Annotated in this window: 101 protein-coding genes, 3 tRNA genes, 1 rRNA gene, 1 other RNA gene and 4 pseudogenes; 50 read left to right on the top strand and 60 right to left on the bottom strand. The window is 71.2% G+C overall.

From position 1 onward, the window contains the following. On the top strand, nt 1-437 hold a 437-nt coding region (locus AB0B14_RS28660; RefSeq protein WP_357525185.1), incomplete at its 5' end, for a hypothetical protein. A 106-nt stretch (nt 438-543) separates the two neighbouring features. Here AB0B14_RS28660 and AB0B14_RS28655 read toward each other — a convergent pair. Continuing rightward, nucleotides 544-2307, bottom strand: coding sequence for a helix-turn-helix domain-containing protein (locus AB0B14_RS28655; protein WP_357525182.1), 1764 nt, complete (start codon nt 2305-2307; stop codon nt 544-546). Between the two features lie 228 nt (nt 2308-2535). On the opposite strand from AB0B14_RS28655, the gene AB0B14_RS28650 reads away from it, so the two are divergent. The 7 genes from AB0B14_RS28650 to AB0B14_RS28620 are packed head-to-tail and all read left to right on the top strand — an operon-like array spanning nt 2536 to nt 11715. Beyond that, a complete protein-coding gene (locus AB0B14_RS28650; protein ID WP_357075524.1) occupies nt 2536-3141 on the top strand; it encodes a TetR/AcrR family transcriptional regulator in 606 nt (201 codons plus the stop codon). Between the two features lie 38 nt (nt 3142-3179). Then, nucleotides 3180-3977, top strand: coding sequence for a TIGR03084 family metal-binding protein (locus AB0B14_RS28645; RefSeq protein WP_357525180.1), 798 nt, complete (start codon nt 3180-3182; stop codon nt 3975-3977). After that, a complete protein-coding gene (locus tag AB0B14_RS28640; RefSeq protein WP_357525178.1) occupies nt 3974-5644 on the top strand; it encodes an acyclic terpene utilization AtuA family protein in 1671 nt (556 codons plus the stop codon). The genes AB0B14_RS28645 and AB0B14_RS28640 overlap by 4 nt, the downstream gene beginning before the upstream one ends. A 52-nt stretch (nt 5645-5696) precedes the next feature. Beyond that, nucleotides 5697-6944 carry an acyl-CoA dehydrogenase family protein gene (locus AB0B14_RS28635; RefSeq protein WP_357525176.1) on the top strand — a complete coding sequence of 416 codons (1248 nt, stop codon included), beginning with the start codon at nt 5697-5699 and terminating at the stop codon, nt 6942-6944. Next, entirely contained in the window at nt 6941-8542 is a 1602-nt protein-coding gene (locus tag AB0B14_RS28630; RefSeq protein ID WP_357075512.1) for a carboxyl transferase domain-containing protein, read from the top strand. Before AB0B14_RS28635 ends, AB0B14_RS28630 begins: the two co-directional genes overlap by 4 nt. 12 nt (nt 8543-8554) lie before the next feature. Next, nucleotides 8555-10525 carry a biotin carboxylase N-terminal domain-containing protein gene (locus AB0B14_RS28625; RefSeq protein WP_357525174.1) on the top strand — a complete coding sequence of 657 codons (1971 nt, stop codon included), beginning with the start codon at nt 8555-8557 and terminating at the stop codon, nt 10523-10525. After that, nucleotides 10525-11715 (top strand): acyl-CoA dehydrogenase, encoded by a 1191-nt coding sequence (locus tag AB0B14_RS28620; RefSeq protein ID WP_357525173.1) that lies wholly within the window; start codon nt 10525-10527, stop codon nt 11713-11715. Before AB0B14_RS28625 ends, AB0B14_RS28620 begins: the two co-directional genes overlap by 1 nt. Before the next feature lie 122 nt (nt 11716-11837). Here the strand turns inward: AB0B14_RS28620 and AB0B14_RS28615 are convergent, their stop codons facing one another. Genes AB0B14_RS28615 through AB0B14_RS28600 form a run of 4 tightly spaced genes read right to left on the bottom strand, consistent with a single transcriptional unit; the run spans nt 11838 to nt 15373 of the window. Beyond that, on the bottom strand, nt 11838-12851 hold the full coding sequence (locus AB0B14_RS28615) for a hypothetical protein (RefSeq protein WP_357525172.1): 1014 nt from the start codon (nt 12849-12851) through the stop codon (nt 11838-11840). Then, nucleotides 12848-13195 (bottom strand): PadR family transcriptional regulator, encoded by a 348-nt coding sequence (locus tag AB0B14_RS28610; RefSeq protein ID WP_357075501.1) that lies wholly within the window; start codon nt 13193-13195, stop codon nt 12848-12850. The genes AB0B14_RS28615 and AB0B14_RS28610 overlap by 4 nt, the downstream gene beginning before the upstream one ends. A gap of 49 nt (nt 13196-13244) precedes the next feature. Then, nucleotides 13245-14435 (bottom strand): hypothetical protein, encoded by a 1191-nt coding sequence (locus AB0B14_RS28605; protein ID WP_357525171.1) that lies wholly within the window; start codon nt 14433-14435, stop codon nt 13245-13247. Further along, a complete protein-coding gene (locus tag AB0B14_RS28600; protein WP_357075495.1) occupies nt 14432-15373 on the bottom strand; it encodes a transporter substrate-binding domain-containing protein in 942 nt (313 codons plus the stop codon). The genes AB0B14_RS28605 and AB0B14_RS28600 overlap by 4 nt, the downstream gene beginning before the upstream one ends. A gap of 158 nt (nt 15374-15531) precedes the next feature. Here AB0B14_RS28600 and AB0B14_RS28595 point away from each other — a divergent pair, with 158 nt between their 5' ends. Beyond that, nucleotides 15532-15873, top strand: a complete 342-nt coding sequence (locus tag AB0B14_RS28595; protein WP_357525169.1) for a hypothetical protein — start codon at nt 15532-15534, stop codon at nt 15871-15873. On the opposite strand, the gene AB0B14_RS28590 is transcribed toward AB0B14_RS28595, so the two are convergent. From AB0B14_RS28590 to AB0B14_RS28560, 7 genes are all read right to left on the bottom strand, one after another. After that, nucleotides 15860-17356: a serine/threonine-protein kinase gene (locus AB0B14_RS28590; RefSeq protein WP_357525167.1), complete on the bottom strand. Its 1497-nt coding sequence runs from the start codon at nt 17354-17356 to the stop codon at nt 15860-15862. The genes AB0B14_RS28595 and AB0B14_RS28590 overlap by 14 nt on opposite strands. 30 nt (nt 17357-17386) lie before the next feature. After that, a complete protein-coding gene (locus tag AB0B14_RS28585) occupies nt 17387-17890 on the bottom strand; it encodes a hypothetical protein (RefSeq protein ID WP_357525165.1) in 504 nt (167 codons plus the stop codon). A 178-nt stretch (nt 17891-18068) separates the two neighbouring features. Beyond that, nucleotides 18069-21695 carry an adenylate/guanylate cyclase domain-containing protein gene (locus AB0B14_RS28580; RefSeq protein WP_357075483.1) on the bottom strand — a complete coding sequence of 1209 codons (3627 nt, stop codon included), beginning with the start codon at nt 21693-21695 and terminating at the stop codon, nt 18069-18071. Continuing rightward, nucleotides 21692-22528, bottom strand: a complete 837-nt coding sequence (locus AB0B14_RS28575) for an MBL fold metallo-hydrolase (RefSeq protein WP_357525162.1) — start codon at nt 22526-22528, stop codon at nt 21692-21694. Before AB0B14_RS28575 ends, AB0B14_RS28580 begins: the two co-directional genes overlap by 4 nt. A 115-nt stretch (nt 22529-22643) precedes the next feature. Further along, complete coding sequence (locus tag AB0B14_RS28570; RefSeq protein WP_357075477.1) at nt 22644-23105, bottom strand: RidA family protein; 462 nt, start codon at nt 23103-23105, stop codon at nt 22644-22646. After that, nucleotides 23102-23257, bottom strand: a complete 156-nt coding sequence (locus tag AB0B14_RS28565; RefSeq protein WP_007466198.1) for a DUF4177 domain-containing protein — start codon at nt 23255-23257, stop codon at nt 23102-23104. Before AB0B14_RS28565 ends, AB0B14_RS28570 begins: the two co-directional genes overlap by 4 nt. Before the next feature lie 46 nt (nt 23258-23303). Continuing rightward, entirely contained in the window at nt 23304-23786 is a 483-nt protein-coding gene (locus AB0B14_RS28560; RefSeq protein WP_357075474.1) for a hypothetical protein, read from the bottom strand. Between the two features lie 691 nt (nt 23787-24477). On the opposite strand from AB0B14_RS28560, the pseudogene AB0B14_RS28555 reads away from it, so the two are divergent. The 3 genes and pseudogenes from AB0B14_RS28555 to AB0B14_RS28545 all read left to right on the top strand — a co-directional run. Then, nucleotides 24478-24930 (top strand): annotated as a pseudogene (locus AB0B14_RS28555) (hypothetical protein); the annotation flags it as partial. Between the two features lie 26 nt (nt 24931-24956). Continuing rightward, the gene (locus AB0B14_RS28550) at nt 24957-25934 is read left to right on the top strand and encodes an ArsA-related P-loop ATPase (protein ID WP_357075471.1); all 978 of its coding nucleotides are present in this window, start codon (nt 24957-24959) and stop codon (nt 25932-25934) included. 54 nt (nt 25935-25988) lie between these two features. Next, on the top strand, nt 25989-27140 hold the full coding sequence (locus AB0B14_RS28545) for an ArsA-related P-loop ATPase (RefSeq protein ID WP_357075469.1): 1152 nt from the start codon (nt 25989-25991) through the stop codon (nt 27138-27140). 6 nt (nt 27141-27146) lie between these two features. Here AB0B14_RS28545 and AB0B14_RS28540 read toward each other — a convergent pair whose 3' ends face one another. Beyond that, the gene (locus tag AB0B14_RS28540; RefSeq protein WP_030328078.1) at nt 27147-27467 is read right to left on the bottom strand and encodes a WhiB family transcriptional regulator; all 321 of its coding nucleotides are present in this window, start codon (nt 27465-27467) and stop codon (nt 27147-27149) included. 407 nt (nt 27468-27874) lie between these two features. Here AB0B14_RS28540 and AB0B14_RS28535 point away from each other — a divergent pair, with 407 nt between their 5' ends. Beyond that, nucleotides 27875-30304 carry a transglycosylase domain-containing protein gene (locus AB0B14_RS28535; protein ID WP_357075466.1) on the top strand — a complete coding sequence of 810 codons (2430 nt, stop codon included), beginning with the start codon at nt 27875-27877 and terminating at the stop codon, nt 30302-30304. 117 nt (nt 30305-30421) lie between these two features. Here AB0B14_RS28535 and AB0B14_RS28530 read toward each other — a convergent pair whose 3' ends face one another. Beyond that, nucleotides 30422-30877 (bottom strand): GatB/YqeY domain-containing protein, encoded by a 456-nt coding sequence (locus AB0B14_RS28530; RefSeq protein ID WP_357075463.1) that lies wholly within the window; start codon nt 30875-30877, stop codon nt 30422-30424. Nucleotides 30878-30902: 25 nt separating this feature from the next. Between AB0B14_RS28530 and AB0B14_RS28525 the strand changes: the two genes are divergently transcribed. Together AB0B14_RS28525 and AB0B14_RS28520 are read left to right on the top strand one after the other, a co-directional pair. Further along, on the top strand, nt 30903-31796 hold the full coding sequence (locus AB0B14_RS28525) for a metallophosphoesterase (protein ID WP_357525160.1): 894 nt from the start codon (nt 30903-30905) through the stop codon (nt 31794-31796). A gap of 149 nt (nt 31797-31945) precedes the next feature. Beyond that, nucleotides 31946-32022 (top strand) — tRNA-Pro (locus AB0B14_RS28520). A 67-nt stretch (nt 32023-32089) separates the two neighbouring features. On the opposite strand, the pseudogene AB0B14_RS28515 reads toward AB0B14_RS28520, so the two are convergent. From AB0B14_RS28515 to AB0B14_RS28505, 3 pseudogenes are all read right to left on the bottom strand, one after another. Then, a pseudogene (locus tag AB0B14_RS28515) lies at nt 32090-32473 on the bottom strand (tyrosine-type recombinase/integrase); the annotation flags it as partial. 132 nt (nt 32474-32605) lie between these two features. Beyond that, nucleotides 32606-34309, bottom strand: a pseudogene (locus AB0B14_RS28510) (P-loop NTPase fold protein); the annotation flags it as partial. 213 nt (nt 34310-34522) lie between these two features. Next, nucleotides 34523-35359, bottom strand: a pseudogene (locus AB0B14_RS28505) (serine/threonine-protein kinase); the annotation flags it as partial. A 333-nt stretch (nt 35360-35692) separates the two neighbouring features. Between AB0B14_RS28505 and AB0B14_RS28500 the strand changes: the two are divergent. The 6 genes from AB0B14_RS28500 to AB0B14_RS28475 all read left to right on the top strand — a co-directional run bounded on the left by AB0B14_RS28500 (nt 35693) and on the right by AB0B14_RS28475 (nt 41843). After that, nucleotides 35693-36742, top strand: a complete 1050-nt coding sequence (locus tag AB0B14_RS28500) for a hypothetical protein (protein ID WP_357075456.1) — start codon at nt 35693-35695, stop codon at nt 36740-36742. Between the two features lie 453 nt (nt 36743-37195). Next, nucleotides 37196-38086, top strand: coding sequence for a GNAT family N-acetyltransferase (locus AB0B14_RS28495; protein ID WP_357525158.1), 891 nt, complete (start codon nt 37196-37198; stop codon nt 38084-38086). A 232-nt stretch (nt 38087-38318) separates the two neighbouring features. Continuing rightward, nucleotides 38319-38648, top strand: coding sequence for a hypothetical protein (locus AB0B14_RS28490; protein ID WP_357525156.1), 330 nt, complete (start codon nt 38319-38321; stop codon nt 38646-38648). Between the two features lie 234 nt (nt 38649-38882). Further along, nucleotides 38883-39449 (top strand): SigE family RNA polymerase sigma factor, encoded by a 567-nt coding sequence (locus tag AB0B14_RS28485; RefSeq protein ID WP_357075448.1) that lies wholly within the window; start codon nt 38883-38885, stop codon nt 39447-39449. Next, the gene (locus tag AB0B14_RS28480; protein ID WP_357075445.1) at nt 39446-40909 is read left to right on the top strand and encodes a hypothetical protein; all 1464 of its coding nucleotides are present in this window, start codon (nt 39446-39448) and stop codon (nt 40907-40909) included. The genes AB0B14_RS28485 and AB0B14_RS28480 overlap by 4 nt, the downstream gene beginning before the upstream one ends. A gap of 109 nt (nt 40910-41018) precedes the next feature. After that, nucleotides 41019-41843: a class I SAM-dependent methyltransferase gene (locus AB0B14_RS28475; RefSeq protein WP_357075443.1), complete on the top strand. Its 825-nt coding sequence runs from the start codon at nt 41019-41021 to the stop codon at nt 41841-41843. Nucleotides 41844-42034: 191 nt separating this feature from the next. Here AB0B14_RS28475 and AB0B14_RS28470 read toward each other — a convergent pair whose 3' ends face one another. After that, entirely contained in the window at nt 42035-42508 is a 474-nt protein-coding gene (locus tag AB0B14_RS28470) for a hypothetical protein (protein WP_357075440.1), read from the bottom strand. Between the two features lie 150 nt (nt 42509-42658). On the opposite strand from AB0B14_RS28470, the gene AB0B14_RS28465 reads away from it, so the two are divergent. Then, a complete protein-coding gene (locus tag AB0B14_RS28465) occupies nt 42659-43942 on the top strand; it encodes an MFS transporter (protein ID WP_357075437.1) in 1284 nt (427 codons plus the stop codon). A 232-nt stretch (nt 43943-44174) separates the two neighbouring features. On the opposite strand, the gene AB0B14_RS28460 is transcribed toward AB0B14_RS28465, so the two are convergent. After that, nucleotides 44175-45881 carry a bifunctional metallophosphatase/5'-nucleotidase gene (locus AB0B14_RS28460; protein WP_357075434.1) on the bottom strand — a complete coding sequence of 569 codons (1707 nt, stop codon included), beginning with the start codon at nt 45879-45881 and terminating at the stop codon, nt 44175-44177. Between the two features lie 258 nt (nt 45882-46139). Between AB0B14_RS28460 and AB0B14_RS28455 the strand changes: the two genes are divergently transcribed. Continuing rightward, nucleotides 46140-46937, top strand: coding sequence for an alpha/beta fold hydrolase (locus AB0B14_RS28455; protein ID WP_357075431.1), 798 nt, complete (start codon nt 46140-46142; stop codon nt 46935-46937). Between the two features lie 152 nt (nt 46938-47089). Here the strand turns inward: AB0B14_RS28455 and AB0B14_RS28450 are convergent, their stop codons facing one another. The 6 genes from AB0B14_RS28450 to AB0B14_RS28425 form a co-directional block, all read right to left on the bottom strand. Further along, complete coding sequence (locus AB0B14_RS28450) at nt 47090-47749, bottom strand: histone deacetylase (RefSeq protein ID WP_357525154.1); 660 nt, start codon at nt 47747-47749, stop codon at nt 47090-47092. Between the two features lie 10 nt (nt 47750-47759). Next, nucleotides 47760-48539 (bottom strand): phosphodiesterase, encoded by a 780-nt coding sequence (locus tag AB0B14_RS28445; RefSeq protein ID WP_357075425.1) that lies wholly within the window; start codon nt 48537-48539, stop codon nt 47760-47762. 88 nt (nt 48540-48627) lie between these two features. After that, a complete protein-coding gene (locus AB0B14_RS28440) occupies nt 48628-49128 on the bottom strand; it encodes a hypothetical protein (RefSeq protein WP_357525152.1) in 501 nt (166 codons plus the stop codon). After that, complete coding sequence (locus AB0B14_RS28435; protein ID WP_357525150.1) at nt 49125-49715, bottom strand: CDP-alcohol phosphatidyltransferase family protein; 591 nt, start codon at nt 49713-49715, stop codon at nt 49125-49127. Before AB0B14_RS28435 ends, AB0B14_RS28440 begins: the two co-directional genes overlap by 4 nt. After that, the gene (locus AB0B14_RS28430) at nt 49712-49939 is read right to left on the bottom strand and encodes a hypothetical protein (RefSeq protein ID WP_357075416.1); all 228 of its coding nucleotides are present in this window, start codon (nt 49937-49939) and stop codon (nt 49712-49714) included. The genes AB0B14_RS28435 and AB0B14_RS28430 overlap by 4 nt, the downstream gene beginning before the upstream one ends. Continuing rightward, nucleotides 49940-50281 carry a helix-turn-helix domain-containing protein gene (locus AB0B14_RS28425; RefSeq protein WP_357525148.1) on the bottom strand — a complete coding sequence of 114 codons (342 nt, stop codon included), beginning with the start codon at nt 50279-50281 and terminating at the stop codon, nt 49940-49942. 206 nt (nt 50282-50487) lie between these two features. Here AB0B14_RS28425 and AB0B14_RS28420 point away from each other — a divergent pair, with 206 nt between their 5' ends. Continuing rightward, complete coding sequence (locus AB0B14_RS28420) at nt 50488-51897, top strand: sensor domain-containing diguanylate cyclase (protein WP_357525146.1); 1410 nt, start codon at nt 50488-50490, stop codon at nt 51895-51897. Nucleotides 51898-52055: 158 nt separating this feature from the next. On the opposite strand, the gene AB0B14_RS28415 is transcribed toward AB0B14_RS28420, so the two are convergent. Further along, nucleotides 52056-53117, bottom strand: coding sequence for an aspartate-semialdehyde dehydrogenase (locus AB0B14_RS28415; RefSeq protein ID WP_357525144.1), 1062 nt, complete (start codon nt 53115-53117; stop codon nt 52056-52058). Between the two features lie 6 nt (nt 53118-53123). Continuing rightward, nucleotides 53124-54389 carry an aspartate kinase gene (locus tag AB0B14_RS28410; protein ID WP_357075403.1) on the bottom strand — a complete coding sequence of 422 codons (1266 nt, stop codon included), beginning with the start codon at nt 54387-54389 and terminating at the stop codon, nt 53124-53126. A gap of 258 nt (nt 54390-54647) precedes the next feature. Here AB0B14_RS28410 and AB0B14_RS28405 point away from each other — a divergent pair, with 258 nt between their 5' ends. Together AB0B14_RS28405 and AB0B14_RS28400 are read left to right on the top strand one after the other, a co-directional pair. Then, nucleotides 54648-55436, top strand: a complete 789-nt coding sequence (locus AB0B14_RS28405; protein WP_357525142.1) for a hypothetical protein — start codon at nt 54648-54650, stop codon at nt 55434-55436. A gap of 83 nt (nt 55437-55519) precedes the next feature. Further along, nucleotides 55520-56050 carry a nitroreductase family protein gene (locus AB0B14_RS28400; RefSeq protein WP_357525140.1) on the top strand — a complete coding sequence of 177 codons (531 nt, stop codon included), beginning with the start codon at nt 55520-55522 and terminating at the stop codon, nt 56048-56050. A gap of 12 nt (nt 56051-56062) precedes the next feature. Here AB0B14_RS28400 and AB0B14_RS28395 read toward each other — a convergent pair whose 3' ends face one another. Continuing rightward, nucleotides 56063-57046 (bottom strand): ArsR family transcriptional regulator, encoded by a 984-nt coding sequence (locus AB0B14_RS28395; RefSeq protein ID WP_357525138.1) that lies wholly within the window; start codon nt 57044-57046, stop codon nt 56063-56065. Between the two features lie 78 nt (nt 57047-57124). Between AB0B14_RS28395 and AB0B14_RS28390 the strand changes: the two genes are divergently transcribed. Together AB0B14_RS28390 and leuA are read left to right on the top strand one after the other, a co-directional pair. Further along, nucleotides 57125-58396 carry an MFS transporter gene (locus AB0B14_RS28390; protein WP_357075391.1) on the top strand — a complete coding sequence of 424 codons (1272 nt, stop codon included), beginning with the start codon at nt 57125-57127 and terminating at the stop codon, nt 58394-58396. 237 nt (nt 58397-58633) lie between these two features. Further along, complete coding sequence (leuA, locus tag AB0B14_RS28385; protein ID WP_357525136.1) at nt 58634-60385, top strand: 2-isopropylmalate synthase; 1752 nt, start codon at nt 58634-58636, stop codon at nt 60383-60385. 31 nt (nt 60386-60416) lie between these two features. Here the strand turns inward: leuA and AB0B14_RS28380 are convergent, their stop codons facing one another. Then, on the bottom strand, nt 60417-61910 hold the full coding sequence (locus AB0B14_RS28380) for an MFS transporter (protein ID WP_357525134.1): 1494 nt from the start codon (nt 61908-61910) through the stop codon (nt 60417-60419). A 107-nt stretch (nt 61911-62017) separates the two neighbouring features. Between AB0B14_RS28380 and AB0B14_RS28375 the strand changes: the two genes are divergently transcribed. Next, nucleotides 62018-62674, top strand: a complete 657-nt coding sequence (locus tag AB0B14_RS28375) for an HNH endonuclease family protein (protein ID WP_357075382.1) — start codon at nt 62018-62020, stop codon at nt 62672-62674. Further along, nucleotides 62650-63039, top strand: a complete 390-nt coding sequence (locus tag AB0B14_RS28370) for a hypothetical protein (RefSeq protein WP_357525205.1) — start codon at nt 62650-62652, stop codon at nt 63037-63039. The genes AB0B14_RS28375 and AB0B14_RS28370 overlap by 25 nt, the downstream gene beginning before the upstream one ends. A gap of 60 nt (nt 63040-63099) precedes the next feature. On the opposite strand, the gene AB0B14_RS28365 is transcribed toward AB0B14_RS28370, so the two are convergent. From AB0B14_RS28365 to AB0B14_RS28335, 7 genes are all read right to left on the bottom strand, one after another. Then, nucleotides 63100-64200, bottom strand: coding sequence for an oligopeptide/dipeptide ABC transporter ATP-binding protein (locus tag AB0B14_RS28365; protein ID WP_357075379.1), 1101 nt, complete (start codon nt 64198-64200; stop codon nt 63100-63102). After that, nucleotides 64197-65183, bottom strand: coding sequence for an ABC transporter ATP-binding protein (locus AB0B14_RS28360; protein ID WP_357525132.1), 987 nt, complete (start codon nt 65181-65183; stop codon nt 64197-64199). The genes AB0B14_RS28365 and AB0B14_RS28360 overlap by 4 nt, the downstream gene beginning before the upstream one ends. A gap of 55 nt (nt 65184-65238) precedes the next feature. Continuing rightward, nucleotides 65239-66198 (bottom strand): ABC transporter permease, encoded by a 960-nt coding sequence (locus tag AB0B14_RS28355; RefSeq protein ID WP_357525203.1) that lies wholly within the window; start codon nt 66196-66198, stop codon nt 65239-65241. Nucleotides 66199-66284: 86 nt separating this feature from the next. Further along, nucleotides 66285-67292 carry an ABC transporter permease gene (locus tag AB0B14_RS28350; protein WP_357075372.1) on the bottom strand — a complete coding sequence of 336 codons (1008 nt, stop codon included), beginning with the start codon at nt 67290-67292 and terminating at the stop codon, nt 66285-66287. Between the two features lie 97 nt (nt 67293-67389). Then, complete coding sequence (locus tag AB0B14_RS28345; protein ID WP_357075369.1) at nt 67390-69063, bottom strand: ABC transporter substrate-binding protein; 1674 nt, start codon at nt 69061-69063, stop codon at nt 67390-67392. Nucleotides 69064-69307: 244 nt separating this feature from the next. Next, nucleotides 69308-69901: a recombination mediator RecR gene (gene recR / locus AB0B14_RS28340; protein ID WP_357075366.1), complete on the bottom strand. Its 594-nt coding sequence runs from the start codon at nt 69899-69901 to the stop codon at nt 69308-69310. An 8-nt stretch (nt 69902-69909) separates the two neighbouring features. Further along, nucleotides 69910-70218, bottom strand: a complete 309-nt coding sequence (locus tag AB0B14_RS28335; RefSeq protein WP_007466279.1) for a YbaB/EbfC family nucleoid-associated protein — start codon at nt 70216-70218, stop codon at nt 69910-69912. A 201-nt stretch (nt 70219-70419) separates the two neighbouring features. Between AB0B14_RS28335 and AB0B14_RS28330 the strand changes: the two genes are divergently transcribed. Next, entirely contained in the window at nt 70420-71109 is a 690-nt protein-coding gene (locus AB0B14_RS28330; protein ID WP_357525130.1) for a DUF998 domain-containing protein, read from the top strand. A 73-nt stretch (nt 71110-71182) separates the two neighbouring features. Here AB0B14_RS28330 and AB0B14_RS28325 read toward each other — a convergent pair whose 3' ends face one another. After that, nucleotides 71183-74521 (bottom strand): DNA polymerase III subunit gamma and tau, encoded by a 3339-nt coding sequence (locus AB0B14_RS28325; RefSeq protein ID WP_357525128.1) that lies wholly within the window; start codon nt 74519-74521, stop codon nt 71183-71185. 244 nt (nt 74522-74765) lie between these two features. Beyond that, nucleotides 74766-74855: signal recognition particle sRNA small type (ffs, locus tag AB0B14_RS28320), an RNA gene on the bottom strand. Nucleotides 74856-74937: 82 nt separating this feature from the next. Between ffs and AB0B14_RS28315 the strand changes: the two genes are divergently transcribed. Beyond that, nucleotides 74938-75022 (top strand) — tRNA-Ser (locus tag AB0B14_RS28315). Nucleotides 75023-75093: 71 nt separating this feature from the next. Here the strand turns inward: AB0B14_RS28315 and AB0B14_RS28310 are convergent. Then, nucleotides 75094-75756 carry a pentapeptide repeat-containing protein gene (locus tag AB0B14_RS28310; protein WP_357525126.1) on the bottom strand — a complete coding sequence of 221 codons (663 nt, stop codon included), beginning with the start codon at nt 75754-75756 and terminating at the stop codon, nt 75094-75096. Between the two features lie 124 nt (nt 75757-75880). After that, nucleotides 75881-76318, bottom strand: a complete 438-nt coding sequence (locus tag AB0B14_RS28305) for a YbaB/EbfC family nucleoid-associated protein (protein WP_357525124.1) — start codon at nt 76316-76318, stop codon at nt 75881-75883. A gap of 106 nt (nt 76319-76424) precedes the next feature. On the opposite strand from AB0B14_RS28305, the gene AB0B14_RS28300 reads away from it, so the two are divergent. After that, complete coding sequence (locus AB0B14_RS28300) at nt 76425-77261, top strand: class I SAM-dependent methyltransferase (RefSeq protein WP_357525122.1); 837 nt, start codon at nt 76425-76427, stop codon at nt 77259-77261. 87 nt (nt 77262-77348) lie between these two features. On the opposite strand, the gene AB0B14_RS28295 is transcribed toward AB0B14_RS28300, so the two are convergent. Further along, nucleotides 77349-77588 (bottom strand): flavin reductase, encoded by a 240-nt coding sequence (locus AB0B14_RS28295; RefSeq protein WP_357525120.1) that lies wholly within the window; start codon nt 77586-77588, stop codon nt 77349-77351. 198 nt (nt 77589-77786) lie between these two features. Here AB0B14_RS28295 and AB0B14_RS28290 point away from each other — a divergent pair, with 198 nt between their 5' ends. From AB0B14_RS28290 to AB0B14_RS28275, 4 genes are all read left to right on the top strand, one after another. After that, a complete protein-coding gene (locus AB0B14_RS28290) occupies nt 77787-78554 on the top strand; it encodes a helix-turn-helix transcriptional regulator (protein WP_357525118.1) in 768 nt (255 codons plus the stop codon). After that, entirely contained in the window at nt 78545-78736 is a 192-nt protein-coding gene (locus AB0B14_RS28285; RefSeq protein WP_357525116.1) for a DUF397 domain-containing protein, read from the top strand. Before AB0B14_RS28290 ends, AB0B14_RS28285 begins: the two co-directional genes overlap by 10 nt. A 139-nt stretch (nt 78737-78875) precedes the next feature. Beyond that, nucleotides 78876-79571 (top strand): alpha/beta hydrolase, encoded by a 696-nt coding sequence (locus tag AB0B14_RS28280; protein ID WP_357525114.1) that lies wholly within the window; start codon nt 78876-78878, stop codon nt 79569-79571. Between the two features lie 90 nt (nt 79572-79661). Continuing rightward, nucleotides 79662-80219 (top strand): hypothetical protein, encoded by a 558-nt coding sequence (locus AB0B14_RS28275; protein WP_357525112.1) that lies wholly within the window; start codon nt 79662-79664, stop codon nt 80217-80219. Here AB0B14_RS28275 and AB0B14_RS28270 read toward each other — a convergent pair whose 3' ends face one another. Further along, complete coding sequence (locus tag AB0B14_RS28270) at nt 80220-81110, bottom strand: SDR family NAD(P)-dependent oxidoreductase (protein WP_357525110.1); 891 nt, start codon at nt 81108-81110, stop codon at nt 80220-80222. A 90-nt stretch (nt 81111-81200) separates the two neighbouring features. Here AB0B14_RS28270 and AB0B14_RS28265 point away from each other — a divergent pair, with 90 nt between their 5' ends. Together AB0B14_RS28265 and AB0B14_RS28260 are read left to right on the top strand one after the other, a co-directional pair. Then, on the top strand, nt 81201-81857 hold the full coding sequence (locus AB0B14_RS28265; protein WP_357525108.1) for a TetR family transcriptional regulator: 657 nt from the start codon (nt 81201-81203) through the stop codon (nt 81855-81857). A gap of 69 nt (nt 81858-81926) precedes the next feature. Then, on the top strand, nt 81927-82421 hold the full coding sequence (locus AB0B14_RS28260; RefSeq protein ID WP_357075330.1) for a hypothetical protein: 495 nt from the start codon (nt 81927-81929) through the stop codon (nt 82419-82421). Nucleotides 82422-82435: 14 nt separating this feature from the next. On the opposite strand, the gene AB0B14_RS28255 is transcribed toward AB0B14_RS28260, so the two are convergent. Both AB0B14_RS28255 and AB0B14_RS28250 read right to left on the bottom strand, forming a co-directional pair. Further along, nucleotides 82436-83986, bottom strand: coding sequence for an alpha/beta hydrolase (locus AB0B14_RS28255; protein ID WP_357525106.1), 1551 nt, complete (start codon nt 83984-83986; stop codon nt 82436-82438). Between the two features lie 41 nt (nt 83987-84027). After that, nucleotides 84028-85176, bottom strand: coding sequence for a serine hydrolase domain-containing protein (locus AB0B14_RS28250; protein WP_357525105.1), 1149 nt, complete (start codon nt 85174-85176; stop codon nt 84028-84030). Between the two features lie 109 nt (nt 85177-85285). On the opposite strand from AB0B14_RS28250, the gene AB0B14_RS28245 reads away from it, so the two are divergent. Both AB0B14_RS28245 and AB0B14_RS28240 read left to right on the top strand, forming a co-directional pair. Next, the gene (locus AB0B14_RS28245) at nt 85286-86515 is read left to right on the top strand and encodes a histidine kinase (protein ID WP_357525103.1); all 1230 of its coding nucleotides are present in this window, start codon (nt 85286-85288) and stop codon (nt 86513-86515) included. After that, nucleotides 86503-87150 (top strand): response regulator transcription factor, encoded by a 648-nt coding sequence (locus AB0B14_RS28240; protein WP_357075318.1) that lies wholly within the window; start codon nt 86503-86505, stop codon nt 87148-87150. The genes AB0B14_RS28245 and AB0B14_RS28240 overlap by 13 nt, the downstream gene beginning before the upstream one ends. A 137-nt stretch (nt 87151-87287) precedes the next feature. Here the strand turns inward: AB0B14_RS28240 and AB0B14_RS28235 are convergent, their stop codons facing one another. Continuing rightward, nucleotides 87288-88901, bottom strand: coding sequence for a carboxylesterase family protein (locus tag AB0B14_RS28235; RefSeq protein ID WP_357525101.1), 1614 nt, complete (start codon nt 88899-88901; stop codon nt 87288-87290). Between the two features lie 182 nt (nt 88902-89083). Between AB0B14_RS28235 and AB0B14_RS28230 the strand changes: the two genes are divergently transcribed. Beyond that, nucleotides 89084-90019 carry a TetR/AcrR family transcriptional regulator C-terminal domain-containing protein gene (locus AB0B14_RS28230; protein ID WP_357525099.1) on the top strand — a complete coding sequence of 312 codons (936 nt, stop codon included), beginning with the start codon at nt 89084-89086 and terminating at the stop codon, nt 90017-90019. Between the two features lie 80 nt (nt 90020-90099). Further along, nucleotides 90100-91281 (top strand): ice-binding family protein, encoded by a 1182-nt coding sequence (locus AB0B14_RS28225; RefSeq protein ID WP_357525097.1) that lies wholly within the window; start codon nt 90100-90102, stop codon nt 91279-91281. A gap of 72 nt (nt 91282-91353) precedes the next feature. On the opposite strand, the gene AB0B14_RS28220 is transcribed toward AB0B14_RS28225, so the two are convergent. Beyond that, a tRNA-Ser gene (locus tag AB0B14_RS28220) sits at nt 91354-91440 on the bottom strand. Nucleotides 91441-91515: 75 nt separating this feature from the next. Here AB0B14_RS28220 and deoD point away from each other — a divergent pair. Beyond that, nucleotides 91516-92223 carry a purine-nucleoside phosphorylase gene (deoD, locus tag AB0B14_RS28215; RefSeq protein WP_357525095.1) on the top strand — a complete coding sequence of 236 codons (708 nt, stop codon included), beginning with the start codon at nt 91516-91518 and terminating at the stop codon, nt 92221-92223. A 162-nt stretch (nt 92224-92385) separates the two neighbouring features. On the opposite strand, the gene AB0B14_RS28210 is transcribed toward deoD, so the two are convergent. Genes AB0B14_RS28210 through AB0B14_RS28195 form a run of 4 tightly spaced genes read right to left on the bottom strand, consistent with a single transcriptional unit; the run spans nt 92386 to nt 95889 of the window. Continuing rightward, complete coding sequence (locus AB0B14_RS28210) at nt 92386-93591, bottom strand: ABC transporter permease (RefSeq protein ID WP_357075307.1); 1206 nt, start codon at nt 93589-93591, stop codon at nt 92386-92388. Beyond that, a complete protein-coding gene (locus AB0B14_RS28205; protein WP_357075304.1) occupies nt 93591-94286 on the bottom strand; it encodes an ABC transporter ATP-binding protein in 696 nt (231 codons plus the stop codon). The genes AB0B14_RS28210 and AB0B14_RS28205 overlap by 1 nt, the downstream gene beginning before the upstream one ends. After that, nucleotides 94283-95368 (bottom strand): peptidoglycan-binding domain-containing protein, encoded by a 1086-nt coding sequence (locus AB0B14_RS28200; RefSeq protein WP_357075301.1) that lies wholly within the window; start codon nt 95366-95368, stop codon nt 94283-94285. Before AB0B14_RS28200 ends, AB0B14_RS28205 begins: the two co-directional genes overlap by 4 nt. After that, on the bottom strand, nt 95365-95889 hold the full coding sequence (locus AB0B14_RS28195; protein ID WP_357075298.1) for a hypothetical protein: 525 nt from the start codon (nt 95887-95889) through the stop codon (nt 95365-95367). Before AB0B14_RS28195 ends, AB0B14_RS28200 begins: the two co-directional genes overlap by 4 nt. Before the next feature lie 131 nt (nt 95890-96020). Between AB0B14_RS28195 and AB0B14_RS28190 the strand changes: the two genes are divergently transcribed. After that, the gene (locus AB0B14_RS28190) at nt 96021-96677 is read left to right on the top strand and encodes a response regulator transcription factor (protein ID WP_357075296.1); all 657 of its coding nucleotides are present in this window, start codon (nt 96021-96023) and stop codon (nt 96675-96677) included. Then, nucleotides 96674-97831 (top strand): HAMP domain-containing sensor histidine kinase, encoded by a 1158-nt coding sequence (locus AB0B14_RS28185; protein ID WP_357075293.1) that lies wholly within the window; start codon nt 96674-96676, stop codon nt 97829-97831. The genes AB0B14_RS28190 and AB0B14_RS28185 overlap by 4 nt, the downstream gene beginning before the upstream one ends. A gap of 9 nt (nt 97832-97840) precedes the next feature. On the opposite strand, the gene AB0B14_RS28180 is transcribed toward AB0B14_RS28185, so the two are convergent. The 4 genes from AB0B14_RS28180 to AB0B14_RS28165 all read right to left on the bottom strand — a co-directional run bounded on the left by AB0B14_RS28180 (nt 97841) and on the right by AB0B14_RS28165 (nt 99743). Beyond that, nucleotides 97841-98287 carry a nucleoside deaminase gene (locus AB0B14_RS28180; protein WP_357525201.1) on the bottom strand — a complete coding sequence of 149 codons (447 nt, stop codon included), beginning with the start codon at nt 98285-98287 and terminating at the stop codon, nt 97841-97843. Nucleotides 98288-98432: 145 nt separating this feature from the next. Beyond that, on the bottom strand, nt 98433-98960 hold the full coding sequence (locus AB0B14_RS28175; RefSeq protein WP_357525093.1) for a tRNA adenosine deaminase-associated protein: 528 nt from the start codon (nt 98958-98960) through the stop codon (nt 98433-98435). A 117-nt stretch (nt 98961-99077) separates the two neighbouring features. Continuing rightward, nucleotides 99078-99245 carry a hypothetical protein gene (locus AB0B14_RS28170; RefSeq protein WP_357075287.1) on the bottom strand — a complete coding sequence of 56 codons (168 nt, stop codon included), beginning with the start codon at nt 99243-99245 and terminating at the stop codon, nt 99078-99080. A gap of 111 nt (nt 99246-99356) precedes the next feature. Next, complete coding sequence (locus AB0B14_RS28165; RefSeq protein ID WP_357075576.1) at nt 99357-99743, bottom strand: hypothetical protein; 387 nt, start codon at nt 99741-99743, stop codon at nt 99357-99359. Between the two features lie 70 nt (nt 99744-99813). Here AB0B14_RS28165 and AB0B14_RS28160 point away from each other — a divergent pair, with 70 nt between their 5' ends. Together AB0B14_RS28160 and AB0B14_RS28155 are read left to right on the top strand one after the other, a co-directional pair. Further along, a complete protein-coding gene (locus AB0B14_RS28160; RefSeq protein WP_357525090.1) occupies nt 99814-100584 on the top strand; it encodes a peptidoglycan DD-metalloendopeptidase family protein in 771 nt (256 codons plus the stop codon). A gap of 1 nt (nt 100585) precedes the next feature. After that, nucleotides 100586-101659: a PHP domain-containing protein gene (locus AB0B14_RS28155; RefSeq protein ID WP_357525088.1), complete on the top strand. Its 1074-nt coding sequence runs from the start codon at nt 100586-100588 to the stop codon at nt 101657-101659. A 78-nt stretch (nt 101660-101737) separates the two neighbouring features. Here AB0B14_RS28155 and AB0B14_RS28150 read toward each other — a convergent pair whose 3' ends face one another. After that, the gene (locus AB0B14_RS28150) at nt 101738-102733 is read right to left on the bottom strand and encodes a DMT family transporter (protein ID WP_357525087.1); all 996 of its coding nucleotides are present in this window, start codon (nt 102731-102733) and stop codon (nt 101738-101740) included. Between the two features lie 131 nt (nt 102734-102864). Here AB0B14_RS28150 and AB0B14_RS28145 point away from each other — a divergent pair, with 131 nt between their 5' ends. Continuing rightward, nucleotides 102865-104535 carry a DUF885 domain-containing protein gene (locus AB0B14_RS28145; protein WP_357525085.1) on the top strand — a complete coding sequence of 557 codons (1671 nt, stop codon included), beginning with the start codon at nt 102865-102867 and terminating at the stop codon, nt 104533-104535. 52 nt (nt 104536-104587) lie between these two features. On the opposite strand, the gene AB0B14_RS28140 is transcribed toward AB0B14_RS28145, so the two are convergent. From AB0B14_RS28140 to nudC, 3 genes are all read right to left on the bottom strand, one after another. Continuing rightward, complete coding sequence (locus tag AB0B14_RS28140; protein ID WP_357525083.1) at nt 104588-106087, bottom strand: DUF6114 domain-containing protein; 1500 nt, start codon at nt 106085-106087, stop codon at nt 104588-104590. Nucleotides 106088-106164: 77 nt separating this feature from the next. Beyond that, nucleotides 106165-106788, bottom strand: coding sequence for a DUF6230 family protein (locus AB0B14_RS28135; RefSeq protein WP_357075269.1), 624 nt, complete (start codon nt 106786-106788; stop codon nt 106165-106167). A gap of 326 nt (nt 106789-107114) precedes the next feature. Next, on the bottom strand, nt 107115-108035 hold the full coding sequence (gene nudC / locus AB0B14_RS28130) for an NAD(+) diphosphatase (protein WP_357525081.1): 921 nt from the start codon (nt 108033-108035) through the stop codon (nt 107115-107117). Nucleotides 108036-108241: 206 nt separating this feature from the next. Between nudC and AB0B14_RS28125 the strand changes: the two genes are divergently transcribed. Continuing rightward, nucleotides 108242-110056 (top strand): VanW family protein, encoded by a 1815-nt coding sequence (locus AB0B14_RS28125; RefSeq protein ID WP_357525079.1) that lies wholly within the window; start codon nt 108242-108244, stop codon nt 110054-110056. An 8-nt stretch (nt 110057-110064) separates the two neighbouring features. Here AB0B14_RS28125 and AB0B14_RS28120 read toward each other — a convergent pair whose 3' ends face one another. Both AB0B14_RS28120 and rrf read right to left on the bottom strand, forming a co-directional pair. Further along, nucleotides 110065-110316: a hypothetical protein gene (locus AB0B14_RS28120; RefSeq protein WP_357525077.1), complete on the bottom strand. Its 252-nt coding sequence runs from the start codon at nt 110314-110316 to the stop codon at nt 110065-110067. A gap of 126 nt (nt 110317-110442) precedes the next feature. Beyond that, a 5S ribosomal RNA gene (rrf, locus tag AB0B14_RS28115) occupies nt 110443-110531 on the bottom strand; the annotation flags it as partial.

The following is a 110531-nucleotide window of genomic DNA, read 5'->3' as shown; positions in this document are numbered from 1 at the left end:
ACCTCCAGGCCCGCAAGGAATGCGGCGGCTACGACACCTGCGTCACCGAACGCACCCGCAAACTCCGCGAACAGAACGCCCGCAACACCAACAACGAGCCCAGCACCAAGAGAACCACCACCGGCAACAAGACCACGCCCAACAAGACCACCACCACCAAAAAGACCGACACCAAGAAGACCACCACCAGCACCAAACGCGCCAACCAATCCAACAACGACCCCGCCTACCTCCAGGCCCGCAAGGAATGCGGCGGCTACGACACCTGCGTCACCGAACGCACCCGCAAACTCCGCGAACAGAACGCCCGCAACACCAACAACGGACCCACCACCAAGAAGACCACCACCGGCAACAAGACCACGCCCAAGAAGACCACCACCACCAAGAAGACCGCGGACACCGACAAGGGCGCCAAGAAGACCGGTGGCAAGTAGGGCGGGAACAGGCGGTCAGGAGCAGCCCATGGTCGTTCTTCGCGGGGCATCGCCTCGACCGACCACGACCACCAACCGGGACGTCCGAGTGGCTGGCCGGAGTGCATCACCTGAAAAGGAATACCTGCATGTTGTCGCTGGAGCACGACACCTGGGCGATGGCCGTGCCCGCGGCCCGGCCGCCGCCGATCGGACCGATGCACCTGTTCGGTGCGGTCGTGGCGTGCAGCCGGTAACCCTGGCCCCCGCTCGCCTGGACCGGTTCGAGGATGAAACGTTGGTCCGGGCGGTTGCAGTAGCTGCGTGGTGCCACCAACTGCCCGTCGACGGTCGACGGTTCGCCGCTCGGGTCGGGGTCGACCTGCAGGCAGCCACCACCTCCGGACGGGTGTGCCCAGTAGATCTGGTACGTGTTCGAGCCGACCTTCCGCAGCTCGCTGGTGGCCGGCTCGGCCTGGGCACAGGAAACGAGCGTCGCCACCTCCGGGCGGTCGTTCCCCGGCTCCGGACCCACGCCCACGCAGTACGACTGCCCGACGGTGGCTGCCGGCATCATCCGGTACTGCCCCGCGGCGGGCAGCGTGGCGGCCGCCTTCGTCTGCGCCGCCTGGGGTGCGCTCGACCTGGGTGCACTCGACCTGGGTGCACTCTGCGCGGGGCTGGTGACCGCCGGCGCGGCGCTGGTCGGGGGCGGGCTCAGGCTCGGGCTCGGGCTGGATGTCGGCGCGCCAGCGTCGGCGGGTGGCAACTGCACGTCGACGTCGAGGCTGGCCGTCGGCTCGGCGAGCACCGGCGGGGGACCGTCCCCGGCGTCGGGATCGCGCAGGGTCCGGATCACGATGCCACCGGCCACCACGATCAGCAGCAGCACCAGTACGCCGAGGAGTGCGCGTGTCGGCCGGCCGAACCGGAAGGCCAGCGGCGGCACGAAGTCCCGCAGCCGCAGTGGCGCGGCGGCAGCGTCGACGTTCGGGGCACGTTTGCGGTGCAACCCCGCCCAGGCGTTGTTGCGCCGGCCCTTCACGGCGGTCGCCAGCGGCCCATCGGCGTACAGCAGGGGACGGACCGGCTGGTCCTCGGTCGGCGTCGACTCGTCGGCGGCCGGCTCGGGCCGCCCGCCCGCCGGGTCGGGCTCGCGGCTCAGGGCGGACTCGTCACCCGGCGAGCGCTCGCCCGCGACAACCGGACTCGGCCCGGCCGCGACCGACCCGTGCGACGCGCCGATGCTCGCCGTGGCGGCGACAAGCCGGTCGGCGGCACCCCGCGCATCCGCGACAGGCTGCCCACCCGCACCCCGCGCCCCCGCGACGAGCGCGCCGGCAGCCGCCGTGGCGGCGACAGGCTGCCCACCGGCCGTCGGGTCGCCGGTGCGATCCGCGGTCTCGGCTGCCGGCGGCGTCGGGCCGTCGAGCCCCCAACCGGGTTCCGACGCCAGCTCGGCCGGCAGGGGTGGAACCGCGTCGAGCAACCCCCACGGCGGGCGGACCCTCGGCTCGTCGACGAACGAGTCGGCATCGGCCATGCCCGGGTCGGCGGCGACGGCGACGGCGACCGGCTCGGGCTGACCGGCGGTGGCCGCGGCAAGCACCTTGCGCGCCGCGACCCAGTGGTCCACCGTGGCCTGATCGCCTCCGCAGGCACGGACGAACGCCGCGACAAGCGTCTCCCTCGGCAGGTGGGCCCGGCCCAGGGCGGTGTTCAGGGTGCTGTGTGGGAGCACGTCGCCGGCGTCCCGCGCCCTCTTCGACACCTGTCGAATGGTCAGCCCGGACCACTGCCGCAGCGCGCGCATCTGGGCCACGAACTCGGCAGCCGAACCGGCGGTCGCCGGGTCCGGTGCGGTGCCGTCGGTGTACTGATCGTTCGCCATTGACCGTTCGTCCCCCGCGTCTCTGCCAGCGCGCCCACAGCCATGCGGACCCGATTCAAGCCGATCGTTCGGCGTACCGCTACCTCGTCCGGCTCAAACCAGAACAACCTCCGCAACCAGGACAGTGGCCGCTGACCGCTGTGGCACGGGAGTGTCGGCGGCGAGAGGGAACGGCAGCCAGAAAAAGTCAGTCTTGACTGTTTGTTTCGGAGGGCGCAGGCTGTTCTCGTGTCCACCACATCGACGCGTGTCCCCCAGCAGGAGCGCAGCCGGGCCACCCAGGCCCGCCTGCTGGAGGCGACAGTCGACTGCCTGGTCGAGCATGGCTGGTCCGGCACCACCACCACCGTCGTCGCGGCCCGGGCCGGGGTCTCGCGCGGCGCCCAGTTGCACCACTACCCGACCAAGGCCGCGCTGGTGACAGCCGCCGTGGCACATCTCGCCGAGCGCCGGGCCGACGAGTTGCGGGTGGAGGCCGAGGCACTGCCGGCCGGCCCACAGCGGCTGGACCGGGTGATCGACCTGCTCGGCGTGGCGTTCACCGGGCCGCTGTTCGTGGCGGCTCTGGAGCTCTGGGTCGCTGCCCGCACCGATCGCGAACTACGGGACGCCCTGGTGCCGCTGGAGGCCACCGTCGGCCGGGAGATGCATCGGCTCACCGTCACCCTGCTCGGCGTCGACGAGCGCCGCCCCGGAGTCCGAGAGGCGGTGCAGGCCACCCTCGACCTGCTCCGCGGGCTCGGGGTGGCCAACCTGCTCAACGACGACTCGACCCGCCGCACCGCACTGCTGAGCACCTGGAAGCGTCAACTCGCCACCCTGCTCACGCCCTGACCGCTGGCCGCGCCGGCCAAGACCGACCGGAGGCACCCATGGTCGACCAGACCGACCTGCTCGCGGACCTGGCCGCCGAGTCCGCGCAACTGGACAGCCTGGTGGCGCCGCTACCGGCGGTCGACTGGGCCCGACCGACCCTCGCGCCGGGCTGGAGCATCGGGCACCAGATCGCCCACCTCGCCTGGACCGACCAGGTGTCGCTGCTGGCAGCCACCGACCCCGAGGCGTTCCTCGCGACGGTGACGGCCGCGCCGGACGTGACCCGAATGGCCGACGCCGGTGCCGAGGAGTTCCTCGCCCCGCCCGCGGAGCTGCTCGCCCGTTGGCGGGCCGGCCGGACGGCGCTCGCCGACGCGCTGGCCGCCGTCCCGACCGGCGAGAAACTGCAGTGGTTCGGCACCCGGATGTCGGCCACCTCGATGGTGACCGCCCGGATCATGGAGACCTGGGCACATGGTGTGGACGTGGCCGACGCGCTCGGCGTCGTCCGGCCGGCCAGCGACCGGCTCCGGCACGTCGCGCACCTCGGTGTGCGTACCCTCGGGCACGGCTTCGCCGCCCACGGCCGGGACATCCCGACGACGCCGGTCCGGGTCGAGCTGGTCGGGCCCGGCGGCGACATCTGGGCCTGGGGGCCGGCGGACGCCGCCGACCGGCTGAGCGGGCCCGCCCTGGACTTCTGCCTGCTGGTCACCCAGCGCCGACACCGCGCGGACCTCGCCCTGGTCGCCACCGGGCCGGTCGCCGACGAGTGGCTGGACGTGGCGCAGGCGTTCGCCGGGCCGCCGGGTGACGGCCGGCAGCCGACCGGCCGACACGGAGTGCCGGCATGATCCGGATCGGCAACGCCTCCGGCTTCTACGGCGACCGGTTCACCGCCTGGCGGGAGATGCTCGACGGCGGTGAGCTGGACGTGCTGACCGGCGACTACCTGGCCGAGCTGACCATGCTGATCCTCGCCCGGGACCGGCTGCGCGACCCCGACCTGGGCTACGCGAAGACGTTCCTGCGGCAACTGGAGACGTGCCTCGGCACCGCCCTGGAGCGCGGGGTGCGGATCGTGACGAACGCCGGCGGGTTGAACCCGGCCGGCCTGGCCGCCGCCATCACCGCACTCGCCGCCCGGCTGGGCCTGCCGGCCCGGATCGGGTACGTCGAGGGCGACACCATCCAGCGGCCGGACGCGTTGAGCGCGAACGCCTACCTCGGCGCGTTCGGCATCGCGGCCTGCCTCGACGGCGGAGCGGACGTGGTGGTCACCGGCCGGGTCACCGACGCCTCGCTGGTCGTCGGTCCGGCCATCGCCCGGTACGGGTGGGGCCGCGACGACCTCGACGAGCTGGCCGGGGCGACAGTCGCGGGGCACCTCGTCGAGTGCGGCGCACAGGTCACCGGTGGCAACTTCAGCTTCTTCACGGAGCTGCCCGACGGCGGGCACCGACCCGGATTTCCGATCGCCGAGGTGCACGCCGATGGTTCGACGGTGCTCACCAAGCATGCCGGCACCGGTGGTGCGGTCACCGTGGAGACGGTCACCGCCCAGCTGCTCTACGAGATCGGGGGGCCGGCGTACCTGGGGCCGGACGTGGTGACCCGACTGGACACGGTGACACTGCGCCCCGACGGGCCGGACCGGGTGCGGGTCTCCGGTGTCCGGGGTACGCCGCCGCCGGCCACGCTCAAGGTCGGCGTCAACAACCTCGGCGGTTTCCGCAACTCGATGACGTTCGTCCTCTGCGGGCTCGACATCGAGGCGAAGGCCGCACTGGTCCGGGGGCAGGTCGAGGAGGCGGTGGGCAAGGACGGGTTGGAGTTCACGCTGGCCCGGACCGACCACGTCGACGCCGCCGACACCGAGGCCGCCAGCGCGCTGCTGCACGTACACCTGCGCGACGGCGACCGGGCGCGGGCCGGACGGGCCTTCTCGGCCGCCGCGGTGGAGTTGGCGCTGGCCTCCTACCCGGGCTGCACGCTGACCACCCTGCCGGGCGACGCGACACCGTACGGTGTCTTCACCGCCGACGCGGTGCCGCAGACCGCGGTGGCGCACGTCGCGGTACTGCCCGGCGGTGAGCGGGTGCCGATCGCCCCGCCGATCCGCACCGCCGCCGATGCCGCCGCCGCGGACGGGACTGTCCCGTACGGCGCCGCGGCGGTCGATGGTCCGACCCGGCGCGGGGCGCTCGGCGAGGTGGTCGGCGCACGCTCCGGGGACAAGGGTGGGGACGCCAACCTCGGTGTCTGGGCGCGAACCGACGCCGGGTACGCGTGGCTGCGCACCTGGTTGACCGTCGAGCGGTTGGCCACGCTGTTGCCGGAGACCGCGCCGTTGTCGGTGCGGCGCTACGAGTTGCCGAACCTGCGCGCGCTCAACTTCGTGATCGAGGGACTGCTCGGGGCGGGGGTGGCCGCGTCCACCCGCTTCGATCCGCAGGCCAAGGCGCTCGGCGAGCTGCTGCGCGCCCGGATCGTCGACCTACCCGCCGCGGTGGCGCCGTGAGCGCGCGGAGAGCAGATGGCACCGTGAGCGCGCGGAGTGGGCTGGTCGCGCCGTGAGCATCGTGGACACGCCGGAGCGGCGGCAACTGCGCGAGCTGACCCGCTCGTTCGTGACCCGGGAGGTGCTGCCGCACCTGGACGACTGGGAGCGGGCCGGCGAGGTGCCCCGGGCGCTGCACGCGAGCGCGGCGAAGCTCGGCCTGCTCGGCGTCGGCTTTCCGGAGTCGGTCGGTGGCAGCGGCGGTGACCTGCTCGACTCGATCATCGTGACCGAGGAGGTGATCCGCTCCGGCGGCTCGTCCGGTCTGGTGGCGGCCCTGTTCACGCACGGCATCGCGTTGCCGCACATGGTGGCGGCGGCCGGTGCGGGCTCCGGTGGCTCGCTGGGCGGCCGGCTCGGCGGCACCGCGTCCCCGGGCGACGACGGTCTGATCGAGCGGTACGTGCGGCCCACCCTGGCCGGCACGATGATCGGCGCCCTGGCCATCACCGAGCCGGACGGCGGCTCCGACGTGGCCGGCATCCGCACGACCGCCCGCCGCGACGGCGACCACTACGTGGTGAACGGGTCGAAGGCGTACATCACCAGTGGGCACCGGGCCGACTTCGTCACCACGGCGGTCTGCACCGGCCTTCCCGGCAGCGGCGAGCTGACCCTGCTGGTCATCGACAAGGGGCTGCCCGGGTTCACCGTGGGACGCCGGTTGGAGAAGCTGGGCTGGCACTGCTCGGACACCGCCGAGCTGTCGTTCGTCGACGTGCGGGTGCCGGTCGCCAACCGGATCGGCGCGGAGAACACCGGCTTCCTGGCGATCATGCAGCACTTCGCGGCGGAACGGCTGTCGCTGGCGACCCAGGCGTACGCGACCGCGCAGCGCTGCGTCGAGCTGGCGACGCGCTGGTGCCGGGACCGGGAGACCTTCGGGCGTCCGCTGGCCAGCCGACAGGTGGTCCGGCACCGGTTGGCCGAGATGCACACCCGGGCGGAGGTGGCCCGGTCGTACGTGCACGAGGTGGCCACCCGGGTGGCTCGACCACTCCAGCTCGGCGCGTCTGACGCCGCGCCGCGACCCGGAGCAGTCGCAGGCGAGCCGGTGGTGACCGAGGTGGCGATGGCCAAGAACGTGGCGGTGGCCGCCTGCGACCAGGTCGTCGACCAGGCGTTGCAACTGCACGGTGGCTTCGGCTACCTGCGCGACGCGGAGGTGGAGCGGCACTACCGCGATGCCCGGATCCTCGGCATCGGCGGCGGCACCACCGAGATCATGAACGAGATCATCGCGAAGGGCATGGGCCTGTGAGCATTCTGGACAGCGCGATCGACCCGGCGGCGCCCGGGTACGTGGCGAACCGGACGGCACTGCTGGAACGCCTGGCCGAGCTGGATGCCGCGCTGGACCAGGCGCGAGCCGGCGGTGGCGAGAAGTACGTGGCCCGGCACCACGAACGCGGCAAGCTGCTCCCCCGCGAGCGGATCGAGCTGCTGGTGGACGCGGACAGCCCGTTCCTGGAGTTGTCGCCGGTCGCCGCGTACGGCACCGACTTTCCGGTCGGGGCCAGCGTCGTCACCGGCATCGGGGTGGTCGAGGGCGTGGAGTGTCTGATCGTCGCCAACGACCCGACGGTACGCGGCGGTGCGGTCAACCCGTGGTCCCTCGCCAAGACCCGGCGGGCCGGTGAGATCGCCCTGGCCAATCGGCTGCCGATGGTCAATCTGGTCGAGTCGGCCGGGGCGGACCTGCCCAGCCAGGCGGAGATCTTCATTCCGGGTGGGCGGGTGTTCCGCGATCTGACCCGGCTCTCGGCGGCGGGCATCCCCACGGTCAGCGTGGTCTTCGGCAACGCCACGGCCGGTGGCGCGTACGTGCCGGGGATGTCCGACCACGTGATCATGATTCGGGACCGGTCACAGGTCTACCTGGCCGGGCCGCCGCTGGTGCGGATGGCCACCGGTGAGGTCACCGACGACGAGTCGCTGGGTGGGGCCGCGATGCACGCCGGCACGTCCGGGCTGGCCGACTACCTGGCCGAGGACGAGCGGGACGGCATCCGGCTGGCCCGGCGGTGCGTACGTCGGCTCAACTGGCGCAAGCAGGGCCCGTCGCCGCGCACGGCGGTGCCGCAACCACCGAAGTACGACCCGGAGGATCTGCTCGGCATCGTCAGCGCCGACCTGAAGGTGCCGTTCGACCCGCGCGAGGTGCTGGCCCGGATCCTGGACGGCAGCGACTTCGACGAGTTCAAGCCGGCGTACGGGGACGCGTTGGTCACCGGCTGGGGCGAACTGCACGGCTACCCGGTGGGCGTGCTGGCCAACGCCCGGGGGGTGCTGTTCAGCGCGGAGGCGCAGAAGGCGGCCCAGTTCATCCAGCTCGCGAACGCCTCCGACACCCCGTTGGTCTTCCTCCAGAACACCACCGGTTACATGGTCGGCACGGAGTACGAGCAGCGCGGCATCATCAAGCACGGCGCACTGATGATCAATGCGGTGTCCAACTCGACGGTGCCGCACCTGACGGTCAACCTGGGCGCCTCGTACGGGGCCGGCAACTACGGCATGTGCGGCCGGGCGTACGAGCCGAGGTTCCTGTTCACCTGGCCGAACGCGAAGTCGGCGGTGATGGGCCCGGCGCAGCTCGCGGGGGTGCTGTCCATCGTGGCCCGGCAGGCCGCCGCCGCCCGGGGGCGCTCCTTCGACGAGGAGTCCGACACCGCGATGCGGATGATGGTCGAGCAGCAGATCGAGTCGCAGTCGGGCGCGCTCTTCCTGTCCGGCCGGCTCTACGACGACGGGGTGATCGATCCTCGGGACACCCGTACCGTCCTCGGGTTCTGCCTCTCGGCGATCCACAACGGACCGGTGCGGGGCGCCGATGGTTTCGGCGTCTTCCGGATGTGAGGGGTTAAAACTGTGATCACCAGACTTCTCGTCGCCAACCGGGGCGAGATCGCCCGTCGGATCTTTGCCACCTGCCGGACCCTGGGCATCACCACCATCGCGGTGTACTCCGACGCGGACGCCGACGCGCCGTTCGTCGCCGAGGCCGACCTGGCCGTGCACCTGCCCGGGAACACGCCCGCCGAGACGTACCTGGACATGGTGCAGATCCTGCGGGCGGCCCGCCGGTCCGGCGCGGACGCCGTGCACCCCGGCTACGGCTTCCTCGCCGAGAACGCCGAGTTCGCGACGCGGGTCGCCGACCACGCCGGGCTGACCTGGGTCGGCCCGCCGGCCAAGGTGATCGCCGCGATGGGCGACAAGGTGGCCGCCAAGGCGCTGCTCGCCGACGTGGGCGTGCCGATGCTGCCCACCTGGACCGAGACCGACCAGGTCACCGATTACCCGGTGCTGGTCAAGGCCGCCGCGGGTGGCGGCGGCCGGGGCATGCGGGTGGTCCGCGACCCGGACGGGCTCGCCGAGGCCGTCGCTTCCGCGCGCCGCGAGGCGGCTGCGGCGTTCGGCGACGGCACGGTCTTCGTCGAGCGGTACGTCGAGCGCGGCCGGCACGTCGAGGTGCAGATCTTCGGCGACACCCACGGCACGGTGGTGGCCCTCGGGGCACGCGACTGCTCGATCCAGCGCCGGCACCAGAAGATCGTCGAGGAGGCTCCCGCGGTCCTGGCCCCGGAGCTGCGGGCCCGCCTGCACGAGGCGGCGGTGGCCGCCGGCCGTGCCGTCGACTACGTGGGCGCCGGCACTGTCGAGTTCCTGCTCGCCCCCGACGGACAGTTCCACTTCCTGGAGATGAACACCCGTCTCCAGGTCGAGCACCCGGTCACCGAGGCGGTCACCGGGCTGGACCTGGTCCGGCTGCAACTGCTCGTCGCGGAGGGCGAGCCGCTACCGCTCACGACGACTCCGCCGGCCGACGGCCACGCGATCGAGGTGCGGCTCTGCGCCGAGGACCCGGCCCAGAACTTCCGCCCGGCCACCGGCACCCTGCACCGGTTCGCGATCCCCGGGTTGTCCGGCGAGTTCACGCCGACGAAGGGCCTGCGCCTGGATTCCGGCGTGCTGGACGGCTCGACCGTGAGCGTGCACTACGACTCGATGCTGGCCAAGCTGATCGCGTGGGCGCCGACCCGCGCCGAGGCGGCCCGGGCGTTGGCCGGCGCGCTCGCGCGGGCCGAACTGCACGGCGTGGCCACCAACCGGGATCTGCTGGTGCGGGTGCTGCGCAGCCCGGAGTTCGGCGCGCTGGAGGTCGACACCGGCTTCCTCGACCGACATGCGGAGGTGTTCGCCCCACTGCTGCCCGCCGACCTGCTGTCGGTGGCGGCACTGGCCGCCGCGCTCGCTTCGGCCGCCGCGCGGCGGGCGACCGCCCCCGTGCTCGCCGGGCTCCCCTCGGGTTGGCGCAACGTGCCGGCGTTTCCGCAGGTGGCCCGGTACGCCGACCGGGGCGGGCAGGAGATCGAGGTTCGCTACCGGTTGGACCGGGACGGCAGCCTCGCCGAGTGGTCGACGGATCCGGCCGGCGAGATCCCGACCCGGTTGGAGGAGGCCACCCCGGACCGGGTGGTGCTCACCGTGCTGGAGAGCCGCTGGCAGTTGCGCGTACACCGGGTGGGGTCCGAGGTCTTCGTGGACGGCCCGGTGGGGGCGGCGAGCCTGGTCGAACTGCCGCGTCTCCCGCTGCCCACGGCGGAGGTGGCCGCCGGGTCGCTGCTCGCGCCGCTGCCCGGCGCGGTGACCCGGGTGCACGTCGAGGTCGGCCAGCGGGTCGCGGCCGGCGATCCGCTGCTCACCCTGGAAGCGATGAAGCTGGAACATCCCGTGCTCGCCCCGACCGACGGCGTGGTCGCCGAGTTGCCGGTGCCGGCCGGTGGTCAGGTGCGCACGGGTGCTGTGCTGGCCGTTATCGAAGAAGAGGACGCCTGATGACCTTCGACCTCACCCCTGAGCAGGACCAGTTGCGCGACGCCGTGCGGGCGTTGGGCCGCCGCTACGGCCACGGCTACTTCGTCGAGAAGGCGAAGGCCGGCGAACACACCACCGAGCTGTGGGCGGAGGCGGGACGGCTCGGCTACCTGGGGGTCAACATCCCCACCGAGTACGGCGGCGGTGGCGGCGGCATCACCGAGCTGGCCATCGTCTGCGAGGAGTTGGCCGCCGCCGGCTGCCCCCTGCTGCTGCTGGTGGTCTCCCCCGCGATCGCGGGCACCGTGCTCAGCCGGCACGGCACCGAGGAGCAGCGCAAGCGGCACCTGCCCGGCCTCGCCGACGGCTCCCAGAAGATCGTCTTCGCGATCACCGAGCCGGAGGCCGGTTCCAACTTCCACCGGCTCGGCACGGTGGCCCGCCGCGACGGCGACGGCTGGCTGCTCAACGGACGCAAGTGCTACATCTCCGGCGTCGACGAGGCCGGCCACGTGCTGGTGGTGGCCCGTGTCGCCGTCGAGGACGGCCCGGCCGGTTCAGGGGACGCCGCTGGGCAGCGGCTGAAGCCGGCGCTGTTCCTCGTGCCGACCGACGCCGCCGGGCTGACCCGCTCCAAGTTGGACATGGAGATCGTGTCCCCGGAGAACCAGTTCCTGCTCTACCTGGACGACGTGCGCGTGCCCGCCGACGCGTTGCTCGGCGAGTCGCTGGACGCCGGCCTGCCGGCGCTCTTCGCCGGGCTCAACCCGGAGCGGATCACGGTGGCCGCGATGGGTGCCGGCACCGGCCGGTACGCCATCGAGCGGGCCAGCGGGTACACCGCCACCCGCAAGGTCTGGGGTGGCCGCAGCATCGGCTCCCACCAGGGCGTGTCACATCCGCTGGCACACGCGGCGGTGCAGGTGGAGCTGGCCCGACTCATGATCCAGAAGGCCGCCACCCTGTACGACGCGGGCCGCGACCTGGAGGCCGGGGTGGCCGGCAACATGGCCAAGTACGCGGCCGGGGAGGCCGCCGCGCTCGCCGTGGACACCGCCGTGCAGGTCCTCGGCGGGGCGGGCATGACCACCGAGTACGGGGTGGCGACCCTGCTCGGCGCGGTCCGGGCCGGCCGGATCGCCCCGGTCAGTCGAGAGATGATCCTCAACTTCGTGGCCCAGCACGTCCTCGGCCAGGACAAGTCCTACTGACGCCGCCGACCGTCCGGCCCGCCCGGTGATCGACTCGGTCTCCTTGAATCCGGGGTGTCCGAGGCCCAACGATGCCCCGACTTCAGGAAAACCGAGTCGATCACCCACCGCCCGTTCCCTGCCTACGCCGGCTCCGAGCGCGGACGCTCGCGGTGGTGCAGGATGGCCACGGTCACCGCGAAGAGCAACGCGGGCACCAGTGCCAGGGTCGACCACTGCGCCCAGGTGAGCGCGTCGAGGACACCGTCGTGGGTGGACCGTTCGAGGTAGGTGCCCGGGGTCCCGAGCCCAACCCGGGTGAGCAGCAGCGTGACGCCCACCGGGACGACGAGCACGAGCAGGCGCAGTCGGAGCACCGTCGGCGTCGACAGGATGACGAGGGCGAAGAGCAGGTATCCCGCGGTCAGCAGGATCGCCTCGACCCGGCCGACGCCGACCGTGAAGATCCACGTGCCGTAGATGGGCGACGTCGAGTCGTCGGCGCCGGTCAGCATGGCGATGCTCGGAGCACCGACGCTCACCACCGTCGCCGCCGCGAGTGTGCCGAGCCGCCAGCGGGCGAGGACAGCCGTTACGGAACGGGGAGCGCGGAGGGCGAGTGCCAACGGGACCATCGCGGCGAGCACGGCGGGCCAGAGGTTGCGGACCGTCGAATACTGCCCGTATGCCTCGGCGACCCGAACCACCTCGTACGCCGCGCCGCCGACGGCGATCGCAGCCGCCACCCGCCCCCACCCGAGTGCGGCGAACACCGCCACGACGAGCCAGAGCGCCGCCAGGGGACCACCCGGCCAGAGGACGAACGGTTCACCGATCCCGTCCGGATAGCTCTGCGCGTACATGCTGAGGTGCAGCACCGGAACGCGCGCGGCGCGCACGAACAGCAGCAGCGCGGCGATCAGGCCCAGCACCTGCGCCGCGTCCCGCCACGCGTCGACCGACAACCGGGCGCCAACCTGGCGTACGTGCGCCCGAAACGCCCCACCGAGCAGGGCGGACACGTCCCGTGCGGCGGGCCTGCGCTGGCCCGGCGCGGCGTCGTCCAGCAACACCCCGATCATCTCGTCCTCGTACTGCCGCCGGTACGCACGCGGATAGCAGGCCAGCAGCCGCCGGTAGACCTGGTGCAACGTCACGCCGCACCGCCCTCGACGATGAGGCCGGCACGACGCAGCCGCACGCTCGCCGCGTCGGCGTTGCTCCGCAGGCGTGCCGACTCCTCGGCCAGGCGTTGCACCCCGGCGGCGGTGAGTCGGTAGTAGCGGCGCAACCTGGACTGCACCTGCTCCTCGCGCTCGATGTCGACGAGGCCCTCGGTACGCAGCCGGTCCAGCGCCGCGTAGAGGGTGCCGGCGCGCAGGTCGACACGCCCGTCGGAGATCCGGCGGACCTCGTCGAGGATGGCGTATCCGTGCCGTGGGGCGTCGATGAGCGCGGTGAGGATCAGATAGGTCGATTCATGCAGGGAAGCCTTAGCCATCCTCGCAGCATATACAGTCGGACTGTATATGCGGGGACCCTGGACGACATCAGTCCGGGATCCGGCAGGCGGCGTCGATGCGGTGCACCGGGCGGACCCGGCGGCCCATGCCCTCCAGCAGCGAGTCCTCCACGTGGAAGTCGCGGATGCGCAGCCGGTACCGGGGCAACTCCTCCTCGCTCGGGCAGAGCACCTGCGCGCGGACCAGATCGACAGGCACGTACCGCACGCCACCCCGCTCCTGGAGGATCACCATGTTGACGTCGTCGGTGGTGATCACGTGCCCGCGTACGTCCTCGGTGGGTCCGCTCTCCACGCCCACGGTCGTGACCGTCAGCGGCAGCACCGGTGTGCTGATCACCGGCACCGCGGCCCAGACCAGCATGGCCAGCACCGCCACCTCGGTCACCGATGCCAGCGGTCGGATCACCAGACCGGGCAACGGCCCCGCGACGAACAGGGCCAGCAGCGGTGGTACCGCGAGAAGCGCCAGCACCAACAGCTCCCCCTGCCTACCGGCGTCGCGCAGCGTGGGCAGCAGCAGCCAGGCGTACCCGGCGAGCAGCGCGACGATCATGAGCAGCCGGGGCACCACCTGTTCGTGCAGCCGCCCGGGGCGGAGCTGAAACGCGGCCGCGAAGGCCGGCAGCAGCAGCGGCAGGTAGAGCAGCGGCCAGGTGATCAGGGCGAGCAGGAAGCTGGCCAGCACCACCCAGGCCGGGGTGAGGTCGGCCCAGCGGGCGAAGAGCGGACGCCGGCGGGTCCCCGGTGGCAGCCGGTCCGCACCGACGGCCAGCACCGCCCCGAGCGCGAAGACGGCGACCATTCCGGTGGAGATCAGCCGAGCCGCCGTGGTCAGGAAGCCGGCGAGCAGGTTGACCGGCCCGACGTTGGCCACCAGCAGCAGCGTCGTCTGCAGCTCGCCGCCCGCCTCCACCCCGAGGCGGAGCACCGAGAAGATCGCCGGTACGCCCACCAGCGCGGTCCAGAAGGACTGGCTGGCGCGGGCCCGCCGCTCGGCCGGATCCCAACGGACCCGCCCGGGCTCGACCTCGGCGATGACCGGGTCGGCTGGTGCGGCGACCGGCACGCCGACCGGCCAGCCGGCAGGATCGGCACCAGCAGCCGGTACGGCCGCGGCCGTACCGGCGAAGGCCGGCGACACCTCGGCGCCCGGCACGGACGCGCGGGGTGGCGGCACCGGGCCGTCGGCGCCGGTCGCGGTCGGCGCCGTGCTCACGTCGAGGGCGCCTTGTCGTCGAAGTCGACAAGCTTCGGCACCTTCAGCGGCTGGGGCTGGCGTTTCTCCACGTTCAGCCACGGGCCCAGGGTGCGGTTGTACGCGCTCTGCCAGGGGCTCGCCTGCCCGTTGCGGCCCTGCTCGTAGCTCTTCTGCAGGAAGTACGCGACCAGGTCACGCAGGGCGGGGTCGCCGATCGGCACGCCGATGCCCAGCAGCTCGCTGGTGCCGAAGGGCATGTCCACGACCTCGAACTCCTTGGGGTAGGTGGCCAGGAATCCGGCGAGGATCGTCTCGTCCGAGCTGACCGCGTCATAGCGGCCGCCGCGAATGCCGTCGACGCAGTCCTTGACGTCCTTCACCACGAACGTCTTGACCCCGTGCTTCTCCAGCTCGGCCTCGGTGGTGGAACCGCCGCTGGTGCAGACCTTGTAGGCCGGCTCGCGCAGGTCCTCGATGGTGCGGATCTTGTCCTTGAGACGGACCGGCACCATCACCTCCTGCGTGGTCACGAAGTACGGGCCGGCGAAGCTGACAAGCTTTTCGCGCTCCTCGGTCATGGAGAAGCTGGACACCACGAGGTCGACAGTGCCGCCCTGCAACGCCGGGATCCGACTCTCGGTGGCCACCGACACGAACTCCAGCCGCTGCTCGCCCTCGTAGCCGAGGGAGGCGGCGATGTACCTGCCGATCTCGACGTCGAAGCCGACGTGCTGACCGTTGCGCAGGTCGCCCATCAGCGGTTCCTTGGTGGCGACGCCGATGCGCAGCTGTGACTGCCGGTAGATGTGCGACTCACGGATCTTCTGCTGCACGGACGGCAGGTCGGGTTCCCGCCGGCTGTCGCAGCCGGCGGCGGCTGCCAGGGTGAGGGTGAGGGCGACCGCCAGTGTCGTCGCGACCGAGCGGAGCCGGGATCGGGAACTGCGCACGTTCATGGATGACCTCGCTGACGGACCAGCCTGCGGAACACCCAGGGTAGCGACTCAAAGCTTCTCCGTAGCGATGCCGACCGGGCACGTCGGACGGACCGGTCGACCGGCGCGGCGACCGGCTCTCCGGTTGACAGCCGCCGATGTCACGACATGCTGGACGGGTGAGTCGATTGTCCAGGCCCGATGCGCGGACGGTGGCGGTGCTCGCGGCGCTGGGGGCCCTCGCGCCGCTGGCCCTGCTCGTCGTCTGGCGCCGACAGGATCTTCTCGGCGTGGTCCTCGCCCTGCTCTGCGTCCTGCTCACCATGGTCGCCGGGGTCGCCTTCTCCGCTGCCCGGCAGGCCGAGGGTCCGGAGCCGGAGGACCGGCCGGCGACCACCGGGCCGGCCGAGCTGATGCCGTACGGGATCGACGCGGACACCCTCGACGCCCTGGACAGTCGGGACGCCCTGCGGGCGGTGCGGGACCGGCGACGCGGGTCGGACGGCGTCAGCGGTCGGTGAGGGTGGGCGCGGCGAGCGCGTCCACGCCCCGCCCGGCCAGGCACCGGTAGGTCCGGTCGATGCTGCCGTCGACCGGCGGGAGCACCTCCAGGTGCCAGCCGCTCGGCTCGGCGATCCCGGTGGTCACCCGGAACGTCGTGGCGCTGCACACCTGTCGCACCGGCGCGGCGGTGACCACGTCGTCGTAGGCGGCGCCGACCAGGGACACCGGCAGGATCCCCTCGGCGTACGTCTCCCAGGTGTGCCGACCGGTGCAGGACAACCGAACCGCCTCGGCGCGGTTGCCGCGAATCCGCATCGGACCGAAGCACTCCAGCTCGGGCAGGCACCGGGCGCCCTCGGGCAGGGCGGTGGGCGTACCGGGGCCGGTCGTGCAGCCCGGCAGCGGCCCGGTCGCCGGTGCGGCGACCTGGCTGACCGTCGGGTTCGGGGTGGGCGTCGACCCGTGGTCGGCGAACCAGGCCCCGGCGGTCGCCGAGCCGGCGAGCGCGAGCACGCCGGCACCGCCGAGGAACCAGCGCCGCCAGCGCCTGCCACCGGGGAGCACCCGCTGGGTGTCCTCGATGGGCGGTCGGGGTGCTGGTTTGCTGGCCGCGTACGGGCCGGGGCGGGTTGCGCCACCGCTGACCGGCGCGCCGCTGACCGGGGCCGACGGTGGACCGAGCGGCAGGTTGACGAGCAGGTCGTGCAGTTCGAGGGCGGAGGGCCGCTCGGCCGGGTCGTTGGCCATGCCGGCGCGCAGCACGTCGATCAGCTCGTCCGGGACACCCGGCAGGGCGGGGAGCGGCTGGTTGAACATCTCCAGGACGGTGACCAGGCTCGGGTTGCGCTCGGACTGCCAGCGGGGCGGCCGACCGTGCATCACCGCGTAGAGGGTGGCGCAGAGCGCGTACACGTCGACGGCCGGTGACGGCGGGCTGTGGCTGAACATCTCCGGCGGCGCGTACGCCGGGGTGAGCACCTCCAGGGTCACCGAGGCGTCCCGGTGCTCGGCGAGCACGGCCAGCCCGAAGTCGGCGAGCACCGCCGAGTTGAAGGGCGAGTGCAGGATGTTCGCTGGTTTCACGTCTCGGTGCAGCACCCCGGCCGCGTGCGAGTGGGCCAGCGCATCGGCGATCTTGATGCCGAGGTCACGGGCCTCCACCGGGTCGAGCGGCGAGGTCCGCATCCGTTCGGCGTACGAGCCGTCGCAGAGCTCCATGATCAGGTAGGGATGCTGGTCGACGGTGACCCCGACGTCGAAGAGGTCCACCACGTGCGGGTGTGACGACATCCGTCCGGCCGCCCGCGCCTCGCGCAGGAAGCGGGCCTGATCCCGCTCGCTGTCCAGCGTCCGGTTCTCCACCTTGACGGCGACCTCGCGACCCACCGAGATCTGGGTGGCCTGGTAGACGGTCGCGTACCCACCTCGGGCAAAGACCCGCAAATCGGTCAGACCTGGCACGATCGGCACCGGCAGGCCGCCGGTCGGAGTGTCGGTCACCGCTCGAAAATACCCAACCCGGCCGGCGACTCAGCGCACCGCGTCCGCCGGAGCGGCACCGGCCGGACCGGTACCCTCCACGGACCGGGCAACCGTCCCGGCACCGTCGGACGAGACGTCTCCACCGGCCGACGCTCCCCGCCGGGCGTCCAGACGCAGGCCGACGGCGGTGGCCAGGGCTCCCAGGCCCTCCCAGGCCGCCACCCCGAAGAACCCGCCCGGAGCGATGTCGGAGAGCACGGCGATGGTGAAGACGGTGAACGTGACAAGTCGGAAGACCACGGTGAACCGGTAGAACGCCCGCCACTCGGTGATCGTGGCGAGCAGGTAGTAGACCCCCATGTTGAACGCCGCCATCGAGGACGCCACCAGGAACGTGCCGGTGTAGTCACCGACGGCACGCGTCTGGGGGACGTCGAGCCCGAGCATGCGCAACTGCCCCTCCGGCCAGAGCAGCCCGACCGCACCCATCACCAGCGCCAACACGCCGAAGACCGCGATGGTCCAGCCCGCGATGGAACGCGGCAGCTTCATGAAGGGCCTCCCCAGGCACGGCGACGGTCAGCACTGTGGACCGGCACACGGTGGTGACACGCTAGCCCCTCACCCCGACCGCCACATCCCCAGAACCGGCAAAAACCCTGCCCGCACCCCGACACCAGATTGATCAAGAGCTTTCGGTCACCGGCGGGCCACTTTCCGACGAGAAAAGTCAGGCCAGGCGGGCGCGGAGGGCGTTGGCGGCGGCGCGTTCACTGCGCTGCTCGGTCGCGTACGCCAGGCGGACCGCCTCCTCCGCGCAGGACCGGGCCTCCTCCGGGTGACCGCAGGCGGCCAGTGCCTCGGCCAACACGCTGGCCGCGATCACCTGGCTGCGCACGTCCTCGGCCGGCGCGGTGACCGCCCGCCGGGCCCAGTCCAGTGCCTGCTCCCGCTGACCGTGGGCGAGCAGTGCCGCCGCGTACTGGGCCATCGTCTGACGGCGGGAGAAGAGCAGCGAGGGTGCGTTCGCGGCGGCCGTCGCCACCGGGGCGAGCAACCCGACGGCGGTCGCCGAGTCACCGGCGGCCAGGCGGGCCGTCGCCAGCAGCACCCGGGGCGCCACCTGGGCCGGGGCCTGCGGGTTGTGCGGCTCCACGGCCGTCAGCACCGCGCGGGCGACCCGCTCGGCCGTCTCGCAGTCGCCCAGGTCCAACGCCACGAAGCCGCGCAGCGCGCCGGCCATCCCGGTGAGCAGCGGGTGGGAGGTGCGCTCGGCGTACGCGAGGGCGTCGGTGAGCAGGTCCGCCGCGTGCTCCGGCTCGCCCAGCCCACGCGCCACCACCGCCCGGACCACGAGCGCGAACCCGCGCCCCCAGTCGTCGGAGACGGCGGCGAACTCCCGGTACGCCCGACGGGCCTCCCGGTCGGCCTCGGCCAGGTCGCCCAGCTCGGCGGTGGCGAACGCCGCCACCGCACGGAGTGTGCCCACCGCCCACGCCTCACCGACCCGCTCGCCGAAGGGCAGGAACACCTGCGCCATCCGACACGCCTCCCGCAGGCGGCCGGCGAGCAGCCGGGCGAACGCCGTGGTGCCGCGCAGCCAGGCCCGCCCGTACGGGTCCTTCAACTCGGCGAAGAGCCGGGCGGCCCGGCCGAGGACCGCGTCGGTGCCGGCGAAGTCACCCCGGGTGGTGGTCACCCAGGCCAGGTTCTGTAGCGACCAGGCCTGCCCGCGCCGGTCCTGCGCACCGAGGCTGACCTGGTACGAGGCAGCCAGCCGGCTGCTCGCCTGACTCAGCCGCCCGGCCACGAAGTCGGCCATGCCGAGCCGGCGCATCGCCGTCGCCCGCTGCACGGGCAGCCCGCCCGCCGTGGCGACCTGCAACGCCTCGTGCCAGGCGATCATCGCCCGGCCCTGGTCACCGAGGGTCTCCTGGGCCTGCCCCGCGAGCAGCAGGGCACCGACCCGGGTGGCCTCGTCCCCCGCGTTCGCGGCGATCTTCTCCGCGTACGCGAGCGCGTCGGCGACGCGGCCGACCTGGAGCAGCGCCCGTGCGTGCACCACCCGATCGGCCGCCGGCACACCGTCGCGGGCCAGCTCGGTGGCGCGCTCGGCGTACTCGACGGCCAGCACCGGCTCACCGGCGGCCAGTGACCGGCGGGCGGCCCGGCCGAGCGCGGCGACGCCGAGCGGCACCACCGCCCGGGCCGGCGCGTCCGGGCGCAGCTTCACCGCGTCGGCGAGCGTGGCGGCCCGCTCGACGTGCGTGGCCACGAAGTCGTCCCGGGCCTCGTCGGTGAACCCGCCCGGCGCTCCGGTCGCGGCCCCGTCCGTCGGCGCCGCCCAGCGGGCCAACGCGGCGTGCCGCTCGGCCAGCTCCGCCTTGCTCACCCCGGCGTACGCGGCCTCCCGCATCAGCGGGGTCGCGAACGAGTAGCCGGCCCGGGAGCGGTGCAGCATCCGGCGTTGCAGCAGCTCCTCGACCGCTCGGTCGAGCTCCACGGCGACCACTGCCGACGGCCGACCGTCGCGGCCGGCGCGCTGCTCACGCATCGCCTCCAACGCACCGGTCGGCACCGAGTCACCGATCACCGCGGCATCGCGCAGCACCGATCGGGCGTCCGCGGGCAGCGCGTCGATCCGGGCGGCGAGCACGGCGGCGAGGTCGCGGGAGAGCAGCCGACTGCCCAGCGAACCGGGCACCAACCGCCAGCCGGCCACGGCGCTCTGGTCCCGCTCGCCAGCACCGGACCGTTCCGCAGCGGTGCGGACACCGCGCGCCGTCTCGGTGGTGAGCGCCCCGCGTTCGATGAGCAGGGTGACCAGCTCGGCCAGGTAGAAGGGGTTGCCCTGCGCGGTGGCGAGCAGCCGGTCCGCGTCGGCGGGTGGCAGTTTGCCGCCACCGAGATAGCTGGTGAGCAGCCGCGCCGCGTCGGCACCCCGCAGCGGCGGCAGCGAGTGCACCTCGGCGTCCGCGACCCGGGTCAGCGCCCCGGCGGTACGCACCAGCTCGGGGCGGCCCAGCAGCAGCACCAACACCGGGCCGGTGAGCCGGGACAGGGTCAGCCCGAGGGCGCCGATCGTCTCGGCGGTGGCGTCGTGCAGGTCGTCCACCACGATCACCAGCGGCGCCTCCGAGGCGAGCCCACTGAGCAGGTCGGCGACCGCGTTCGGCACCACCTCGGCATCCGCGGCCGGGGTGCCCGAGCCGCCCCACTCGCCGGTGTCGGTGCCCGCGTGCGCCGGGAGTTCGGCGTAGCCGAGCAGGGCGAGCAGTTGCTCGGTGGCGATCGGCGCGGTGTCCGCGGCGGAGCGGGCGAGCCGCTGCCCGAGCCGGCGCAGCCGCTCCTCCACCGCCGGGCGGGTCAGCGCGGTGGACGCGTCGCTGGGCAGACCGACGGCGGCCCGCACCAGGTCGGCCAGGGGCGCGAGCCTCCGCCGCTCCCCGAACGCGGCACAGCGCACCGAGAGCACCCGGGCTCCGGTGTGCGCCGCGTACCGGCCGGCGCCCACGTCGTACCCGGCGGCGAGGCGCTCCACCTCGGCGGCGAACCGGGACTTGCCGATGCCCGCCTCGGCGGTCATCAGCAGCACACGCGGGTCACCCTGGTCGATCACCTCGGCGAGCCGCCCGGCGACCCGACCGATCTCCGTCTCCCGGCCGACGTACGGGGCCTCGTCGCCGAGCCCCGAGCGGGTGCCCGGCGCGTCCAGCAGACCCAGCAGCTCGTACGCCTCGACGGGCTCACGCTTGCCCTTGAGCCGCAGCGGGCGCAGTGCTCGCCAGGAGGACACGTGCCGGGTGGCGGCGGCGGTGCGCCCACCCGCGTAGACCGCGCCGACCGCGGCGGCGTCGGCCAGCCGGGCGGCGGTGTTCACCGTGTCGCCGATGACCGTGTACTCGATCGCGGCCTGGATGCCCGCGATGACGTCGCCGGTGTTCAACCCGACCCGCAGCCCGAGTGGCGCGCCGCCGCCCCGCTCGTCGTCGAGCACCCGGCGGACGGCCCGCTGCATGGACAGGGCGGCACGGACCGCCCGTTCGGCGTCGTCCTCGTGCGCGACCGGCGCACCGAAGACCGCCATGATCCCGTCGCCGGTCAGCTTGTCGACGTGCCCGCCGAAGGTCTTCACGGCTCCGGCGAGGGCGGCGAGCACCCGGTCGGTGACCGCGCCGACGCGTTCCGGGTCGAGATCCTCCGACCAGGAGGTGAACTCGGACAGGTCACCGAAGAGCACGGTGACCACCCGGCGCTCGGCCGCCGGCAACGTCGCGGCGGCCGGCAGCGCGGCACCGCAGTTGTGGCAGAACCGGGCACCGGGAACGGCGACGGTTCCGCACACGGGGCAGGTCACGTGTGCTCCAACCCACTGACCCCGGGCGCGGATTCCCCGGTGCCGACGCCCAGATACTCCAACTGCGCGCGGACCGACCATTCGGCCGCCCACCAGAGCGAACGGTCCACGTCCGCGTAGACCGCCGCCACCACGTCGGCTGGCGTCCGGGCGCCGGCCGCGACGGCCGCGCGGACCTGGTCCAGCCGGGCCCGGCGGTGGGCGAGGTAGAAGTCCGCGGCGGCGGCGCAGTCGGCCAGCGCCGGGCCGTGCCCGGGCAGCGCCGGGATCCCCCGGTACGCGGACAGCAGCTCCAGGCTGCTCAGGTAGTCGCCGAGGTGCCCGTCCGGGTGGGCGACCACGGTGGTGCCCCGGCCGAGGATGGTGTCACCGGTGAGCACCACCCGCTCGTCGCCGTGCTCGACCAGGAAGCAGACCGAGTCGGCGGTGTGCCCCGGAGTCCGCAGCAGACGGATCGTCAGACCGAAGCCGCCGAAGTGCTCGCCCGGCTTGGTCAGCGGCTCGCCGCCGATGGTGTGCGCCGGGTCGGCGGCGAGGACGTGCACGCCGCCGAGCAGCTCACTCAGCCGGGCCGCGCCCTCGGTGTGGTCGGGGTGGCCGTGGGTGATCAGGATCAGCCCGATTGGGCCGTGCTCGGCGATCCGGGTCAGGTGCCCCTCGTCCGCCGGCCCCGGGTCGACCACGATGCCGGACTCGGCCGCCGGGGCGCGCAGCACCCAGGTGTTGGTGCCGTCGAGGGTCATCGGCCCCGGATTCGGTGCCCGCAGCAGTGAAACCCAGCGGGGCAGGTTCTCGGCAAGCGCCGCCACCGCCCCCGTCACGTGCCCGCTCATGGCTGCGATCGTACGACCCCGCCCGCAACACCCCGCGATCTTGCACTTGCGCACCCTGATTCATCCCTGTTCGGGGCTTTCATCCGAGCGGAAAGTGCAAGATCGCGGGGTGGGGTCAGGCGACCTCGACGATGAGTTCGACCTCGACCGGGGCGTCCAGGGGCAGCTCGGCCACCCCGACGGCGCTACGGGCATGGCGGCCGGCCTCGCCGAAGACGGTGCCGAAGAGGTCGGAGGCGCCGTTGATCACCGCGGGTTGACCGGTGAAGCCGGGCGCGGAGGCCACGAAACCGGTCACCTTGACCACCTTGACCACGTTCTCCAGGCCGACAAGCGAGTCGACCACGGCCAGCCCGTTCAGCGCGCACCGCTGGGCCAGGTCCTTCGCCTGCTCGGCGGAGATCCCGGCGCCGACCTTGCCGGTCGCGAGCAGCTTGCCCTCGGCGAACGGCAGCTGGCCGGAAACGTACACGTGCTGCCCGGACTGCACGGCCGGCACGTAGCTGGCCACCGGCGGCACGACTTCGGGCAGGTCGAGCCCCAGCTCGGCGAGCTTCGCGTGCGGACCGCTGCTCACGCCTTCGGCCGCTTCAGGTAGGCGACCAGCTGGTCCGGGTTCGGTCCGGGGACCACGGCGACGAGCTCCCACCCGTCCTCGCCCCAGTTGTCGAGGATCTGCTTGGTCGCGTGGACCAGCAGCGGGACCGTGGAGTATTCCCACTTCTGCATCGCTGAAGGGCTCCCTCTCGGTGCGGAATCTTGTTGGAGGGACAGCCTACGGTCCGCTGGCCGGACGAGACGCGGGACGCTGCTCCGGCGCGGCCGGCGCCTCCCCGCAGCGCCCTTCGTGCTCGTACCCCTGGGGGCAGCGGGACCGGTCGGGCAGCAGCAGGTCGCAGAAGACCCGGTGCCGGTTGTTCTGGTCGTCGGCGTTGGACACGGTGGTCTCACCCGCGTCCAGCTCGGGGAGGAAGCCCAGGGACACCGCGACCCGGCCGGCCAGCACGGTCGCCGCCGTCAGGCTCGGCACCCGGATCGGCAGGTGGATGACGAAGCCCGGCTCGTCGTCGTCGCGCGCCCGCTCGGCGAGGTGGCTCGGCGCCCGGGCCACCTCCGCCTGCTCCGGCGTCCGGCGGTACGACCGTTCGTTGACCGGCTGGCCGCCGATCGGCCCGCCGGCCTCGAACAAGGATCCGGGACGGCGCGCCCGGTCGTTGGTCGGGAAATGGGTGCGAGGGATGTTGTCCGCGTCGCGCATGCACTGCCTCCGGTCGTACCGCTCGGATCACTCTTCCGGTCCGGACCCATTCGTCCGTTCCGCCCCCCGCGCCGGGACGAAGGTAGGTCGGTGGCCGCAGCCCCGCCAGCAGGACGCGCCCGAATGGTCACCGACAGTCACATATGCGACACACGGCAGGTAAGAAGCCCGATGGCGGATCCGCGGCCGGTCCCGCCCGGCCGAATCGGTTCGCAACGCGGCGCGGCACGGGAAACACCGCCGCCGTCATCGACCGCTACCCTTCCGGTCGGGCGGTCGCGCAGCGCCCGGCAGCCCGCTCGATCACGCTCGACGCCTCCGGTGGCGGCGGGCGCCGCACCCCTGGGGGAACACGATGACCCAACCGCCCAGCGGCGACCAGGCCGGTCCACCCGCCCTCCCGTCGGCCCAGCCGGACCCCACCGACCGGACCGGCGGCCCGACCGTCCCCGCCCAGCCGGCCCCCGCCGCACCGTCCGGGCAGCTCGCGCTCCCCGCGCCCCCCGCACCGGCCGCGCTTCCCGCCCCACCGACCGTCCCCATCCAGCAGGTCTTCCCCGCGCCGCCCGGTGGGGTCGGCGCCACCGGTACGCCGAGCGGCCCCCCGGCCGCGACGCCGACCCCACCGGGCACCCCGGGCTCGTCGGCCATCCCGCCACCACCGCCGGAGTACCCGCCCTATCCGGGCGCGGCCGAGCCGAAGAAGAAGCGCGGTCTGCTGATCGCGGCGATCGCACTGGTCGTGATCATGGTGCTCTGCGTGGGTGGTGGAGCGTTGGCGTTCCTGACCCTGCGCAACACCGAGACCGGCGAGGGCGCCAAGGAGCCCGCGGTCGCCGTCGACGAGTTCCTCACCGCTGTCTACCGGGATCGCGACGCGACCAAGGCGGCCAACCGGGTGTGCGCCGCCTCCCGCGACGACGGAAAGATCGCCGCGAAGGTCGCCGAGGTGCAGAAGTACGCCTCCGAGTACCAGAACCCGCGTTTCCGGTGGACCACCCCGAAGGTGGACAACCAGACCGGGGACCGGGCCACCGTCTCCACCCGGGTCACCATGACCACCGCCGACGAGAAGGTGGCCGACCAGGACCTGCGCTTCACTGTGGTGCAGAAGACGGGTTGGTGGGTCTGCGAGGTCGCCTGACCATCGGGCGTGGATAGGCTCGTCGCGTGTGTGCAGCTGAGCGGCCGGTCGACCCGGCCGGTACCGGATGGTCGGCCCGCCTCCACGTGGTGACCGGCAAGGGTGGCACCGGCAAGACCAGCGTGGCGGCGGCCCTGGCCCTCGCGCTCGCCGCCGGTGGCCGGCGCACCCTCCTGGTCGAGGTCGAGGGGCGGCAGGGCATCGCCCAACTCTTCGGCATCGACCCGCTGCCGTACGAGGAGCGACACCTCGCCGAGGCACCCGACGGCGGTGAGGTGCGCGCCCTCGCGGTGGACGCCGAGGAGGCGCTGCTCGAATACCTCGACATGTTCTACAAGCTGGGCGCGGCGGGCCGGGCGCTGCGCAAGCTCGGCGCCATCGACTTCGCCACCACCATCGCGCCGGGCCTGCGGGACGTGCTGCTCACCGGCAAGGTCAAGGAAGCCACCACCCGCACCTCCGGGCAGCGACGCGCGTACGACGCGGTGGTGCTGGACGCCCCGCCGACCGGGCGGATCGGTCGGTTCCTCAACGTGACGGCGGAGACGGCCCGACTGGCCAAGGTGGGTCCGATCAAGACCCAGAGCGAGGGGGTGGCCGCGCTGTTGCGTTCCCCGATGACCGCGGTCCACGTGGTCACGCTGTTGGAGGAGATGCCGGTACAGGAGACGGTGGACGCGATCGCCGACCTGACCGCACTCGGCTTCGGCACCGGAAAGGTGATCGTCAACGGCACCCGACCGCCGCTGCCCGCCGGCCAGGCGGTCACCGCGGCGGAGCTGCGGCGCGGGCTGGTCGCCGCCGGGCTGCCGGCCGATCGGGACACCGTGGCCGGTCTGCACGACGAGGCACGTGACCAGCTCATCCGGCGCGAACTGGAGGATTCGCTCCGCGCCGACCTGGTGGAGCTGGGGCTGCCGATGATCGAGCTGCCGTTGTTGCCCGACGGGGTGGACCGGGCGGGGCTCGCGGCACTGGCCCAGGCCCTCGTCCGCGCCGATTGACTCACACCTGAGCCCAGCACAGGCGCATGGACCCACGCGGCCCGATACGCTCGATTGGTGCCTTCCGAAGACGCGGCGCCGCAGCTGGACGTCGACCAGATCCTCGCCGACCCGGGCGTACGGATCGTCGTGTGCTGTGGCGCGGGCGGGGTGGGCAAGACGACCACCGCCGCGGCGCTGGCGCTGCGGGCCGCCGAACACCACGGCCGGCGCACGGTGGTGCTCACCATCGACCCGGCCCGCCGGCTGGCCCAGTCGCTGGGCCTGACCGAGCTGGACAACACTCCCCGCCAGGTCAAGGGGATCGACGTCGAGAGCAGCGGCGGCGAGCTGCACGCCATGATGCTGGACATGAAGCGCACCTTCGACGACGTGGTGCTCCAGCACACCGATCCGACGAAGGCCGCGGAGATCTTCGCGAACCCGTTCTACCAGGCGATGAGTTCGACGTTCGCCGGCACGCAGGAATACATGGCGATGGAGAAGCTCGGCCAGCTGCACGCCCGGGGCGAATGGGACCTGATCGTGGTGGACACTCCACCGTCCCGCTCGGCACTTGATTTCCTGGACGCGCCGGCCCGACTCTCCCGCTTCCTCGACGGCCGGATGCTGCGGCTGTTGCTGGCCCCGGCGCGCAGCGGCGGCCGGAGCATGTTCAGCCTGGTCACCGCCTCGTTCGGGATGTTCTCGAAGGTGGTGCAGAAGGTCCTCGGCGCGCAGTTGCTCACCGACCTGTCCGGCTTCGTGGCCGCACTGGATTCGATGTTCGGCGGTTTCCGACAGCGCGCCGAGCAGACGTACCGGATCCTGCAGGCAGGGGAGACGGCCTTCCTCCTGGTCGCGGCACCGGAGCCGGACGCGGTCCGGGAGGCCGCCTACTTCGCGGGCCGCCTGCGCGAAGAGCGGATGCCGTTGGCCGGCCTGGTGCTCAACCGGGTGCACCGGCTCGCGGTGCCGGAGCTGGACGCCGAGCAGAGCCGGGTCGCCGCCGAGCGGCTGACCGAGCTGGGTGGGCACGAGGCGACCGCCGACGTGCTGCGGGCGCACGCGGCGCTGGCTCGTCAGGCGGTACGCGAACAGCGGGTCGCCGCGCGGTTCACCGAGGCGTTCCCCGCGGTGCCGACGGTGTCGGTGACGGCGCAGCCCGCCGACGTGCACGACGTCGACGGGCTACGGACGATCGGCGCGGCGATCAGCCGGCCGTGACCGTCGTCAGTTGGCCGCACTGACGAGGATCTTGTCCTTTCCGGCCTTGTCCTTGCTGTTCTTCTTCATCGCGGCCTCGAACATCTTGCGCCAGCTCGTCACCTGCGGGTGTCGACGCAGCAGCGCCCGCCGTTCGCGTTCGGTCATGCCGCCCCACACACCGAACTCGATCCGGTTGTCCAACGCGTCGGCCAGGCACTCGTACCGAACAGGGCAGCTCCGGCAGATCCGCTTCGCCACGTTCTGTTCGGCGCCCTGTACGAACAACGCGTCCGGGTCCCCGTTCTGACACGCCGCCAGCGACGGCCAGTCAGTGATCATGCCCATGTGTACACGTCCCCCCTTGCAGTACCTACCGACCTCGTCGATGCACGCCAGCCGGCAATTCCCCCCGATCGCCCGGCTCGCCTTCCCCAAGGCGGCACGGACGACATGTGGCGCTGTCGCCACCCCCATCATGCTCTGTAGTCGACTGATTACGCAACGTTGTCGACGAAATCCATCATTTCGGACAGTCCCGGCTTCCCGGGCCTTCGACCGCCGGTTACCCCGCCGAGGTCGGCGATAACGCTGCGCCGCCTCCTTCGATCGGAGGAGACTCACGCCAGGTCACCCGCAACCGAGCACCGGGGGTCGTGCGTTTAGCACAACGAGGGCAGCGCGCGCAGGAAATGGGGAAAGAACGCCCCAGCGCCCCTCGTTCCCTACTCGCGTACCCTGTCGAGGTGACCTGGATGCGGAAACGTGACCACAATGTGCTGACCAACGCCGCATCGCTGCTGGTGTGCGGCCTACTGGCCGGTGTGGTGGTCGCTGCGGCGGCCTTCCCCGCGGTGGCGATGTCCGGCCTGGCCGCCAAGGCCGGCGCCGAGACATTCGGCGCCCTGCCCACGGAGCTGACGGTGGCCCGCGCGCCACAGATCAGCTATCTGCTGGCCTCGGACGCCAAGACACCGCTCGCGACGATGTACGACGAGAACCGGCGCGACGTGAAGCTCGCCGACATCTCTCCGTACATGCAGAAGGCGATCATCGCGGCCGAGGACCATGAGTTCTACAAGCACAACGGCGTCGACATCAACGGTGTCGCCCGCGCGTTCGTCAACAACCAGGGCGACGGCGGTCGGCAGGGCGCTTCGACGCTGACCATGCAGTACGTCCGCCTGGCCATCGCGTACTCGGCCACCCACCCGGCCGACGTGGTCGCGGCGACCGAGGACACCAGCGCCCGCAAGCTCCGGGAGATGCGGCTGGCCCTCCAGGTCGACAAGGAATTCTCCAAGGACGAGATCCTCACCCGCTACCTCAACCTCGCCTCGTTCGGCAACGGCGCGTACGGCATCTACGCCGCCAGCCAGGTCTACTTCGGTAAGCCGCCGAGCAAGCTCAAGATCGAGGAGGCGGCGCTGCTGGCCGGCATGGTCAAGGCGCCCACCACGAACGACCCGACCACCGAGACGGGTTACCCGCTCGCCAAGGACCGGCGCGACTACGTCATCCAGAACATGGTCGACATCAAGGCCATCACCCAGCAGGAGGCCGATGCGGCCAAGGCCGTCGAGCTGAAGGTGAAGGACAAGCGCACCCCGAACGGCTGCATCGCCGCGAACGTCAACAGCTGGGGCTTCTTCTGCGACTACTTCTACCGCTGGTGGATGCAGCAGGAGACGTTCGGCTCGACCACCTACGACCGGGAGCGGCGGCTGAAGAGCGGCGGCTACACCGTCGTGACCTCGATCGACGTCCAGGCGCAGAAGGGTGCCGACAAGGCGGTCCGCAAGTCCAAGAGCGAGAAGAGCAAGGAAGCCGCCATGGTCGCGGTGGTCGAGCCCGGCACCGGCCGGGTCCGGGCGCTCGCGGTCAACCGCCAGTTCAAGCTGGACGACCCGAAGAACCCGACGAACAAGATCTCCAGCGATCCGGCGAAGAGCCGGAGGGGCATCCGGGGTAACTACCCGGCGACGGTCAACCCGCTGCTCAGCGGCGGTGACGGCATCACCGGTTACCAGGCCGGCTCGACGTTCAAGATCTTCACCATCTTGGCGGCACTGGAGAAGGGCATCCCGCTCAGCTACAGCTTCAACGCGCCGCAGCAGTTCAAGTCGGAATACATCATCGACCCCAGCAGCAAGGCGGCGTGCCCCGGCACCCACTTCTACTGCCCGACCAACTCCGGTCTGAAGGCCGGCGGCGTCCAGAACATGTGGACCGCGTTCGCCCAGTCGGTCAACACCTACTTCGTCCCGCTCCAGCAGCAGGTCGGCGCGGAGAACGTGATCGACGCCGCCAAGCGGGCCGGCATCCAGTTCCGCACCGATGAGGATCTCCGACTCAGTGGCACCAAGCAGGACGCGCACCAGTGGGGTGCCTTCACCCTCGGTGTCGCGCAGACCACCCCGCTGGACCTGGCCAACGCGTACGCGACCCTGGCGGCCGACGGCAAGTACTGCGAGCCGATCCCGGTGCAGGAGATCCGCGACCCGGACGGCAACAAGCTGGACATCGCCAACCCGCGCTGTGAGAAGCGGTTCAGCACCGACGTGGCCCGAGCCGCCGTGGACGCCGCCCGCTGCCCGGTCGGCGACAACTCCGAGACCAGCAAGTGCGGCAGCAGCCGCACCGCCGGCGGAGTGAAGGGCATCGTCGACGCGCCGGTGGCCGGCAAGACCGGCACCACCGACTCGGAGAAGACCGCCGCCATCGTCGTGATGACCAAGCAGTACTCGGTGGCCGGCATCATGGCCGACCCGGACTGGCCGCAGACGAACGTCCAGATGAAGCACAGCGAAAGGGACGGCATCAACCCGCCGGTCTACGAGACGCTGCGGGACGCCATGAAGAACAAGCCGCGGATCAACTTCGAGCCGCCGGGCCAGAAGATCTCCGAGGGTGACCAGCGCAGCATCCCCGACGTGAAGTGCCAGCCGGTGGACACTGCCAAGTCCCGGATCAAGGGTGCCGGCTTCGAGCCGGTCGTCTCCGAGGCCAAGGTGCCGTCCACCTGCCCGGCCGGCACCGCCGCCGGCACCAGCCCGGACGGGCGCACCATCAAGGGTGGCGTGGTCACCATCCAGGTCAGCAGCGGCGGTGGCGGCGGCACACCGGGCAACCCCGGTGCTGGCGGGCAGCCCGGCGGTCGACCCGGGGGCCGTCCCGGCGGCTGAGTGGACGAGTAGGACACGACGGGCGGGCACCCACCACGGGTGCCCGCCCGTTTCCGTTCGTCCGGACCAGCAGCACCCGCCCCCGCTCCGGGGAACGCCGGCCGGGATGCCGCCGGGTCAGAGGCCGAGCTGTCGGCGTACCTCGGCGGCCACCCGACCACCCTCGGCCTGGCCCGCCACCGCGGCCTGGGCCGCCTTCATGGCCGGGCCCATCTGGGCCTTGCCGGTGAAGCCGCCCGCGGCGAGCGCCCCCGACACCAGCTCGGTCAGCTCGGCGTCGGAGAGCTGCTTGGGCAGGTAGCGGTCCAGCACCTCCCCCTCGGCGCTCTCCTTGGCGGCCTGCTCGGCGCGGCCGGCGTCGGCGAAGGCGGTGGCCGCCTCCCGGCGCTTCTTGGCCTCCTTGGTCAACACCGCGAGCACCTCGTCATCGGAGAGCTCGCGCTTGGCCTTGCCGGCGACCTCGGCGGTGCCGACGGCGGCCAAGGCCATCCGCAGCGTGGAGGTGGTCAGCTCGTCGCGCGCCTTGAGCGCGGAACGCATGTCGGCGGTGAGGCGGTCCTTCAGCGTGCTCATGGACGGTCAAACTACCCTGAACGGCATGCGAAAGCGCACACTATTCCGGCTTGCTGCCGGAACCGCCACGGTCGGCGCGGCCACCCTCGCGTACGCGTCGCTCATCGAGCGCAACATGTTCACCCTGCGGCGGTACGACGTGCCGGTGCTGCCGGCCGACGCGGAACCGCTGCGCGTGCTGCACCTGTCGGACCTGCACATGATGCCCGACCAGGCGCGTAAGCAGCGCTGGGTGGCGTCGCTGGCCGCCCTGGACCCCGACCTGGTGGTGGTGACCGGCGACAACATGGCCCACCCGGGCGCGGTCCCCGGAGTGCTGCGGGCCCTGCAACCGCTGCTGGACTATCCGGGCGCGTTCGTGTTCGGCTCCAACGACTACACCGGGCCGGTGCTGAAGAACCCCTTCACCTACTTCCTGCCCGACCGGGAGTACACCGAGGGCGTCGAGCTGCCCTACGAGGAGCTGCGCCAGGTGTTCGCCGGCGCCGGCTGGGCCGATCTCAACAACGCCCGGACCACGCTGAAGGCCGGCGGCCGGCAGCTCGACCTGGTCGGCGTGGACGACCCGCACATCGACCGGGACGACTACCCCACCGTTGCCGGGGCGGTCTCGTCCTCGGCCGACCTGTCCATCGCGCTGACGCACTCCCCCGAGCCACGGGTGCTCGACCAGATGGCCGCCGACGGCTTCGGGCTGCTGCTCGCCGGGCACACCCACGGCGGTCAGGTCTGCGTACCGGGGTACGGGGCGCTGGTGACCAACTGCGGCCTGCCCCGCTCGATGGCGCGCGGTCTGCACCGCTGGCCTGGCTCGGACTCGTGGCTGCACGTCTCCGCCGGCCTCGGCACCCACCCGACCGCCCCGATCCGCTTCGCCTGCCCCCCGGAGGCCAGCATCCTCACCCTCATCCCCCGCTGACCGCCCCCAGGGCCGGCGCAAGATCTACACAACGCGGTCTGCCGTGCGGCAGCAACGTCGCCGAAGTTGTGCGGATCTTGGGGGTCCGGGCGGCGGGGGTACCGAGTTTGACCATCCGGGCGGGTGGGCTACTATTTGTCGGCACGCCTCGGGGTGTGGCGCAGCTTGGTAGCGCGCTTCGTTCGGGACGAAGAGGTCGTCGGTTCGAATCCGGCCACCCCGACCAGAGGCCAGAGGGCACATCCGATCCATGGATGTGCCCTCTAGTGCTTCCTGGGTGACCAACTGAGTGACTACGCCTCGCCGATCGGCGCGAAGATGCGGTCCATGACCGCCGCGCCCTGGAGCACCACCGGCCGGAGCTGGTGACGGTAGACCAGCTCGGTAACGGTGATGCCGGAATGCCCGCGCAGGTCGGCGATGTCCTCCAGGCTTACCCCGCTGTCAGACAGCAACGACACGAAGCTGTGCCGCAGCTCACGAGTTGTCCACGCAGCCGGATCGAGGCCGGCCAGGGTGACGGCCCTGCGGACGTTGGCCGCATCAAGGGCAGTGCCGACAGTTGAGGCGAAGACCAGCCCGAGCGGCTGCCAGTCCTTGCCGGCAGTCTTGCGCTCCTGGCGGTGGCGGTGATGAGTCAGCGCGGTAACGCACCGGGTAGGTAGTGCCCGGCTCCGTCACCACGAACTCATTGTGCATGGCGCATGAGACGTTCAACGCACCCACCCCGTGCTTGGCTCTCCCCAGAGAGAGGTCAGAGCGCAGGCCAGGCCGCCGCGGCCAAAGCGGGCTGCTGCTCGGCGTACTTCCTAAAGCAGAGCATCGGCCAACTTGCCCACCTCTAAGCCCTCTGGCTCCAGCAGGACTTTCCGGAGACCCTGGGTTGCTTTTCGATGCTCAGCACTATTCAGACCGAGATCGCTGACGCCTTTGTCCCACTGTATTTGATCACTTGCACCCTCGGCCAGAGTGAGGAGCCCGCACTTACCGTTTTTTACAGTTGAGAGCAGACGCACCGTTGCCGGCCACCGCGTCAATATTTCAGCGAAGACCACCAGGCTCTTAGCTACCTCGACGCACTCTGCCAACTTCGCGTGACTTCCAGTCCGGAGCCACAATCTAAGGTAGAACTGCCAGACGGTCAGAAGCCTCTTCGTCTCACGCCCCGAGGTATCGTCGTACCGAGCCAATCTCTGCCGGATATAAGATCTGACCTCGGGGTGGCGCTCCAACGCCATCACGCTTACGTCTTCGATACGCGACATAGCCGTACTCACGGAGGGCCGCGCCCGAAAGTCAGAACCTGACCTTGTGCCGTCAATCTCGCTTTGAGCGCCTTGGCCCGCATCGCCGCTTCGACCACGAGAATTTCCCTGGATAGGGCCAAGGAGATCGATCAGGTAAATATCCAGCATTTCGCTTCTAACTCGCGGCAGGACGACTGGGAGGTGGGTGAGCTTGCGGAGGAAACTCCAACCCGCACTCGGATCGTCACCGAACCGCGTAACGCTGTCGCCCCTTCGGCTGTAGAACTCATCAAGCTGTCCCGCCACGATCGCCTGGTCAAGCCCGATAACGATGCGACACCCACCGAGCGCCCCAGAAGTGAATAAGTTGATCGCCTGTAGGACTTCGACTGACCCTTCTGGCCCGCATCTGTCCAAGTCGTCAATGAAAAGAACTAGCTCACGACCAGCATCATTCAACAGATCCAATACGACTTTGACATCGTGCTGCACAAGATAGAGACTTCCGGACTGCGCCCAATGCAAGGGGTCGCTCAGGACCTGCCCTGCGGATTTTTCGATCATTCCATTCCCAAGAACCGGACCCGTGAACATCTCCTCAGGCAGAAAGGCCGACGCTCTACCGAAGAAATAGCGCAGCCCGCTATGAATTGCCCCGACAAGGAGAATCAATAGCGGCAGCAGCCAAGCCCAGCGGCTGGCCGCAGCACCCCACAGCCGCCACGTGCTTTCTGGGCGCATTAACTGCACCACGAGTGGGACCAAAAGGCCGAAGATGGAAATTTTCAGAAGCGGTGAGGCGACTCCATTCCACACAGCCCGCCGCAGTCGCGTTGTGTCGAGCCGCTCCGCGTTGCGCGCGAACCAGAATCTACGCTGAGCGTTGCTACTTGGCAAGATCGATGGGACGACCGCCTGGGTTATCACTTTGGCCAGGCTGGCCCAAACCTGCTCACTAGTCTGATGAGCCCACGGTTCGAACAGTGCGGTGACGGGTGGTGGATTCATCGCCAACTCATCGTCGACGCCCGCTCTAGTGCCTACTGGCCACGGCGCAGCGTTTGGGGTTCTCCAGACGCCGAGAAGCCTGTGCGCTCCCGCTGGTGTCAAACGGGCAGATCTCTTTGCTTCAAGCATTCGGAGCCAGCGTGACCGACTGCGACTAGTGGCGTATTCCCATTCCGCAGACCTCTGATCTATCCGTTGTTTCACCAAATGCATGACCGTAGTCTTTCCAGAACCCCAAGGACCATCCACCGTGACTACTTGAGGCCCGCTTCCAGAATCATCTGGAGTAACTAGGGGATTCGGATGAAATATCTCGGCCAGCACATCGACAATCGGCTCCCTGCCGAGCAAGTCTTGGTCGGCAGGCGAATCGGTGAAACCTCTGGTAGATACGCCCGGCCGATCGATGGATATCGGGCCCGCCGGTAGATCAGTCCGGTCCGGCTCTTCCCAACGATACCCATGCCGTGGCGGAGAGAGCTGAGTTGCCTCCAGCCCGCCTGCAATTGACCGAAGGGTCGGTTCAACTTCAACCGCAGTTAGCCTGCGTTTGTAGTTGCGATCCAAGAGCCCGCTAAGCAGCGGCTGAAGAGGGCCAGCACGACGCATTGGGTCCGGGGGCTCCGTTGCAAGCGCGCTAAGAGTCGCCATGGCATTCGCACGCGCATAGGGCGATTGCCCCTCTACGGCTGCGTAAAGTGTTGCACCCAGCGACCACAGGTCAGTGCTGGTGGTAGATACGCCCGACCTTGCACGCTCGGGGGCAACAAATTGGGGCGAACCCAGAACTGTACCTGGACCAGTCATCGCCTCATCCCCGTTCTCGAATGTAGCGAGCCCGAAGTCAGTCAGGACTACCCGGCCATCATCGGCGACGAGTACGTTATGCGGCTTAACATCACGGTGCAACACTCCAGCGGCATGCGCTGCCCGCAGCGCCGCGAGAACTGCTAAACCAACCCGGGCCGTCCGTTCAGGGCTCAACGGGCCATCGGCGGACAGAATTTGCTGCAACGAACGCGACGGTACGTATTCCATAACAATCCACGGACTACCACGATCGAACACAACATCATAAGTCCGGATGATGTTGGGGTGAGCGAGTCTCGCGGCAGTGCGCGCCTCACGCAGAGTGCGTAGACTCAACTGTTCTCGCTCAGCCTTCGCTAGCCAACTAGGAGGTATGACTTCCTTGGCTGCTATGTCGCGTTGCAGCAGTTCATCGCGAGCGAGCCAAACTCGACCCATTCCGCCAGTCCCGACAAGGTCCAGCAGGCGGTAGCGCCCCGCAATGAGCATCTGTTGCATCAAGGTCCTTAAGGGACTCGCAGGTGCCGAGGGACGCCATCTTCGGCTTCTGACATCGACATACACGATATCTGCTGCCCACAAGTACCACGTCGGCGGCTAGCTCCGCCCCCGGGAGCCGGGTTCGTGCCGGTCGAGGTTGGGTCAACTGCGCCACTGTGGCGGTGTCCGTCGGGGGTGCGGTCCGCGACACAAACGCCGACTCCGTCTGTTCCGGCAGCGTCCGAACGTGCGTCAAGGTCTGCTTGACGTCACGGGCCGGGCGGCGGCCCGCTCCCCGAAGGGCGGGTCGGCGGCAGACAGTGAGGCGGAGGAGGCGCTACGTTGGTTGACATGCCGGTCGATCAGGACGTTCTTCGTCGCCTTGCGTTCATCCGCTACCTACATACTCTCGGCATCGAACAGGCGCGCTTGCCGGTGCCCTTATCGTCAGCGAGCCTTCTTATGCTGCATGACGCCGTGGAGGGTTTTTTGATCCTGGCCACGGACCGTCTTGGAGCAAAGGCTTCTCCAAATTTCGAGAAGTACTGGGAGACGTTGAGCCCGCACCTGCCGGATGGTGTCGACCTTGCTGTCCAACAGGGTATGAAGCGCTTGAACAAAGCCCGCGTCAACCTCAAGCACTACGATGCTCGCCCCGACCCTGCAACCATCGACATGGCAGTGGCCGACACGGCCACGTTCATGGCGGCGAACACCATTTTGGTCTTTGGCGTCGACTACGACACTGTTTCGATGGCGGACGTGATCAGTCAAGCCCCAGTTCGTGATCTGGTACGAAAGGCTGAGGCAGCGAGCGAGGCTGGCGACCAAACAGCAGCGATGATAGTTTTGGTCGATGCGCTGAATGATCTCTTCGACCCGCATTCGCCAAAGCCGTGGGGCCTTGCTACGTCACCACTCATGTTTGGCAGAAAGATCGATCGTGCAATGTCCGAGGGCCTGATCGAGAGGATGTTGCGGCCGCTCGCGACTGACCGGTTTGGCGCTGGGAGGGACGCGTCAACCTTAGCGGCTCAAATCGCCCAAGTGACTGAGGTTTCAAAGACGCTGCAAGATGCGATGCGGATGGTTTCGCTCGGACTGGATTTCGCTGAGTACCAGAGGTTCCGTAGCTTGACCCCGACGAGGTCTGTGTTTGGGGACATGCGACGGGAGTACAAGGCTCCACGCGGCTACGCCCCGACCCGTGACGACTTCACGTTCTGCCACCAATTTGTGGTGACCGCATCTCTGCGACTGGCGGCTGCGGAGGCGAATCTCGCTCAACCGGCGTGGATCCCGACCGACAAGCCAGTGTGGCAGGTCGAGTACGAGACCGTCGCTGAAATGCGGGAGGCTGAGGACGATGGGACTGTTACGGCTGCGTCTGCCACTGCATAGCCGCAGGCACCTGGGTGGCCAACTGGGTGACGACGGACGCGAGCAAGGACGGACGCCGGTGGACGCTGACGGACCGTTGGGACAGGTCAAACGGGATGTTTGCTCAGCTCATCGGCGGTTGATGGTTCCTTCGGGACGAAGAGGTCGTCGGTTCGAATCCGGCCACCCCGACCAGAGGCCAGAAGGCCAGGTGAGATCGCCTCTCACCTGGCCTTCTGTCATTCCTCCCGGCGCTCTTCCCATCGACCCAGGCCGGCACCTAATCTGCTCGTGCCCATGACCCGCGCCACCTCGTTGACCGGTACGCCGCCCGACACAGCCAGGTCGCGTACGAGTGCCGCAGATCCTGGAACCGAAGCCCGCCCCGGGCCATGCGTGAGACGCGAGCCCTCGCTTCGCTAGCCTCTGCACGTGTTCTCCTACCGCGCTATCGCCCCCGCGGACCTTGACCGCGTGACCCCGTGGATCGTGACCGAGCCTGTTGGGTGGATCCCCGCCGACCGTTACCTGGCCGACCTGGCCGAGGACATGTACCGGCCGGAGTGGACATGGATCGCCGAGCGCGCCGGCGAGGTCGTGGGACGGGCACTGTGGTGGGGGCCGAAGGGCAGCCCGCATCCGGTCGCGCTCGACTGCCTCGACGTGGATCCAGCCGTGGGCGACCGTGTCGCCGTCGCCGCCGCGCTGGTCAGGGCCGCGCTGGCCGGGTTCCCGGAGCCGGTGCAGTACATGATCGAGGTCACCGTTGGCTGGCGTGACGATCCGGTCACCTTGGCGGCCGTCAAGTGGCGGCGGGCGTCGGCGCATGCGGCGGGCCTCACCCGCGAGGTGGAGCGGCTGCAGTTCGAGTGGGCACCCGCCGACGGGGTGCCCGGCGCGGCCGGCAGGTTGCGGTTCACCGAGGCATCCGACGAGGAGTTCCTCGGGTTGTTCAGGAGAATCGCCGAGGGCAGCCTGGATGCCCAGACCCGTGCGGACCTGGCCGCCAAGGGTGTGGACGCGACCGCGCGCGAAGAGATGGACTTCTATCTCAGGGCGCCGGGCAAGCGGGAGTGGTGGCGGATCGCCTACACGCGCGAGGGCGAGGTGGCGGGCATGGCGATTCCCTCCGCGACCCCGTACAACGTGAACGTCGGCTATCTCGGGGTGGTGCCGGAGTTCCGCGGGCGCGGCTACGTGGACGAGGTGCTCGCCGAGATCACCCGCCTGCACGCGACCAACGGGGAGTCGCGCATCACCGCCACCACCGACATGGGTAATGCGCCTATGGCGGCCGCTTTCGCTCGCGCCGGATACCGCAACACGGGGGTCCGGATCAACTTGTCCAACGACGTCCAGCCCTAGACGAGCATCGCGCCCCAGCGCCCAGCGGCGTACCGTGCTGCCGGTGTCCGACCAGCCGGCGCCGAAGCCCAGCCGCAAGGCCACTGTCGCTCTCGTCCTGGCCAGCCTGAGCCTCGTGCTGTCTTTGGTCACGTGTGGATTCGTGGCCGTGACCGGGCTTGAGGATCTTGATGATTCGCTTCAGTCGCCGCCGCGGCCAGCGAGTGCGTCGGAGGTCGAAGCCTTCGCCCACGTGACCTTCCCGCCTGGCACGGTGCTCCTCTCGGCCGCCCAGAGCAACGGACTGGAGACCTACCTGTCGGCGAGGTTCCGAATCCCTCGCGCGGCCCTCGACACCTTCCTGACCGACGGAGATTTCGCCGCCGGGTTGACCCCCGGGCTACGCGTCGTCACCAAGCAGGACGACGTCGGCGGAGGAGACACCTGGCACCCGGAGACGGCTGTGCGGGTCTCCGGAATCAGCGAAGAGGCACCGGGGCCCAACGGCACCTACCGTCGCCTGCTGGTGGACCTCGACAGGGAGGACACCGTGACGGTCTTCCTCCACGCGAGCAAGCCCTGACAGCCGAGGCTCACGCCGACGGCTGACGGCTCGCGCCCCACGTCCACGCATCACCGTGGACGTGCGGGTGTCGGCCGGCCAGCCAGCCGCCGGCGCTCATCCCGGGCGGTCGACAGTGCGCCGCCCGCGTCGAGTGCCGTGAGGTGCTGGAATTTCACGACGTGTCCGCGGCCGGCCTTCAACCTATCGACCCTCGACGGAGTCGTGATGGGTAACCAACCAAGGCGGGGGCTGATGGCAGTTGACGACGAGCATTTCCGAGAGTTCGTCGAGACGCGCTACATGGATCTCCTGCGCGTGGCGTACCACCTCACCGGGTCGGCGCAGGATGCCGAGGATCTGGTGCAGTCGGCGCTGGTGAAGGTGATGCGTCGGTGGCGTCGGGTCGACGACCCGATGGCGTACCTGCGACGGGTCATGATCAACCACCACATCAGCAGTTGGCGCCGCCACCGGGTGCACGAGGTGGTGACGTCGATCCTGCCGGACCGGTCCACCCGGGACATGACGGAGGCGGTGACCGAACGACACGCCCTGTACGAGGCGATGCGGGAGCTGACGCCCCGCACCCGGGCCGTGATCGTGCTCCGGTACGTGGTCGATCTGCCGGAGGTGGCGGTCGCCGCCGCCCTGGGCTGCTCGGTGGGGTCGGTCAAGAGCCGGGCGTCGAGAGGTCTGGCACGCCTGCGTCTGGCACTGGCGTCGGACGCGTCGTCGCCGGCAGAGGTGCCGACGACGGCCTCAGCGGCGGCCGATCCAGTACCGACCGGGACGACGACGATGACGGGGGCAACACCATGACTGTCGACGAGGAACTGGGCCGGGCCCTGGCCGAGCTGGGCAGGACCCTGACCCCGCAGCCGGATCCGTACGGTCGAGCCAGGGCGCGTTACCGACGGGACCGGCAGCGCCGCCGCAATGGGCTGGCCCTCGCTCTGGTGGTCTGCCTGGGCGGAGCGGCCTTCGCGATCGCCGACCCGGGCCGAACCACCCAACCGCCACCGGCAGCCGCGACCGAGTCCATCGCACCCGCGCTGGCCTGGTCGGACAAACTCCTCCAGTCGCCACCGCGCGGCGTCGTCGGCCAGGACAGCGGCTATGTCCGCCAGCTCTCCGAACTCCTGTTGGCCGCGCAGCGCCGGGGAGGCTTTCCCCGGGTGACGTTGCCGTTGAACGTGCTGGACACGCCGACCACGGTGAAGGTGCTGTTCGTCGACGACATCGGCGGCCGGCGGATCGCGCTCGCGGCCTTCGTCCGTGACCGGCCCGAGCCGGCCACCGACTGGTCGGGCCCCTCCGTGTGGCTGGTCGCCGACGAGGGTGCCGACGCCGACAAGCTGGCCAGCCCCGCCGCCGTACACAGCTTCGGCGACGGCCTGCAACCCTACGAGAGCCTCGCCCTGGACGCCCCAACGTCCATCCACGTGGCGATCGCACCCGCCGGGTGTGTCTTCCTCACCTCACCGTTGCCCAACGGCAGGGCGTTCCGGTGGACCCCGGAGCCGACCGGGTCCTACCTGATCCGTACCCCGCAGACCCAGCGGCCCGAGTGGTGGCGGGTCGACTGCGGCGCGGTGACGCGCAAGACAACCCCGGGTCCGGGTTCGCTGGCGCCCGAGCCGATCACCGACGCGCAGTTCGCGACCGCGATGTCCCGCGTACGCGGCGCTGTCCCGGAGCGGCGCGCCCGACCGCTGCTGTCGTCGTACGCCAAGTCGGAGGGGTACCGACTGACCGCCCTGCCGAGCGCGGTCTGGGGCGGGCAGGTCGCCGGCCTCCCCGCCCGCGCCGCCGGCGGATCGCCGGGCGCCGACGGGCACTCGTTGTACAGCGGCAAGGCGACGGTCCTGGCTGCTCCCGCGGCCGGCGGCGGCTGGGCCGGCGAGGTGACGATCGACCTCGATCAGCCACGGCCCGACGGCGTGGTCGGCACCAGCGCCACCTTCACCGTCCCGACGGACCCGACCGACCCCGCGAGCATCCTGGTTGTGTCGATCGGCAACGACGTCGGCGGCGGCGAGGGCGAGCGGTCCCTGCTGGTGGTGACGCCGGCGGCAGCCACCCAGGTACGAGTGGTGCAGGACGGGCGCGCGCGGACGACTGCGGTCAGCGGCTGCGGGGTGGTGTTGACCGTGCCCCACTCCGTGCCGGGCCTCGTCGTCGAGGCGCTCGACGCGTCCGGCCGGACGCTCGCCACCGGTCAGGTGGCCCGAGAGGGTGCGCCGTCGACACTTGAGACGGACACCTGGAACCAGGACTGAGCGTGCCCTGCCTGCCGAAACCACCGCCAACATAGGTACTTCTGCCGATCCCCCGAGGCGGTCAGCCACCTAGTGTCGGCTGCACCACTACCGTCTGAGGGGGACGCAGATGACCACCGCACTCGACTTCGACGCCGTGAAGACACGCCAGCAGGTGACCTGGGCCAGCGGCGACTACGGTGCGGTCGCCGCCCTCATCCATCCGATCTCCGAGTCGCTGGTGACGGCGGCCGACCTGTCGGCCGGTGCCCTCGTGCTGGACGTGGCGACCGGCTCCGGCAACGCCGCCATCGCCGCCGCCCGCTGCGGCTGCGTCGTGACCGGCGTCGACTACGTACCCGGGCTGTTGGAACGGGGTCGTCAGCGGGCGGCGGCGGAGCGGCTCCCGGTCGCCTTCGTGACCGGCGACGCGGAGCACCTGGCGCATCCCGACGGGACCTTCGACGCGGTGCTCTCCGTCGTCGGCGTGATGTTCGCCCCGGACCAGCAGCGGGCGGCTGCCGAGCTGGTCCGGGTCTGCCGCCCAGGCGGCACGGTGGCGCTGGCCTCGTGGACGCCCCAGGGATTCATCGGCGAGTTGTTCCGCACGGTGGCGCGGCACGTGCCGCCACCGCCGGGGCTACGCGCGCCCGTCGAGTGGGGCGACGAGGCCCGGGTCCGCGAGTTGCTCGGCGGGGCCGTGGGCGACCTGCGGACGGTACGCCGGGAGTTCGTCTTCCGCTTCGGCACACCCGAGGAGTTCGCCGACTTCTTCCGGGCCAACTACGGGCCGACGTTGAAGGCGTTCGAGGCGCTGCCCGAGGAACGGCGACCGCAACTGCACGCCGACCTGGTCAAGCTGGCGCGTACGCACAACCGAGCCACCGACGGCACGGTACGGATCCCGGCGGAGTATCTGGAGGTCGTGGCGCACCGGCTCGCCGACTCGGCCTGACGCCACCCCGCCACCGCTTCGATGACGCCGAACCGACCGAGGCGGCTGGGCCTTGGCCGCGCGACGTACGGCGGTCAGCCGACACCGAGGTCAGGGCCCTCGGCCGCCGGACGCACCACAGGCAGGTGGGGGGCCTCGGCCGCCGGACGCACGGCGGGCGGCCGCGACGCTGAGGCGGCCGCCTCCGCCGGTCAGTCCTGTCGTTCGGTGCGCTCGATCTCGGCGAACGCGGCCGCCAGGTAGTCGTTCAACGGCACGCTTGTCGTTGCCAACAGGTCGGCCACCAGGAGCGGGGCGTGCCGGGCCAGCGCCGACGCGTCCGGAGGCGACTCGTCGCTCTCGGGGTCGTACACGCCGAGGGCGCCGGCCAGCAGGACGAGCACCACGTGCGGGTCCACGTCCGAACGCCACCGCGCCGCGCCCTGCACGCAGCGGGTCAGCACCTGACGGATGTCGTCGCCGGTCAGCCCCTCCGGATGACTCTCCTCGAGCAGCAATCGGACCACCGCGCCGAGCACCAGGCCGGAACGCTCGTCGGCGGCAAGGTCACCGATCGCCTCCTCGTACGCCTGACCGTCGCGTGCCTGGGCGGCGGCGACGGCCGCGGTGGCGGTCACCGCGATGGCGCGGGCGGGAGCGGGCAGATGTCGCCAGGTGCCGGTCATCGGGCCAGCATCGCAGACCCGGCGGACACCGACGGACGCCACCAAACCGAATGGATCATCGTGGGATTGGTCACCTGACGCCTCCGGCGACGGCTGGGCGCGGCCAAAACGGTTCGCGTGCTGTCACACCTGGCGAACAGAATGCCGGACATGCTGCGTCGTGCCCTGCCCCGCCGAACGGAAGCCCGCCGGATCCTGCTCGGCACCCTGCTGTCGGCGATCGGGCGCGGTCTGACCCTGCCGTTCCTGTTCATCTACCTGACCGACGTACGTGGGCTCACCGACGCCCGCGCCGGGCTGGTGATCGGCTGGTACGGCGTGGTCACCCTGGCGTTGTCGCCGCTGGGCGGGACGCTCATCGACCGGATCGGCGCCCGCCGGGTGGTGGTGCCCTGCCTGCTGATCGAGGCGGTCGGCACCGGCTCGCTCGCACTGGTCCACTCGACCGGTTCGGCCCTGCTGGTGATGACGGTGATCGCCATCGGCAGCTCGGCGATCTGGTCCGGGCAGAACACGATCCTCGCGTCGTTGACCGACGACGGCGAGCGGCAACGCGTCTTCGGGCTGAACTTCGCCCTGCTCAATCTCGGTATCGGCATCGGTGGCATGACCTCCGGCGCGATCGTCGACACCGCCCGGCCGGGCACCTTCCAGGCGATCTACCTACTGGACGCGGTGACCTACCTACTGCCGGCGCTGATCCTGCTCACCCTGCCCGGCGTGGGTCACCGACTCGGCAGCCGTCGCGGCGTCGACGAACCATCACCCGGCGGCTACCTGACCGTGCTCCGCGACCGCCCGTTCCGACGGCTGGTGATCTTCGGATTGGTCCTCACCACCTGCGGCTACGCGCAGGTCGAGGTGGGCTTCGCCGCGTACGCGGTGCGAGTGGTCGAGGTGAACCCCCGGGTCGTGGCCTGGGCGCTCGCGGCCAACACCCTGATGATCGTGCTCGCGCAACTGCTGGTGATCCGCCGGATCGAGGGGCGCAGCCGCACCCGGGCGCTCGCCGTGGTGGGGGCGGTGTTCGCCGCCGCCTGGCTGGTCCTCGGCGCGGCCGGCCTGGTCACCCGCGAAAGTGCCCTGCTCGCCGCCGTGTGCGTGGTGGCCTGCTCGGCGATCTTCGGCTTCGGCGAGACGATGCTGTCGCCGGTGATGCCCGCGCTGACCAACGCGCTGGCCACGGACGAGCTACGCGGTCGGTACAACGCGATGAGCTCGATGATCTTCGGAATCAGCGGCGTGATCGGCCCGGTGACAGCCGGCCCACTCATCGGCGCCGCCGACGGCAGAGTCTGGGTGGCGACGGTGGTCGGCGGTTGCCTGGTCGCCTCGCTGGTCGCGCTCTCCCTGCGCCGGCTCCTCAGCGCCGAACAGGACGGCCTCGCGACCACCGCCCCGGCATCCCCCGCCCCCGCCCCCACCCCAGTCTGACCTCGAACACCCCCGCGTCTCGGCGCCCCGGCGCCCCGGCGGGCGCGGTGCGGGCGCGGGCACGAGCACCGCACGAGCACGGGCACGGGCACCGCACGAGCACGGGCACCGCACGAGCACGGGCACCGCACGAACGCGGGCACCGCACGAACGCGGGCACCGCAGACAACGTCGAGAACGGGTCGGGCCCCGGAGCGGGTGCTCCGGGGCCCGATGATCGCGGGGTCGGCCGTCAGGCGGCGGGAACCTCGGCGGTGGTGCGGATGCGGTCCAGCGTCGGTGCGGCGACCGGCGACTGGGCGGTCAGGTACGCCACGAACGCGTCCAGGTCGATCTGGCCGGTGACCTGGTTGGTCCCGCCGGTGAGGGCGCTGAAGCCGTCGCCTCCGCCGGCCAGGAAGTTGTTCACCGTCACCCGGTAGGTGGCGGCGGTGTCGACGGCGGTCCCGCCGAGGGTGAGGCTGCCCCGGACCACACGGGTGCCGGCGCACGGGTCGGCCACCGTGCCGGTGGTGCCGTTCGGGTCGACCACATAGCCCACGGTCGACGACGGGTACAGCGTGCGGTTGGTGACGAACTGCTGTTCCAGGACGCAGTAGAGCTGTGCGCCGGTCAGGTCCAGTGTCACCAGGTTGTTGGTGAACGGCTGCACCGTGAACGCCTCCTCGTAGGTGACCGGGCCGGCGTCGAGGTCGGCCCGGACCCCGCCGGGGTTCATGAAGGCGGCGACCGCGCCCTCTTCGTCGTCGGTGGCGGCGAGTTGGGCGTCGGCGATCAGGTTGCCCAGTGGGGATTCGCCCAGACTCGTACCGAAGAGGGTTTCCTGGCTCCGGGTGATCGCCTGGCTGGTCACGCCGACCTGGCGGCCGGCGACCGGGCCGAGCACCGTCTTGTAGTGGTTGATCAGTGCGGTCTGCTTCGGGTCCTTGGCCACGTCGCGGGTGACCACGACGTTGTTCGCGGCGGCGGAGACGACGTCACCGGACCGGCGGTCGATCTTGAGGTCGATGTCGGTGACCAGGCGACCGAACGAGCTGGCGCTGGTGACCAGCTTGCCGTTGATGTCGCAGTTGTACGCCTGGTGGGTGTGCCCGCTGACCACCACGTCGATCGACGGGTCCATCCGGTTGGCGATGTCCACGATGGGCCCGGTCATGCCGACGCAGTCGTTGATGCCACCGGTCGCCGCCTGGGTGCCGCCCTCGTGCAGCAGCACGACGATCGCCTGTACGCCCTTGCGGCGCAGCTCACGAGCGTACCGGTTGGCGGTGTCCGCCTCGTCGGCGAAGGTGAGGCCGGCGACGCCCTGCTGGCTCACGATCTGCGGGGTGCCCTCCAGGGTCATCCCGATGAAGCCGACCTTGACGCCCTGCACCCTGTGGATCGCGTACGGTGCCAGCAGCGGCTTGCCGGTGGCGGTCTTGAAGGCGTTCGCGGACAGGTACTTGAAGCCGGCGCCCCGGTAGGGGGTGCCGTCGGCGCAGCCGTCCACCGGGTGGCAGCCGCCGTTCTGGATCCGCAGCAGCTCGGCGGCGCCCTCGTCGAACTCGTGGTTGCCGACGCTGGCGTAGTCCAGCCCGGCCATGCTCAGCGCCTCGATTGTCGGCTCGTCGTGAAACGCGGCGGAGAGCAGCGGGGACGCGCCGATCAGGTCACCGGCGGCGACGGTGATGGTGTTCTTCTTCTTGGCGGCGGCGCGCAGCTCGGCCAGGTGGGTCGCCAGGTATTCGACGCCGCCCGCGGTCTGCCCGGCGATGGTGCCACTGGACCCGGTCGGCGGTTCGAGGTTGCCGTGGAAGTCGTTGAGGGCCAGCAGGGTGACGTCGACCGGCTTCGGTCGTGCGTCGGCCTGCTCAGGGCTGGTGGCGACCGCACCGAACGCGGCCACCGCGAGCGCGGTCAGGCCAACAGCGGCCCGTCGCATCCCGGTTATGTACATGGATCTCCTTGTGAGAATCGGTGCCCGCGGGGCCCGGCCGCTGGGTCGACCGGGCCGCCGCGCGACACCGTCGTAAGGGTCGCGGTTGGCGGCGGTTAGGGGATGGCCGCCTGCCCCGACAGCCTCTCATCCGGACGCCGCCGGGTCGACCCGGAGCTGCGGGTACGCCTGCGACAGGCGGTTACCGCGGTCTGGCAGACATCGTCGTACCCAGGGTCTAGAAAGGACGGGATGGTGAGCGCGGACGGAGGCAGCATCGTGAGCGAGACGACACCGACGGTGGAGCAGGTGCGATCGGCGGACGGCACGCCCATCGCGTTCGAACGGTCCGGCACCGGGCCCGCGATCGTCCTGGTCGGCGGCGCGTTCAGTGATCGTGGTGCGACTCGCGAGCTGGCCGCGGCGTTGGCACCGGATTTCACCGCTTTCGGCTATGACCGCCGAGGGCGGGGCTTCAGCGGCGACACCGCGCCCTACGAGATCGGTCGCGAGATCGACGACCTGGCGGCCCTGATCGCGGCGGCCGGTGGCTCCGCCGCCGTCTACGGGATCTCCTCCGGCGCGGTGCTGTCCGCCCTCGCCACCGCGCAGGGCCTTCCGGTGACCAGGTTGGCCCTGTTCGAGCCGCCGTTCCAGGTCGGTCCGCACGTGGGCGTCTGGAGGGATCTCACCGCGCGCCTCATCGAGCTGATCGCCGCCGACGACAGGGACGGCGCGGTGCAGCTCTTCCTCAGCGACTCGGTGGGGCTGCCGGCGGAGGAGATCACCAGGATGCGGTCGCAACAGATGTGGGGCGGGCTTACCGCAATCGCGCACACCCTGGTGTACGACTCGATCGTCACCGCCGGGGGGCGACTGCCGGCCGACCGGCTGGCGGCCATCACCGTGCCGACGCTCACCGTGCACAGCACCGGCAGTCCACAGTGGCTGCGGGACGCGAGTGGGGCCGCGGCCGAGGCGGTTCCGGGCGGCCGGTCCATCAGCCTCGACGGTGGCTACCACGACGTGCCGCCGGCAACGCTGGCTCCCGCGCTGCGCGAGTTCCTGCTCGGTTGACGGCCACCGACCCAACGGGCCAACCGGCGGCCAACGGGTCAGCCCGCGGCCAACGGGCCAACCGGCGGCCAACGGGTCAGCCCGCGGCCAACGGGCCAACCGGCGGCCAACGGGTCAGCCCGCGGCCAACGGGTCAGCCGGCGGCCAACGGGTCAGCCGGCGGCCAACGCCTCGGTGACCAGGGCGGCGACGGCGTCGGGCGGCCAAGCATCGGCCACACCGGGTCGGGCGGCCAGATAGCTGGTGATCCGCTCGGCTGGCCAGCCGTGTGCCTCACGCAGACCGCGGGCGATCATGCCGAGGTAGCTGGGCGCGGGTGGCCGGCACCGCACGGCCGACGCCCCCTCGGGCGCGGTGAAGGTGAGCAGGGGGACGCCGCCGTGGCTGCCGGGGCAGACCAACGTCTCGTACCGCCCGGGGCCGAGTGTCGCCCGCCCGCTGGCGACGGCCGCCTCGATCGCGGCGTCGGTCGCGGGGATCAGGTCCGGGACCAGGTCGGCGGCACCCGCCGGGCGGTACATCTCCTGGGCGGCGATGTCGGCGAACTGCTCCCTGGTGACCAGGTAGGCGCGGGCCGCGGCCTGGCCTGGCAGGTGCGGATCGTAGAAGGCCATGCCTCCGGTCCAGGCGCGGGACTCGCCGGCGAAGTAGATCCCGCCGGGCAGCGACACCGGGACCGACCGGCTCGGTGGGCGCCGGTCGCGGCAGCCCGGGTACGTCCGCCTCCCACCGGGCGGGCAGCCGCCACCGATGTACCACGCCAGGCGGGCGGCGTGCATGTTCGAGCCGTACGCGACGTACCAGAGCACCACGACGGCGTCCTCAGGACGTGCAGGTCTGACCGGCCGAGTGGCTCACCTGCACGGTGTGTGTCACGCAGCCACCCGCCTCGACCAGGTGCAGCAGGAAGGCGGTTGGCTCCTCGACCCAACCGATCTGGTCGTCGGCGCTCATGGTGAGCGTGGCCTGCCTCCACGTGCTGGGTGCCACGGTGAGCACCGTGCCCGCGTACCCGGTGGTGACCGGGCGGTGCAGGTGGCCGGCGGCTACCCGGACGACGTGCGGGTGTCGCCTGATCACCTCGGCGAGCGCGTCACCGTCGGCGAGGCGGATGGTGTCGGCCACGGGGATGCCGACCGCGACGGGCGGGTGGTGCAGACAGAGCACGGCGGGCACCTCGGGTCGCCCGGCCAGCACCCCGTCGAGCCAGCCGAGCTGTTCCTCGCCGAGTTGGCCGCCGTCGCTGCCGGCGACGAGCGAGTCGAGCACCACGACAGTCGCCGCCTCGTGGTCGACGTGGTAATAGGCGGAGAAGCCGCCACCGAGCCACGGTGTGCCCCCGAAGGCGTCGAGCAGTGCCTCACGGTCGTCGTGGTTGCCGGGGGCCAGGTAGACCGGCAGCGGGAACCGGCCGATCAGCTCGCGCAGCGCCTCGTACTCGTCCGGCCGGCCGTGATCGACCAGGTCACCGGTGATCACCACGCAGTCGGGGCGGGGCCGCAACGCCAGCACCCGGCCGAGCGCACGGTGCAGCCCGGCGGCCGGCGCGGCGGCGAGCAGACCGGTGGTCAAATGGGGATCACTGAGCTGAGCGATGAGCATGGGCGGCTCGCCTCCTCGGTGTCGAGGGCTTCACGCTATCGCCGGGGCGCGCAGTTGCGGGGGTGACCAGATCGGCCCTGGCACCGTTTCAGTAGCCGGCGAGCTGCGGGGCCAGCGCGATCGTGACGAAGCGGATCGCCCGGCCCAGCAAGCACGTCAGGGCGAAGGCGGCCGGGCGCATGGGTGTGCGTCCCAGGTAGACGCTGGCGGCCAGCAGCGGTGGAAGGCCGGTGACGGCGCTGACCAGGAGCATGCCGTTGGACTGGCGGGGGCGTTCCAGCACCTCGACGAGTCGCGCTCCGGCCGCCTTCGGACGCGCCAACATAGTGCCCAGTCGGCCCCGTTGCCGCGGCGCGGTGGTCGGACGTCCGCTGAGCCGCTGTCGCAGCCACGTCGAACGGATCGCGCCGCGCGCACCGAGGAAGATCAGGACCTTGCCGACGGTCTGACCGGCAGCGGCGGCCACGCCGAGCGCCACGGGCGGCGTGCTTGTCGTCGTCACGGCCGCGATCAGGTACGGCTCGGCCGGGGTGAACGGCAGGAAGGCCGACAGCAGCCCGACGGCCGCAGCCACCAGGACGGCGATCATGGCCGGGTGGGTGGAAGGCCCGCCGGGAGCCTGGCGGCGCAGATCAACGAGACGACCTTCACCGCGGCGACCGCGAGGGCGAACGTGACGGCCACGGCCGTCGGCGCGAAGATCGCCAGCAGCACCACCGCGGCGGTGTTCAGCGCCTTCGCCGGGGGAGACCAGTTCCACAGGTAGATGCGGTGGTCGACGCTGGCGAAGTAGTTCGGGCTGAGCAGTGGCCACCGCAGGAACATCAGGCTCAGCAACTGGTCGATGACCATGAACTGGACCAGGAACACCGCGATCGGCAGGGCCGTGGCCGGCCGCAGCACGATCAGCGCGGCGGCACAGGCCGACGTGCAGGCACGGTCCGCGACGATGTCGAAGACCGCTCCGGTACGCGTCTCCTGGCCCAGCGCCCGCGCGGCGACACCGTCGAGGATGTCGCCGATCCAGTAGACCAGGTAGGCGGCGATCAGCAGGTGCGCGCTGCGGTGACTCAGCGACGCCACGGCGAGCCCGACGGCACCGGCCGTGCGTACGGCGGTGATGGCGTTGGGGACGTTGAGCAGCGTGACCGGCGGGCTGAGGCTGAGGGTGGTCATTCGGCGTCCTTGAGGATGCGTTGCATGTCCGCGGTGCGCCGGTTCAGGTCGGTCAACTGCGCGCTCACGTCGGCGAGCAGGCGCTGCGTCTCGGCGGCCTGCTCGGCGTACTGCCGCTGGAGCTCGCCCGCCAGCGCGGTTCGTGTGCGGACGCCCGCATACCAGACACCCGAGATGATCAGGGCGGCGACGACGACGAGGAAGACCGAGGCGGTGACGTCCATCTAACTGTGTCCATTCGGTACGGCATCGCCGTCTCCGGCGGTGCTCAGGGTCGTGGCGGCGGCCGCCACCACGTCGGGCGTGAGGTGCAACGAGAACGGCGTCGTCTCGTAGTACTTGAGTGCCTTGCCGTCTTCGGACAACTCCAGGTGCGCGGTGACCAGCCCGGCCTTCTCCAGCTTCTTCAGGTGCACCTGCAGCAGTGCGCGGCTGATGCCCAGATCGCGGGCGAGCTGTGAGACGTAGACACGTCCGCCGGTCAGTGCGGCGAGCACCCGCAGTCGGTGCGGGCTGGCCAGCGCGGCGAGGACCTCGACCAGCCGATCACCGCTCAGCTCACCCATAGCTCACCTTGGCTCATGCCAACTATTATTGGCAGGCGCAAGCGGAATCGTCAACTGCCACGCCCGATGACACCGCCCACAGGCTGTGTCCACAGCCTGTGGATAGCACGTGTGTACGAAGCCCGGCCGTCCCCGCCGCCGTGAGTACGCTTGATCGCGCGGCTCGGCGCCGGCCGGGCCCCTCCCCTACCTGGAACGACGTGCGAGTGGATCATCAGCGAGTCATCCGTGACGTCACCGTCCACCTCCCGATGGCGTCGAGCGTTGCGGAAGCCTGTCGGTGGACGGTCACCGCGCTGTCCCGTCACACCCCCGCGACCATCTCCGTGCTGCTCGCGGTCCACGACCGCCTGCGCTGCGTCGCGGCGACCGGGGCGTGGCAGGTCTTCGCGACCGTGCCGGCACGAAGCGGCATCGTCGGGCGGGTGTACGCCACCGGCAGCCCCGCCGTCGTTGCGGACGTGACAGTCGACCCGGACTACCTTCCGGTACGCCCGGACGTGACCGCCGAGCTGTGCGTACCGGTGCTGGACCCGGCGGGCCGGGCGATCGGCGTGCTCGACCTGCAGTGGAGTGAGCCAGCCGACCTGGAGCTGTGGCGCGAGACGACGCAGCGGCTGGCCGACCGGCTCGGCGCGCGGATCGCCGCACTCGGCGGCCCACCCGAGGAGAGCCGCAGCGAGAAGCTGCTCCGGCACACCGCCGCACTCGCCACCGCGCTCACCGAGGCCGAGCTGATGGGCGCGGCGGCCCGCGCCGCCCGGGAGGTCTCCACCCTCTCCACCGCGGTGTTCCTGCTCGCCGACCAGCTCAGCCCATCCCCGGTGACGCCGAACGACCTGGAGACCCAGATCCGCGCCGAGCTGACCGAGGCCGGTCCGGCCGCCCTGGACCGGATGGTCGACCGGGCACACCGGTACGGCGCCGGATACACGCTGGGCGAGGCGGGGCATCCGCCGACCGAGGACTACCGGCCGCTGACCCGGGCGGGGGTGCAGACGCTTGTCGCCGTACCGGTCGGGCCGCCGGAGGCCGGCGGGGTGCTGCTGGTCGCCGACGAACGCGCCCTGCGCCCGGACCCGACCACGGTCAGCCTGATGGAACTGCTCGCCGGGCAGGCCTGGACCAACCTCGACCGGCTCCGCACGCTGGCCCGACTACGGGAGCAGGCCAGCTCCGACCCGCTGACCGGGTTGCGGCACACCGGCCCGTTCGGGCAGCGGATCGCGGCGGCGACGCCGGGGCGTACGGCGCTGCTGGCGATCGACGTGGACGGCTTCAAGATCGTCAACGACACGTACGGGCACCAGGCCGGCGACCGGGTGCTTGTCGGGTTGGCCCGCGCGCTGGAGGAGGCGCTCCGGCACGGCGACGAGCTGTACCGGATCGGCGGTGACGAGTTCGTCGCGGTGATCGAGGTGAGCCGCCCCGAGGAGGCGGTCCGGATCGCCGAACGGCTGACCGAGGCGGCCCGACGCATCGGCCGCACGATCAGCGTGGGCGTCGCACTACCCCACCCCGGCGAAACGCCCGACCGCACCCTGAAGAGAGCCGACCAGGCCCTGTACGCGGTAAAACGCCAAGGCCGAGACGGAGTCCTCCTCTCCGCAGCCTGACCCACCCCCACAACCCCCCGCCCCCGCCCCCCGCCGGCGTCGATCAAGGAGTTGTGGTGCCCCGCAAAAGGCTTAGAGCTGGATAATTCACCCACCACAACTCCATGATCGACCGCGATGGCGGGGCGCGGACCGCGATGGCGGGGCGCGGGGCGGGGTTAGGGGGTTCTTAGCTCTTTGGCTAGGAGCTCGGCTATTTGGGCTGTGTTGAGGGCTGCGCCCTTGCGGAGGTTGTCGCCGGTGACGAAGAAGTCGAGGGCGCGGGGGTCGTCCAGGGCGCGGCGGATCCGGCCGACCCAGGACGGGTCGGTGCCGACCGCGTCGATCGGCATCGGGAACTCCCCGGCGGCGGGATCGTCGACCAGGATCACCCCTGGCGCGTTGCGCAGTGCCTCGCGGGCGCCCTCGGCGTCGACCTCGGTGCCGAAGACGGCGTGCACGGCCACCGAGTGGGCGGTGACCACCGGCACCCGGACGCAGGTGGCGGACACCTTGAGGTCGGGCAGACCGAGGATCTTCCGCGACTCGTTGCGGATCTTCATCTCCTCCGACGACCAGCCGTCGTCGGCCGCCGAGCCGGCCCAGGGCACCACGTTGAGCGCCAGTGGAGCCGGGAACGGGCCGAGGTCATCGCCGACCGCCTGGCGGACGTCGCCGGTGCGCGATCCGAGCGCGCGGTCCCCGGCAACCTTGGTGAGCTGGTCGTGCAGGATGTCCACGCCGGCCTGGCCGGCACCGGAGACCGCCTGGTAGGAGGCGAGCACCAGCTCCCGCAGGCCGTACTCGCGGTGCAGGGGCGCCACCGCGACGATCATCGCGAGGGTGGTGCAGTTGGCGTTCGCGATGATGCCCCGGGGCCGCTCGCGGACCTGCTCGGGGTTGATCTCCGGAACGACGAGCGGGACGTCCCGGTCCATCCGGAACGCGCCGGAGTTGTCGACGGCGATCGCGCCGCGGCGGACAGCGATCGGCGCCCACTCGGCGGAGACCTCGTCGGGCACGTCGAACATCGCCACGTGGACCCCGTCGAACGCCTCCGGGGTCAGCGCCTGGACGACGATGTCCTCACCTCGGCAGCGCACCCGCTTTCCGACCGAGCGTTCGGAGGCGAGGAGCCGGATCTCACCCCAGACGTTGCGGCGCCCGGAGAGCAGCTCGCACATGACGGTGCCGACGGCACCTGTCGCTCCGACCACGGCGAGGGTGGGCAGCGCCGACATCGGCCGCTACCTACCTGTCCCCGCGTAGACCACGGCTTCGGTATCGCCGCCCAGCTCGAACGCGTCGTGGATGGCGCGGACGGCGGCGTCGAGGTCGGTGTCCCGGCAGACCACGGAGACCCGGATCTCGGAGGTAGAGATCATCTCGATGTTGACCCCAGCGGCACCGAGCGCGGCGAAGAAGCCGGCGGCCACACCGGGGTGCGAGCGCATGCCGGCGCCGATCAGGGAGACCTTGCCGACGTGGTCGTCGTAGAGCAGGCCCTTGAACTTGACCGGCTCCTGGATCTTGCTGAGCGCGGCCATCGCGGTCGGACCGTCGGCCTTGGGCAGGGTGAACGAGATGTCCGTCCGGCCGGTGCCCTCGGTGGAGACGTTCTGCACGATCATGTCGATGTTGATCTCGGCACCGGCGACGGTGTCGAAGATCCGCGCGGCGGCACCCGGCTCGTCGGGCACCCCGACGATCGTGATCTTGGCCTCGCTGCGGTCGTGTGCGACCCCGGTGATCAGTGCCTGCTCCACGGAAGGGTCCTCCATCGATCCGGTGACCATCGTGCCGGTGTTGGTCGAGTATGACGAACGAACGTGGATCGGCAACCCCGCCCGCCGGGCATACTCCACGCTACGCAGGTGCAGCACCTTCGCGCCGCACGCGGCCAGCTCCAGCGTCTCCTCGTAGGTGATCTGCCGGATGTGTCGGGCGTTGGGCACGATCCGTGGGTCGGCGGTGAAGATGCCGTCCACGTCGGTGTAGATCTCGCACACGTCGGCGTGCAGGGCCGCGGCGAGCGCCACGGCGGTGGTGTCCGAGCCGCCCCGGCCCAGCGTGGTGACGTCCTTGGTGTCCTGCGAGACACCCTGGAAGCCGGCAACGATGACCACCGACCCCTCGTCGAGCGCGCCCTTGAGCCGCCCGGGGGTGACGTCGATGATCCGGGCGCGGCCGTGCACCGAGGTGGTGATCACGCCGGCCTGCGAGCCGGTGAACGAGCGGGCTTCGTACCCCAGGTTGTGGATGGCCATGGCGAGCAACGCCATGGAGATCCGCTCGCCGGCGGTGAGCAGCATGTCCAGCTCGCGGCCCGGCGGCAGCGGGCTGACCTGGTTGGCCAGGTCCAGCAGCTCGTCGGTGGTGTCCCCCATCGCGGAGACCACCACCACCACGTCGTCGCCGGCCTTGCGGGCGTCGACGATGCGCTCGGCCACCCGCTTGATCCGCTCGGCGTTGGCGACGGAGGACCCGCCGTACTTCTGCACCACGAGTGCCACGACTGTGCACTCCCTCCCAGCGACCCTGAGCGTGCCGACGCCGCCGGAACCGGGGCCGGCGGCGCGTGTCAGACCCCTTGAGGGTATCCGGCGGGTAACGACCCCGGGTCAGGTGATCCCACCATCCGGCCCGCGCGGGGCCGGCCGGGCCGGTCCCACCAGCTCCGGCGGTACGCCGAAACGGCCACGTCCGACACGCCGACACGAACCGGTACGCGCAGGTCGCACCCGACCGCCCGCACCCACCAGAATGGGCCGGTGCCCGTCCTCACCCGCTCGGCCGGCCGCGTGCTCGGGCCGCTCGTGTTCGCCCTGCCCGCCCTGCTGCTCGCCTGCACCGACGCGCAGCCGCCGACCCCGCCGCCCGCCGATCCGGGGCCGGTCGCGGTGGACGCCGCGCGCGACGAGCTGGCCACGCTTGCCGCAGCCGCCCAGGATCGCCACCTGGTGGCGCAGTACGTGTACGCCGAGACGGGCAAGCCGGACCGCACCATCGCGTTCACCAGCGCGAACGACGGCAGTTGGCGGGTCGACGTGCCGGGCGGCGCGCTGGGTGGCACCGCCGACATCTCGATGGCCGCCACGAGCGACGGGCTGTTCCAGTGCGCCCTGCCCTCGGCCGGCCGACCGGAGCCGGCGAGCTGTGTACGCCTCGGTGAGCGCGACGACGCGATCCCGCGCCGGGCGGACCCCCGGATCCAGCACCTGCTCACCGACTGGCTGGACGTGCTCACCGACCGCCGCTCACCACTGGCGGTGGCGTCCGCCAACCCACCCGAGGGCCTCACCGGCACCTGCTACTCGGTGGACTCCACCTCGGCGTCGCTCAACGCCCCGCTGGACGTGGGCATCTACTGCTACGACCGGGACGGCACACCGACCGGTGTACGGACCGAGGCCGGGACGCTGAGACTTGCCGCACCGCCGGGTGCGGCACCGGCCACCGTGCAGTTGGCGGGGCCGGTGGTCGTCGACCGCGACCCGCTCGACATCGCGGCGCCCCCGAGCCCCGATCCGTCGGGCAGTCCTAGCGCGGGAACGCCCTGATCTTCATCCCGTTATGGGTGGTCTTGCCCACATTTGGCCGATGCGACCAAGGCGGCGAATCGCCCATCGGGAACACTTCACCCATGGCCGATCTCACGCCGCTGCTCGCCTTCCGCTGGAGCCCACGCGCCTTCGACCCGAGCGCCGAGTTGACCCCGGACGAGGCAGCCTCGCTGCTGGAGGCGGCACGCTGGGCGCCGTCGACCGACAACGAACAGCCCTGGCGGTTCGCCCTCGGCCACCGGGACGACGACACCTGGAAGCGGATCCTGATCAATCTTCCGGCCGGCGACCAGGGGTGGGCTCGACACGCCGCGACCCTGGTGGTCGGCGCGCACACCGGCGGCGACGCCGAACGGGCCGCGTACGACCTCGGTCAGGCGATGGCCCACCTGACCCTCCAGGCCACCGCGCTCGGCCTGCACGTGCGGCAACTGACCCGCTTCGACCAGATCGGCCTCGGCACCGAACTCGACCTGCCCGGGGGCGTGCGCCCGCTGGTGGTCGCCGCCGTCGGCCGCCTCGGCGACCCGTTCGCCCTGCCGGCCGATCTGCGCGCCAGGGAGACCGGCCTGCGGCACCGCCGCCCGGTCGCCGATCTGCTGCTGCGCTGACCGACAGCCGACTCAGCCGCCGCTGGCCCGCAGCAGGACCCGCGCGGCGTCGGTGTTGCGGTAGAGGACGTGTCGGCCCTGTCGGGACCTGGTGACCAGGCCCGCGGCGTGCAGGGCGGCCAGGTGCTGGGAGACGTTTCCGGCGGACATCGCGGCGAGGCGGGCGAGGTCGGTGGTGGTCGTCGCCGTGTCGAGCAGGTGCAGCAGCGCGGCCCGGCCGGGGCCGATCACCCGGGCCAGCGGGTCGCCGGGCGGTGGCCCGGCCGCCTCCCAGAGCGTCCCGACCGCCCTCACCGGGTACACGCCGGCCGGCAGCGAGTCTTCCAGCAGGTTCCACAGCACCCGCCGATCGGTGAACACGCCCGGATTTAGCGCCAACCCGCGACCACGGAGATCGAAGTCCCGTTCGAACGGGTCGTCGCTGACCACCCGGTCGCCGAGCCAGCGCAGGCTCGGGTGGAGCTGCTCGAACAGCCGGCCGGCGCCGCCCTCGGCGAGCTGCGCGGCCCGGTACGCCACGTCCGCGTCGAGCAACGCGCGCATCCGGGGCCAGTCCGGGGCGATCGCCTCGTCGTGCCAGACCCGCACCGCGTCGACGAGCTGGGGCAGCAACCCACCGGGGTCGGTGAGCAGCGCCCGCCCGAACGGGCCCAGCGGCCTACGCGGAGTGGTCGCCAGCAGGTCCTGGACCACCACGGCCGGCGGCGTCGCGGCGATCTGGTCGAGCTGCTCGGCCAGCTGCGCGTTCGGCCGGGCCGCCGGGGTGAGGAAGTCGGGCAACCACCGACGGGGCAGGGTCAGCTCCACGAGCGGTCGGACCCGGGTGGCCACCTCCGGGCGACGCAGCGTCGCCCGGGCCCGGTCGATCCAGGGCAGGTGCACCGCGTAGCGGACCGGGTCGGCAAGCGCCCACATGCTCATGACCGTCTCGTTGGCCGGCGACACGGCGAGCCGCACGCCTGCCACGTCGGCCAGGCAGAACCGCAACTCGGACACGCGCACCCCCGGGAGCAGGATTCGGTTCAGCCTAAAAGAATCGACCGACCTCGTGGGGGCCCGGTTCACTCAGCGGCCATGGGGACCAGAGACACCATCCGCACCGCCGTCCGAAACGTCGTACCGCCGGCCGGGCTGACCCGCGCCCTGGCCGTACAGGCGATGATCAGCGCCGTCGGTAGTGGCCTGTTCCACGCCGGCAGCGCCGTCTTCTTCACCCGGGCGCTCGGGCTCAGCGCCGCACAGGTCGGGCTGGGGCTGTCCATCGCGGCGGGGGTGTCGCTGCTGGGGACCGTGCCGCTGGGCGGTCTCACCGACCGGTACGGACCGCAGCGGGTCTGGATGGTCGGGATGGTGCTGGACGCGGCGCTGTTCGCGAGCTACCCGCTGGTGGGCGGCTTCGCCAGCTTCCTCGCCGTGGTGGTGGCGCTGGCCGCCGTGGACGCCGCGACCGGCGTGGCCCGCCAGGTCTACTCGATCAACGCGCTGCCCCCGGCCGAACGGGTGACGGCGATGGCCTACCAGCGTTCGTCACTGAACGTCGGATTCGGGCTGGGCGCGGTGATCAGTGGCCTGGTGCTGGCGGTGGACACCATCGAGGCGTACCGGGGAATGGTCTGGTTCATCTCGGCGGTCTTCCTGGTCACGGCGCTCTTCGTGCGGCGACTGCCCCGGCTGCCGCAGGTGACCCGGCCGACGGAGCCGATGAGTCGACTCGCCGTGCTGCGCGACCGCCCGTTCCTGGCGGTGACCCTGCTGTCCGGGCTGCTCACCGCGCACCAGACGCTCTACCTGACGGTGCTGCCGCTGTGGATCCTCAGCCACACCGACGCCCCGAAGACGGTCATCGCCGGGCTGGTGCTGCTCAACACGGTCCTGATCGTGCTGCTCCAGGTGCGTGTCAGCCGGAGCGCCGACACCGCGCCGGGCGCGGCGCGGGCCTCCCGCCGGGGCGCCCTGCTGATCGCCCTGTTCTGTCTGGTCCTGCCGATCTCCGGGGTCACCCGGGGCCCGCTCACCGTGGTGGTGCTGGTGGCCGCCGCGACGTTGCTGATCCTGGCCGAGTTGATCGAGTCGGCGGGCTCCTGGGGGCTCACCGCCACCCTGCCGCCGGCCGCCCAGCGCGGCGCGTACGTGGGGGCGTTCCGGCTCGGCAAGCAGTTGCAGTACCTGGTCGCCCCGGCCGCGCTGACCGCGCTCGGGGTGAGCACCGGCGGGTGGGGCTGGTTACCGACAGCAGCGATCTTCGTGCTGATCGGAGTGGCTGTGGTACCCGTGGTGGCCTGGGCCGAGCGGACGCCGCGGCTGGGTGCCGAGGCCCCGGAGCCGACCAGGATCCGAGTCCCATAGTCCGGACCAGCCTTTCCACCCTCCGTTCCATCACGTAGGGTGACTTGGTCATGTGGCGGGCGCTTCTCCTCCTTAGCCGCCGCGACGAGGCCTGACCGGCCGGCACCTCGTCGCGGAGTCGCATCGCGCCGTCCAGCACATCCGATTTTCCTCTCGGCACCGCCGCGCATCGTCGCCCGGCAGCGCGCCGACACCTTCCGATCTGCTGACGCCACATGTTCCAGGGAGCACTCTGAGATGGCTCAACCTGCCACCGACGCCGAGACCGATCCGATCGCCCGGCAACGCCCGAGCCGGATGCCGTACCACCGCTACCAGCCGTACCGGGAGCAGTTCCGGGTCGAGCTGCCGGACCGCACCTGGCCCACCCGCACCGTCGACGCCGCCCCCCGCTGGTGCGCGGTGGATCTGCGCGACGGCAACCAGGCCCTGATCGACCCGATGTCGCCCGAGCGCAAGCGCCGGATGTTCCAGCTGCTCGTCCAGATGGGCTACAAGGAGATCGAGGTTGGCTTCCCGTCGGCCAGCCAGACCGACTTCGACTTCGTCCGGCAGCTCATCGAGCAGGACATGATCCCGGACGACGTGACCATCCAGGTGCTCACGCAGTGCCGGGAGCACCTGATCGAGCGGACGTTCGAGTCGCTGCGCGGTGCGAAGCGGGCCATCGTGCACTTCTACAACTCGACGTCCACCCTCCAGCGGCGGGTGGTCTTCGGGCTGGACCGCGACGGCATCGCCGACATCGCCACGACCGGGGCGCGGCTCTGCCAGAAGTACGCCGAGATCCACACCCCGGACACCGAGATCTTCTACGAGTACTCGCCGGAGTCGTACACGGGCACCGAGCTGGAGTACGCGCTGGAGGTCTGCTCCCGGGTGATCGACGTGATCGACCCGACCCCCGACCGGCCGCTGATCATCAACCTGCCGGCCACCGTCGAGATGGCCACGCCGAACGTGTACGCCGACTCGATCGAGTGGATGCACCGGCACCTGCCGCGCCGGGACAGCGTGGTGCTGAGCCTGCACCCGCACAACGACCGGGGCACCGGGGTGGCCGCCGCCGAGCTGGGCCTGCTCGCCGGCGCGGACCGCATCGAGGGCTGCCTGTTCGGCAACGGCGAGCGCACCGGCAACGTGGACCTGGTGACGCTGGGGCTCAACCTGTTCTCCCAGGGCATCGACCCGATGATCGACTTCTCGAAGATCGACGAGATCCGGCGAGCTGTCGAATACTGCAACCAACTGCCGGTGCACGAGCGCCACCCGTACGCGGGCGACCTGGTCTACACCGCCTTCTCCGGCTCCCACCAGGACGCCATCAAGAAGGGCTTCGACGCCCTCGCCGCCGACGCCGAGGCCGCCGGGGTGCCGATGGACGAGCACACCTGGGCCGTGCCGTACCTGCCGATCGACCCGAAGGACCTGGGCCGCACCTACGAGGCGGTCATCCGGGTCAACTCGCAGTCCGGCAAGGGCGGCATCGCGTACATCATGAAGAGCGAGCACCAACTGGACCTGCCGCGCCGGCTCCAGATCGAGTTCTCCGGGGTGGTGCAGCACGTCACCGACCACGACGGCGGCGAGGTCGACCCGGGCGCCATGTGGGAGATCTTCGCGACGCACTACCTGCTCGACCACCAGCCCGACCCGGCGGTCCGGTTGAGCGGTTACACGATCGGCACCACCGACGGCAAGGTCGAGATCGACGCCCAGGTCGTCGTGGGCGCCGAGCGGCACTCGCTCGCCGCGGTCGGCAACGGCCCGATCGACGCGTACGTGAACGCGCTGCAGTCGGTCGGGGTGGGCGTGCGGGTGCTCGACTACCACGAGCACGCGCTGTCCTCCGGTGGGGACGCGCAGGCCGCCGCGTACGTGGAGTGCGAGGTCGACGGTCGGACGGTCTGGGGTGTCGGCACCGACGCCAACATCGTCACCGCCTCGATCAAGGCGGTCACCAGCGCCGTCAACCGCGCCCGCGGCTGACCACCCCGCGCCGCGTCCCCGAGGTGGTTTCCTACCTCGGGGGCGTGGCGGCGGGCAGCGAGTGGCAGGGCTGCGACGGTGGGGCCGCGCGGGGCGGCCGGTGCACGAGCACGAGGGCCAGCACCGCCCCGGCCAGCAACAACCCCGCGCACCAGACCATGGCACCCCGGAACGCGTCGGTCAGCTCGGCCTTCTGCGCGTAGCCGCTGCCGGACAGGCCGACGAGCAGCGGCAGCGCCGCCACCGCGAGCAGGCCGCCGGCCCGGGACGCGGCGTTGTTGAAGCCGCTTGCCACCCCGGAGAACCGGTCCTGCACGGCGGCCAGCACCGACGCGGTCAGCGGTGCCACCACCAGGGTCAGCCCGATGCCGAAGAGCAGCACCCCGGGCAGCACGTCGGCCCAGTACGACGCGCCCGGTCCCACCCGGCGCAGCAGCAACAGGCCGACCGCGGCGACCACCGGCCCGACGGTCAGCGGCAGCCGGGGGCCGATCCGCGCGGACAGCGCGCCCGCCCGGGCCGACCCGGCCAACAGCAGCAGGGTCATCGGCAGCAACGCGATCCCGGTCTGGAAGGCCGACCACTCGACCACGTTCTGCAGGTAGACGGCGAAGAAGAAGGTGAAACCGCCGAGCGCCGCGTAGACGACCACGGTGAAGATGTTCAGCACCGAGAAGAGCCGGCTGCCGAACAGCCCGGTGGGCAGCATCGCGGCGTCGCCGCGCCGCCGTTCCAGCAGCACGAAGGCCACCGCGGACAGCACCCCGACCAGCGCCGCGACCAGCACCGGGGCCGAGTCGAAGCCCCGCGCCGGGGCGTCGACCAGGGCGTACGTGACACCGGCGAGCGCGAGCGCGCCGAGCAGGGCTCCCCCGATGTCGAACCGCCGACGGGTCCGACCCGGCCCCGCCGTCCGGGAGGCGCTCTCGTCCCGGCTCTCCGGCACCCACCGCATCGTGGCCAGCACCACCAGCACGGCGATGGGCAGGTTGAGGAAGAAGATCCAGCGCCAGGACAGCGCGTCGATCAGCCAACCCCCGATGAACGGGCCCAGCGCGGTGGACACCCCGGACAGCCCGGCCCAGGCCCCGATCGCCCGGCCCCGGTCGTCCGGGTGGAAACTGGCCTGGAGCACCGACAGTGAGCCGGGTGTGAGCAGCGCGCCCCCGGCACCCTGGAGGAACCGGGCCGCGATCAGCCAACCGGTGCCCTGAGCCAGCCCGCACAGCACCGAGGCGGCGGTGAACCAGACCACCCCGATGAGGAAGACGCGTCGCCGACCGAAGCGGTCCCCGAGGGCGCCGCCGAGCAACACGAACGCCGCGAGCATCAGCAGGTAGCCATTGACGGTCCACTGCAGATCTGCCACGTTCGCGCCGAGGTCCTGCCCGAGCTTCGGCAGCGCCACGTTGACGACCGTACTGTCGAGGAAGACCATGCCGGAGGCGAGAACGGCGGCGAGCAGCGTCCCCCGGCCGGCGGAGGTGCCCATCCGGAGGGCGGACGCCGGTGCGGGTGCGCTCATGCAACCAATCTGCCTTGCATCATGTGGGAGACGCCACGAAACGCCGAAACCATCCCCGGGTACTGTGCGCAATCGCCGGGAGACCGCAAGCTGGAGAGGTGTCGTCTGTGCGTACCAGATCAGGACCGCGAGTGGCGGCGACCGCGCTCGCCGCGGCGCTGGCGCTCGGCGTGGCCGGTTGCGTCCCACCGGACGAGCCGGACGTCCCGCCGCCGAGCGACGGTGGCAACGCCGCGCAACAGCTCGGCCAGCTCACCGTCGCCACCGCCGGCTCGATGAAGGGCTACAGCCGGGACCACTTCCCGCACTGGCGGGACACGGGCAAGAACTGCGACGTGCGGGACAGCATCCTGCAGCGCGACGGCAAGGACGTGAAGCTCTCCGGCTGCAACGTGGTCGGTGGGCGCTGGGAGAGCGTGTACGACGGCCGCAGCGCCGCCGATCCCGCCGATGTGGACATCGACCACATGGTGCCGTTGGCCAACGCATGGCGCTCGGGTGCCGACGAGTGGGACGACCAGAAGCGCGGCGACTTCGCCAACGACACGACACGTCCGCAGCTCATCGCGGTTTCCGCGTCCTCCAATCGGGCAAAGGGTGACCAGGACCCGTCCCAGTGGAAGCCGGCGAACCGGGAGTACTGGTGTAAGTACGCCGAGAGCTGGGTGACGGTCAAGCACTACTGGCGGCTCACGGTGACCAGCGCCGAGAAGGCCGCCCTGACCGACATGTTGGAGGGCTGCTCAGTGGGAGGCGATTCGTGACCGCCGCCGAGGCGGGCGGCCCGGCGGCCGCCGGCATGACCGCGGACGGCACCGCCGAGACCCCCGCCGCCGTGCCGGGTGCCGGCATGGTCGCGGATTCCGGCGGCGCGGCCGGCCCGCAGAGCCGCACCAGCGACATCGTGACCGGCCCCGGCGGCGTGATGACCGATGAGGTCGGCGTCGTCACCGGCGACCTGACGCTGCGCACCGAGTACGCGGACGGCAAGGTCACCCTGCGGGTGCAGTACAAGGACGCGGATGAGTGGTATTTGGTGACCGGCACGTCTGTCGCGCTTGCCGATCCGGCGGGGCTGGACGCGGTGCACGGCGTCGCGGTGGGCCTGCTGCACCGCCCCGAGGGCTGAGCCACCCAAATCATCCACCCGTCCCAGGGGCCGTCCGTTTCCGGACGGCCCCTGGCGGCGTCACGGGGTGGGGATCAGCTCGCCCGGCGGGTCGACCGGGCCGGTGCCCTCGGTCGGGCGGACCAGTTCCACCTCGACCTCGTGCGGCCGGATCCGGCCGGCGGCGATGTCCTCGGCGAAGTGGCAGGCCACCCGGTGCCCACCGACCACGTCGCGCAGTTCCGGCCGCTCGTCGGCGCACCGGGTCGGCTGCGCCCACGGGCACCGGGTGTGGAACCGGCAGCCCGACGGCGGGTTGGTCGGCGACGGCAGGTCACCGGCGAGCAGGATCCGCTCCCGGCGGTCCTCCACCAGCGGGTCGGGCACCGGCACCGCGGACATCAGCGCCCGGGTGTACGGGTGCATCGGCTCGCGGTAGAGGTCGTCGCTGGACGCCTCCTCGACCAGCCCGCCGAGGTACATGACGCCCACCGTGTCGGCGATGTGCCGCACCACCGCCAGGTCGTGCGCGATGATCAGGTAGGTCAGGCCACGCTCGTTCTGCAGGTCCTCCAGCAGGTTGAGCACCTGGGCCTGGATCGACACGTCAAGCGCGGAGACCGGCTCGTCGGCGACGATCAGGTCCGGGTTGAGCACCAGTGCGCGGGCGATGCCGATCCGCTGGCGCTGGCCACCGGAGAACTCGTGCGGGTACTTGCTGAGGGCCGACGCGGGCAGGCCGACCGCCTCCAGCGTCTCGCGCAGCTTCCGGTTGGTCTCGACCTTGTCGCCGGCCAGCCCGTGCGCCTTGAGCCCCTCCACCAACAGCGACTCCACCGACTGTCGGGGGTCGAGGCTGGAGAGCGGATCCTGGAAGATCATCTGCATCCGGCGGCGGGCCTTCCGCATCGCCTCGCCCTTGAGCGCGCGGACGTCGGTGCCGTCGAAGACGATCTCGCCCTCGGTCGGCTCGACGAGCCGCAGCAGGCCGCGACCCAACGTCGACTTGCCGCAGCCCGACTCGCCGACCAGGCCGTACGTCTCGCCCTTGCGGATGCTCAGCGACACCCCGTCCACCGCGTAGACGTACCCGATGGTGCGGTCGAAGAGCAGGCCGCTCTTGATCGGGAAGTGGACCTTGACGTCGCGCAGCTCGATCAGGGGTTCGGTCTGTTCGGTCATCGGACCGCCACCTCCTCGGAGACGGGGTTGTTGCAGCGGAGGTGGCCGCCGGTTGCGGTGGGTTCGAGCGGCGGCGGCCCTTCCAGGCACGCGTCCACGACGTTGTCGCAGCGCGGCGCGAACGCGCACCCCTCGGCCCACGGGATGTTGTCGGCGACCGACCCGCGGATCGCGTGCAGTCGCTCACCGCGCGGTGAGTCCAGCCGGGGCACCGAGTTGAGCAGCCCGTGCGTGTACGGGTGCCGGGCGTGCCCGAACAGCTCGTGCCGTCGGTTGCGCTCGACCACCTTGCCGCCGTAGAGGACGTTGACGGTGTCGCAGAGCCCGGCCACCACGCCCAGATCGTGCGTGATCATGACCAGGGCGGTGCCGGTCTCGTCGACCAACTGCTTGAGCAGGGTGAGGATCTGCGCCTGGATGGTCACGTCGAGCGCGGTGGTCGGCTCGTCGGCGATCAGCAGCCGAGGCTTGCAGGCCAGCGCGATGGCGATCAGCGCACGCTGGCGCATGCCGCCGGAGATCTGGTGCGGGTACTCACTGAGCCGCCGCTGCGGGTCGGGGATGCCGACCGCGTCCAGCAGGTCCCGCGACTCGCGCAGCGCCTGCTTGCGGTCCCGGCCCTGGTGACGTTCCAACACCTCGGCCACCTGGACCCCGATCGGGATGACGGGGTTCAGCGAGGAGAGCGGGTCCTGGAAGATCATGCTGATCTCCCGGCCGCGTCGGTCACGCATGTCGTCGGGTCGCAGCTTCAGCAGGTCGGTGCCGTCGAAGAGCACCTCCCCGGTGACCCGGTTACCGCGTTTGGGCAGCAGGCCCATGATGGCCAGGCTGGTCACGCTCTTGCCGCAGCCGGACTCGCCGACCAGGCCGACCGTCTGCCCCGGCTCCACCGTGAAGCTGACCTTGTCCACGGCGGTGAAGGGCCGCTCGCCGCGCCGCTGGAACACGACGCTCAGGTCACGGACGTCGAGCAGGCTCATCGGGTCACTTCCTCTCGCCGACTCACGCCGGCCGTGCTGATTGCGCGCACCGTGGTCACCGCCGGTTCTTCGGGTCGATCGCCTCGCGCATCGCCTCACCCAGCAGGGTGAAACCGAGCGCCACCACGATGATCGCGAGCGCGGGGTAGTACGCCAGCTCCGGACGGACCTCGAAGTAGCGCTGGCCGTCCACACCGAGCATCAGGCCCCACTCGGCCCGGTTGATGTCCGGGTCGCCGAGGCCCAGGAAGGAGAGCGCCGCGGCGTCCAGGATGGCCACCGCGAAGGTCAGGGTGGCCTGCACGATCACGGCGGTCAGCGAGTTGGGCAGCATGTGCCGCAGCACGATGTTGCGCTCCTTGACGCCGAGCGCGCGGGCGGCGAGCACGTGGTCGCTCTCCCGCTGGGCGAGCATGGAGCCGCGCAGCAGCCGGGCGAAGATCGGCACGCTCACGATGGCCACCGCGAAGATGACGGTCCACTGGCTCGACCGGCTGGCCATCGCGACCAGGGTGATCGCGAGCAGCAGGCTGGGCAGGGCCAGCATCACGTCGGTGAGCCGCATCAGGACCACGTCGACCCAGCCGCCGAAGGCACCGGCGATCGCGCCGATCAGCACCCCGAGGGCGAGACCGATGAGGGTCGCCAGGACGCCCACGAAGAGCGTCTGCCGGGCGCCGTAGATCATGCGGGACAGGAAGTCCCGGCCGAGTGGATCGGAGCCGAACGGGAACCCGCTGCTGGCCCCGGGGATGGTGTCCACGGTGAGGCCCTTGGTCAGCTCGTCGAAGCGCTGCACCGGGTCGTGCGGTGCGATGAGCGGAGCGAAGAGCGCCACCAGGACGAACAGCCCCACGATCACGGCACCGACGACGGCGACCGGGTTGCGCCGCAGCCGGCGCAGGGCGTCGCGGACGAGGCTGATCCCGCCCCGGTCGGCGGCACTCGCCTGGGCCAGCTCGTCGAGCCGGGCCTTCTTGCGGTCGCCGAGCAGGCCGATGCTGCGCTCGCTCATGCCGGGACGGGGCTTGTCGTTCTCGGTGTGGGGCTTGTCGTTCCCGCTACGGGGGGCCGGCGTGCCGGCCTGGGTGGTCGGGTCACTCATCGCACACGCACCCTCGGGTCGATGAAGGCGTAGGAGAGGTCGACCAGCAGGTTGACCACCACGAAGACCAACGCGGCGAGCAGGATGATCGCCTGGAGCACCGGGTAGTCCCGGCCGCCGCTGATGGAGTCGGTGATCAACGTGCCGATGCCGCCCCAGTTGTAGACCTTCTCGGTGAGCACCGCGCCGGAGAGCAGCGCACCGGTCTGCAAACCGATGGTCGTGACCACGGGCAGCAGCGCGTTGCGCAGGATGTGCCGCCCACGGATGGTGCGGTGACGCAGGCCCTTCGCCTCGGCGGTCCGTACGTAGTCCTCGTTCAGGACGTCGAGCACGCTGGCCCGGGTGATCCGCACGATCACCGCCAGCGGGATGGTGGCGAGCGTGATCGCCGGCAGGATCAGGTGCCACAGGGCGTCCGCGCTCGCGTCGAACTCCCGGGTGAGCAGGCCGTCGAGCACGAAGAAACCGGTGACGTTCGTGTTGTCCAGACCCGTGGTGAGCCGCCCGGACGGCGGGAACCAGTGGATGTTCTGGGTGAAGACGTCCTTGAGCAGATAGCCCAGGAAGAAGATCGGGATGGAGATGCCGAGCAGGGTGCCGGCGATGGTGAGGTTGTCCGGCCAGCGTCCGCGCCAGCGGGCGGCCAGGTAGCCGAGCGGCACACCGAGGCCGATGGCGATGATCATCGCGGCGAGGCCCAGCTCGATGGTGGCCGGGAAGGCGCGGCTGATGACCTCGGTGACCGGGTCACCGGTCCGGATCGAGTTGCCGAAGTCGCCGGTGACCACCCGCTGCATGAACTTGCCGTACTGCACCAGGATCGGCTGGTCGTAGCCGAGCGCCTTGGTCAGCAGCACGCGGCTCTCGGGCGTGGCCCGCTCGCCGAGCAGTGCCTCGACCGGCCCTCCGGGCAGATTCCGCAGCCATACGAAGATCAGCGCCGACAGCGCTATGAGGGTCACCACCAGCTGCAACAGGCGGCGGACTATGACTCGCAACATCTCTCACACACCAGACTCTCAAAGATCGCGGATCGGCCCGGGCCGGGAGGAACCCCGGACCCGGGCCGATCACGCCTACGGCCTCAGCCGAGGGACGTCACTTGCTGATGCTGACCGTGTTGAATCGCTCGTCGGTCAACGGGCTGGCCACCAGGCCCTTGACGTCCTTGGTGACGACGATGGCCGGCGGGGCGTGCCAGAGCGGGACGGCCGGCAGCCACTTGGCGGCGATGTCCCGGTTGACCTGCTCCCAGGCCGCCTTCTTGCCCGCGTCGTCGACGGTGCCGTCAGCCTTGGTGATGGCGTCGAACATCTCGGTCATCGACTGGTCGCCGAACTCGGCCTTGCCCCGGCCGAAGAACGTGCCGACGAAGTTGCCCGGGTCGTTGTAGTCACCCGTCCAGCCGAGGATGTGCAGGTCGTGCTTGCCGAACTGCTGCACGTCGTCCTTGAAGCCACCGTTCCACGGGCGAGGCACACCGTTGACCTTGATGCCGACGGCCTGCAGATCGTTGGCGAGGACGGTGAAGATCTCCTGCGGGTTCGGCATGTACGGCCGGGTGACGTCCGGCGGGTAGTAGAAGTTGAGCGTCAGACCCTCGGCGCCAGCGTCCTTGAGGAGCTGCTTGGCCTTCTCCGGGTTGTAGTCGTACTTCTGCACGTCCGGGGCGTAGCCGAGCACGGTGTCCGGCAGGAACTCGTCGGCGACCTTCGCGCCACCCGGGCCCTTGGTCTGCACCAGCTGCTGGCGGTTGAGGGCGTAGGCGATCGCCTGGCGCACCCGCAGGTCCTTCAGCTTCGGGTTCTTCTGGTTGAGGCCGAGGTAGAGGATGTTGAACGCCGGGCGGTTGACGACCTGGAAGCCCTCACCCTCGAGCGCCTTGCGGTCGGCCGGGGCCGGGAAGTCGATGCCCTGCACGGTGCCGGCACGGAGCTCCTGCTTGCGGGTGCTCTCATCCTTGATGATCTTGATGATCATCTTGTCCACCTTGGCCTTGTCGCCAAAGTAGTCCGGGTTGCGGTTCAGGGTGATCTCGTTCTTGGCCTTGTCCCAGCCACCGAAGGTGAACGGGCCGGTGCCCACCGGGTTGGTGGTGGCGAAGGCGCTGTACTCGAACGAGTCGCCGTTCTGCTTCACCGTGTTGGCGTCGTACTTCTTCAACGCCTCCGGGCTCGCGATCGACAGCGAGGTCAGCGCGAAGGCCCCCGGGAAGGCGCCCTTGTACTGGTTCAGCGTGACGACCGCGGTGCCGTCGCCCTGCGCCTCACACTTGTTGTAGACCGGCTTGCCGGCGGACTCGCTCTCGTTCTTGGCGAAGCCCCCGAAGACGTCCATGTAGTAGATCATCTGGGACTGGGCGGCAGCGCCCTTCATGTTGTACCAGCGGTCGAAGTTGAAGCAGACCGCGGCGGCGTTGAACGGCGTACCGTCGTGGAACTTCACGCCCTGACGGAGCTTGAACGTCCAGACCTTGCCCTCCGGGTCGTGCTCCCAGCTCTCCGCCAGACCGCCCTGCAGCTCCGCGGTGCCCGGCTTGTGGCTCACCAGGGTGTCGAACATCTGCCGGACCGGCCGGAACGACTCACCGTCATCGTTGAAGATCGGATCGAAGTTCTTCGGGTCACCGGCACCCGCGAAGATGAAGGTGCCGCCAGTCTTGGCCTCGCCACTGTCGCCGTCGCGCTCGCTCTTCGCGCAGCCGGCCGCGCCGACCGCCAGAGCGGCAACGGCCGCGATGGCCACGGCCGTTTTAAGCCTTCTCGCCTGCATCTCTCACCTCTGTCATGCGCATGACCACGCCGAGCTGTGGCTCGGTCCGTGTGCGGGAGGCTATGACATGTCACACGCGAAGCGGAACGGGCGTTAGGCAATCGCTACCAAGCCGACACCTTGGGCCGGGGTCTGACAGTCGACGGCACGGCGAACACATGTGGCGACACATCGATCCGTGCCGGGCCGGACACCGAAACGGGGGCGGCACCGTCGGTGACGGCACCACCCCCACGGGTACGACTCAGACGGCCCGGCGCCCCTCGAAGGCCCGGCCGAGGGTGATCTCGTCGGCGTACTCCAGGTCGCCGCCGACCGGCAGCCCGCTGGCCAGCCGGGTCACCGAGATCCCCATCGGCTTCACCATCAGCGCCAGGTAGGTGGCGGTCGCCTCACCCTCGGTGTTCGGGTCGGTGGCCAGGATCAACTCCCGGACCCCGCCGCCGCCGAGCCGGATCAGCAACTCCCGGATGCGCAGATTGTCCGGACCGATCCCCTCCAGCGGATTGATCGCGCCGCCCAGCACGTGGTAGCGACCGCGGAACTCACCGGTCCGCTCGATGGCGACCACGTCCTTGGGCTCCTCCACCACACACAGCACCTCGTCGGTGCGCCGTGTGTCGCGGCAGATCCGGCACTGCTCGGACTCGGCCACGTTGTAACAGGTCGTGCAGAACCGCACCAGCTCCTTGACCTTGCGCAGCGCGCCGGCCAGCCGGTTGACGTCGGCCGGATCCGCCGACAGGACGTGGAACGCGATCCGCTGAGCGCTCTTCGGGCCCACGCCCGGCAGCCGGCCCAACTCGTCGATCAGGTCCTGGATGGCACCTTCGTACATCTGCCGGCTCAGAAACCGGGCAGGCCGAGGCCGCCCATGCCACCGGCGACCGGGCCCATCTTGCGCTCGGTCAGCTCCCGTGCGGCCTCGGCGGCGTTGTGCACGGCCGCGACGACCAGGTCCTCCAGCGTCTCCACGTCGTCCGGGTCGACGGCCTTCGGGTCGATCTTGATGGCCTTGAGCTCACCGGAGCCGGAGACGGTCGCGGTGACCAGCCCACCGCCGGCGGTGCCGGTCAGCTCGGCCTCGGCCAACTCGGCCTGGGCGGCGGCGATCTGCTGCTGCATCTTCTGCGCCTGCTTCAGCATCTGCTGCATGTTCGGCTGTCCACCTGGGCGCACGGATGGCTCCTTCTCGCACTCGTCTGCTCGGCCGCCGCCCAGCCTATCCGCTGGGACCGACCACACCCCGCCCGGTGCGCGCCCCACGCCGAGCCCTCCGGGTACGGCTATCACTACCCCGAACCGGCCGGCTGCGCGTAGTGCGCCGAGACCCGCCGCACTGGTGTGCTCGACGGCATGAACCTCAACCGCACCGGCCGGGTCGGCGCGCTGTGCTGGGCCGCGGCCGCACCGATCTTCCTCGTCGCCAACCTGATCACCGGCCTGCGCTGGCGCGAGCCGACCTACAGCTGGGCCATCCACAACATCAGCGATCTCGGCAACGCCCACTGCGGCATCTGGGACACCACCAGACCCCGCTACGTCTGCTCGCCCTGGCACCCCCTGATGAACGCCGCGACGCTGGTCACCGCCGTCCTGCTCGCCGCTGGGCTCCTGCTGACCTGGCGGCTCCTCGGTCGCGGCGTCGTCGTACGCTGCGCGCAGGCGCTCCTGCTGCTGGCCACCGGCGGGTACGCCCTGGCGGCCCGCTATCCGGCCGACGTCGACGAGAACCTGCACGTCCTCGGCGCATTCCTGATCATGGGCCTGGGCAACGTGGGCCTCCTCGTCGCCGGCTTCGCACCACGCACCACCACGCTCGGCCGGTGGCGAGGTCTCACCGTCACCGCCGGGGTCGTCGCGCTGATCGGAACTGTGCTGTTCTTCAGCCAGCAGGCCGTCGGAATCGGCGTAGGCGGCATGGAACGCGTCGCCGTACTCCCCTTCCCCCTCTGGGCCTGCGCCCTAGGCGTCCTACAAGCCGAAACCCCCGCCCAGCCCCCATCCGCCGCCCCCGTCGATCAAGGAGTTGTGGTGCCTGAATAGGCCAGCAATGGCTGATTTGTCACCCACCACAACTCCATGATCGACGAGAGCGGGGGCGGGGCGGGGGCCGGGCTTAGCGGGCGTCTACTTCGTTGATCTTTTCGGCGCCGAAGGTTTCCCGGAGCAGCCGTACCGCCTGCTCCTCGCTGGACTCCCGAGCGGTCTTCTCGTCGATGACCTCGTCCAACGGCTCGTCGCCCGGGTCGAACCCCTCGTAGACCGGGGCAGCCGGCGCCGCGCCACCCGGCCGACCACCGCGCACCGGGCCGTCGAAGTCCGGGTCGTAGGGCGGTTCGCCCGCCCACTCGGCGTCCGCGACGGGCCGGGCCACCGCTCCGGTACGCGCACCGCGCCCCGCCGCCGCCGCGCGAGCCGCGGCGATGGCGCTGCTCACCGGTGCACCACCGGCTGTCGCCGGCTGCCGGGCCGCCGGTGTCGGGTTACCCCGCCCACCCGGGTTGCCGCCGCTCGCCGAGCCGGGGCGACCTGAACCGCCCGCTCCGCCACCGCCCGGTCCGCCACCGCTGGTGCTACCGCCGTTGGTGCTCCCGCCGTTCGGCCCGCCCCCGTTCGGGAAGCCGCCGTTCGGAGCGCCGCCGTTCGGAGCGCCGCCGTTCGGGACGCCGCCGCCGTTCGGGTGGGTCGGGGTGGGTGCCGAGCCGGGGCCGCCCGATGCGGCGGCAGAGCCTGGGTCATTCCCGGCCGACGCGCCGCCCGGACGGGCAGCCTCCGGCCAGTCCTCGTCATCTGTCGCCTCGGCGGCGGGAGCGCCACCTCCGGGGAGGGCCGCCTCCGGCCAGTCGTCCTCGTCGTCCGCCGACGCGACCGGCTGCGCCGCGCCCTGCCGACCCGAAGCGCGACCATCCGCCGACGCGGCAGGCTGCGTTACGCCCTGCCGACCCGAACCGGGACCACCTGCCGACGCGGCAGGCTGCGTTACGCCCTGCCGACCCGAACCGTAACCATCTGCCGACCCGGCAGGCTGCGTTACGCCCTGCCGATCCGAACCGTAACCATCTGCCGACGCGGCAGGCTGCGCTACGCCCTGCCGACCCGAGCCGGGACCACCTGCCGACGCGGCAGGCTGCGCCGCGCCCTGCCGACCCGAACCGGGACCGCCGAAGCCTTCGCCGCTCTCATCGGCGCGCGCACCCGGGCCGCCAGGCACGCCACCATGGGCACCCGGACCGGCAGCGCCGCTCGGGTTCGCCGCGGCGGGCGGCCCACCCGGCAGACCAGCCGCGCCAGCCGGACTCGCCGCGGCGGACGATCCACCCGGCAGACCAGCCGCGCCGCTCGGATTCGGTGCGGCGGGCGGTGCGCTCGTCGGGCCGGCGGCGGCGTTCTCGTGCGGGGCGGCAGTCGGAGTCGACGCGGGGGTGGCGGGTCGGGCCGGTGCGGCGGATTGCGAACGCTGCGAACCGGACAGCGACACGCCACCGCGCTCACCGGCGACCTCGCAGCGGATCTGCCAGCGCCCGCCCAACTCCTCGTAGAGCGCGTCGGTGAGCACCGCCGCGTGATCGGCCATCATCTTGGCCAGCACCGTGGACTTCACCGTCAGCACCAGCATGTCGCCGTCGAGTTCGCGGACCACGGCGTCGCGCATCAGGGCGGCGATCCGCTTGTTGGTCCGGTTGACCTTGCCGACCACGTCGGGCCAGACGCGGCGGACCGCGACGGCGTCCAGTGCGGCGGGCGGCGCACCAGGCCGGGGCGGCTGCGGCGTGGCCGGGTCGGGGAGCACCGCCGATGGCGGTACCACGCGACGGGGGGCCGGGCCGGCGGGCGAGACGGGTGCGGACCCGGCGACGGCCGACGCGCCGGGTGAGGCCGGGATCGGCGAGTCGGCAGCCGAGACGTGCGAGGCCGGCACACCCGAGGCCGAAGCGTGCGAGGCCTGAGCGTCCCAGGCCCGAGCGGGCGAGACCGGGGCGCCAGAGGCCGGCACACCAGAGGTCGGTGCACCCGAGGCCGGGGCACCCGAGGCCGGGGCACCCGAGTTCGGAGCCGGTGCGCCCGGGAGCTGACCGGGCGAGGCAGGCGCTCCGGAGACCGCGGGAGCACCCGAGCCCGCGGCGCTCTGGGCGGGGGACGTTGCCGGGTCGACCGCCCACGGCGGGGCGGAGGTCGGGGCGTTGCCGGGTGCGGGGCTTGCGGCAGCCGGGACCGGGGTGCCCGGCTGTGGGCGTACCCCTTGGTGGTTGGTTGGCGCGAAGCCGGCGGCGGCCGACGGCGCGTCGGTGCCGACCAGGGTGAGCCGGCGTTCCATCCGTTCGAGGCGTTGGAGGAGGGCGTTGGTGGAGTCGTCCACGCCGGGCAGCAGCATCCGGGCGCAGATCAGCTCCAGCAGCAGGCGGGGTGCGGTGGTGCCGCGCATCTCCACCAGGCCGTCGTGCACGATGTCGGCGCAGCGGGAGAGCGTGGCCGGGCCGAGTTGCGAAGCCTGGGCGGCCATCCGCTCGATCTGGTCGGCGGGGCCGTCGATGAGGCCCTTCGCGGCGGCGTCCGGCACCTGCTGGATGACGATGAGGTCGCGGAGCCGTTCGAGCAGGTCGGAGGCGAACCGGCGCGGGTCGTGCCCGGCCTCGGCGACCCGGTCGACGGTGGCGTAGGCGGCGGCGCCGTCACCGGCGGCCAGCGCGTCGCACATCTCGTCGATCAACGCGGCGTCGGTGACCCCGAGCAGCGCGGCGGCCCGCGCGTAGCTGACACCCTCCGGGCCGGCGCCGGCCATGAGCTGGTCGAGCACCGAGAGGCTGTCCCGGGCGCTGCCGCCACCGGCACGGACCACCAGCGGGAAGACCGCCGGCTCGACGGCGACGCCCTCGGCCTGGGTGAGTTGCTCCAGGTACGGGCGGAGGACCTTCGGCGGAATCAGCCGGAACGGGTAGTGGTGGGTGCGCGACCGGATGGTGCCGAGGACCTTCTCCGGTTCGGTGGTGGCGAAGATGAACTTGACGTACTCCGGAGGCTCCTCGACCAGCTTGAGCAGGGCGTTGAAGCCCTGGGTCGAGACCATGTGCGCCTCGTCGATGACGTAGATCTTGAAGCGGCTGCTGGCCGGCGCGAAGAACGCGCGCTCGCGCAGCTCGCGGGCGTCGTCGACACCGCCGTGGCTGGCCGCGTCGATCTCGATCACGTCGATGGAGCCGGCACCGTCGGTGGCCAGCGAGCGACAGGACGCACACTTGCCGCACGGTTCGGGGGTGGGGCCCTGCTCACAGTTGAGCGAGCGGGCCAGGATCCGCGCGCTGGAGGTCTTGCCGCAGCCGCGCGGGCCGGAGAAGAGGTAGGCGTGGTTGAGCCGCCCGCTGCGCAGCGCCTGCGACAGCGGCTCGGTCACGTGCTCCTGACCGATGACCTCAGCGAAGGTACGCGGCCGGTACTTGCGGTAGAGCGCCAGCGTCACTCGTCCCGCCTCCTCTCGACCGAGCCATTCTGCGCCGGTCAGGCTCGGGTGACCACCCACCACCCCGGGGCGTCTGGGCCTGCGGGCTCGACTTCCTGGCCGCCGGCCTCGACTTCCTGGCCGCCGGCCTCGACTTCCTGGCCGCCGGGCTTGATCGACTCGGCTTCCTGGAAACCGCGGTGTCCGCGTGGCCGGGACACCGCGACATCATGAATGTCGAGTGGATCAACCGGCCCACAGACAAAAAGGCCTCCCGTGCACCCGGCAGAGCTCGCTTATCCTTGCTGCCTTCCGGCCCTGGGGAGGTTCACGAGATACCGCCGCACGGGAGGTGCCGCCAAGCCTACCCGACCGCCGGTCGATCTTCAGGGGGTGGTGGGGTGGCCCGGCCGGCGGGGGCCTGTATCCTGGCTCGCGGAGGATTCGCCTAGAGGCCTAGGGCGCACGCTTGGAAAGCGTGTTGGGTTTACACCCTCACGAGTTCGAATCTCGTATCCTCCGCTCGCCTGAGCTGCACGAACGTCAGGGCCGGCCCCAACGGGGACCGGCCCTGAGTCGTCTCCACGTCGGCGTCAGCCCACCACCCGGACACTCTCCGCGCCCCGCGCCGAGAGCCACGCCTCCAGCTCGCCGCCACCGAGGGACCGGGTCGCACCCTCGTCGACGAAGACCGGGCCGACGACGGCCCCCTTCGCACCGTCGAGCTGACAGCCGAACATCCGCGCGCCGCTCAGCACCGTCGGCATGCTCGTGCCGCCCAACGTGCTCCAGCGCAGGCTGGCGAATTCGAGGTTGGCGCCGCGCAGATCGGTTCTGTAAAGCTTGGCGGAATTGAGGATCGCGTGCCCAAGATCGGCACTGCCCAGAACAGCGTCGTCGAGCTGCACCGCGAACAACCGAGCCGAACGGAACCGCGCCCCGCCCGCCGCGCAGCCGACCATGTCCGCCTTGGCCAGGTCGGCGAAGGAGAAGTCCGCACCCCGCAACTCGGCGTTGGTCAGGTTGGCGGCACCGAGGTTGGCCTCCACGAATCGCACGCTGACCAGGCGCGAACCGGCGATACAGGCGCCGGCGAGGTCGAGACGGCTGAGGTCCGCGCCGCGAAAATCAAGAGCATCACCCGACAGGTACGCCCCGGCGGAAGAGTCGGCGAGCCACTCCGCAAGCGCCTGCCGAGCGTCGGGGCTGTCCGGCCAACACAGGACGTCGCCGCTGGTCCGCTTGTATGTGCTCATCTGTCGAACACCACCCTGCCGCCCCACTCCGGTCGATCATCGACCCGCGCCCGGATACCGGCCAACGCACTCGGCGATCTGCCCGCGCTGCTCGGCGTCGACCCCGAACCCGCCGTTCAGCGGGTCACCACCGGCCGTGCTGCTCGCCCGGATCGTCCACCGCGGGGTTGGCGTCGCGTAGCTGCTGCCCGACGCGTTCGGCGATGGCCCGAGCCGCGGGCGAATCGGTCCCCAGGGTGTCGCCGATGATCTCCTGAGCGCGGTCGGCCAGTTGCCGCTTGGCCACACCGATCGTGTTCATGATCGTCCGGGCGACGACATCGGGCGCGACCCGTTGGACCCGCTGGCCGAGCTGTAGATCGACGAGCGCCCCCGCCGAGTCGACGGTGACCTCCACCAGCCCGTTGCCGTCGGCGACCGTCACCCGTAGCTCCTGGATCCGGTCACTCATCGCGTCGGTGGCGCTCGCCAACTGGTCCAGGCGCCCCTTCCACTCCGCCAGCCGATCCATGGCGCCGTCCGGGTCCAGGAGCCCTCCCGCGTGTGGAACCTCGGCAGTCATGTGTCCCCTCGGTCGCTCAAAGTGATCATGGTGAGCGGAGGGAGATTAACATGAACCGGCGTTTATCTGAGGCGTCACAACCCGCTTCCGTGGTCTCATCGACGTCGTGACCGAGGCGACGTGGCAGTGGGACGAGACCTTGTACGCGGGCAGCGCCCGCCACTACAGCGTCGGACGGCTGCCCTACCCACCCGGTCTCGCCGAGGCCATCCGCAGCGCGCTCGACCTCGACGGCACCGGCCGGCTCCTCGACGTGGGCTGCGGGCCCGGATCGTTGACGCTGCTGCTCGCCCCCCTGTTCGAGACGGCGGTGGGCGTCGACGCCGACCAGGACATGCTCGCAGAGGGCCGACGCCGGGCCGACGGCCTCGGGGTGACGAACGTCGAGTGGCGACACCTACGTGCCGAGGCCCTGCCGGCCGACCTGGGTACGTTCCGGGTGGCCTCGTTCGCCCAGTCGTTCCACTGGATGGATCGCCTGCTGGTGGCTCGTCGCGTCCGCGACATGCTCACGCCCGACGGTGCCTGGGTCCACGTCGGCGCCAACACGCATCAGGGCGTGGCCGGCGACGACGTGCTGCCCTACCCCCGAGCGCCCTGGCCGCAGATCAACGACCTGGTCGCGAGCTACCTGGGGCCGGTCCGCCGGGCCGGGCAGGGGCTGTTGCCAGCGGGCACCGCCTCGGGCGAGGGCGAGGTCATGCGCGAGGCGGGCTTCACCGGCCCCACCCGACTCACCGTCGAACAGGGGGTCGTCGTGGAACGCACCGTGGACGAGATCACCTCTGCGGTGTTCTCGCTATCCAGCTCGGCACCACACCTCTTCGCCGACCGGCTCGCGGCCTTCGAGGCGGATCTGCGCCAGCTCTTGACGACTGCCGCACGCAACGACCGCTTCGCCGAGCGGCGAAGCGACATCGAGGTGGCGATCTGGCGCCCCTGACATCCGAGGCCGCCACGAGGAGCGTGCAGCACGCCCGGGCCCAGGCGAAGCAGCTCGGCCACGGGGCAGCTCGGCCACGCACGGAGGTCAGGCACGGGCGCGGGCCCAGGAGAGGAAGCGTTCGCTCAGGCGGGCCGGGTCGACGTCGGTGAGGTGTTCGCCGGCCTCGACCTGAAGTGTCGCCAGGTAGACGGTCAACGCCAGCCGATCGTGCCGGTACTCGCCGAGCAACCGCAGCTTCGCCGCCGAGCACGGCCAGGCGATGCCGCACGCCGCGCAGCGCCAGGTGGGACGGGTCGGCAGGTGATCCCGGTGGCGGCGGGGCATGCGCGGGCCTCCTTCGGCCTGGAAGGGTGCCGCCCCGCTTCCCCGTCGGGGCGGCACCCGAGCTGACGCCGACCGCCGGGCTCCTGCGCCTCCACCGGCCACGCCGTCTTCTGCGAACCACCCTCGGGCGCGTCACCAGACAACTACACCGCGTATCGATATGGTTTCCAGATATCAGAGACATCCGATGGAGGAGCCGTGAACGACGCGTTGCGGGTGGCGCTCAGCGACACCGGGCACACCGCCGAATCCCTCGCCGAGACCGTTGGCGTCGACCCGAAGACCGTGGGGCGTTGGTTGGCCGAGGGGCGCATCCCGCATCCCCGGCACCGGCTGGCGGCAGCGGAGGCCCTCCAAAAGGACGTGTCGGACATTTGGCCAGACACTTCAAGACGTCGTGACCCCATCTGGTTCCGTTCGTGGCAGGAGATCGAGCGGGAGGCGGTGTCGCTGCGCTGGTTCGAATCGACGGTTCTGCCGGGGTTGCTGCAAACCGAGGCGTACGCCCGCGCGGTGCTGACCGGCGCGGGCCTGATCCCTCGGGGCGAGATCGAGCGGCATCTCACGGTCCGACTCGGCCGCCAGGGTGTGCTCAAGCGGGACGACCCGCCGCAGTTCACGGCGGTCATCGACGAGGCGGTCATCCGCCGTCCGGTCGGCGGCCGGTCGACCATGCGCGAGCAACTGCTGGCCGTGGCGGCGGCCTGCGCCGAGCCGCACATCCGGGTGCACGTGGTGCCCAGCGCTGTCGGTGCCTACGCCGGCCTGAACGGGCCGTTCGTGATCGCGCACAGCCATGACCACCGGGTTGCCGGCTACCTGGACAACCAACTCCAGGGACAAGTCGTTAGCGACCCGGACGAGATCGCGACCATAATGGCGGCATGGGAGGACGTGCGCGGGGAGGCGCTGTCCCACCGGCAGTCGGTCGATCTCATCACGGAAGTGGCGGAGTCATGGAGCTGAACGGCGCGCGGTGGCGCAAGAGCAGCCGCAGCAGCGGCAACGGCGGCGCGTGTGTGGAGGTCGCCGACAACCTGGCCGACGTGGTCGGCGTACGGGATTCCAAGGACCCGGCCGGCCCGGCGCTCGTCTTCGCGCCGACGGCGTGGCGCGCGTTCGTCAGTCAGCTCGCCCGGCGGGCCTGACTGGGTCCGACGACTCGGTAACCCGTCCGACGAACGCAACCCAGCGAGACCTTGGACAGTTCCGGCGTCCGGCCACCCCGAGGACCAACGTGGCCAGCACATGCCCCGGGGATGACTGTCGAAGCGTAGGGAGACGGCGATGAGAGTGGTCTTCGTGCACGGTGCCTGCGTCCGCGACGGGGAGTGGTGGTGGTCGCGGGTCGCGGACGCACTGGGAGCCGACGGGCTGGACAGCGTCGCGGTCCGGCTGCCGAGCTGCGGCGAGGTGGCGGGTGCCGCGTCCGACTTCGCGGCGGACGTCGCGGAGACTCGACGGGTGCTGCGCGAGGTCGGCCCGGCGGTGCTGGTGGGGCACTCCTACGGCGGGGTGGTCGCGACCGAGGCCGCCGACGCCGGCGAGGTCGCTCATCTGGTGTACGTCAGCTCTTTCCTGCCGGACGTCGGGCAGGCCCTTGCCCACCTCGGCCCGGCGGAGCCGGCCCCCCACCTGGAATTCTTTCCGGACGGCACATTTGGCGCGCGACGCGAGTCGGTGCGCGACCTGTTTCTTCAGGACTGCGACGAGCAGGCGGTCGAGGGCGCGGTCGCCCGCCTGACCCGGCAGGACGCTTCGGTGCTCACCGCCCCGGTCCGGTACGCGGGTTGGCGTCACCTGCCGTCGACGGCGATCGTCTGCGCCGAGGACCGGGCCACACCTCCCACTCTCCAACGGTCCCAGGCCGCCCGCGCGACCCGAACCGTCGAACTACCCGCCGGCCATCACCCGATGCTGTCCCATCCGCACCTGCTCGCCGACACGGTGCGGGCCGTAGCGGTGCCGCCGGGGCGGGCCTGACCACCACACGGGTACGGTGCCAGGCACCGACGGACCACACCACCGTCGTACACATGTTCTATCCACAGGCTGTGGACGACGGAGAGATCGATGGGTTACCAGCTCAGCGCGGTGGTCGCGGACGCCGAGCTGCTCCGGGAGCAGACCGCCGAGCTGGATCACGCGGTCCTCGGCGAGTTACGCCAGGACTTCGCACTGCTGCCGGTCACCCCGCAGTTGATTGTCGAGCTGACCGGGTCACTGCCGGACTACGCGGCGGACAATCCCAGCGTCGCGCAGCCGTTCGGGCTGGTGCTGTCGCCGCCGCTTGTCGAGTTGCTGTCGGCGTGGTCCATGTCGGGGCCTGTGGCGTACCTGGAGGCGGAGTTCTTCGGCGGCGACGGCTACCAGTCGGCGGCGGTGTGGCTGGGCGGGACGCTGTCGTGGGGCCCACAGTTCGACGATGTCCTCGACGCCCCGCGCGACAAATGGCCGATCAACTCAGCGTTGACGAGGCTCGGCGCTGAGCCGGGCGCGTGGATCGACCCGTTCGCCGAACTGGGGTTGCACCTGGAACGCAACACCGACGGCTGGTTGGCGCACGGGCGGCGTCGGCTCAGCGCCGACTACTGGGACGAGTTGGTCGAGCAGTGGGAGGAAGACCGCTGACTACGCCACCGGGTCGGCCTGGCCGGCGAGCTTCCCGCAGAGCGCCCAGATGCTGTCGCGGTTGTGCTTGTCGAGGACCGCATCGGGCCACGGGGTGCGCTGGGACCGGCTGTTGACGTAGGTCCGGTGCATGCCCTGCACCTGCGGGCTGGAGGCGAGGTAGATGCTGGACTTCGACGCCTTGACCACCGCCCGGTGTCCGTAGAGGACCGGCAACGCCAGACGGAGCAGCGGCACGACGGGCCGCGCCAGCGTCGGGTAGGTGTTGCTGGTCAGGCCCTGGTTCATCGACGTGTACGCGTGGCCGGGGTAGGCCACGTTGAGGGTCACGCCGGTCCCGGTCAGGCGTTCGGCGAACGTGTAGCTCATCGCCATCAGCGCCAGCTTGGTCTGGTTGTAGAACGACAGCCCGACGTAGGACTTCTCGCCCTGCAGGTTGCCGAGGTCGATTCGTCCTCGCGGAATGCCGCCGGTGATGTTGATGACCCGGGCCGCCGGGACGCGTTTCAGCGCCGGCAGCAGCAGGTGGGTCAGCAGATACGGGGCGATGACGTTGGCGGCGAAGGCCGTCTCGATGCCGTCCTCGGTCAGTTCGCGTCGTTCCCTGGTCACGCCGACGTTGTTGATCAGCACGTCCACGCTGCCGTACCGCGCGGTCACCTGGTCGGCCAGTCGGTGCAGGTCGCGCCGGCGGGTCAGATCGGCGGTGAGCGTGTCGACGGTGCCGTTGCCGGTGTCGCGCTGGAGCTCCACGGCCGCAGCGGCTGCCCGACCAGGGTCGCGCCCGACGAGGACGACACGGGCGTCGAGCCGAGCCAGCCCGCGGGCGGTCTCCTTACCGATTCCGCCCGTGCCACCGGTCACCAGGACGGTTTTGCCGTTCAGCGTCATCGCTGTCGCCCCCCTCTGCTCAGGTCGACATCAATATACGACACCGAGTGACAGGTTCGACATGCAATGTTGTGAAGTAGACTTCGGTGCGTGGCTGATGGACTACGGGAACGGACGCGACGCGCGGTTCGCGCAGAGCTCGCCCGAGTGGCGCTGGACCTGTTCGCGGCACGCGGGTTCGACGAGACGACCGTCGACGAGATCGCCCAGGCCGCCGGGCTGACCAAACGCAGCTTCTTCCGCTACTTCCCGGCGAAGGAAGACGCCGTGTTCGGCGGGGTGGACGTCACCGGCGAACAGGTCGTCGAGGACATCCGCGCACGGCCCGCCGACGAGGACCCGTGGGAGTCCCTGCACCAGGTGCTGAGCCAGTGGGAACGGCAGATCCACACGTCCGAGCAGACGCTGGCCAGCCTCCGCCTGATCGAGTCGACCCCGTCGCTGCATGCCCGCCTGTATCAGAAGCGGGCACAGTGGCGCCGACACGTCAGCGACGCCCTGCGCGATCGACCGGGCGTGCAGCTCGACCCGTTCGACGCGGAGCTCCTCACCAACGCCGCGGCCACGATCCTGGACACGGTGTCGCAGGAATGGCTGCGTTCCGACGGCACCGCCGACCGAGCCGCACTCCTCGACCGAGCCTTCACATTCCTGCACCCGGTAGCCACTATCCGCGGACACCGCGACGGTCCTTTCGCGACACCCCCCGCAGGCAGCGCAGAAATACCGAGACCGGCAGCAACCTGAACGCTCCCGTCCCGTTGGGGACTGGGGGATTCCATGAAATTGCGACAATTTGCGTTTATTGCCACGCTGATGACGGCTGCCTTGATCGCTGGCAGCGGAGTGCCGCCGACCGGGCCGATCCCGGACGGCCAACCCGCCAGCAGCGTGGAGATCATCGACCTGAACGGCCTGCGCAACATCGAGTTCGGTGCCAGCGAGGAAGAGCTGACCCGACGCGGCATCCTGCTCACCACCATGGATGCGTGCGGGCCGATGCTCGCCGGCCACGACACGGTCAGCCCGGTCTTCATGGACGACAGGCTGGTGCTGCTCTGGGTCGGTGCGCCGATGCGGACACCGGAGGGCATCACCGCCGGGTCGCCCATCGACCAGGTCTGGGCCCGCTATCCGCTTGTCACCCGACTGCGCGCTCCGCACGGCACGCACCGCCTGGACGGGCTACTCGCCCGCAGCGGCGACCGCGCGTACCTCTTTCTGCACAACGGACGCACGGTCCAGAAAACCATCGCCGGGTACGCGGACTGGGCCCGCCGCCTCTTCGAGGAGGGTGCGGGCCCATGCTGACCCGGCGCAGATGATCAGGGTGCCGTGGTGCCGACGCAGTCGAGGTCGTTGGCCGGCAACGTGCCGTCGGCGAGATAGTCGATGACCACCCCGTCCACGCACGCGTTGCCGTAGTTGCCGAAGACTCCGTGGATCCGCGCATCGCGCAGGGTGAGCAGCCGGGAGCCGGTCAGCGCCCGGTGCATCGCCTGGCCGTGCCGGTAGATCGTCCGGGTGTCTCCGGTCGACTGCACGATCAGGGCGGGCACGGCGTTCCGCACGACGGTCGGCCGCTCCCGTGGCTGCTGCGGCCAGAAGGCGCACGGAGTGATCGCCCTGGTCAACTCCCCGAATCGGGGTTCGCTGGCACGATGCGCACGGATGTCGCGCCAGTAGTCCTCCGGATCGCGGGACACCGGCACGTCGCCACAGAGGATCGCGGCCTGCACGCTGCCCGTTGCCGACTCGGCACCGGTCAGCAAGAACGACAGCGTGTCGGCCAACGACGCGGTGGGTGTCGCCGAGCCCGTCGCCGCGGCCTGCCGAAGCACCTGGACCGTCTGGGCAAGGTCGGCGTGGGTCTCGTCCCGGTCGTCGCTGAGCCGGTTGAGCAGCAGGAACGGCAGCGACTGTCGGTCGACCCGGTAATCGCCCACCCGCAGCGGACGACGGGTCGCGGCGGCCCAGATCCCGTCCACGACGGCCAACACCTGCTGGCCGGTGCCGCCCAGGCCGTACCGGTCATCGTGGCGGGCCACCCAGTCGGCCCAGTCGCGTAGTGCGACCTCGTTGGCCGGCCCGGCCTCGCGCAGCACCCGAGCGCCGTAGCTCTCCGGGTCGACCGCGCTGTCCAGGACGACCCGATCCACGCGCCGGGGGAACATCTGCGTGTAGACCGCGCCGAGGTACGTGCCGTAGGAGTAGCCGAGGTAGGACAGCTTCGACTCGCCGAGCACGGCCCGCAGGAGATCCATGTCGCGGGCCGTGTTTCGCGTGGTGGCGTGTGGGACCAGGGCGCCGCTACGACGAGCGCACCGGGCAGCGAGATCCCGTTCGAAGCTGGTCAACCGGGCGAAGGACGCGCGGCCCGGCCCGGCCGAGCGGGTGAAGGTGCCGGTCGGCCAGCCGCAGTCCAGGGGGGTGCTGCGACCGACGAACCGGGGATCCAACCCGACCAGGTCGAACCTCGCCCCGACGTCACCCGTCCACTGTCGAATCGGCAGGACATCCGACATCCCCGGCGCACCGGGTCCGCCGGTGTTCAGCAGCAGGACGCCGACGCGGCGCTCGGTGTCGGTCGCCGCGAGCCGGGACAGCGCCAGGGTGATGGTGCTGCCGCCCGGGCGGGCGTAGTCCAGTGGAACCGTCAGCTCGGTGCAGGTCGCGCCGGCCTGATCCAGCTCCGCACCTGCCTGGTCCGCCGAGCCCCGCTGACAGGCGTGCCAGGAGAGGCGTTGTCGCTCGTAGCCGCTCAGATCGTCGGCGCGTGCCCGCACCGGGCCGACCGCCGCGCTCACGGTGACGGTGACGGCGACCAGCACCGCCATTGTCCTGGCCGCGCTGGTGAGCACACCATTCCAGGTCATTCTCGTCTCCTCTGTTGTCGGGAAGTGCGCCCGGCGAGGGCTCACCGGGCCTCGCACAGGGCGGTGTGCAGGGTCTCGGACAGCGCCTGCCAGCTCTCGTACGACGCTGGCTCGTCGTTGACGACGAGCTGCGCCCGTCGACCGTCGGCGGTGACGCCGCCCAGGGTGCGGAAGCCCGGCGTGGTCCCGCCGTGCCCCCAGTAGCGGGTTCCGCCACAGTCGGCCAGCGGCGTCGAGATGATCCCGAGCCCGTACCGGGCGGCGGGCCACAGCCGATCCGGATCAGCCGGCACGGTCTGGGTCATCTCGGCGAGGCGGACGGAGTCCAGCAGTCGACCGCCGAGCAGTGCGGCGAAGAAGCGGTTCTGGTCGGCGAGGGTCGAGACCAGCGCCCCACCAGCCCCGCCATACGACATGTTGAACTCGGTGACGTCTCGCCGTTGCTCAGCACCGGCCAACGCGTAGCCGCGCGGATGTGGCCCCCGGATCCGCAGGGAGTCGCCGGGCCAGTAGGTGTCGCGCAGGCCCAACGGCCGGATGATCCGCCGGGTGATCTCCACGCCGATGTCGCGGCCGGTGACCCGCTCGACGATCAGGCCGGCGAGGACGTAGTTGGTGGTCGAGTAGTGCCAGCCCGCACCGGGTGCCGGCTGGGCCAGCGCCATCGCGACCAGCTCCGCCGACGAGTAATGCCGATAGCGCCAGCGATCCACCCGGTCCCAGTCCAGCGCGTCGACGTGGTCGGGCAGGCCGCTGGTGTGCCGCAGCAGATCGCGAACGGTGATCCGCCGACCGTCGTGCCCGTCGCCCCGGACCAGGCCCGGCAGGTGGGTCTCGATGGGCGCGTCCAGCAGCAGACGGCCCTCGGCGACGAGTTGCAGCACCACCGTCGCGGTGAACGTCTTGGTGGAGCTGCCGATCCTGATCCGCTCGTCGACCCGCATCGGCCGGCCGGTGCGCAGGTCGGCCCGGCCGCTGGCGTCGGACCACCGGCCACAGCTTGGCCCGTACGCCTCGATGGCCGCGCCCGCCAGCCGGTGGGTGGCGGTCAGCTCGTGTAACGCGGCAGTCGTCGCCGCCAGATCGGCGCACCCCTGGCCTGGTCGGCGCGCTGCGGCCGGTGCGCCAGCGGCACTGAGAGCGAGCAGGACGACCCCGACGAGCACACCGAGACGTTGCGGTTTTCTCATGTCGTCGACGCTAGGGACCACCGGGCGCACCGGCGAGGGAGCAGAGTCCCGAACCGATGGTGTAGCTGGCTACACTGCCTGGCCTCCGTTGTGGACGGAGAATGTGACGATGCGGCGGGCATGGTTCGCAACGACGTACCTGGTGACCGGCGGGGCCACCGCGATCGCGGCGGCGGTCTCGATCGGCGCCCTTGCCGGGGCGCTCGGTCTGAGCCTCGTCCTGGTCGGCGTCGCACTGGTGCTCCCAGCCGTGCGCCTTCTCCGGTCGCTCGCCCTCCTGGAGCAGCAGCGTGCGGCCCGACTGCTGATCGCGCTGGCCATCATTGAGCCCTGGCCGGCAGGGGAATCCCCGGCCGGCCCTCTGCGTGCCGCCGCGGCCGCCTCGGGTGCTGCGCCCACCCCCCGGAGTGCGGCCTGGCTGACCGTGCACGCCATCGCCGGCGTGCCACTCATGGCCGGCGTCCTGCTGCTCTGGGTGTTCGCGCTGGGCGGGGTGATCGTCCCGCTCACGTGGTGGGTCGCGCCGGACGAGGCACCACTCACCTTCGTCGTGCCGATCACGAGCTGGGGCGACGCACTGCTGGTGCCACCGCTGCTCGCGCTCGCCGCGTTGACGCTCCTGCGGTCGGCCGTTCCGGCCTTCGGCGTGGCGTACGCCCGGGCTGCCCGGACGGCGCTCGCGCCGTCGTCGCGGAGCCGGTTGGAGCGCCGGGTCACGGAACTGACCGCCACCCGGTCCGGCGCGCTCGACGCGCACGCGGCGGAGCTACGACGGATCGAGCGCGACCTGCACGACGGCACCCAGGCCCGGCTGGTGGCGATCGCCATCCACCTCGGCGTCGCGCAGGGTCAACGAGCCGCCGACCCGGCCCTGGCGGACCAGTTGGTCGACCGTGCCCGGGCAAACGTCGAGGCGGCGCTCACCGAGCTGCGGGCCGTGGTGCGGGGCATCTATCCGCCGATTCTCGCCGACCGAGGGTTGCCCGGCGCGGTGCACGCGCTCGCCGCCGACTGTCCGGTGCCGCTCACGGTCCGGGTCACCCCGCTGCAACGACTACCGGCGGCGTTGGAGAGCGCCGCCTACTTCGTCGTCGCGGAGGCGCTGACCAACATCGCCCGACACAGCAGGGCGACCGGCGGCGACCTGCGTGTCGAACATCGGGCGGGCCAGCTCGTGGTCAAGGTGACAGATGACGGTGTCGGCGGCGCGCGGACATCGGCCGGCACCGGCCTGACCGGCATCCGCCGCCGGGTCGCGGCCCTGGACGGCCGGGTCGAGCTGAGCAGCCCGATCGGTGGGCCGACGGTGCTGCGGGTGGAGCTGCCGTGCGCGTCCTGATCGCCGAAGACAACATCCTGCTCCAGGAGGGGCTCAATCTGCTGCTCAGCACCGCCGGCTTCGAGGTGACGGCAGCGGTGGACGCACCGGCCGACATCATCGCGGCGATCGACCGGCAGCGGCCCGACGTCGCGATCATGGACATCCGACTCCCGCCCACGTTCCGCGACGAAGGGCTCCGGGCCGCGTTGACCGTGCGCCGGCACCACCCGGGGTTGCCGGTGCTGCTGTTGTCGCAGTACGTGGAGCGGGCCTACGCGACCGAGCTGCTCGCCGACGGGCAGGGCGCCGTCGGTTACCTGCTCAAGGACCGGGTGTCCCGCGTCGACGAGTTCCTCGACGCCCTGCGTCGGGTCGCCGCCGGCGGCACCGTGCTGGACCCGCAGGTCGTGGCCCAGCTCGTCGCCGCCCGGCGTAGCCCGCTCGCCGACCTCACTCCACGCGAACGCCAAGTGCTCGCGCTGATGGCAGGAGGCAGCACCAACACCGGCATCGCCACCCAGCTCGTGATCACCGAGCGCGCGGTGAGCAAACACATCGGCAACATCTTCCTCAAACTCGATCTGCCGCCCGACACCGACGTGCACCGCCGGGTCGCCGCGGTGCTCACCTTCCTCAACGACCCAGGCCGATGAGCAGCGATCCGAGGCCGGTCAGCAACGGCCCTCGCCGCGAGCAACGACCCGGGCCGGTGAGAAGCGACCCGAGGCCGGCGGGCGGGCCGGTCCACCAGGGACCGGGCCGCCCGTCGCAACCGACCGACCGGGCGACATCAGCGCAACGACCGCCAGAAGTCGTACGAGTGGGCTGCGGCGAAGTCCGTGGTGCCCGATTCCCCACCACCGGCGAACACCCGCACGTACGGGGTGCCACCGCGCAGTCGGGGCCAACTGGCCCGACCCGTCCGGGCGAAGTCGCTCCAGACCCGGACCATCTCGTCGGAGAGCCGCTGCTGGGCAGGCGTGAACGCCTCGGCGTAGTCGACAGTGAACAGGTACGGCAGTTCGGCGCAGTGGTACGCCCCGGTGGGGAAGGTCGGCTCGGGCCCCTTGGTAAAGAACGGCGCGTCGTCGTCAGCGAACTCGTACAGGTACGTCGGCACCCGTCGAGCGAACGCCAACGCGGCGGAGTAGATCGGCTCGGCGTAGCCGTGGTCGGTCAACACGGCGCCCAGCGTCTCGCTGGCGACCTGCTTGTCACTACGGGGATAGCGGGCCAGCACCTCCTCCGCCCGGTCGCCGAACATTCCGCGTACCTGGTCCCGGTACTGGTCGTCGGTGAGTGGGCACGACTCGGCCTCATCCCCCGGCTGCGGCTGCGGCTGCGGGCAGTTCAGCCCGCTGTGCTCGATGCCCCACACCACGAGGCGGGACTCGTCGCGGTTCATTCCGGTCAGCACCGGCACCTGATGCAGTTTCCCGGTGGCCAGCGCGTGGGCCGGGTCCACCGGCAACGTACGGCCGTCGACGACCGGGCCGAGGTCCACACCCGCACCGGGATAGCCGGCCGTTTCGACCAACCGGGCGGGGTCACGCCCGCGCAGGCAGGCGGCGACCGTACCCGGGTCGGCGCAGCCGATGTTCCTTGCGAACTCCTCAGCCGCCCGGGCCGCCTCAACCCGGGTCTGCACCGGGTTGGCGCACGAGTTGCTCTGCAGGATCGCGCGGTGGAACAGGCCGGCGGAGCCCGGCGCGGCGAGGTGCGCGCAGACGCTTGTCGCCCCGGCGGACTGGCCGAACAGGGTGACGTTGCCCGGGTCGCCCCCGAAGGCCGCCGCGTTGTGCCGCACCCAGCGCAGCGCGGCCTGCTGATCCTGCAACCCGAAGTTGCCGGTGACCCCACCCGGGCCGGCCAGCGCCGGATGCGCCAGGAACCCCAGCGCGCCGAGTCGGTAGTTCACCGTGACGACGACGACATCGCCGTTGGCCGCCAGTCGCTGCCCGTCGTACACGTCTCCCCTGCCAAACCGGAAGTCACCGCCGTGCAGCCACACCATGACCGGCCGGGGTGTCCGTGCGGCGGTAAGCGGTGTCGTGACGTTCAGGTGCAGGCAGTCCTCGGAGTCCGCGGCATGGTCCATCGGGAGCCCCTGCAGTTGGGCGCAGGCGGCACCCGGCTTCGTCGCGTCTCGGACACCGGCCCAGACCGGGCCCGGCTGCGGTGGCGCCCAGCGCAGGGCGCCCAGCGGCGGGCGGACGTACGGAATGCCCTGGAACGACAGGTGATCCGCCGAGACGCTGCCGCGTACCGTGCCCTGGTCGATGCGGACGACGGCCGCGCCGCGGCGGTCGTCCGTCGCAGCGGCCGGGCCGACGGCGATCGGCGGCGCGAGGAGCGCGACGGCGCCCAGCACGACGGCCCAGCGGGGGTACGGAATCCTGGTCATGACTCTCCTCATTCGGCAAAGCCGGTACGGCGTACGCACCGCGTTGTGGTGAGCATGCCGATCCGTCAATCGTTCGCCCAGAGAGCTCTAGTACGCCGAGCCCTGCGACCGGCGACCATCGACGGGGCGACCGTCGGCGCTCTAGTGCGCTACGGTCATTTCCGACCGCCGGGAGGGGCACCGTGACCGAGATCGACGACTCCACTCCTCCCTATCTGCGCATCGTCGGGGAGTTGCGGCGGCGCATCGCGGTGGGCGAGCTGGGCCCCGGCGACCGGGTGCCGTCCACCCGCCAGATCGTTCGGGAGTGGGGGGTCGCCATGGCGACCGCGAGCCGGGCGCTCACCCTGCTCCGTCAGGAGGAGCTGGTCCGGGCGGTGCCCGGCGTGGGCATGGTGGTGACCGGCCCCGAGTCGATGCCGGCCGGTCGGTCCGCGCGGGGCGACGCACGTCAACGGCCGGCCCGCGGGGTGACCCGCGACCAGGTGGTGCGCACCGCCACCGAGATCGCCGACGCCGAGGGGTTGGCCGGGCTGAGCATGCGGCGCATCGCCGCCGAGCTGGACGTGCCGACCATGTCGTTGTATCGGCAGGTCCGAGGCAAGGAGCAGCTTCTGCTGCTGATGGCGGACGCCGCCTTCGCGGCCCAGCGTCTGCCCCGCACGTTCCCGGCCGGGTGGCGAGCCCAGTTGGAGTTGCTCTGCCGGCTCCAGTGGTCGATCTACCGCCGGCATCCCTGGCTGGCCCAGGTGATCTCGGTGACCCGTCCGCTGCTGGCGCCGCACGCCGTCGCGCACACCGAATGGGCTCTGCGCGCCGTCGCCGGGCACGGCCTGGACCACCACACCCAGCTCCATCTGGTGGCGACTCTCGCCAACCACGTACGCGGCACGGCGGTGAACCTACAACAGGGGGCCGAGGCGGAACAGGACACCGGTCTGACCGATGACGAGTGGATGGTGACCCAGGCCGAGGTGTTGGCCGGCCTGTTCACCGCCGGTGAGTTCCCGCACCTGGCGCGGCTGTCCCGATCGGAGATCGATCTCAACGTCGACAGCCTCTTCGAGTTCGGCCTGCAACGCCTGCTCGCCGGGGTGTCGGAGCTCCTGGAACATTGACGGATCAAGTCCGTTTTGTGGGGTGCTGTGCCAACATGGGGCGTTAAGAGGCTTTAAGTCACCACGCGTCCCGAGGAAACATGGCGATCTTCAGCAGCACGGACACGTCCCGCCGGATCACCGGAATGTCCCAGGTAGCTTCTGCCCTGACCCTGGTGGGCGCGATCACTGCCCTGGCCGTGCTGGCCGTCCCACGGAGCGCGAGTGCCGCCGAGTTGCCGGTGCCGCTGGGCGCCGCCGCCAACTTCGCGGTCCTCGCCGGCACGACGATTACCAGCACCGGGCTCAGCATGGTCAACGGCGACATCGGCGTGAGCCCGGGCACGGCGGTGACCGGTTTTCCTCCGGGCCAGCTGAACGGATCACTGCACTCCAACGACGCCGCCGCCGTCGCCGGCCAGAGCGATCTGGCCATCGCCTACAACGACGCCGTCGGGCGGACGACCACCGAGGTCGTCTCGGACCAGCTCGGTGGGACCACCAAGACCACCGGGGTGTACGAATCCGTGGCGGGCACCTTCAACATCACCGGCGATCTGACCCTCGACGCGGAGGGCGACCCGAACGCGGTCTTCATCTTCAAGACCACCAGCACGCTCATCACGGGCGCGTCGAGCACGGTGAACCTGGCCAACGGCGCCCAGGCGTGCAACGTCTTCTGGCAGGTCGGCAGCTCCGCCACGCTCGGCGCCAACTCCACGCTGCGCGGCAACCTGTTGGCCTTCACCTCGATCACCGTGGGCGCGGCGCTCGATGTGGACGGCCGCACCCTCGCCATCAACGGCGCGGTCACCATGGACACCGCCACGATCACCCAATCGACCTGCGCGGTACCCGGGGAGCTGTCGATCAGCGCACCGACGACAGCCGACCTGGGCAGCGCCAATCTCGGCGGAGTCGTGTCGGGCAACCTGGGCCCGGTCACGGTGACGGACGAGCGCCTGCTGTCCGCGCCGACCTGGACCGCCACCGTCGTCGCGACGGACTTCGTCACCAGCGGCATCCCGGTGCACACGATCTCCAACACCAACGTCTCCTGCTGGTCGGGGCCCGCCACCGCCACCAGCGGTATCGGCACCTTCACCTCGGGCCAGCCCACCGCCAACGACGCGGAGATCATCAACGTCGAACGGACGGCGTTCACCCTCACCAACGGCATCGGCAACAACTCGGCGACCTGGGACCCCGTCGTCTCGGTCCAGATCCCGCTGACCGCCGTCGCGGGCGCCTACTCCGGCACCGTCACCTTCTCGGTCGCCTGATGTGAAAGGGCCACCTACCCAGAACGCCCGGCCGATCCTCGCGGATCTGCCGGGCGTTCTGGCACTTCAGAGCGGTGGCGGAGGGATTTGAACCCTCGGAGGGCGTTAACCCTCACACGCTTTCGAGGCGTGCTCCTTAGGCCGCTCGGACACGCCACCGCCGACGAGGGTACAGGACCACCGGTTCCGACGCCGAACCGGTATCGCCCATGCCGGCCTGGCAGGATCTTTGCCATGAGTACGCACATCGGCGCGAAGCCGGGCGAGATCGCCGAGCGGGTCCTGATGCCGGGCGACCCGCTGCGGGCCAAGTGGATCGCGGAGACCTACCTCGAGGGCGCTACCTGCTACTCGACGGTCCGGGGCATGCTGGGCTTCACCGGCCGCTGGAACGGTGTCGACGTTTCCGTCCAGGGCTCCGGCATGGGCATGCCGTCCGCCTCCATCTACGCCCACGAGTTGATCAACGAGTACGGCGTGAAGACGCTGATCCGGGTCGGCTCCTGCGGCGCCCTCAGCACCGACCTGCAACTGCGGGACGTGGTGGCCGCGATCGGGTCGTCCACCGACTCGAACATGAACCGGATGCGCTTCGACGGGTTGATCGACTACGCCCCGGTGGCCGACTTCGGGCTGCTGCGTACCTCGGTGGAGGTGGCCGAGCGGCGCGGCATCAGCATGCACGTCGGACCGATCCTGGCGGCGGACGCCTTCTACACCGACCGGCCGGACCTCTACGACACCCTCGCCGACTACGGCGTGCTGGCGGTGGAGATGGAGTCAGCGGCGCTCTACACGATCGCCGCCCGGTTCAAGGCCCGCGCGCTGACCGTGTTGACCGTCAGCGACCACATCAAGACCGGCGAGAAGACCACCTCCGAGGAGCGGGAGCAGACCTTCAGCCAGATGGTCGAGATCGCCCTCGACACGATCATCGCCTGACCCGTCGGACACCTGTCACCGCGAAGAGCGTGATGACTGTGCGGCATATTGATGCCCCACAGTCATCACGCTCTTCCGCATGTAGCCAGCCCGCGACGCCGGCCAGCCCGCAACGCCGGCCAGCCCGCAACGCCGGCCCGGCCCGGTAAGCCGGCACGCCGGTCAGACGGCGGCCAGCGCCTCCGTCGGCGCGAGGCGGGCGGCGCGCACCGCCGGGTAGAGGCCCGCGAAACCGCCGATGACCAGGGTCGCGCCCACCCCGCCGAGCATCGCCCAGGCCGGCACCACGGTCGGCCAGTCCTGGGAGAACGCGTACCCCGAGGTGACCAGGACACCCAGCAGCACCCCGCCGATCCCGCCCAGCGCGGAGAGCAGCAGCGACTCGGCGAGGAACTGGGTCCGCACCTGACCGCGGGTGGCGCCGAGCGAGCGACGCAGGCCGATCTCGGCCCGCCGCTCCAACACCGAGATCACCATGGTGTTCGCCACGCCGACCCCACCGACCAGCAGCGCGACCGCGCCCAGGCCCAGCAGCAGCCCGGTGAACGCGTCGTCGGTCGCCTCGGCGGCGGCCAGCGCGTCCGAGGGACGGGACACCTCGACCTCGTTCGGCGCTGCCGGGTTGGCGGTCGCGCCGAGCACCGACCGGACCGCCTCGACCTGCGACTCCCGCGCCCGGGTGTAGACGGTGGTCGGGTGCCCGTCGAAGCCCAGGTAGTCGCCCGCCGCCGGCCAGCCGACCAAGGCCGAGGTGTCCAACTCCGGGGCGAGGGGTGCGGCGGCGAGGATGCCGACCACGGTGAACGCCCGTCCACCCAGCCACACCTGCACCTGCGGGTCGGCCACGGTGATCCCGAGCCGTTGCGCGGCGGTGGCACCGAGCACCACCGCCGGGTAGTGGGCGGTTGCCTCGTTGAGCCAGGTACCACTGGTCAGCTCGGCCCCGACGGTGCCCAGCAGGTCCAGCCGGGCGGCGCGGGTGGCGATGCCGCCGGTCTCCGCGGCCGGGATCCGATCCGAACGGTAGACCTTGGCGTCGGGGACCTGCCCGGTCGCGGACACCTCGGTCACCGGGCCGATCCGCCCGATCATCGCGATCGACTCCTCGGGCAGTTGGGCGTCCGCCCCGAACAGGGTGCTGCCCGGCTCGACGGTGAGCAGGTTGGTGCCGAGCGCGTCGAGCGCCCGGTCCAGTTCCGCGCGGGACGACGACGAGATCCCGACGACCGCGATCATCGCGGCGATACCGATGGCGATGCCCAACGCGGAGAGGAACGCCCGCAGTGGACGGGTGCGCAGCCCCACCCCACCGACCCGCAGGACGTCACCCGGCCCCATCCGGGCCGGAGTGAGAGTCGACGTCGCCATCAGCCGACCCCACCGGGCGTGCGGGCCGAGTCGTGCCGCACCGCGCCGTCGCGCATCCGCACCTGCCGGGGCAGGCCCGCCGCGATCTCCCGGTCGTGGGTGATCACCACGACGGTGGTACCGGCCCGGTGCAGCTCGTGCAGCAACTCCAGCACCCCGGCACCGGACGCGGAGTCCAGGTTGCCGGTCGGTTCGTCGGCCAGCAGCACCGCCGGCTCGCCGACCACCGCCCGCGCCACGGCCACCCGCTGCCGTTCCCCGCCGGACAGCTCGTGCGGCCGGTGCCCGAGCCGGTGGCCCAGGCCAACCCGGACCAGCGCGGCCTGGGCGCGTTCGCGCCGCCTCCGCAGGGGTACGCCGGAGTAGAGCAGGCCGTCGGCCACGTTGTCCACGATCGGGACGCCGGGGGCCAGGTGGAACTGCTGGAAGACGAAGCCGATCCGGCTGGCCCGCAGGGCCGACAGCTCCCGGTCGGTCAACTTCGCCGCGTCGTACCCGTCGACGAGCACGCTGCCCGACGACGGCCGGTCCAGGGTGCCGATCAGGTGCAGCATCGTCGACTTGCCCGACCCGGACGGGCCGACGATCGCCACCAGCTCGCCGTAGCCGATCCGCAGCGACACGTCGTCCAACGCGACGACGTCGCCGGCGTACCGTTTGCTGACCCGGTCGAGCACTATCACCTCGCCGGTCATGTCGGCACCACCACGGTCGTACCCTCGGTGATGTCCGCGCCGGTGACCTCCACCCGGCCGTCGGCGAACAGCCCCGTGGTCACGGCGACGACCCGGCTCGCCTCCCCCTCGGCGACCTGGACGCCGTAACCGCCCTCGGCGAGCGCGAGAAGCGCCGACACCGGCACGGTGAGCACATCCCGGCGCTCCGCGGCGGTGAACACGACGTCGACGCTGGCCTGGTCGAAGCCGGTGAGGGCCTTCGGATCGGCGACCGCGACGGTCACCTCGATCTTCGTCTCGGCGTCGCCGGACTGGCCGTTGGCTTCGGCGGCACCGGCCTGGATGACTGTCTCGATCGTGCTGACCGTGCCCGCCACGGCCCGGCCGTCCGGCAGCTTGACGCTGACCTTCGCGTCGCGCTTGGCCAGCCGCTGGTCGTCCACGTCCAACTCGACGGTGACCAGGCGGCTGGTGCCGGTGTAGGCGAGCACCGCCTGGCCCGGTTTCGTGAGATCACCGACGTCCGCCTGGTGGCTCTCCACCCGGACCTCCCGGTCGGCGTAGACGATCCGCCCCGGCTCGACCCGCCCGGTCTCGGCCAGGCCGAGGTCCTCCTGCCAGTCCCGCACGGCGTCGGCGGTGGAACCGGTGTACTCGTCGTCGACGGTGAAGCCGCTGTAGCCCAGCGCCCTGAGGTTCCGTTCGAACTGCGCGACGTCGGCACCCTCCACCCCGGGGGCGAGGGTCCGGTACGCGGGCAGCCCGCCGTAGAGGAGCACCACCTCCTCGTTGTCGACCGAGTAGAGCGCCTGGCCTCGGCGCACCGTCGACCCGGTCGCCGGCAACGCGGTGATGGTACCGCTGAGCTTCGCCGAGGCGGTACGCGTCGGGCCGTACCCCAGCTCACCGTCGGCGGTCTCCGAGTCGGCGAGGGTCTGCCGGGTGACTGTCGCGGTGGCCGGCGCCGCGTTGCCGGCCTCGGCGCGGTCTGCGCCGCCACCGAAGCCCACCGCGGCGGTCACGCCCACGGCGGCGACCAGCAGGACGACGCCGCCGATGACGGCGGCGCGCAGCCGTGCGCGTCGGATGGCGCCGGTCACCGGCCGCCCCCGAACTGTGGTGCGTGCTGCCGGCACTTCTCCATCGCGGCCTTCATGGCCGGGTCGCCGATGTCGATCGCGTTGCCGCCCGCCCCGATCCGGACTCGCCCGTCGGCGTCCGGGTCCGGGAAGTCCGGCACCCCGTTCTCCCGCATGCACTTGGCCAGCGTGCGCATCTGCTCGGCCTGTTCGGGGTTGAGCTGCGGTCCCTGCCCGCCGTTGGGCAGCTTGTCCTGGCACTTCTCCATGGCCGCCTGGACCTTCTGCCGGTCCACGTTCGCGCCGAACCGGAAGCCGGGACGGCCGCCGGCCTCCGGGTCGGGCATGTCCACCCCGTTCTCCCGCATGCACCGGGCGAAGGCGAGCTGCCGGTCCGAATCGCTGACCGGCGCGCCGCTGGCCGTGGCGCTTGTCGTCGCCCCACCGGCGGTCGCGACACCGCCGTCGTCGTCGCCTCCCGCGCCGCACCCGCCCAGCGCCAGGGCGAGCAGGACAGGTATCGCGAGGATCCGTCGTCGCATGGTGTCCACCTCCGCTGTGGGTCCGACGTGACTCGTCGAACGTCGGCACCCAGTGCACGGCAGCGGGCGTATCCCCGGCGTTACCGTCGGCGGTTATGCCGCCGTTACCGCACCCCGAGGACGATGGAGGGGTGAGAGTGCTGGTGGTCGAGGACGAGATCGTGTTGGCGGACGCCATCGCGGAGTGGCTGCGTCGGGAGTCGTTCGCGGTCGACGTGGCGTACGACGGTGACGCCGCGTTGGAGCGGTTCGCTGTCAACGAGTACGCCGTGGTGGTCCTGGACCGGGACCTGCCGGTGGTGCACGGCGACGACGTGTGCCGGGCGATCGTGGACGCGGGCGGGGAGACCCGGGTCCTGATGCTGACCGCGGCGGCGGCGGTGCGGGAGCGGGTGGCGGGGTTGGCGCTCGGTGCCGACGACTACCTGACCAAGCCGTTCGCCCTGGTCGAGCTGTCGGCGCGGGTGCACGCGCTGACCCGGCGTGCCCGCCCGGCGGCACCGCCGACGCTGCGCCGCGCCGGCATCCAGCTCGACCCGGCCCGCCACGAGGTACGCCGCGACGACCGGCACGTGGCGCTGTCCCGCAAGGAGTTCGCGGTGCTTGCCGAGCTGATGCGGGCCGACGGCGCGGTGGTCTCCGCCGAGGAGCTGCTGGAACGTGCCTGGGACGAGCACATCGACCCGTTCACCAACGTCGTCCGGGTCACCGTGATGAAGCTGCGCCGCAAGCTCGGCGACCCGCCGGTGATCGAGACGGTGCCCGGAACGGGGTACCAGATCCGATGAAGCGCCTGACCATCCGTGCCCGTCTCACCCTCATCTACGGTGGGCTCTTCCTGCTGGCCGGCGTGGTCCTGCTGGCCGTCACGTACGTGCTCGTGGATCAGCGGATGCCGCAGCCGTTCGGGGTGAGCCTGCGGGACCTGCCGAAGACCAGCCCCACGACGCCCAGCGGGCAGAACGTCGACAACCTGCGCAACCTGATCCAGCAGGCGCAGGACGAGGCCAAGCGCAACGCCCTGGAGTCGCTGCTCACCCAGGGCGGCATCGCGTTGATCGTGGTGTCGGCGGTGGCGATCGCCTTCGGCTGGCTGCTCGCCGGCCGGGCGTTGCAGCCGCTGCACCAGGTCACCGACACGGCTCGGCGGATCGCCGGCGCGGACACCGCCGGCCGGGGCCTGCACGAGCGGATCGCGCTCACCGGCCCCCGCGACGAGGTACGCGAACTCGCCGACACGTTCGACGAGATGCTGGAACGGTTGGACCGCTCCTTCGACGGACAGCGCCGGTTCGTGGCGAACGCCTCGCACGAGCTGCGTACCCCGCTGGCGCTCAACCGGGCCCTGGTGGAGCTGGCGGTCACCCGCCCGGAGGCGTCGGCGGAGACGCGTCGACTGGGCGAGTCGCTGCTGGCGATCAACGAGCGGCACGAGCGGCTGATCGACGGCCTGCTGACCCTGGCCGACTCGGAGAACGAGCTGACCGAGCGTACGCCGATCGACCTGGCCGAGGTCTGCGCGCACGTCATCGACCAGGCCGGGAGGCAGACGCTGGACGTCCCGGTACGTCGGTCGCTCGCACCGGCCCCGGTCAGCGGCGACCCGGTGCTCGTGGAACGGCTCACCGTCAACCTGGTGGAGAACGCGGTGCGGCACAACCTGCCCGCCGACGGCTGGGTCGAGGTGCGCACCGGCCTGTCCGACGACGGCCGGGCCACCCTGACGGTGACCAACACCGGCCCGGCGATCGCCGGCTACGACATCGAGACGATGTTCCAGCCGTTCCGCCGGCTGTCGCGGGAGCGGGTTGCGGGGGCACGGGGCTTCGGGCTGGGCCTGTCGATCGTCCGCGCGGTGGCCCGCGCACATGGTGGCACCGTCGATGCCCAGCCCCGCCCGGCGGGCGGCCTGATCGTCACGGTCAGCCTGCCGGTGGCCTGACCGGCGACCTCAGCGGAAGAAGGCGCGCAGGACGGCGGCGGTCTCGGCCTCCAGGACGCCGCCGTAGACCTCGGGTCGATGGTTGAGCCGGCGGTCGCGGAGCACGTCCCAGAGCGATCCGGCCGCGCCGGTCTTGGGCTCCCACGCGCCGAAGACGACTGTGGAGACCCGGGCCAGCACCAGCGCCCCCGCGCACATGGTGCACGGTTCCAGGGTGACCACCAGGGTGCAGCCGTCCAGCCGCCACCGGCCGGCCCGCTCGGCACCCCGGCGCAGGGCCAGCACCTCGGCGTGGGCGGTGGGGTCGCCGGTCAGCTCCCGTTCGTTGCGCCCAATGGCCAACTCGGTCCCGTCCGGCCCGTAGAGCACCGCACCCACCGGCACGTCGTCCACGTCGGTAGCGCCCGCCGCGGCGTCGTCAGCCCCGGTGACGGCGACCTCCAGGGCACGGCGCATCCACAGCTCGTGGCGCTGCCGACGGCCGACCGCACCCGGGTCGGCCAGGCCCTCGGAGGCGCCCGGTCCGGCACGCCCCACCGCACCGGGAGTCGGCTGCCCCGGTCGGATCGTCTCCAGAGCCGGGTCGGTCGCGTCGGCCGGCTCAGACCTCACGCAACTCCTCGACCTCGTCGGCACAGCCGAGCACCTGGCAGATCTCGGCGGTGACGTCCGCCGGCAGCATCCCCTCGTGCGTGCACAGGGTCAGCAGCTTCTGCGCGGAGATGCCCAGATTGGCCAGCAGGTCGGCCTCACCCACCGGATCGGCCTCCGGATCGACGACGGGCTGCTCGCTCTCCTCGTCACCGGTGGTCACCGGGCGCGGCTCGTCATCGCCGTCGAGCCCGGTGACCGAGGTCTTCAGGTCACCGACCAGCAGCGCGCCCAGCGGCGACTCCTCGGCGTACGCGGAGTCCGAACCGAACACCCGCAGATCCTCGCCCTCGTCGAGACGCAGGATCACCAGGTACGCGTCATCGGCCTCGACGAAGAGCAGCGACACGTCGGCCTCCTGGTCGACGTCACGCAGCCGCTCGGCAACCTCGTCGATGTCGGTGGCGCCACGCAGGCTGACCTCGGCGGCGGTCCAGCCACTGTCGTCACGCACCACGGCCGCAGCGAAGTACGACACGGTCCCCCCAATAGCCCTCGACACAGCGTCGACTCGTTACGCGTGCACGTTAGCCGGTCGGGTCGGCAGGCGACTCGTCAACGCCCCGAAGGGTCGGTCATTCCTGACAAAGTCGGATCAGCCGGCGACGCGACGGCGGGTAGCGATGAGCTGGCGCAGACGCTCGGTGCGCTGCCGCTGTGGTCGGCTGCGCTGTCGGACCGCGCGGGCACCCGCCAACTCGGCCAGCAACTGCAGGCGGCGGCGACTGCGATCCGGTTCCTGTCGCGGGGTGGTCCAGGCCATGGTGCCGAGCGTGCCGAGTCTCGGCGGCCACGTCAAGACGGCGTTCGCTACGCAGCCAACCGGGCACGCGCCGCAGTCGTCCACCGCCGCCCGATCACCACCGCGGCTCGATCACCACAGCGGCCAGTCACCGCTGGTGGCCCAGCGGACCGTCACCACGGCGGCGGCGATGCTCCAGCCACCCGCCGTGACGATGGCGACCCCGGTGGCAACCCCGCGGTCGCCGTAGCGGATCAGCACCAGCGCGGTCAGCCACGCCAGCAGGCCCGCCAGCACCGTCCACCACGCGTAACTTGTCACATCGGTGCCGAGCAGGCCGAACAGCAGCAGCCAGGCGGTCGCCGCGGCACCGCCGGCGGCGACGCCGCCGCCGGTCACCGGGTGCGGCTCGCGGTAGGTCGGGCGGGACGGTGGCCCGGCGGGGAAGAGCCCCGAGGGGGTACGCGCCACCTGCTGCGCGACGACAGCCGGATCCGGGCCAGGATCGGGTCGGGCGATGGTCACCGTCGCTGCCCTCCCTCACGCGTGCCGCTCGTGCTCACGGTACCGGCTCTGCCAGGATGACTGGATGCCCTCGCCGACGATCAGCCGCCGCGCGCGTCCGGCGTACCCGATCCTGCTGCTTCTCGCCCCGGTGCTGGCCGCCGGCTGCGCGACCACCCGGCCGGGGGTGCCGACCGGCGACGCCCCGCCGACGCCGTCCGCGGTTTGGGCGACCGGCGATCAGCCGGTGTCGCCGTCGGCAACGCCGACGCCGACGGCGACCGGTCCGGCCCGCCCGGCGCCGTCGTCGGCCAGGCCGTCGGCGACGACACCTCGCAGCGGCCTGAAGCATGTCTTTCCGGTACGCGCCGACAACGTGGACTACCACCCGACGCACGGGGCGTACCCCGCCACGGACCTGTTCGCCGACTGCGGTGAGTCGTTCGTCGCGGTGACCGACGGGAAGGTGCTGGAGGTGAGTCGGGTCGACAGGTACTCCAAAGGTGGGCCGCAGGGCCCGGACAACGGCGGCCTGTCGGTGTCCCTGCTCGGCGACGACGGGGTGCGTTACTACGGCTCGCACCTGAGCGTCGTGTCCAGCGGCATCGACGCCGGTGTGCGGGTCCGCGCCGGGCAACAGCTCGGCAAGGTGGGGCGCACCGGCAACGCCAACAACGTCTGCCACGTGCACTTCGGCATCTCGCCGCCGTGCACCGGCAAGGACGGCTGGTGGATCCGGCGCGGTGTGCTCTGGCCGGCGCGGTACCTGGATTCGTGGCGGCGTGGCGACAATCGGGACCCGGCCGCCGAGGTCGTCGCCTGGCAGCGCGACCACGGCTGCCCGAAGGCGCCCTGACATGGCTGGCGCCAGGGATCCCATCGCCGACCTGCGTCGCATCGCGTTCCTGCTCGAACGCGCGAACGAGGCCACGTACCGGGTACGGGCGTTCCGGTCGGCGTCGAAGGCGTTGGCGGGTCTGCCGGCGACCGAGGTTGCCGCCCGGGCCGACAACGGCACGCTCACCGAGTTGACAGGTGTCGGCGACGTGACGGCCCGCTGTGTGGCGGAGTCGCTGGCCGGCGAGGAACCGGTCTACCTGCGCCGGCTGGTGGCGACCGAGGGCAGCGACCTGGATGCCGAGGCCACGGCGCTGCGCGCCGCCCTGAAGGGCGACTGCCACACCCACTCGGACTGGTCCGACGGCGGCTCGCCCATCGAGGAGATGGCGCTGGCCGCGGTGGAGTTGGGCCACGAGTACCTGGTGTTGACCGACCACTCGCCCCGCCTGACGGTGGCCCGGGGGCTGACCGCGGAGCGCCTGCGTCGACAGCTCGACCACGTGGCGCAGGTCAACGCCGCACTGCCGGAGGGGTTCCGGATCCTCACCGGCATCGAGGTGGACATCCTCGCCGACGGCTCCCTCGACCAGGACGACGAGTTGCTGGCCCGGTTGGACGTGGTGGTCGGCTCGGTGCACAGCGGCCTGAAGGACGAGCGGTCGAAGATGACCCGCCGCATGCTGGCCGCGGTCGCCAACCCGCACCTGGACATCCTCGGTCACGTCACCGGCCGGATGGTGTCGTCCCGCCCGGCCGGGGTGACCGGTCCGGGCGACCGGGGGCACCGCGCCCGCACCAGGGCGGAGAGCGACTTCGACGCGGACGCCGTCTTCGCCGCCTGCGCCGAGCACGACACCGCCGTCGAGATCAACTCTCGGCCGGAGCGGCAGGATCCGCCGAAGCGCCTGATCCGTCGCGCACTGGAGGCCGGCTGCCGCTTCGCCATCAACACCGACGCGCACGCGCCCGGCCAGCTCGACTGGCAGCGGTTCGGCTGTGAGCGGGCCGCCCTCTGCGGCGTCCCCGCCGATTCGGTGATCAACACCTGGCCGGCGGAGCAGTTGGTCGCCTGGACGCGCGAACGGCCCTGACCAGCGCTCCCGACCAGCGGCCCCGACCACCACGACGTCTCAGGCACGGTTCGGCCTTGATCGACTCGGCAGCGACCCTCAGCGGCGGGCGGACTCGACGAACTCGGGGGCGGCCGCGGGCTCGGCGGGAGCGTTGACGCCGACCACCGGGCGTGGCTTCCGGCGGCCGAGCACGCCCTGCGCGACCGCGACCCCCAGCAGGACGATGAGCGCGCCGACCGGTTGGTGCCAGTTGAGCCGCTCGCCGAGCGCCACGGCTCCGATCAGCACCGCGAAGATCGGGATCAGGTACGTGACCGTGGATGCGGTGCTCGCGCCGGCCACCCGGATGTTGCGCATGTTGATGACGAAGGCGAGCCCCGTGCCGAGCGCACCCAGGGTCAGCACGCTGGCGACCACTCCCGCCGACAGCTCGGTGGGCAGCGGCGGCAGGCCGGCGACGAACGGGGTGACGATTGCCAGTTGCCCGGCCGCGAGCAGCAACTGCGCGGCGGACAACGACAGGCCGGAGTAGGAGCTGCCGGCGACGAACCGCTTCTGGTACGGGATGGCGACGCCGTAGCAGGCGGCCGCGCCGAAGCACATCAACTGCCCGGTGAAGTGCGCCCCGCCGATGCCCTCCCAGACCCCCAGCACCACCAGCACCCCGAGGAAGCCGAGCCCGAGCCCGATCGCGCGGCGCACGGTCAGCCGCTCGGTGCGGAAGACCAGCACCGCCAGCGGCAGCACGATCAGGGGCGTGGTCGCGTTCCAGATGCCGGCCAGCATCGACTCGACCCGTTGCTCGCCGTAGCCGAACAGGGTGAACGGCACGGCCACGCCGAACGCGGCGACGACTGTGAGATGCCCCCAGACCCGGGGCTCGCGGGGCAGCCGGTCGCGCAGCACGGCGAGGACGATCAGCAGGGTTACCGCGCCAGCGACGACCCGGTAGAGGGTGAGCTGGACCGGGTGCAACTCGGCCACCCCGACCTTGATGAACAGGAAGCTGGAACCCCAGATCGCGGCGAGGGCGACGAAGCCCGGCAGCCAGGTACGAACCGGTGCCTTGTCAGGAGTGATATCGGCAGTCACCCCTGACACTCTGCCGGAACCCACCGACAAAGTCGCGCGCCTTTCGGACGTTGCGCCGCTCGTCACTTCAGTGGACTGAACACGACAAACGTCATCGACACGGGGGTGGGTTGGTCACGTAGGGTCGCAGCGTGGGACGAATCGATGAAATCGCCAACCGTTACGTGGCCGAGTGGGCGCCGTTGAGCCCCACCGGCGCGACCTTCGTCGGCATCGCCGGCCATGATGACCAGCTCGACGACCTCTCGCCGGAGGGTTACCGGGCGCGCGCGGACCTCACCCGCCGGACGCTCAGCGAGCTTGAGGTGACCGAGCCGCAGACCGAGTCCGAGCGGATCGCCAAGGAGGCCATGCAGGAACGACTCGGCCTGGACCTGGCCCGGTACGACGCGGGCCAGACGACGAGCGAAATCAGCGTGATCGAGAGCGGGCTGCACGAGATCCGCATGGTGTTCGACCTGATGCCGACCGCGACCAGCGACGAGCAGGCCAACATCGCCGCCCGACTCAACGGCTTCGCCGGCGCACTGGACAACTACAAGGTCACTCTCCGTGCGGCCCTCGCCGCCGGTCAGGTCAGCTCGAAGGTGCAGCTGGTCGAGGTCGCCAAGCAGTGCGACATCTGGGTCGACCCGACCCAGGACAACTTCTTCCACGGGCTGGTCGAGCGGCTGGGCGCTGAGGGCTCGCTCGGCGCGGAGCTGCGTCGGGGCGCGGCGGCGGCGACCGCGGCGACCGCCGAGTTCGGCCAGTTCCTGCGTACCGAGTTGGCCCCGCACGGGCGGGACAAGCAGGCCGCCGGGCGGGAGCGCTACGAGCTCGCCTCGCAGTACTTCCTCGGCGCCAAGGTCGACCTGGACGAGACGTACGCCTGGGGCTTCGCGGAGCTGGCCCGCCTGGAGGCGGAGATGCGCGTCGTCGCGGGGCGCATCGCCGGCTCCGGTGCCACGGTCGACGAGGCCGTGGCCAAGCTGGACGCCGACCCGGCCCGGACCATCCAGGGCAAGGAGGCGTTCCGGGACTGGATGCAGGCGCTGGCCGACAAGGCGATCGCCGAGTTGCACGGCACCCACTTCGACATTCCGGAGCAGGTCCGCCGCATCGAGTGCTGCCTCGCCCCGACCAGCGACGGTGCCATCTACTACACCGGCCCGAGTGAGGATTTCTCCCGGCCGGGCCGGATGTGGTGGGCGGTGCCGCAGGGCATCACCGACTTCTCCACCTGGCGAGAGGTGACCACGGTCTACCACGAGGGCGTGCCGGGTCACCATCTCCAGGTGGGGCAGACCGCTGTCCGTGCCGACCTGCTCAACCGCTGGCAGCGACTGCTCTGTTGGGTGTCCGGGCACGGCGAGGGCTGGGCGCTCTACTCGGAGCGGCTGATGGACGAGCTGGGCTACCTGGAGGACCCGGGCGACAAACTGGGCATGCTCGACGGCCAGGCGATGCGCGCAGCGCGGGTGATCGTCGACATCGGCATGCACCTGGAGCTGGAGATCCCGAAGGACAACCCCTTCGGGTTCCACCCGGGCGAGCGGTGGACGCCCGAGCTGGGCTGGGAGTTCATGCGGGCGCACTGCCGGGTTCCGGACGAGAACCTGCGCTTCGAGCTGAACCGCTACCTGGGCTGGCCGGGGCAGGCGCCGTCGTACAAGGTGGGTGAGCGGATCTGGCTGCAGGCCCGCGAGGACGCCAAGGCCCGCAAGGGCGCCGACTTCGACCTGCGGGAGTTCCACCGGCAGGCGTTGGACCTGGGCGCGCTGGGTCTCGACCCGCTGCGCCGGGCGCTGGCCCGGCTTTAGGCTCCAAGCGCCGGCGGTACGACGTACCGCCGGCGCTTCCCGCCGTGCCCGTTCAGCCGAGGGTCAGCGCCAACGCCGGTCGGGCGGTCAGCGTGTCACTCGTGACGTACGCCAGGTCGATGACCGGATCGGTGAACGTGATCGGGATGGGCGAGGTGATCGGGACGCCGTCCGGCAGTGGCAGATCCGGCGTCAGTGTGATCTTGATACCGAGTAGCCGGCCAACGAACCGGGTGGCGTAGAAGGCCACGTTTCCGCTGACGGTCAGCCGGTCGGTCGCGTACCGCTGGTTGCGCCCCTGCGGGCCGTCGGCGCGGAGCAGGAAGTCGGCGGTGACCGCCTCACGCATGCTGAACTTCAGCACCTTGAGGTCGCCTTTCACGGTGTGCAGGTCGGTGACTCCGTCGAATCGCAGCCCGGTCATCCGGACCGACGTGCCGGTGAGCTTGGACGGCGTCTGCGCCACCGTCGGCAGGGCTGGATCGGCGGCGATGCGCGGCAGCGGCTTACCCGGCTCCACCACACCCGGCTTGTCCGGCGCGCCCGGCCCGTCGGAGGCCGGCGTGCCCGGCTTGGCGGGCGTGTCCGGCCCGCCCGGGGCCGGCGGCGGGCAGGTGCCGGGGCGGTCGGCCGGCGTGCCGGTTGGTTGCGCGGCGGGCGTGACGGCCGGGCTGGTCGACGCCGACGGGGTCTCCCCACGGCGTCCACCACCGAGCAGGTCGCCGACTCCGTCCAGGATGTCGGTGAGCACGTTGCCATCCCGGTCCGGGCTCGGAGTCGGCGTGGCCGGGCTGGCGCTGGGCGACGGGCTGGCATCCCGGGACGGGGTGGGACAGAGGATCGTCGCCGGCCGACTCGGGGCCGCCCGCACCGCTCGGGGTTGGACGGCCAGCCCACCGGCGGCCAGGCCGAGCACCACGAGGGTGATGCCAAAGGCCTGCCGAGAGTCAGTGGAACGTCCCGGCCACTCGGGCGGCGGGCCCTCGTCGGACCCCGGCGCCGCCGTCGGGCGATCAGACCGCGCAATGCCGGCCCGCGCCGCGTCGGCCCGCGCCGCGTCGGGCTGCCCCGCGTCGGCCTGCTCGACGTCGGCCTGCTCGACGTCGGCCTGCTCGACGTCGGCCTGCTCGACGTCGGGCTGTGGGGCGGTGAGCGGTGCTGGACTGGTCGGCGTCCAGGCGAAGGCGAGGGCGCTGCCGACGATGCCGAGCAGCAGACCGACGAAGAAGCCGCCGAGGTTGAGCCCGATCAGCGAGTAGACCGCGGTGACCGCCGCGACGATCGAGTAGAACAGGCGCTGCGCCGGGGTGAACCAGAGCAGCAGACCGCAGGTCACCAGGATGACCGGGATCAGCAGCGAGAGCAGGCCGCTCGCCCCGCTGTGGAAGCTGAGGCCGTTGAGGGTCATCCGGGTGGACGCAAACATCTCCAGCCCGGCCAGGGCGGTGAGCAGGCCGCCGGTGAACGGTCGGCTGCGCCGCCAGCGGCGGAAGTGCCGCCACGCCTGAGCCGGGCCGCCGGGCCGGGCGTGCGACGGGTTCGCGGTTGTCACGTACTCCTCCTGGCCGCGCGGGAACGGGGACACCGGCCGGACCCGCGGCGGTGGCGCGCCGCGGGCCTCGGCTCACCTCAGAAGCACTCCTTGCCCTTGGCGTCTTCGCCCACGTTGACCTTCAGCCGAAGCCCGACCAGGTTGAACGTCGCCGCCGTGGTGTAGCGGGACACCTGTTGCAGGTTGGTGATGGTGACGTGGTCGGAGTTCTGGCCGAACGAGCCGGCCTGCGCCGTCGGGTTCAGGTCGGTGGCGTCCCGACCGATCTTGATGTTGGTGAAGGTGGCGTTGCCGTTCAACGAGTCCATCGCGATCAGCAGGTCCTTGGCCCGGGCGGGCTCCTTGCCCTCGCCGGCGTTGATGGTGAGCACCACCGGCAGGCCCGGCAGGTCGGCGCGGACGGACTGGCACAGGCTGTACAGCTCGGCGCTGCTGATCTCGGAGAGCGCGATCGGGTGGACCTGGCCGGCCTTCCCGTCCTTGCCCTTCTCGCGGACGATGCCGCCGTACTGCTTGAAGCCGTCGCCCTCCAGGCGCTCGGCGCCGATCTTGAAGGTCTGGCCGGAGACCGTGATGTCGGACGCGATCGCGCCTGTCGACATTCCGAACAGGATGGCGCCCGCGGCGGCCGTGGCGGGCACCGCCATGGCGGCGAAGCGCCGCCACCGGGTACGACCCTGATTGTCCAACCGATCCTGCACGGGTTCCTCCTCGAGTGGATGCGCACGGCTCGCCGGTGACGAACTGGCGGCTCTGCGTGGGGCCCGTCAACTGTTACCGGCGGGTAATGACCGGGCTTGATGGTGCACCTCTGAGGCGTAGCTCACAACCCCCCGGCTACTCGGCGGTAACAGGCGACCCATCCAGCAGCAGCACTGCGTTACGGCGGGGGCGAGGCGGGCGCGGACGGAAGCCGGCAAAAGGCCACGAAAGCTGGCACGGCCAACGGGGTTGGCTGCGGAAAGTGATGGGACATTGACCGATTACAATAATGTAACGAATGTAAAGCAGCGGTCAGCCCCGCAGGTCAGGACCCCGCGGCCAACCAGTCCTCGAGAAGGCGGTGGTCGATCGCGTCCACCCGCCCGAGGGTACGGCCGGAAGCCACCCGCTCCCGCAGCTCCGCCCGGGTGAACCAGCGCGCCTCCAGCAACTCCTCGCCGTCGACGCGTACCTCGTCGGAACCGGCGGTGGCCCGGAAGCCCACCATCAGGCCGGCGGGGAACGGCCACGCCTGCGACCCCTGGTAGGTCACATCGGTGACTGTCACGCCCGCCTCCTCGGCCATCTCCCGACGGACCGCGTCCTCCAGGCTCTCGCCAACCTCGACGAACCCGGCCAGCGTCGAGAACGCGTCCGCGGCCGCACCCGCGTGCCGGGCCAGCAGGCAGCGCCCCGGCCGGCCGGGTGCCTCGACCAGCACGATGATCGCCGGCTCGATCCGGGGGAAGAAAAGACGCCCGCACTCCTCACCCGTGCAGGTGCGCATGTGCCCGCCGCCATCGGCGACGGCCGGCGCACCGCACGTCCCGCAGAACCGCTGCTGCCGGTGCCAGTGCAACAAACCCCTGGCGTACGCCTGGACGGCCGCGTCACCCGGGTCGAGCCGCCCGACCAGCGCCCGTACGTCGACGGTCCGCGCCGCACCGGCCATCTCGGTGGCGGCCCGTTCGGGGAGTGCGGACAGGTCCACGGCGAACACGGCAACGTCCCCGTCGAGCCCCAGGAACACCGTCTCACCCGCGGCGGACCGGACGAGGGACGCCCGCTCCGCGGTGAGCCGGACCGGCCCGTCCGCATCGACGAGACAGCGGTCCCGCCACAACGCCAGCACCACGGTTGTCGGCTCGCCGAGCAACGCGCTCAACCGGGTCGGATCGGTGCGCAAGGGGCCCGCCCGGTCCAGCCAACCGCCGCCGTACGCCAACACCCGCTCCGCAGTGTCCACCCGGCCACCGTGCCACGTCCGCGGTCCGCCGCCGGCACCACCCCCGTACCTCCGTGGGTGGTCCGTCCCCGTGCTCCGCCGACACACCGGGCGACACGCGGTAGCGGCGTCCGGCCTGTGCAGCCGAAGGACGGCCGGGTATTCGTTACCGTAGGTGCCTGCGGGAGGGCGTTACCTGCCGCGGCACCCTGGCGATCGAGGTTGCAGTGACGCTCTACGGCGAAAAGAGTCCGCCCGCCGACGACCGGCCCACCGTGCAGGTCACCGCTGTCACCTGGCCGGACGACGGACCGGTGACGGTGTCCGCCCCCGGTGAACCGGAGGGCCGCCCGAGTCGCCCCCGCCGGGTGCGGATGCTGCTCGCCGCCGGCGTCGGCGGCGGCGTCCTCGCCGCCGTGGCGGGTGCCGGAGCCTGGGCCTACGCCGGTGACGTTCCGCGCGGCACCAGCGTGCTCGGCACCGAACTGGGCGGCCGGAGCCGCGCCGAGGCCGATCGGGAGTTGCGGGCGGAGCTCGACCGGCGGGCGGCGGCCCTCGCCGGTCCGTTGCGGGTCACCGTCGACGGGCGGACCGCCGATATCAACCCGACCGACGTGGGGTTGGCCGTCGACGTGCCGGCGACCGTCGCGGCAGCGGCCGCAGCCGACGCGCACCCGGTCAGCCGCCTGGTCGGCTCCCGCACGGTCGACCCGGTGGTCACCGTCGACGCCGACCGGTTGGACGACGCGCTACGTAGGGTGCTCGGCAACCAGGCCCAGGGGATGACGATGCCGGCGATCACCTACCAGGGCGTCACGCCGAAGGTCGTGCAGCCCAAGCCGGGGCTGGCCCTGGAGCCCCAACGCTCGGCCGAGGTGGTCCGCGCCGGCTGGCTGGCCGGCACCCCGGTCACCGTGCCACTTGTGGAGCGCCACCCGGCGACCACACCGGAGGAGTTGGACCGGCTGGTCACCGAGCTGGCCAAGCCGGCGGTCGCCGCACCGGTCGCCCTGCGTACCGAAAAAGGTTCGGTGCGGATCTCACCCGCCGCCATCGCGAGAAGCCTGCGGTTCACCGCCGACAAGACCGGCAAGCTGACCCCGTCGGTGGACGCGAAGCGGCTGCGTGCGGCGCTCGGCGACGACCTGGCGGCCATCGAGGTGCCGCCGAAGAACGCCACGATGACCATCTCCGGTGGTCGGCCCACCACCACCGACGGGCGGCCCGGTCAGCAACTGGACATGACGAACCTGGCTCAGGGCCTGCTGGCGGTACTGCCGAAGTCGGACGGCCGCGAGGTGACCGGCGAGCTGAAGCCGACACCACCGGAGCTGACCGCGGAGAAGCTGACCGGCTTGGGCATCAAGGAACGAGTGTCCACCTTCACCACCCGTTTCACCGGCGGAATGGCCTCGTCGCGCAGCCGGAACATCGCGACCATCGCGAGGCAGGTGGACGGCACCGTCGTCCTGCCGGGGAAGACGTTCTCGTTGAACGGTCACACCGGCGAACGCGGCTACGCCCAGGGCTACCTGGACGCACCGGTGATCCTCGACGGCAAGTTGGTGCCGGGCGTCGGCGGCGGCATCTCACAGTTCACCACCACGCTGTTCAACGCGACGTACTACGCCGGCCTGGAGGACGTCCAGCACAAGCCGCACTCGTACTGGTTCGACAGGTACCCGGCCGTCATCGAGTCGACGATCATCTGGCCGAACCTGGACTTCAAATTCCGAAACAACACCGAGTACGGCGTGCTCATCGACACCTCGTACACGTCCAGCACGATCACCGTGTCGATCTGGAGCACGAAGATCTACGACAGCGTGAAAACGGAGTACGGGCCCCGCCGCAACATCACCACGCCGAAGCTGATCCACCTCGAACCCGGCCCCTCGTGCATCGCGACCAACGGCATCAACGGGTTCGCCCAGGACGCCTACCGAGTCATCAAGAAGGGCGGCAAGGTGGTCAAACGGGAGAAGTTCAGCTGGCGCTACGACGCCGAACCCCGCTACGTCTGCGGGCCGAAGCCCTCCTGAGGTCGCGGTCAGCCCGCAGCGCCACCACTGCCCTGTCCACTGGGCCGGCCGCCCTGGGGAGGCGTTGGCAACATGCGCGCCTCCTGCACGCGAATCTCGGTCCGGAACCGATGCGCCGCCGGATGCCATATCTCCTCGAACGGCCCCATGACCTCGGCGCCGACACCGCGCCGACGCACACGGCCTCCCAGCCACCAGAGGATCCCCAGGATCGCCGCCACGCAGCCGGCGAACGCCAGCAGTATCAGAACGTCAGCCACACCCCGAACCTAGCCCGGGGTGTCCCGCGCTCGTGGATACCCCAATTTCAAGAAAGTCGAGTCGATTCAGGGTGTGGATATGCAGATAGGGCCACCCCGTATCGGGGTGGCCCTATCTGAAAGATTGTCCGGCGGCGTCCTACTCTCCCACACCCTCACGAGTGCAGTACCATCGGCGCTGGAGGGCTTAGCTTCCGGGTTCGGAATGTAACCGG

It is taken from the genome of Micromonospora sp. NPDC049171 (genome assembly GCF_040648275.1).
Taxonomy (GTDB): domain Bacteria; phylum Actinomycetota; class Actinomycetes; order Mycobacteriales; family Micromonosporaceae; genus Micromonospora.
The sequence above is the reverse complement of the archived record's forward strand: the minus strand, read 5'-3'. Positions and strand labels throughout refer to the sequence as shown.

Excerpts from the sequence above, each read along its gene's own strand:
- AB0B14_RS28655 (WP_357525182.1), bottom strand. The coding sequence starts at position 2,307 with ATGGCGAACGATCAGTACACCGACGGCACCGCACCGGACCCGGCGACC.
- AB0B14_RS28645 (WP_357525180.1), top strand. The coding sequence starts at position 3,180 with ATGGTCGACCAGACCGACCTGCTCGCGGACCTGGCCGCCGAGTCCGCG.
- AB0B14_RS28640 (WP_357525178.1), top strand. The coding sequence starts at position 3,974 with ATGATCCGGATCGGCAACGCCTCCGGCTTCTACGGCGACCGGTTCACC.
- AB0B14_RS28620 (WP_357525173.1), top strand. The coding sequence starts at position 10,525 with ATGACCTTCGACCTCACCCCTGAGCAGGACCAGTTGCGCGACGCCGTG.
- AB0B14_RS28610 (WP_357075501.1), bottom strand. The coding sequence starts at position 13,195 with ATGGCTAAGGCTTCCCTGCATGAATCGACCTATCTGATCCTCACCGCG.
- AB0B14_RS28600 (WP_357075495.1), bottom strand. The coding sequence starts at position 15,373 with ATGAACGTGCGCAGTTCCCGATCCCGGCTCCGCTCGGTCGCGACGACA.
- AB0B14_RS28585 (WP_357525165.1), bottom strand. The coding sequence starts at position 17,890 with ATGAAGCTGCCGCGTTCCATCGCGGGCTGGACCATCGCGGTCTTCGGC.
- AB0B14_RS28575 (WP_357525162.1), bottom strand. The coding sequence starts at position 22,528 with ATGAGCGGGCACGTGACGGGGGCGGTGGCGGCGCTTGCCGAGAACCTG.
- AB0B14_RS28565 (WP_007466198.1), bottom strand. The coding sequence starts at position 23,257 with ATGCAGAAGTGGGAATACTCCACGGTCCCGCTGCTGGTCCACGCGACC.
- AB0B14_RS28560 (WP_357075474.1), bottom strand. The coding sequence starts at position 23,786 with ATGCGCGACGCGGACAACATCCCTCGCACCCATTTCCCGACCAACGAC.
- AB0B14_RS28540 (WP_030328078.1), bottom strand. The coding sequence starts at position 27,467 with ATGGGCATGATCACTGACTGGCCGTCGCTGGCGGCGTGTCAGAACGGG.
- AB0B14_RS28535 (WP_357075466.1), top strand. The coding sequence starts at position 27,875 with ATGCGGAAACGTGACCACAATGTGCTGACCAACGCCGCATCGCTGCTG.
- AB0B14_RS28530 (WP_357075463.1), bottom strand. The coding sequence starts at position 30,877 with ATGAGCACGCTGAAGGACCGCCTCACCGCCGACATGCGTTCCGCGCTC.
- AB0B14_RS28525 (WP_357525160.1), top strand. The coding sequence starts at position 30,903 with ATGCGAAAGCGCACACTATTCCGGCTTGCTGCCGGAACCGCCACGGTC.
- AB0B14_RS28500 (WP_357075456.1), top strand. The coding sequence starts at position 35,693 with ATGCCGGTCGATCAGGACGTTCTTCGTCGCCTTGCGTTCATCCGCTAC.
- AB0B14_RS28485 (WP_357075448.1), top strand. The coding sequence starts at position 38,883 with ATGGCAGTTGACGACGAGCATTTCCGAGAGTTCGTCGAGACGCGCTAC.
- AB0B14_RS28480 (WP_357075445.1), top strand. The coding sequence starts at position 39,446 with ATGACTGTCGACGAGGAACTGGGCCGGGCCCTGGCCGAGCTGGGCAGG.
- AB0B14_RS28475 (WP_357075443.1), top strand. The coding sequence starts at position 41,019 with ATGACCACCGCACTCGACTTCGACGCCGTGAAGACACGCCAGCAGGTG.
- AB0B14_RS28470 (WP_357075440.1), bottom strand. The coding sequence starts at position 42,508 with ATGACCGGCACCTGGCGACATCTGCCCGCTCCCGCCCGCGCCATCGCG.
- AB0B14_RS28465 (WP_357075437.1), top strand. The coding sequence starts at position 42,659 with ATGCTGCGTCGTGCCCTGCCCCGCCGAACGGAAGCCCGCCGGATCCTG.
- AB0B14_RS28460 (WP_357075434.1), bottom strand. The coding sequence starts at position 45,881 with ATGTACATAACCGGGATGCGACGGGCCGCTGTTGGCCTGACCGCGCTC.
- AB0B14_RS28445 (WP_357075425.1), bottom strand. The coding sequence starts at position 48,539 with ATGCTCATCGCTCAGCTCAGTGATCCCCATTTGACCACCGGTCTGCTC.
- AB0B14_RS28440 (WP_357525152.1), bottom strand. The coding sequence starts at position 49,128 with ATGATCGCCGTCCTGGTGGCTGCGGCCGTCGGGCTGCTGTCGGCCTTC.
- AB0B14_RS28435 (WP_357525150.1), bottom strand. The coding sequence starts at position 49,715 with ATGACCACCCTCAGCCTCAGCCCGCCGGTCACGCTGCTCAACGTCCCC.
- AB0B14_RS28430 (WP_357075416.1), bottom strand. The coding sequence starts at position 49,939 with ATGGACGTCACCGCCTCGGTCTTCCTCGTCGTCGTCGCCGCCCTGATC.
- AB0B14_RS28425 (WP_357525148.1), bottom strand. The coding sequence starts at position 50,281 with ATGGGTGAGCTGAGCGGTGATCGGCTGGTCGAGGTCCTCGCCGCGCTG.
- AB0B14_RS28415 (WP_357525144.1), bottom strand. The coding sequence starts at position 53,117 with ATGTCGGCGCTGCCCACCCTCGCCGTGGTCGGAGCGACAGGTGCCGTC.
- AB0B14_RS28400 (WP_357525140.1), top strand. The coding sequence starts at position 55,520 with ATGGCCGATCTCACGCCGCTGCTCGCCTTCCGCTGGAGCCCACGCGCC.
- AB0B14_RS28390 (WP_357075391.1), top strand. The coding sequence starts at position 57,125 with ATGGGGACCAGAGACACCATCCGCACCGCCGTCCGAAACGTCGTACCG.
- leuA (WP_357525136.1), top strand. The coding sequence starts at position 58,634 with ATGGCTCAACCTGCCACCGACGCCGAGACCGATCCGATCGCCCGGCAA.
- AB0B14_RS28380 (WP_357525134.1), bottom strand. The coding sequence starts at position 61,910 with ATGAGCGCACCCGCACCGGCGTCCGCCCTCCGGATGGGCACCTCCGCC.
- AB0B14_RS28365 (WP_357075379.1), bottom strand. The coding sequence starts at position 64,200 with ATGACCGAACAGACCGAACCCCTGATCGAGCTGCGCGACGTCAAGGTC.
- AB0B14_RS28360 (WP_357525132.1), bottom strand. The coding sequence starts at position 65,183 with ATGAGCCTGCTCGACGTCCGTGACCTGAGCGTCGTGTTCCAGCGGCGC.
- AB0B14_RS28355 (WP_357525203.1), bottom strand. The coding sequence starts at position 66,198 with ATGAGCGAGCGCAGCATCGGCCTGCTCGGCGACCGCAAGAAGGCCCGG.
- AB0B14_RS28350 (WP_357075372.1), bottom strand. The coding sequence starts at position 67,292 with ATGTTGCGAGTCATAGTCCGCCGCCTGTTGCAGCTGGTGGTGACCCTC.
- AB0B14_RS28345 (WP_357075369.1), bottom strand. The coding sequence starts at position 69,063 with ATGCAGGCGAGAAGGCTTAAAACGGCCGTGGCCATCGCGGCCGTTGCC.
- recR (WP_357075366.1), bottom strand. The coding sequence starts at position 69,901 with ATGTACGAAGGTGCCATCCAGGACCTGATCGACGAGTTGGGCCGGCTG.
- AB0B14_RS28335 (WP_007466279.1), bottom strand. The coding sequence starts at position 70,218 with ATGCAGCAGATGCTGAAGCAGGCGCAGAAGATGCAGCAGCAGATCGCC.
- AB0B14_RS28330 (WP_357525130.1), top strand. The coding sequence starts at position 70,420 with ATGAACCTCAACCGCACCGGCCGGGTCGGCGCGCTGTGCTGGGCCGCG.
- AB0B14_RS28310 (WP_357525126.1), bottom strand. The coding sequence starts at position 75,756 with ATGAGCACATACAAGCGGACCAGCGGCGACGTCCTGTGTTGGCCGGAC.
- AB0B14_RS28305 (WP_357525124.1), bottom strand. The coding sequence starts at position 76,318 with ATGACTGCCGAGGTTCCACACGCGGGAGGGCTCCTGGACCCGGACGGC.
- AB0B14_RS28295 (WP_357525120.1), bottom strand. The coding sequence starts at position 77,588 with ATGCCCCGCCGCCACCGGGATCACCTGCCGACCCGTCCCACCTGGCGC.
- AB0B14_RS28285 (WP_357525116.1), top strand. The coding sequence starts at position 78,545 with ATGGAGCTGAACGGCGCGCGGTGGCGCAAGAGCAGCCGCAGCAGCGGC.
- AB0B14_RS28280 (WP_357525114.1), top strand. The coding sequence starts at position 78,876 with ATGAGAGTGGTCTTCGTGCACGGTGCCTGCGTCCGCGACGGGGAGTGG.
- AB0B14_RS28275 (WP_357525112.1), top strand. The coding sequence starts at position 79,662 with ATGGGTTACCAGCTCAGCGCGGTGGTCGCGGACGCCGAGCTGCTCCGG.
- AB0B14_RS28270 (WP_357525110.1), bottom strand. The coding sequence starts at position 81,110 with ATGACGCTGAACGGCAAAACCGTCCTGGTGACCGGTGGCACGGGCGGA.
- AB0B14_RS28260 (WP_357075330.1), top strand. The coding sequence starts at position 81,927 with ATGACGGCTGCCTTGATCGCTGGCAGCGGAGTGCCGCCGACCGGGCCG.
- AB0B14_RS28255 (WP_357525106.1), bottom strand. The coding sequence starts at position 83,986 with ATGACCTGGAATGGTGTGCTCACCAGCGCGGCCAGGACAATGGCGGTG.
- AB0B14_RS28250 (WP_357525105.1), bottom strand. The coding sequence starts at position 85,176 with ATGAGAAAACCGCAACGTCTCGGTGTGCTCGTCGGGGTCGTCCTGCTC.
- AB0B14_RS28245 (WP_357525103.1), top strand. The coding sequence starts at position 85,286 with ATGCGGCGGGCATGGTTCGCAACGACGTACCTGGTGACCGGCGGGGCC.
- AB0B14_RS28235 (WP_357525101.1), bottom strand. The coding sequence starts at position 88,901 with ATGACCAGGATTCCGTACCCCCGCTGGGCCGTCGTGCTGGGCGCCGTC.
- AB0B14_RS28225 (WP_357525097.1), top strand. The coding sequence starts at position 90,100 with ATGGCGATCTTCAGCAGCACGGACACGTCCCGCCGGATCACCGGAATG.
- deoD (WP_357525095.1), top strand. The coding sequence starts at position 91,516 with ATGAGTACGCACATCGGCGCGAAGCCGGGCGAGATCGCCGAGCGGGTC.
- AB0B14_RS28210 (WP_357075307.1), bottom strand. The coding sequence starts at position 93,591 with ATGGCGACGTCGACTCTCACTCCGGCCCGGATGGGGCCGGGTGACGTC.
- AB0B14_RS28205 (WP_357075304.1), bottom strand. The coding sequence starts at position 94,286 with ATGACCGGCGAGGTGATAGTGCTCGACCGGGTCAGCAAACGGTACGCC.
- AB0B14_RS28195 (WP_357075298.1), bottom strand. The coding sequence starts at position 95,889 with ATGCGACGACGGATCCTCGCGATACCTGTCCTGCTCGCCCTGGCGCTG.
- AB0B14_RS28185 (WP_357075293.1), top strand. The coding sequence starts at position 96,674 with ATGAAGCGCCTGACCATCCGTGCCCGTCTCACCCTCATCTACGGTGGG.
- AB0B14_RS28180 (WP_357525201.1), bottom strand. The coding sequence starts at position 98,287 with ATGCGCCGTGCCCTGGAGGTCGCCGTCACCGGGGCTGACGACGCCGCG.
- AB0B14_RS28170 (WP_357075287.1), bottom strand. The coding sequence starts at position 99,245 with ATGGCCTGGACCACCCCGCGACAGGAACCGGATCGCAGTCGCCGCCGC.
- AB0B14_RS28160 (WP_357525090.1), top strand. The coding sequence starts at position 99,814 with ATGCCCTCGCCGACGATCAGCCGCCGCGCGCGTCCGGCGTACCCGATC.
- AB0B14_RS28155 (WP_357525088.1), top strand. The coding sequence starts at position 100,586 with ATGGCTGGCGCCAGGGATCCCATCGCCGACCTGCGTCGCATCGCGTTC.